Consider the following 114471-nt stretch of genomic DNA (forward strand, 5'->3'; position numbering starts at 1 on the left):
GCTGTCCTGCAGGTGCGGCTTGAGGTCGAACTTCCTCCAGATCCGCCCGACGGTCGACTTCGGTGGAGCGTGCCGGGCCGGTGGTGGTCCGGCGGCCTGCCGGTCAGCCGAGCAGGCGCTTCAGCCGCTCGCCGGCCGAGCCCAGCACCGAGCGGGCCTCGGCCAGCTTGTCGCTGCTCACGCCGCCGTCCCGGGCCGCGTCGCGGACCTGGTCGCGGAAGCGGTCGAGCAGCCGCTCCAGTTCGCGGGCCGGGTCGCCGGCCGGGTCGGTCCGCGCCCACGGCGGCAGGTCGGCCGGGGCGGTCGGCGTGGTCGGCTCGTCCTTGTCCCGGTCGATCCGGGTGACGGTGACCTCCTCGGCCGGCCCGTCGGCCGACTGGCCCCAGCGGGCCGCGTCGGCCAGCCCGGACAGGCCCTTGGTCAGCTCGGCCAGGCCCTCGGCCAGGCCGGTCGGCCAGTCGCCCTTCGCGGCGTGCTCCCGCACCTGCTGCTCGACCCGGCGCTTGATCCGCAGCGCCTCCTGCTGAGCGGCCGTCCGCGAGGCCTTGGCCTGCTCGCGCAGCCTGCGGGCCTCCTCCTCGGCGGCCTTCGCCTTGGCCTTGGCGGCCTTCTCCTGCTCCCGGGCGCGCTTGGCCTGGTCCTTGGCCTGCCGCTTGAACTGGGCGAACTCCTCCTTGGCGCGCTGCCAGGACTCGTTGTCGCCCCACGGTCCGGACCACGGGTCCCCGCCCTCGGCGCGGTCCGGCCGGGGGGCCTGCCGGGCGGCCTGCCACAGCTCCTCGCGCAGGTCCTTGGCGCTGTCCCGGACGTCCTCGCGGATCGCCCCGGCCAACTGCGCCACGGAGTCGTGGATCTCCACTTCCAGGTCGTCCAACTCGCCCTGTCGGGCTTCCAGTTCGGCGCGCCCGGCGTCGGTCAGCCGGTAGACCTTGCGGCCGCCCTCGGTGCTGTGGGTGACCAGGCCCTCCTGCTCCAGCTTGGCGAGCCGGGGGTAGACCGTCCCGGCGGAGGGCGCGTACAGGCCCTGGAAGCGCTCCTCCAGCAGGCGGATCACCTCGTAGCCGTGCCGCGGGGCCTCGTCGAGCAGCTTCAGCAGGTAGAGCCGGAGCCGGCCGTGGCCGAACACGGGCGTCATCTCACGCCTCCTTGGTGAGGTCGGGCTTGCCGAGTCCGGCCGGGAGCTCCTTGACGACCACCGGCGCCTCGTCCTCGGGGTCGGGGCGGCGCAGCACGGTGACGCCGCCGGAGACGGTGGTCACGGCGAGGCTGCCCCGGCCGTCGCCGAGCTGGCCGGACAGGCGCTTGGCGCCCCAGCTGCCGCTGAGCTTGAGGCCGTCGAAGGTGCTGGAGATGTCGCCGCTGGTGGAGCCGGCCTCGACCTTGGCGTCGGCCAGCGAGGGGATCCGGATGACGACCGGGCCGCTGACGGTGGTGACCTTGACGTCGGCCGGGTTGGCGACGTCGAGGTCCAGGGTGACGGCGCCGGTGACGGCGTTGGCCTGGACCCGGTCGGCGGTGCCGGCGACGACGGTGAGCTGGCCGGAGACGGTGTTGACCTTGAGCTGGCCGGCCACCGACTGGGCGTCGACGTCGCCGGTGACGGTGTTGGCCTCGGTGCGGCCGGTCAGGCCGACCAGGGTGGCGTCGCCGCTGGCGCTCTGCACCGAGACGTGGCCGGTGATCCCGGAGACGGTGGCGTCGGCCGAGACGGTGCCGACCTTGACCTCGGCGTCGGCCGGGACGGTCAGGGTGACGCCGGCGACGCGCTTGCGCTTGAAGGAGCTGAAGAAGCCCTTGACCGCGTCGACCGACTTGAGCCGGTCGCCGAACTCGCCCCAGCTGTTGATGTCCTTGTAGGTGACCGTCAGGACGCCGTCCACCAGGGTCACGTGCAGCGGCTCGCCCTGGAGCTCGGTGACCTCCAGGCGGGCCGGGCCCTCGGCCGCCACCACGTTCACCGTGCCCTCGATGATCCGCACGTGCAGCGCCCGGACCGCCTCGTCGATGGTGATCCTCTCGGGTCCCTCGACCGTCCACTGGCTCATCTCTGCCGCCTCCCGTTGCCGATCGCGATGTATCGCGTTCTCTTCCAAAGACGATATATCGCGTGACGCGCAAGTCAAGCGCGCCGTCCCGGATCCCGTCCCTGAGCCGTCCCGGAGCCGCCCCCGAGGCGCCCCCTACGGGCGGGCGCGGATACGTGAGGGGCCCGGCAGGCGATCGCCTCCCGGGCCCCTCATCAGCGGTTCAGTGCGACGGCACCGCACCGGTCACTCGTCGTCCTCGTCGTCGAGCCGGGCCAGCCAGGTGGCCAGCCGCTCGACGGGGATCTCGAAGTCCGGGTTGAGGTCGACGAACTCGCGCAGTCGCTCGGCCAGCCACTCGAAGGTGACCTCCTCGTCGCCGCGCCGGTTCTGCAGCTCCTCGATGCCGCGGTCGGTGAAGTACACGGGTTCACTCCGGTCCGATGGGGATTGACCTGGTCAGGATAGTCGGGGACGCCCGCGGCCCCCGTCTCCCAGGGGAGGACGGGGGCCGCGGGCGTCGGTGCTCCAGCGCCTCGGGGCGTCAGGGCCTCAGAGCGAGTAGACCTCTTCGATCAGCGCCTGCTGCTCGGCGGCGTGCCGCTTGGCCGAGCCGACCGCCGGGGACGAGGCCGTCGTGCGGGCGACGCGGCGCAGCCGCGAGCCGTTGGCGCTGCGGCCGACGACGACCTGGAGGTGGTCGACCAGGTTCATCGCGATGAACGGCCAGGCGCCCTGGTTGTCCGGCTCCTCCTGCGCCCAGACGAACTGGACGTCGTCGCCGTAGCGGGCGAGCTCCTCCTGGAGCTCGGCCACCGGCAGCGGGTAGAGCCGCTCGACCCGGACGATCGCGGTGTCGGTGACGCCGCGCTCGGTGCGGGCCGCCGCCAGGTCGTAGTAGAACTTGCCGGCGGTGATGACGACCTTGCGCACCTGCGCCGGGTCGACGGTGTTGTCACCGATGACCGGGCGGAAGGAGCCGGACAGGAACTCCTCGGTCGCACTCGCCGCGGCCTTGAGACGCAGCATCGACTTCGGGGTGAAGACGACCAGCGGCTTGTGGTGCGGGTTGTGCGCCTGCCAGCGCAGCAGGTGGAAGTAGTTCGACGGCAGGGTCGGCATGGCGACCGTCATGTTGTTCTGCGCGCACAGCTGCAGGAAGCGCTCCGGGCGGGCGGACGAGTGGTCCGGGCCCTGGCCCTCGTAGCCGTGCGGCAGCAGCAGGGTGACGCCCGAGTGCTGGCCCCACTTCTGCTCGGCGGAGGCGATGTACTCGTCCACCACGGTCTGCGCGCCGTTGACGAAGTCGCCGAACTGCGCCTCCCACATGACCAGCGAGTTCGGGCGGGTCAGCGAGTAGCCGTACTCGAAGCCCATCGCCGCGTACTCCGACAGCAGGCTGTCGTAGACGGTGTAGCGGGCCTGGTCCTCGGTGAGGTACTGCAGCGGGGTGTAGTCCTCGCCGGTGTTGCGGTCGATCAGGACGGCGTGCCGCTGGCCGAAGGTGCCGCGGCGGCTGTCCTGGCCGGCCAGGCGGACCGGGTGGCCCTCCATGAGCAGCGAGCCGATGGCGAGGGTCTCGCCCGTCGCCCAGTCGATGGTGTTGTCCTCGACGGAGGCGGCGCGGCGCTGGAGCTGCGGCAGCAGGCGCGGGTGGACGGTCAGCCAGTCCGGCAGGTTGACCTGCGAGGCGGCGATCCGCTTGACCATCTCCTGGGAGATGCCGGTCTGGATGTTGACCGGGAAGTCGGCGACCGGCTTGCCGGCGGTGGCCGGGGCCGGGGTCTGGGCGGCGTCGCGGACCTCGGCGAAGACCTTCTCCAGCTGGCCCTGGAAGTCCTGGAGCGCCTGCTCCGCCTCTTCCATGGTGATGTCGCCGCGACCGATCAGGCCCTCGGTGTACAACTTGCGCACCGAGCGCTTCTTGTCGATCAGGTCGTACATCAGCGGCTGGGTGAACGACGGGTTGTCGGCCTCGTTGTGACCGCGGCGGCGGTAGCAGATGAGGTCGATCACGACGTCCTTGTGGAACGTCTGGCGGAACTCGAAGGCGAGCCGCGCGACGCGGACCACGGCCTCCGGGTCGTCGCCGTTGACGTGGAAGATCGGGGCCTCGATCATCCGGGCCACGTCGGTGCAGTACATCGAGGAGCGCGAGGACGCCGGGGCGGCGGTGAAGCCGACCTGGTTGTTGACCACCAGGTGGATCGTGCCGCCGGTGCGGTAGCCGCGCAGCTGCGACATGTTCAGGGTCTCCGCGACGACGCCCTGGCCGGCGAAGGCCGCGTCGCCGTGGATCTGGATCGGCAGCACCGGGAAGGTGGTGCCGCCCTGGTCCAGGATGTCCTGCTTGGCGCGGGCGATGCCCTCGACGACCGGGTCGACCGTCTCCAGGTGGGAGGGGTTCGCGGCGAGCGAGACCTTGATGGTCTCGCCGTCCAGGCCGGTGAAGGTGCCCTCGGAACCGAGGTGGTACTTCACGTCGCCGGAGCCGTGCATCGACTTCGGGTCGAGGTTGCCCTCGAACTCGCCGAAGATCTTGCCGTACGGCTTGCCGACGATGTTGGCCAGCACGTTCAGGCGGCCGCGGTGGGCCATGCCGATGACGGCCTCGTCGAGGCGGTGCTCGGCGGCGGCGTCGATGGTGGCGTCCAGCAGCGGGATGAGCGACTCGCCGCCCTCCAGCGAGAAGCGCTTCTGCCCGACGTACTTGGTCTGCAGGAAGGTCTCGAAGGCCTCGGCCGAGTTCAGCCGGCGCAGGATGCGCAGCTGCTCCTCGCGCTCGGGCTTGGAGTAGGGCTTCTCCAGGCGCTCCTGCAGCCACTTGCGCTGCTTCGGGTCCTGGATGTGCATGTACTCGACGCCGACGGTGCGGCAGTACGTGTTGCGCAGCAGGCCGAGGATGTCGCGGAGCTTCATCATCTTCTGGCCGCCGAAACCGCCGACCGCGAACTCGCGCTCCAGGTCCCACAGGGTGAGGCCGTGGGTGGTGACGTCCAGGTCGGGGTGCTTGCGCTGCTTGTACTCCAGCGGGTCCGTGTCGGCCATCAGGTGGCCGCGCACGCGGTACGCGTGGATCAGCTCCATGACGCGGGCGGTCTTGTTGACCTCGTCGTCGTGGGTGGTGGCGACGTCGGTGGCCCAGCGGACCGGCTCGTACGGGATCCGCAGCGACTCGAAGATCTCGTCGTAGAAGCCCTTCTCGCCGAGGAGGAGGCGGTGGATCTCGCGCAGGAACTCGCCGGACGCCGCGCCCTGGATGACGCGGTGGTCGTAGGTCGAGGTCAGCGTCATGATCTTGGAGACGCCCAGGCGGGACAGGGTCTCCGGGGCGGAGCCCTGGAACTCGGCCGGGTACTCCATGGCGCCGACGCCGACGATGGTGCCCTGGTTCTGCATCAGGCGCGGCACGGAGTGCACGGTGCCGATGCCGCCGGGGTTGGTCAGCGAGACCGTGACGCCGGTGAAGTCGTCCATGGTCAGCTTGTTGGCGCGGGCCCGGCGGACGATGTCCTCGTAGGCCTGCCAGAAGCCGAAGAAGTCGAGGGTCTCGGCCTTCTTGATGGCCGCGACGACGAGCTGGCGGTCGCCGTTCGGCTTGACCAGGTCGATGGCCAGGCCGAGGTTGACGTGCTCGGGCTTGACCAGGAAGGCCTTGCCGTTCTCCACCTTGTAGCTGTAGTTCATGCCCGGGGCGGCCTTGATGGCCTGGACCAGGGCGTAGCCGATCAGGTGGGTGAAGGAGACCTTGCCGCCGCGGGCGCGCTGCAGGTGGTTGTTGATGACGATGCGGTTGTCGATCAACAGCTTCGCGGGTACCGCGCGGACCGAGGTCGCGGTCGGCACCTCCAGCGAGGCGTCCATGTTGGTGGCGACGGCCTTGGCCGGGCCGCGCAGCTGGATCAGCTCGGGGCCGGCGGGCGCGTCCGCCGCGGCGGCGGCCGGAGCGGCCGGAGCGGTCGGGGCGGCGGCCTTGGGGGCCGGGGCCGGGGGCGCGACGGGAGCTGCGGCGAGCGGCGCGGGGGCCGGCGCCGGAGCGGCCGGGGCGGCCGGTGCGGCGGGGGCGGTCGCGGCCGGAGCAGCAGCAGCGGGCGCGGGGGCAGCGGCAGGGGTCGGCGTGGGGCCGGCCTGGGTCGCGGCCTGGGTCACTGGGGTCACCTCGGTACCGGGCTTGTAGTCGGCGAAAAAGTCCCACCAGGCTCGGTCGACCGAGTTCGGGTCCTGGAGGTACTGCTGGTAGATCTCATCGACGAGCCACTCATTGGGACCGAAGCCAGTGGAGCTAGCCGAGCTATTGGGGGTTTCAGGGGACTGTGGCGACACGGCGGCAACCGCCCTCTTCCGCTTCCTTTTGGGATGTTTGGACAGCGGGGATTAAGGCTACGCCCCTGACCAGTGATCGCGCAGTCCCCGGGCCCCAGGCGTCGCCCAGATCACAGTCCTGACCTGCAGTTTGGCTGAAAATGTGCGTTAGAAAGCCGTATCTGAGGGGAAGCGATCGCCTCCACCCATAGGGCATATCCGGGCAAAACCGGACAAAGCCCCATGCGGATCATCCAATGATCTTCGTGTACGTCTGTGTCGCTTCTGTGACACATCCGACCCTCAGCGCTGCCCCGGCAGCCGGACCTCGATCCGGCAGCCGCGCGGCGACTCGGCGACCGCGATCCGACCGCCGTGCAGGTCCACCGCCCAGCGGGCGATGGCCAGGCCGAGGCCGGTGCCGCCGTCCGAGCCGGGCCCCTGGGCGGTCGCGGTGCCGCTGCGGCTGAACCGCTCGAACACCCGGCCGCGGTCGGCCGGCGGGATGCCCGGGCCCTCGTCCTCGACCTCCAGCAGCAGGCCGCCGGGCCCGCCGTCGGGCCGCGCGCGCACCGTCACGGTCCCGCCGGGCGGGGAGTGCTTGCAGGCGTTGTCGACCAGGTTGGCGACCACCTGGTGGAGCCGTTCCGGGTCCGCCACGCCGGTCAGGCCGGTCGGGCTGACCTCCAGCGCCAGCCGGACGTCGCCGCGCCGGGAGAACGCCCCGCCGGCCGTCGCGCCGTCCACGGTGACCCCGCGCAGCACGCCGTCCAGGAACTCGCGCACCTCGAAGGGGCGGGCGTCCAGGTCGACAACGCCGTCGTCGATCTTGGAGAGGTCCAGCAGGTGGGTGACCAGGCGGCCGAGCCGCTCGGTCTGCTCCAGGGCGGCCCCCAGGGTCGCCGGATTGGGCTGGACGACGCCGTCCACCACGTTCTCCAGCACGGCGCGCAGCGCGGCGATGGGCGTGCGCAGCTCGTGCGAGACGTTGGCGACCAGCTCGCGGCGGTGCCGGTCGGCGGCCCCCAGATCGGCGGCCATCTGGTTGAAGGTGGTCGCCAGTTCGCCGATCTCGTCGCGCGAGTTCACCTCGACCCGGCGGCTGTAGTCGCCGGAGGCCATCGCGCGGGCGGCGGCCGTCATCTCGCGCAGGGGGGCGGTCAGCCCGTGCGCGAGGAACTGCATGAAGAGCAGCGAGGCGATCATGGAGAAGACCATGATGATCCGGATCTGGGTCTCGGACCGGATCGCCACGACCACCATGCCGGTGGCCAGGAAGACGGAGACGATCACCAGCAGGGCGAGCTTGCCCTTGATCGAGCGGACCGGGTCGAGCGGCCGGATGTCGGCCCAGACCCGGCGGGCGGCGCGGGCGGCCAGCGTCTGCGACCGCGTGCCGCCGGTGTCCCCGTTGCGTTGCTGTGGAAAGGTCATTGGTCCCCTGTGATCCCCGCGTACGTCCCCCGCGTGGTGCGCGGCAGTTCGGGACACGGGCCCCCCGGAGGCCCGTCGCCCGAGGCTCGCCGCTAGGAGAGCGGGGCCTCCAGCGCGTACCCGACGCCGTGGACGGTACGGATCCAGCTCGCGCCGATCTTGCGGCGCAGCGCCTTGACGTGGCTGTCCACGGTGCGGGTGCCGGACGCGTCCGTCCAGTCCCAGACCTCGGCCAGCAGCTGCTCGCGGGTCAGCACGGCGCGCGGCTGCGCGGCCAGGCAGGCGAGCAGGTCGAACTCGGTGGGCGTCAGGTGGACGTCGCCCGAGGCGAGCCGGACCCGGCGCTGCACGTGGTCGATCTCCAGCTCGCCGAAGCGCAGCGAGCCGAGCGCGGGCGTGCGGGCCGCCTGCTGGGCGCGCTCGACGCGGCGCAGCAGCACGTTGACCCGGGCGGCCAGTTCGCGCATCGAGAACGGTTTGGTCATGTAGTCGTCGGCGCCCACGCCGAGGCCGACCAGCAGGTCCGTCTCGTCGTCGCGCGCGGTCAGCATCAGCACCGGCACCGGGCGCTGCGCCTGGATCCGGCGGCACACCTCAAGGCCGTCGAAGCCGGGCAGCATGATGTCGAGGACCACCAGGTCCGGCTGCCAGGTGTGGAAGCCGTCGACCGCGCCCGGCCCGTCGTGGGCCACGGCGACCTTGAAGCCCTCCGCGCCCAGCCGGGCCGCGATCGACTCCGCGATCGTCGGCTCGTCCTCCACCACCAGCACTCTGCGTTGGCTGCTCACCGTGCCGCCGCTGTGGTTGTTGTCCTGCTGAAGTTCTGTCACGGTCACGCCACCGCCCCCAGGGCTGCGGGCCGGCCACCTGTGGGGATGGCGGGACTCCGCTCGTAGTCTTGTTCCGTCGTGGACTGTGCCGGGTCCGCCGTCCCGTCGTGCGTGCGGGTCGGCGGGCGGATTGTCGCCCGCCCACTTCTCCCGCGCACTTCGCAGCGTACGGACAGCGGATGCCTCCCGGCAGGTGGACCGGACGTTTCCGGCCCGTGGGCCGGCTGTCGGGCCGCCCTCGGAGCCCACTGCACGAGTGGGCACGGGCCGATACCTTACCCGGCGATTTTTCTCTGCGTAACGGTACGTATGCAGTCGAGTTGACGCCAAGTCGCCGGTCAGAGCCCCTGTCGGCGCGCTCGCCGAAAGAAGGTCTGGACCAATATCAGGAATCCGGTCGACCGGTTTCCTGACGGTCTTCACCGGCTTTTCTCAGATGCCTCTCAGAACCTCGACGTAACGTGGCCACGACAACGCCCCCGCAGGGCGGGATCCGCGGCGCGCGCCGGTACGTTGGGCACCTGGGTGAGGGGCCGGTGGCTGCCGGCGTGGAGCGGAGGGCGGCATGGCTGGACTGCGGCGAGGTGCCGGACGGGTCGGGGCGCCGCCCGCCGGCCCGCCGTACGGGATGCTCCGGCACGGTCTGCGCACCGGCGTCGTCGAGTGGCTGCTGGCGCGGGTGCCGACACCCCGGCGAAACCCCTTCACCCTCGGCTATCTCGCCGTGGTGGGCGCCACCACGACCTTTGCCAAACTCGCCGATCCGGAACTCGTGCAGCGGCTGCAGGAGGCCTCCAGTTCCGACGGCCACAACCTCCTGCAGCACCCCCTGCGCGCGCTGGTGCTCAGCGGCTTCTGGGTGGCCGGCGAGGTGTGGATGCCGTACCTGTGGGGATTCGCCGTCACCCTCGCGCCGCTGGAGCGCCGGATCGGCCCCGCCCGGGCGGCGGCGGTCTTCGCGATCGGGCACGTCACGGCCACGCTGCTGTCCCAGGGCGTGGTGATCACCGCGGTGGAGACCGGGCGGATGGAGGCCGGGGCACTGGACTACCTGGACATCGGCGTCAGCTACGGCGTGCTCACCTGTCTGGGCGCGGTGGCCGGGCTGCTGCCGTGGCGCGGGCGGCTGGTCGCGCTCGGCGGCGCCGGGCTGCTGATCGCCGAGCAGATCCTCACCGAGCGGGACCTGGTCACCGCCGTGGGGCACCCGGCCGCGGTGCTCACCGGGGTGGCGCTGTGGCGCTGGCTGCGCCGGGCCCAGGCCCGCCGGCCGCGGCCGAAGCCGCGGACGCGCCGGGTCGAGGCGCCGGCCGCGGGCTCCTCGCCCGCGCCGGGCGGCGCTCCGGTCCTGGACGTGCGCTGACCCTTCCGGGTGTCGCCCCCGGGCGCTTTTGACGGCACTTCCCTCGCCCTCCCCCTGCTCGCTCCACACCCGCTCCTGTTCGCTCACGGCGAACGCCGCCCCGGGAACATCCGGCGCGCGCCAGGCCTTAGTCAGGTCGACTCAACTTCACTGACTGGGGAGAGATCATGGCATCGACGTCCACACCGCTCACCCTGCCCGTGCTGCCGCTCGACGACGAGGTCGTCCTGCCGGGCATGGTCGTCCCGCTGGACCTCAAGGACACCGAGGTGCGCGCCGCGGTCGAGGCCGCCCGCGCGGCGGCCACCGGCACCGGCAAGCCGCAGGTCCTGCTGGTCCCGCGGGTGGACGGCTCGTACGCGGCGGTCGGCACCCTGGCCACCGTCGAACAGGTCGGCCGACTGGCCGACGGGGAGCCGGCCGCGCTGGTGCGCGCCGTGCGCCGGGTCCGCATCGGGGCCGGCACCACCGGCCCCGGCGCCGCCCTCTGGGTGGAGACCACGCCCTTCCGGGAGTCCTCGGTGGACACCCCGGTGGCCGGCCGGGCCGCCGAGCTGGTCAAGGAGTACAAGGCGCTGTCCACCCAGTGGCTGCGCAGGCGCGGCGCCTGGCAGATCGTCGACCGGGTGGCCCAGATCGAGGGCGTCGGCGAGCTCGCCGACAACATCGGCTACGCGCCCTTCGCCACCGCCGAGCAGAAGCTCAAGGTGCTGCTGGAGGCCGACCAGGTCGCCCGCCTGGAGTACGCGCTGACCCTGCTGCGCGACCACCTCGCCGAGGAGGAGGTCAACGACACCATCCGCAAGGACGTCGAGGAGGGCGTGGCCAAGCAGCAGAAGGAGTTCCTGCTCCGCCGCCAGCTGGAGGCCGTCCGCAAGGAACTGGCCGAGCTCAACGGCGACCCGGCCGACGAGGAGGGCGACTACCGCGCCCGGGTCGAGGCCGCCGACCTGCCCGAGAAGGTCCGCGACGCGGCCCTCAAGGAGGTCGACAAGCTGGAGCGGGCCTCCGAGCAGTCTCCCGAGGGCCCCTGGATCCGCACCTGGCTGGACACCGTCCTGGAGCTGCCCTGGAACGAGCGCACCGAGGACGCGTACGACATCGCCGGCGCCCGCGCCGTGCTGGACGCCGACCACGCCGGCCTGGCCGACGTGAAGGACCGCATCGTCGAGTACCTCGCGGTGCGCAAGCGCCGGGCCGACCAGGGGCTCGGGCTGGTCGGCGGCCGGCGCGGAGGGGCGGTGCTGGCGCTGGTCGGCCCGCCCGGCGTCGGCAAGACCTCGCTCGGCGAGTCGGTGGCCCGCGCCATGGGCCGCACCTTCGTCCGGGTCGCGCTCGGCGGCGTCCGGGACGAGGCCGAGATCCGCGGCCACCGGCGCACCTACGTCGGCGCGCAGCCCGGCCGGCTCGTGCGGGCGATCAAGGAGGCCGGCTCGATGAACCCGGTCGTCCTGCTCGACGAGATCGACAAGGTCGGCTCCGACTACCGGGGCGACCCGGCCGCCGCCCTGCTGGAGGTGCTGGACCCGGCGCAGAACCACACCTTCCGGGACCACTACCTGGAGGTCGAGCTCGACCTCTCGGACGTCGTCTTCCTCGCCACCGCCAACGTGCTGGAGGCCATCCCCGAGCCGCTGCTCGACCGGATGGAGCTCGTCCGCCTCGACGGCTACACCGAGGACGAGAAGGTCGTCATCGCCCGCGACCACCTGCTCCCGCGCCAGCGCGAGAAGGCCGGACTGGGCGGCGACCAGGTCAGCGTCGACGAGGCGGCGCTGCGCCGACTGGCCGGGGAGTACACCCGGGAGGCCGGCGTGCGGAACCTGGAGCGCTCGATCGCCCGGGTGCTGCGCAGGATCGCCGCCCAGGCCGAACTCGGCGAGCGCGAACTGCCCGCCGCGATCGGCCCGGACGAGCTGCGCGCCCTGATCGGCCGGCCCCACCACGTGCCGGAGGCCGCCCAGGCGCCGGCCGAGCGGCGCACCGCCGTCCCCGGCGTGGCCACCGGCCTCGCCGTGACCGGCGCCGGCGGCGACGTCCTCTACATCGAGGCCTCGCTCGCCGACGCCGAGACCGGCGGCACCGGACTCACCCTCACCGGGCAACTGGGCGACGTGATGAAGGAGTCCGCGCACATCGCGCTCTCCTACCTGCGCTCGCGCGGCGCCGAACTGGAGCTGCCGGTCACCTCGCTGCGCGACCGCGGCGTGCACCTGCACGTCCCCGCCGGGGCCGTCCCCAAGGACGGGCCGAGCGCCGGCATCACCATGACCACGGCGCTCGCCTCGCTGCTGTCCGGCCGCAAGGTGCGCACCGACCTGGCGATGACCGGCGAGGTGTCGCTGACCGGGCGGGTGCTGCCGATCGGCGGGGTGAAGCAGAAGCTGCTCGCCGCCGACCGGGCCGGCGTCACCACGGTGATCATCCCCAAGCGCAACGAGGCCGACCTGGACGACGTCCCGGCCGAGGTGCTGGAGCGGCTCACCGTCCACCCGGTGGCGGACGTGCGGGAGGTGCTGGAGCTGGCCCTGGAACCGGCCAAGGTCCTGGCCGCGGCGGCCTGACCCGGCCGCGCCGGGTCGACGGGCGGACCGACGGGAGGATCGACGGGAGGATCGACGGGAGGACGGCGTCTGCGCGTGCCACACTGCGGAGATGCCGTCCCCCACGCAGCGCGCCCTGGCCCGGGTGCCGGCCCGGCTGCGTCCGTTCCTGGTGCGGCACCGCAGGCTGGTGAAGTTCCTGCTGGTCGGCGGCGCCTGCTTCACCCTCACCCTGGTGATCGACTTCGAGCTGAAGTTCACCGTGCTGGAGCGCAAGCCGGTGGTCGCGCTGACGATCGCGACCGTGATCTCGACCGTCGTCTCCTACGTGCTCAACCGTCGCTGGGCCTTCCGGACGGCCGGGCACCCGCGCGAGGCACTGCTGTTCTTCCTGGTCAGCGCCATGGCGATCGCCGTCAACGACCTGCCGCTGGCACTCTCCCGCTACGCCCTGGACCTGCGCGAGCCGTACGTCGGCCCGTTCGCCCAGGAGACCGCGGACTTCCTCAGCGGGATGGTCGTCGGCACCTTCGCCGCGATGCTGTTCCGCTTCTGGGCGATGCAGCGGTGGGTCTTCACCCGGCCCGCCGAACGGGCGCACCCTAGGTACGAACCCGGTTACGCTGCACCCGAGATGCCACGGGATGCGCCATAAGGCCGTGAGGTGAGGGTTATGCGCGGGGAACCGGACGCGGTTCGGAGCGGGCCCGCCAGCCAGCAGGGGATGCGCCGGGCCAACCTGGCCCTGGTGCTCGGGGTGATCGCGCGCGCCCCGCGATCCCGGGCCGAGGTGGCCGCCGAGACCGGCCTGACCAGGGCCGCCGTCTCCTCGCTCGCCGAGCAGCTGATCGCCGGCGGCCTGGTCGTCGAGGAGGGCCCGGCCGCGCCCAGCGGCAAGGTCGGCCGCCCCGGCACCGCGCTCGGGCTCAACCCGCTCGGGCCCGGCGGCCTCGGCGCCGAGATCGGCGTGGAGCACCTCGGCGCCTGCGTGGTCGACCTGAGCGGCGAGGTCCGGACCTGGCGCCGCCGCGAGGTCCGCAACCGGGGCCGCCGGCCCGCCGCGGTCATGGCCGACCTCGCCGAACTGCTGCACGCGGCCGTCGCCGAGTCGGGCCTGCGCCCGGCCGGGCTGACCCTGGCCGTCCCCGGGCTGGTCGGCACCTCCGGCGGGGTGCTCCAGCGGGCCGCCAACCTGGGCTGGCGGGACGTCCCGCTGGCGGCCGAACTGCGCCCCGCGCTGCGCGCGGCCGGCGCGGCCGAACTGGCCGAGCTGCCGGTCGAGGCGGACAACGAGGCCAACCTGGGCGGGCTGGCCGAACGGTGGCTGGGCGGCGGCCCGGAGGACTTCCTGTACGTCTCGGCCGAGGCCGGCGTCGGCGCGGCGATCGTGGTCGGCGGGCGGCTGCTGCGCGGGGCGCGCGGCTACGCGGGCGAGTTCGGCCACGTACCGGTCCACCCGGACGGCCACCGCTGCGCCTGCGGCGCGCACGGCTGCCTGGAGCAGTACGCGGGGGAGGCGGCCGTGCTGCGGGCGGCCGGGCCGGCGGGCGCGCGGGGCGACTGGGTGACGCTGCTCGCCGGGCGGGCCGGGGCCGGGGACGAGGCGGCCCTCGCGGTGCTGGCCGGGGCCGGTTCGGCGCTGGGCATCGCGGCCGCCGGGGCGGTCAACCTGCTGGACCCGGCCGAGGTGGTGCTGGGCGGCGGCTACGCCCGGCTGGCGTCCTGGCTGCTGCCGGCGATGCGGGCCGAGCTGGCCGCCCGGGTGACGGTGCGGCCCTGGTCGGACGAGCGGCTGACGGTGTCCCGGCTGGGCCGGCGCGGGCCGCTGCTGGGCGCCGCGGTGGGCGTGGTGCGGGCGGTCGTCGCGGACCCGGGCCGGTTCGCCGGCGGCTGACTCCCGGCCCGGGACGCACCGGAGCCCCCGGCCGGGCGGCAGGGGGCTCCGGGTGAGGAACGCGGGGGATCAGGCCTCGGAGGACGCCTCGGCGGCGACGATCTCGCGGCCGCCGGAGCGCGGGCCGCGCAGCACGGCCAGGTAGGCGACGCCGATGCCGATCAGCGCCCAGACCACCAGGACCACGATCGGCATGCCCAGGTTGGTGGAGCCGAAGTAGGCGATCGACTTGGTGGCACTGGTCCCGGCGCCGTTCGGGATCAGCGAGCCGATGGCCCGCCAGAACGGCGGCATCATCGGTGCCGGGTAGACGCCGCCGGCGCTCGGGTTGCCCAGCACCACGAAGATCAGCACCGCGACGCCGATGCCGATGACGTCGAACAGGCACTGCAGCGCCATGGTGAACGCGCCGACCGTGAACACCACCAGGGCGCCGATGCCGGTCAGGGCCAGGATCGAGCCGGGCAGCGCGTCCAGCACCGGTCCGGCGATGATCGTGCCGCCGAGGCCGGCGCCGACCGAGTACAGCGCCAGCACGCCGAGGCGGATCAGCAGGCGGTGGACGTTGGCGGGCTTGGAGCCGGCGCTGATGCCGAGGATCGAGGCGACCAGGTAGCCGCCGACGCACCAGCCGATGACCAGGTAGAACGCGGAGAGGCCGTTGGTGTCGCCCTTGGCGAGCGGCACGACGTCCTCGACCTTGACGGTGCGGCCCTGGGACTTGTCCAGCGCGGTGGTGATGGACTCGGCGGCCTTGGCGGCGGAGGTGCCGCGGGCGCCGCCGACCAGCAGGGTGTCCTCGGTGCCGGTCGGGTTCACGACCAGCGCGGCGTAGATCTTCTGGTCCTTGATCTGCTGGGTGGCCGTCTCGGCGTCCGGGGCGGTGACGGCCTTGACGGCGTCGTCCGGCACGGATTCCAGCCCCTGGACCAGCTTGGGGGTGACCTGCGGCGGGGCGACCACCGCGATCGACAGCTCGTGCGGGGCCGGGTGGTGCAGCGCCCCGACGTACGAGGTGATGAAGCCGAGCTGCAGCAGCAGCACGCCGATCACGAGCAGTGCCGCACGCGGTGTGACCGCGCCCTTCAGTTCAGCGACGAAACCCTGCCCCGGGGCGGCCATCCACATCTCCTTGTGTATTGGGGGAAAACGGATACTTCATACCATGAACTAGTTGGCTTGTCGCACCCCGCGCGCCGCGTTCCGGCCAACGCGGCTGCGGGATACTGGCGCGGTGAGTGACGAGGAATCCCTGCTGGCGGTGGAGCGCGAGGTCGCGCTGATGTTCCGGCGGGGCCGGGCCCGAGTGGCGGAGCTCTCACGCCGGGTGCACCCCGAGCTGGAGGGGATGGCCTACAGCATGCTCGGCTACATCGAGCAGGCCGGGCGGGTGCGGGTGACGGACGTCGGCGTGCACTTCGCGGTCGGCAAGGCCACGGTGAGCCGGCAGATCCGGGCGCTGGAGGAGCTGGGTCTGGTGGCCCGGGAGACGGATCCGCTGGACCGTCGGGCCGCGCTGGTCTCGCTGACCGAGGACGGGCGGCGGCGCTACCTGGCGGCCCGGGACGTCCGGATGCGGCGGGTGCGGGAGCTGCTGGGTAGCTGGTCGCCGGAGGACGTGGACCGCTTCGCGGTGCTGCTGCACCGCTTCAACGACGTGATCGGGGATCCGCCGGCGGAGTGACCGGTGGCCGGGCCCCGGGGCGGGGCCGGTCCGCGGCGGTTGGGGCCGGGCCCGGGGCGGCGGCTGGGGCGAGGCCTTTACTTGGGCTTGAAGAAAGTTGCCTTAGTCAACCATCGGGCCTATGGTTGCGTAAGGCAACGATTTTCCCTGCCCGCGCACCCCCGCCCCCCGCTCACTCCTCCCGCCGAAGGACCCAGATGACCGTCACAGCCGAGGCGACCGTCGGAGCCGCCGTCGACGATCAACCGATGACCCACCGGCAGGTGATGGAGGCGCTGTCCGGCCTGCTGCTCGGCCTCTTCGTGGCCGTGCTCTCGTCGACCGTCGTCTCCAACGCCCTGCCGCACATCCTCACCGACCTGCACGGCGGCCAGTCCGCCTACACCTGGGTGATCACCGCGGCCCTGCTGACCCTGACCGCCTCCACCCCGATCTGGGGCAAGCTCTCCGACCTTGTCAGCAAGAAGCTGCTGCTCCAGATAGCCCTGCTGATCTACATCGCCACCTCCGCCCTGGCCGGCCTCTCCCAGAACACCGCCGAGCTGATCGCCTGCCGCGCCCTCCAGGGCATCGGTGCCGGCGGTGTGGTCGCACTGGGCCAGATCTGTCTGGCCGCGATGGTCCCGCCGCGCGAACGCGGCCGTTACAGCGGCTACTTCGGCGCGGTCTTCGCGCTGGCCACCATCGGCGGACCGCTGATCGGCGGCGTCATCGTGGACACCTCGTGGCTGGGCTGGCGCTGGTGCTTCTACGTCGGCATCCCGTTCGCGCTGGCCGCGATCCTGGTGGTGCAGCGCACCCTCAAGCTGCCGGTGGTCAAGCGCAAGGCGAAGATCGACTACCTGGGCGCGCTGGTCATCACCGGCGCCGTCAGCCTGCTGATGATCTGGATCACGCTGGCCGGCACGAACTACGACTGGCTGTCCTGGCAGACCGCCGCGATGGTCGGCGGCGGCCTGCTGCTGGGCGCCCTGGCCGTGGTGATCGAGCGCCGCGCCGCCGAGCCGATCATCCCGCCGGACCTCTTCAAGTACCGCACCGTCACCCTGGCCGCGGTGGCCAGCGTGCTGGTCGGCGTCGGGATGTACGGCGCGACCACCTTCCTCAGCCAGTACTTCCAGCTGGCCCGCGCCAAGTCCCCGACCATGGCCGGCCTGATGACCCTGCCGATGATCCTCGGCCTGGCGCTCGCCTCCACCGTCGCCGGCCGGCTGATCACCAAGTACGGCAAGTGGAAGGCCTACCTGGTCGCCGGCACGGCGCTGCTCGCGATCGGTTTCGGCCTGCTCGCCACCGCCCGCGCCGACACCGACTACAAGCTGCTCTGCGTCTACATGGCGATCACCGGCATCGGCCTCGGCCTGACCAGCCAGAACCTGGTGCTCGCGGTGCAGAACACGGTGCCGCGCCACGAGCTCGGCGCGGCCAGCTCCGTGGTGACCTTCTTCCGCACCATGGGCGGCGCGATGGGCGTCTCCGCGCTCGGCGCGCTGATGAACAGCAAGGTGACCCACTACCTCGCGGAGAACCTGGCCGCCGCGCACATCCCGGCCGCGAGCGCGGCCGGCGGCGGGGGCATCCCGGACCTGCACAAGCTGCCCGCCCCGATCGTCCCGCTGGTGACGGACGCGTTCGGGCACGGCGTCGGCACCGTCTTCCTGTGGGCCGCGCCGTTCGCGGCGCTGGCCTTCGTCACGGTGCTGTTCATCCGGGAGACCGCGCTGAAGACCAGCCAGCAGGGCTGACTCCGGGCGGGGACGCGCGAACGGGCCGGGGAGTGTGGATCACACTCCCCGGCCCGTTCGGTTCGTCCCGCGCGCGGACGGCGGGAACCGTCGGACCGCGCCTACGGCGCGGCGATCAGGACCAGGCCGTAGACGACGGCCGCGGCGCAGAGGCCGAAGCAGGCGTAGGCGCCGGCCAGGGCCAGCCGGCCGCCGCCCGGCTCCTGGGCGGCCTCGCCCTCGCGGGCGCTCAGCGCGGCCTCGCGGCGGGACAGGGCCAGGATGCCGAGCGCGAAGACGGAGACCACGGCGACGGTGATGCCGAAGCTGGCACCGGCGGTCTGGGCCAGGGCGTTCCACTTGATGTGCATGGCGGGTGCTCCTCAGCCTGCGGCGCTCAGGCCGCGACCGTGGTCGAGGCGGGGGTGGGGGTGTTCGCGGGGGCGGCGGTGGCGGGGATCTCCACCGGGGTGACGTCGTTGACGTCGTTGACGTTGTCCGCGCTGATCGGCTGGCGGCGGGAGATCAGCCACATCGCGCCGGAGCCGGCCACCAGCACGGCGCCCACCAGGACGATGCCCCAGGTGCCCTGGCGGACCAGCAGCGCGGCACCGCCCGAGACCAGCGCGGCGGCCGGCAGGGTCAGCGCCCAGGTGTAGACCATGCGGCGCACCAGGCTCCAGCGCAGCTCGGCCTTCGGGCCGCCGAGGCCGGCGCCCATGATGCCGCCGGAGCAGACCTGGGTGGTGGAGAGGCCGAAGCCCATGTGCGAGGAGGTCAGGATGACGGTCGCGGCGGCCGACTCGGAGGCGAAGCCCTGCGGCGCCTTGATGTCGGCGAGACCCTTGCCCATCGAGCGGATGATCCGCCAGCCGCCCATGTAGGTGCCGAGCGCGATCGCGGCGCCCGCGGAGATGATCACCCAGGTGGGCGGCAGCGCGCCGTGCGGCAGGGCGCCGACCGACACCAGGGTCAGGGTGATGATGCCCATCGTCTTCTGGGCGTCGTTGGTGCCGTGCGCGAGCGAGATCAGCGAGGACGAGAAGATCTGGCCGGTCTTGAAGCCCTTGGTGGCGGTGGCCTCGTTGCCCTTGCGGGTGATCGCGTAGGCCAGCTTGGTGGCGCCCCAGGAGGCCAGGCCGGCGACCAGCGGGGAGGCGATCGCCGGGATCAGGATCTTGGAGAGGACGGTGTCGAAGTTGACGCCGTTCATGCCGACGCCGACCACGGTGGCGCCGATCAGGCCGCCGTACAGCGCGTGCGAGGAACTGGACGGCAGGCCGCGCAGCCAGGTCAGCAGGTTCCAGAGGATCGCGCCCGCCAGTGCGGCGAAGATGATCTCGGGGTGGATGCCGCTCTTCTCGTTGACGATGCCGCCGGAGATGGTGGTGGCGACCTTCACGGACAGGAACGCGCCCGCGAAGTTGAGGACGGCCGCGATGGTGACCGCGACCTTCGGCCTGAGGGCTCCCGTCGCGATGGAGGTGGCCATCGCGTTGGCGGTGTCGTGGAACCCGTTGGTGAAGTCGAAGGCGAGCGCCGTGATGATCACAACGGCTACCAGGAACGAGATGTGTTCCATACCCAAACAATCGTCGTAGTTGTCGCACGGACGTTGGTGTCGTCGCGACCGTAGGTCTGTTTGGTAAACGGAAGGTGAACTGAGCCGGGAATCGTGGTTCCGCTGGTGTCCCAGTGGTGTCCGGAAGCTTTCGGAGGGGTGTCGGCGGTCGCGCTGAGCTGGACATTAGCGAAGTTCGCCCCGGTTCGCTCCGGTTTGCTGAGAGCTGTCTCACAGATCAACCGAGAATTAACCTCCCAGTCCGGATGCGCCCTGTTTCCGGTGAGTAACCCGTGGGAGGATCTGCGGGATCCGGGGACGCCGGTGACAGGCTGGGGCGGGGAGGACCAACCCATGGGCGGGGCTGCACAGCGCACTGAATCGGCAGTCGTACGGCCCTGGCTGAGGGCGGCACTGCGTTGCGGAGCCGCCCTCGCGGCCGCCGCGCTCGCCCTCCCGCTCGCCGCGCAGGCCGCGTACGCCGCCCCCGATCCGGGCGCCTCGATCACCGCGGCCAGCCCGGGCGACGACCCGCTCGCCGCCGCCAAGGCCACCCTCGGCCCGCTGCTCGACCAGCTGCACACGCTCTACCAGAGCGCCGAGACCGCCACCGAGCAGTACAACGGCGCCGTCGCCAAGGTCGCCGAGCAGCAGGCCGCGCTCACCGACCTCCAGGGCCGGCTGGACCGCCAGCAGAAGCAGGTCGACGCCGGCACCGACATCGCCTCCCAGCTCGCCGCCGCCCAGTACCGCAACGGCGCCGCCTCCGCCTACGCCGAACTGCTGCTCTCCAAGGACCCGTACGAGGCCGTCACCATCGCGGAACTGCTCACCGCCGCCAGCCGCTCGCAGTCCGAGTTCCTGGACCGGCTGAAGACCGACCGCGAGGCCCTCGCCGGCCTGACGAAGCAGACCGAGGACGCGCTCAGGACCTCCCAGACGCTGGTCACCCAGCAGGACGCCGCCAAGGCCAAGGTCGCCACCGACCTCGCCTCCGTCGAGCAGCTGGTCTCCTCGCTCACCGGCGCCCAGCGCACCGAACTGGAGAAGCTGGAGAAGGCCAAGGCCGACGAGGCCCAGCTCGCCTTCCTCGCCTCCGGCGCCCTCGGCAAGGGCGAGCGCACCCCGTCGGCGGCCGGCCGCACCGCCGTCGCCTTCGCGCTCGCCCAGCTCAACAAGCCGTACCTGTGGGGCGGCGCGGGGCCGGACTCCTACGACTGCTCGGGCCTCACCTCGCAGGCCTGGCTGCACGCCGGGCTGCCGATCCCGCGCACCAGCCAGGAGCAGTGGGCCCAGCTCCCGCACATCGCGCTGAACCAGCTCCGCCCCGGCGACCTGGTCATCTACTTCGAGGGCGCCACGCACGTCGCGATGTACATCGGCGGCGGGCTGGTCGTCCAGGCACCTCGGCCGGGCGCCGTCATCAAGGTGTCGCCGATCGGCTCGATGCCGATCCTCGGGGCGGTGCGGCCCGACCCGTCCGGCGCGGCGGACGAGGCCGGCGGCAGCTGGAAGGTGCCCGACCTGCCCGCCGGCTGGGACACCGTCACCCCGATCGCGCCCAGCCCGGCCAACCAGGTCCCGACCGCCCCGGCCCCCGGCACGCCCGCCGACCCGCCGGCCACCCCGGGCACGCCGTCCACCGCCCCGGGCACGCCCGCGGACACCGGCACCGGCACGCCGTCCGGCACCGGAACGCCCACCGACCCGGGGACGCCGTCCGGCACCGGCACCACCGCCCCCGGCACGCCCACCCCGACGCCGACCGGGACCGGCACCGGGACCGGCACGCCCGCCCCGACCGGGACGGGCACCCCGGCGCCGACCGGCACGGGCCCGGCGACGCCCACCCCGACCGGCGCCGGCACCCCGGGTTCCACCGGCACCGCCGCCTCCACCACCACCGGCTCGGCGAGCGCCGGGGCCCCGGGCAGCGCCACCGCGACACTGCCGCTCGGCACCAACTGAGTCATGAGGAAGGCCGCCCGGCGTCCGCGGACGCCGGGCGGCCTTCGCGTGCGTCACGCCGGGGCGCCGGTGTCCGGCTCGAAGCGGACGACCACGGCCTTGGAGGTCGGCGTGTTGCTGATGTCGGCGGTGGAGTCCAGCGGGACGAGCACGTTGGTCTCCGGGTAGTAGGCCGCCGCGCCGCCGCGGGCCACCGGGTAGTGGACCACCCGGAAGTGCGGGGCGCGCCGCTCGACGCCGTCCCGCCACTCGCTCACCAGGTCGACGAAGTCGCCCTCGGCCAGGCCGAGTTCGGCGGCGTCGGCCGGGTTGACCAGGACCACCCGGCGGCCGCCCTTGATGCCCCGGTAGCGGTCGTCCAGGCCGTAGACGGTGGTGTTGTACTGGTCGTGCGAGCGCAGCGTCTGCAACAGCAGGCGGCCCGGCGGGACCTCGGGGGCGGTGAGCGGGTTGACGGTGAAGTTGGCCTTCCCGGTCGCGGTGGGGAAGGTCCGGGAGTCGCGCGGGCCGTGCGGCAGGGTGAAGCCGCCGGGGCGGCGGACCTTCTCGTTGTAGTCCTCGAAGCCGGGGACGACCCGGGCGATCCGGTCCCGCAGGGTGTCGTAGTCGGTGGCGAAGTCCTCCCACGGCACGGTGTCCCCGGGGCCGAGGACGGCGCGGGCCAGCCGGCAGACGATCGCGGTCTCGGAGAGCAGGCCCGGGGCGGGCGGGCGCAGGCCGCCGCGCGAGGAGTGCACCTGGCCCATCGAGTCCTCGACGCTGACGAACTGGGCGCCGGCGCCGGTGACGTCCCGGTCGGTGCGGCCCAGGGTGGGCAGGATCAGTGCGCGGGCGCCGGTGACCACGTGCGAGCGGTTGAGCTTGGTGGAGACGTGCACGGTCAGCCGGCAGCGGCGCATCGCCGCCTCGGTGACGTCGGTGTCCGGGGTGGCCGCGACGAAGTTGCCGCCCATCGCGAAGAACACCCCGACCCGGCCGTCGCGCATCGCCCGGATGGTGTCCACCGAGTCGAGGCCGTGCGCGCGCGGCGGCTCGAAGCCGAACTCCTCGCCGAGCGCGTCCAGGAAGGCCGTCGAGGGCCGCTCGAAGATGCCCATCGTCCGGTCGCCCTGGACGTTGCTGTGCCCGCGCACCGGGCAGACCCCGGCGCCCGGGCGGCCGACGTTGCCGCGCAGCAGCAGGAAGTTGACCACCTCGCGGATGGTCGGGACGGCGTGCTTGTGCTGGGTGAGGCCCATCGCCCAGCAGACGATGATCTTCCGGGAGCCCAGCACCAGCCGGCCGAGCTCCTCGATCTGCTCCCACGGCAGGCCGGTCGCGGCGAGCACCTCGGCGCGGTCGGTCGTTTCCGCCTGCGCCTCGAACTCCTCGAAGCCGTGGCAGTGTTCGGTGACGAAGGCGCGGTCGACGCCGTCCTGCTCCAGGATCATCCGGTTGAGCGCGCGGAACAGCGCCAGGTCCCCGCCGAGGCGGATCTGTAGGAACAGGTCGGTCAGCTTGGTGCCGTGGCCGACCAGGCCGCGCGCGTGCTGCGGGTTCTTGAAGCGCTCCAGGCCGGCCTCCGGCAGCGGGTTCACGCTCACGATGGTGGCGCCGGCCCGCTTGGCGCGCTCCAGCGCGGAGAGCATCCGGGGGTGGTTGGTGCCCGGGTTCTGGCCGGCCACGATGATCAGGTCGGCCTGGTAGAGGTCCTTGAGGCTGACGCTGCCCTTGCCGACGCCGAGCGTCTCGGTGAGCGCCGAACCGGACGACTCGTGGCACATGTTGGAGCAGTCCGGCAGGTTGTTGGTGCCCAGCCGGCGGGCGAACAGCTGGTACGCGAAGGCGGCCTCGTTGCTGGTCCGCCCGGAGGTGTAGAAGGCGGCGCCGTCCGGGGTGTCCAGGGCGCGCAGTTCCTCGGCGATCAGCGCGAAGGCGTCGTCCCAGGAGACCGGCGTGTAATGGGTGGCGCCCTCGTCGAGCAGCATCGGCTGGGTGAGGCGGCCCTGCTGGCCCAGCCAGTAGCCGGAGCGCCCGGCCAGCTCGGCGACCGGGTGGGCGGCGAAGAACTCGGCGCGGATCCGGCGCTCGGTGGCCTCCTCGGCGACGGCCTTGGCGCCGTTCTCGCAGAACTCCGCCGTGTGCGTCTTCCCCGGCTCCGGCCAGGCGCAGCCGGGGCAGTCGAAGCCGTCCGGCTGGTTGACCTTGCGCAGCGTGGCGAGGGTGCGGAGGGGGCCCATCTGCTCGGCGGCCATCCGCAGGCTGTGGCCGACCGCGGGCAGCCCGGCCGCCGCGTGCTGGGGCGCGGACACCTCGGGGGCGTCCTGCGCCGGGTCGCTCTGCGGGGCCTGCTTGGCCATGACCGCTTCTCCTCGGCTCTGCTCGTCCGGCGGCCGCGACACCGGGGCCGTCGGGCCCGCCGCTTCGTCGCGGGGGCTCAGGGCCCATCCTTCCATCCGGGTGAAGGCGGGGGGAGGGGGGCCGAACGGGCGTCGGTGGAGTCGGAGAGGCCGGGGTGGGCCCTGGAACCCGCTGCCGGGCCCACCCCGGGGCCCGCCCTCAGGCCCCCCTCGTCCGGCCGGAGGGCGGGCGCGGCGGTGGCGGGGTGCGCTGACCGCACGGCGGAGCAGGGGCGGCGACCGCCGACAGCGCGGCGAGGCGGGTGCCCTGGCGGCGGCGGGCGGGCGGGGGATCGTCGACGGGCCCCGGGGCGGCGGCCGGGAGCGCGGCCAGCGCCCGCAGCAGCGCGCGGGCGGCGGCGTCGTTCTGCCGGAATCCCGGGGAGTTGGTGCGGGGCCGGGCGAAGGCGGCGGCGGCGCGCAGGCTGGTGTGCGGGCCGAGTGCGGTGCGCCGGGGGTGCGGGGCGCCGCCCAGGGCCGGGTCGAGCAGCCGGCTGTCGCCGGGGGCGATGGTGACCAGGCCGGAGCGGTGGGTGTAGTCCTCGTCGGCGACCACCTCCTCCACGAGTCGCCCGGCGCGGTGCAGTTCGCGTAGCACCGGGTCGAGGGTGCGGGTCAGCTGGTGCTTGGGCAGGTACGCCTCGACCAGGGCGGTGGCGGCGACGGTGTGGCCCGGCACGGTGTCGCCGCCGGCCCGCCAGGTGCCGGTGGCCTCGTCCCGTTCGACCCGGACGCCCGCGCCCAGGAAGCGCACGATCCCGGCCTCGGAGAGGGCGAGCAGCTGGCGCAGCCGGAAGCCGGGCGGGCCGGAGGTGAGGTAGCTGAAGTAGCCGAAGAACCACCCGTCCACCTCCTCGGCGACCGAGCGGGCGGTGAGCCGGCCGGTCGCGAGGATGCGCGGGAGCTGGCCGAACAGCGAGAGCAGGGCGAGGAAGGCACCGAGGTCGGCGCTGTGCGCGGGGTCGGCGCGGCGGTCGGCGTCGGCGGTGACGTAGGCGCGCAGGTGCTGCTGGAGCTCCTCGGCGGAGCCGAGTTCGAGGCCGGCCAGCGGGTGGTCGAGCCGTTCGAAGTCGATCCGGTCGGCCGGGTCGGGTACGGCCTCGGCGACCAGGGCGGCCAGGGCGGGGGAGTACCAGTCGTGCCGGTCGAACCGGGCCAGGAACTCCGGCCAGGGCAGCGCGGTGCGCTCGGGGTGGGCGTGGAACAGCTCGTGGTAGTGCCCGAAGGCGGTCTCCTTGGCCATCAACGGCCAGAAGTCGCGCCGGAGTTCGAGCGAACCGCCGGTGGCGAGGACGGTGTCCACGGCGGTCGCGTCGAAGTACCGGGGGAGCGGGGCGGGCGGCCCCTGGAGGCGGTAGCCGGTCTTGGAGTGGTACGGGACTCCGCGCCGGGAGCCGAGGTGCAGCACCGGTTCGCGGCCGGACGGGCGGTAGCGCAGCCCGTCCCCGGTGGGCTCGAAGCGGCCGCCGCGCCCTTCGGTGAGCAGGGCGACCAGGTCGACGGAGGCCAGGCCGAGGCCGCGCAGCACGACGTGCTCGCCGGGGACGATGCCGTCCAGGTCGGCGTCGGCGGAGTAGGCGGGCGGGAGGTGGAAGCGGCCGTGCCGGGCGGCGAAGTCGGCGTCGGCGGCGTACCGGGGGTGCGGGGTGGAGTCGAGGTGGCCGAGGGTGAGGGCGACGTGGTCGGCGGTGAGCGTGCGGCCGGTGAGGTGGACGGTCTGCGGGCCGTCGGGCGGGCCGTCGATCCGCCGGACGGTGTCCCGGTGCACGGTGACCGTGACGTGCGGGGGCAGGTCGGCGACGGCGCGGCGGAACGCCCAGTCCAGGTAGGCGCTCTGGGCCCGGCGGGTGGGGAAGTCGGTGGGCGCGAGGGCGTCCAGTTCGGCCCGGACGGCCGGGTCGGCGACCTCCCGGTAGGGCGCGAACTCCCGCCGCCGGAGCGCCCATTCGGCCAGCGAGGGGCCCGGGCGGACCGGCCCGTCGATGGTCGAGCGCTCGTCGGTGAACATGGTGACGTCCTCGGCCATCGAGTTCATCCGCAGCAGCGGGGACTGTTCGTGGCGCCAGATCCGGCCCGCGCCGGGCGGGTGCGGGTCGACCAGGTGGACGTGCAACGGCCTTTCGGCGGGCAGGAGTTCGGCCGCGTTGGCGGCGATCCGCTCCAGCAGCCCGGTGCCCCGCGGGCCCGCGCCGACGATCACCAGAAGACTCATGCCGCCACCTCCCGCAGCCGCCGTAGGGCGGCCCGGGCCCGCTGGAGCGGGGTGGGCGGCAGGCCGTCCCGGGTGGCGCCCTTGGCGTAGTGGCGCTCGACGTAGTACTGGCCGACGGACAGCAGGGTGGTGACCACCAGGTACCAGATGGTGGCGACCACCAGCATCGGGATGACCCGGTACGACTGCAGGTAGACCAGCTGCACCGAGTAGAGCAGGTCGGAGACGGCCAGCACGCTGACGATGCTGGTGCCCTTGAGCGCGCTGATCAGCATGTTCCCGGCGGTCGGCACGATCGAGCGCATCGCCTGGGGGACGACGATCCGGCGCAGCACCCGCCACCGGCCGAGGCCGAGCGCCGAGGCGGCCTCCAGCTGGCCGCGGTCGACGGACAGGATGCCGCCGCGGATCACCTCGGCGGCGTACGCGGTCTCCAGCAGGGTGAGGCCGATGACGGCGGTGAGGGTGGGGCCGATCAGGTTGACGGTCTTGACGGTGACGAACTCGGGGCCGAACGGGATGCCCAGGCCGAGGGTCGGGTAGAGCGCGCCGATGTTGAAGAAGAACAGCAGCTGCACCAGCGGCGGGGTGGAGCGGAAGATCCAGATGTAGCCCCAACCCAGGGTGCGCAGCACCGGGTTGCCGGACATCCGCATGACGGCGAGGCCGGTGCCGAGGACGAAGCCGAGGGCGAGGGTGACGGCGGTGAGCCAGAGGGTCAGGGTGAGGCCGTTGAGCACCGACCCGGCGGTGAACCAGTCGGCGACCACGTCCCACTGGAAGGCCTTGTTGCGCACCACGGAGTTGACGGCCATCGCGGCCAGCAGCAGCGCGATCCCGGCGCAGACCCACTGCCCGGGCCGGCGGCGGGCGACGATCCGGGCGGCGGGGTCGGGCGGCGGGCCGGGGCGGTCGGGGCGGTCGGGGGCGGTGGCGCCCGCGGGGGTGGGGGTGGAGCGGGCGGGGAGGAGGTCCTGCGGGGTGGCCATGGCGGCGGCTCCTGGCGGAGGTGCGGGCGGGCGGGAGGTACGGGTGTGGTCACGTACGGCCGTCGCACCGGCCCGCGTCCCTCAACACGGCCGGCGCTGTGCACTGCACTCCGCCGTGATCGTACGCATGCGCGATCGACGGCTGTCAAGGGTGGTCCGGGCTCCGACCGGGGCCCGGCGCGGACCGGTCGCAGGACGACAGGAGATCGCAACAGAGCGGCAATGATGGGTGGTTGACGGACCACTTGGCAGGCTGTTCAACTTGAGGCCATGTACGCCGAGCAGCCCCTGGTCACCCGCGACCACATCGACTTCGGTCGGGTGTGGTCCGCGGCGTGTCGCGGCTGACCCGGCAGCGGGCCGCCCGTCCGGCCCCGATCTCCCGCGGGGAGCCCTCCCTCGGTCTGCCCCGCCGCGGGCCGGGACCAGCCGTCCCCAGCTGACGGCGTCCCAGGCGCACGCTGCCGTCCGACGACCTCGCACTGAACTCCGGCAGTACTCCCTCGTCCACGTCTGCCTCCCACCTCCTCCCGCCGCGCGCGCCGACCCCACCGTCGGCGCGGCCGCCGCGCACCCGTGTCCACGGCCGCCCCGCCCCGGCCGGCTCCGGCCTGCCCACCCGCAGTCCACCGGACCCCGCTCACCCCGAAAGGTTCCGCCATGCCCGTCGAATTCCTCGGTATCGCCGCCACCGGCGACGGCTCGGAGACCACCCCCCGCTCCACCGCCGCCTTCGACCGCGACTACACCCTGCGGCTGGCCCGGGCCCACGAGGACCACGGCTGGGACCGGGTGCTCTTCGCGTACGGCGCCGGCTCCCCGGAACCCGCGGCCGCGGCGGCCTTCCTCGCCTCGCACCTGGACCGGCTGCAGATCCTGCTGGCGCACCGGCCGAACGTCTCCTACCCGACCTTCGCCGCCAAGACCTTCGCGACCCTGGACCAGATCAGCGACGGGCGGCTGACCGTCCACTTCATCACCGGCGGCAGCGACCACGAGCAGCAGCGCGAGGGCGACTTCCTGTCCAAGGACGAGCGCTACGAGCGCACCCGCGAGTACATCGGCATCGTCAAGAAGGCGTGGACCAGCCGGGAGCCCTTCGACCACGAGGGCGCCCACTACCGCTTCAACGACTTCGTCTCCGACGTCTTCCCCGTCCAGCAGCCGCGCCCCGGGGTCTCCTTCGGCGGCTCCTCGGACGCCGCCTACGCGGCCGGCGGCGCCGAGGCGGACGTCTACTGCCTGTGGGGCGAGCCGCTGGCCCGCACCGCCGAGCAGATCGAGCGGGTGAAGGAGGCGGCCCGGGCCGCCGGGCGCACCGACGTGCCGCGGATCCAGGTGGCGTTCCGGCCGATCATCGCGCCGACCGAGGAACTGGCCTGGGAGAAGGCGCACCGGACGGTGGCCGCGATCAAGGCCCGCCGGGAGTCCGGGGAACTCGTCCGCCGGGGCCGCCCGTTCGGCGCCGCAGCGCCCGAGAACACCGGCTCCCAGCGGTTGATCGAGATCGCCGAGGCCGGCGAGCGCTACGACCGCGCGCTGTGGACCCCGACCGCCGCGGCCACCGGCGGGGCCGGCAACTCCAACGCCTTGGTCGGCACCCCGGAGACGGTCGCGGAGGCGCTGCTCGACTACTACGACCTCGGAGTGGACATCCTCTCCGCCCGCGGCTACCACCTGCTCGACGACGCGATCGACTTCGGCCGCCACGTCATCCCGATCGTCCGCGAGGAGGTCGCCAAGCGGGACGCCGCCAAGGCCGCGGCGGCGGCCGAGCGCGCCGAGCGGACCGAGCGGGACCGGCACCAGCTGATCGCGGTGCAGGCGTGAGCGCTCCGGACCGGTGGGCCGGCCCGGCGGCCGGGTTCCGCCGGGTCACCATCGACGACCCGCTGGTCGAACCGCTGCTGCGCGAGCTCACCCACGAGTACGTCAGCCGCTACGGCCCCGAGGCGCACCAGGAGATGACCCGCTACCCCCGGGACGCCTTCGCCGAGCCGCACGGCGTCCTGCTGCTCCTGCTGGAGGACGGCGAGCCGGTCGCCGGCGGCGCGTACAAGCGGTACGACGAGCGCACCGCCGAGCTGAAGCGGATGTGGACGCACTCCGCGCACCGCCGCCGCGGCCTGGCCCGTCGGGTGCTGGCCGAGCTGGAGCGGACGGCGGCCGCCGCCGGCTACGCCCGGATCTACCTCACCACCGGTCCGCGCCAGCCCGAGGCCAGGGGCCTCTACCTGGCGTCCGGCTACACCCCGCTGTTCGACGTCGCCGCCGATCCCCTGACGATCGGCCCGCTCCCCTTCGAGAAGCACCTGCCGGTGCTGGCTCCGACCCCCTGAAAGGCCCCCCGTGAGAAGCACCACCGTCCGCCGCCGCCTGCTCGCGGCCACCGCCCTGCTGCCGGTGCTGGCGCTGGCCGCGTGCGGCTCGGACCCGAAGATCGCGGGCCCGGCGGGGGCGAGCGGGCCCGCCGCCACCGCCGTCTCCCAGGACGTCGTCTCCGGCCTCGCGAAGTCGGACGCCGCCGCCGCGCTGCTGCCCGAGGAGGTCCGCAAGGCCGGCACGCTGACCTTCGGCGCGTCCTTCGGCTCGCCGCCCACCGCCTTCTACGCCGACCAGGCCACCAAGAAGCCGGCCGGGATCGACGTGGACTTCACCGATGCGGTGGCCAGGCTGCTCGGGCTGACCGTGCAGCGCCAGGAGGCCGCCTTCGAGACCATCCTGCCCGCCCTGGACAGCGGCAAGTTCGACGTCGGCACCGGCAACTTCGGGGTCACCACGGCCCGGTTGAAGACCATCGACTTCGTCACCTACATCGACGACGGCCAGGGCTTCGCCGTCCGCAAGGACAACCAGGCCGTCCAGCCGGTCACCGACCTGCTCCAGCTCTGCGGGCTGACCATCGGCACCGGCGCCGGCACCACCTTCGAGACCACGCTGAACGCGAAGCGCAACGCCTGCACCGACGCCGGGAAGAAGCCGTACGAGGTCAGGGCGTTCAGCGACCCCGGGGCCGTGCTCACCGGCCTCCAGCAGGGCCGGGTCGACGTCCTGATGTCCACCATCAACGGCCTGCGCTACCAGGCCGCGCAGGAGGCCTCCGGGACGCGCTTCCTCGGCGAGTTCCACCGGCTGGACGTCGGCTTCGCGTTCAAGAAGGGCTCGAAGCTCACCCCGGCCTTCCAGGCGGCGGTCAACCAGCTGATCAAGGACGGGACGTACGAGCGGATCCTCAAGAAGTGGGGGGTCGCCGAATCGGCGATCAAGGAGTCCCTGATCAGCCCGCCCGAACACCAGTGATCCCCGGGTCTGCCGAAGGAGCCCCCCGATGACCGCCAGCACCACCGCGACGTCCCAGGCCCAAGCCGAGGCTCAAGCCGAGGCCCAGGCCCAGGCCCGGGTCGAGCGGGCACCGGCGTCCGGACCCGATCCCGGTCCGGGCACCGGCGCCCGTCTGGACCTCGACGAACTGGCCGCTCTGCGGGCCGTCCCCGCCCGGCACCCCTGGCGCTGGGGGATCGGGGTCGCCGCCCTCGTCGTGCTCGCCCAGTTCGCCCACGGCCTGGCCACCAATCCCGGCTGGGACTGGGCCACCTTCCGGGTCTACTTCACCGCCGACACGATCGTCCAGGCGGTCGGCCGCACCCTCGAACTCACCGTCTACGGCACCGGGCTGGGCTTCCTGCTGGGCGCCGTGGTGGCCGCGATGCGGCTGTCCCGCAGCGCGATCCTCCAGTCCATCGCCTGGGCGTACGTGTGGGTGTTCCGCTCGATCCCGCTGATCGTCCAGCTGGTGTTCTGGTTCAACCTGTCGTACCTCTACAAGCGGTTCGGGATCGGCATCCCGTTCGGCCCGACCTTCGGGGACTTCGAGACGGTCGGCGTGCTGAGCGCGCTCGGCGCCGCCGTGCTCGGCCTCGGGCTGCACCAGGCCGCGTTCGCCGCCGAGATCATCCGCGGCGGCGTCATCGCGGTGGACGCAGGCCAACGGGAGGCCGCCACCGCGCTCGGCATCCCGCGCTGGCGCCAGGGCTGGCGGATCGTGCTGCCGCAGGCGATGCGCGGCATCCTGCCGGCCGCCGCCAACGAGGTGATCTCACTGCTCAAGGGCACCTCGGTGGTCTACGTGATGGCCATCGGCGAGCTCTTCTACCAGGCCCAGGTGGTCTACGGCCGGACCGGCCGGGTGGTGCCGCTGCTGATGGTCGCCACCGTCTGGTACGTGCTGCTGACCACGGTGCTGTCCATCGGCCAGTACTACGTCGAGCGCTACTTCGCCCGCGGCGCGCAGCGCACCCCGCCGCCCACCCCGCTCCAGCGCGCCCGGGCCTTCGTCCGGAGCCTGCCCGCCCGCACGCCGACCGCCCGCACGCCGACCACTCGCGCAGCGACCGCGCGCACCACCGGAGGACGTCGATGACCACGCTCACCAAGACCGAACCGGCGGCCGCACCGATGGTGCAGGTCCGCGGCCTGCACAAGAGCTTCGGGCCACTGGAGGTGCTGCGCGGCGTCGACCTGGACGTCCCGGTCGGCTCGGTCACCGTGGTGCTCGGCCCGTCCGGCTCCGGCAAGTCCACGCTGCTGCGCGCGATCAACCACCTGGAGAAGCTCGACGGCGGCTACGTCGCCATCGACGGCGAGCTGATCGGCTACCGGCGCTCCGGCGACCGGCTGTACGAGCTCAAGGAGCGCGAGGTGCTGCGCCAGCGCACCCACATCGGCTTCGTGTTCCAGAACTTCAACCTGTTCCCGCACCTCACCGTGCTGGAGAACCTGGTCGAGGCGCCGATCGCCGCGCTGCGCCGCCCCAGGGCCGAGGCCAGGGCGACGGCGCTGGCGTTGCTGGAGCGGGTCGGGCTGGCCGACAAGGCCGCCGCGTACCCCCGGCAGCTCTCCGGCGGCCAGCAGCAGCGGGTGGCGATCGCCCGGGCGCTGGCCCTGGAGCCGAAGGTGCTGCTGTTCGACGAGCCCACCTCGGCGCTCGACCCGGAGCTGGTCGGCGAGGTGCTGGACGTCATCAAGGACCTCGCCCGGACCGGCACCACCATGATCGTGGTCACCCACGAGATCGGCTTCGCCCGCGAGGTCGCCGACACCGTCGTCTTCATGGACGGCGGCGTGGTGGTCGAGCAGGGTCCGCCGGCCGAAGTCCTGGACCGCCCCCGGCACGAACGCACCCGGGCCTTCCTCGCCAAGGTGCTCTGAGCCGAGGTGCTCTGAACCGAGGTGCCCTGAGCCGAGGTGCTCCAGCCCTCCCCACTGCACCGAAACCCCCTTCACCGAGCAGGAGTTCCGCCATGCCCCTACCCCGTCGCGCCCTGGTGACCGCCGCCGCCGCCCTCGCCGCCGCCCTCGCCCTGACCGCCTGCGGCGGCGCGTCCTCGGGAGCCACGGCGGAACTCGCCCCGGCCAAGGGCAGCACCGCGCCGAACGGCGCCGTGGTGAACCTGACGGCCGAGCAGAACCGGGTGACCACGGCCAAGGTCGACGCGATCGCGGCGCTCGTCCCGGAGGAGATCAGGCGGAGGGGGACGCTGGCCGTCGTCGACTCCCTCGGCACCACCCCGCCGCTGGACTTCTACGCCAACGACGACAGGACCATCATCGGCGTCGAGCCGGACATCGCCGCCCTGGTCGGCAACGTGCTCGGCCTCAAGGTCGAGTTCAACCCGGTCTCCTGGGAGAACATCTTCGTCGGCCTGGACAGCGGCAAGTACGACGTCGGCCTCTCCAACATCACCGTCACCGAGGCGCGCAAGGAGAAGTACGACTTCGCCACCTACCGGCTGGACGTCCTCGGCTTCGAGGCCAGGAAGGGCAGCGGCCTCAAGGTCGCCGGCGCCAAGGACCTGGCGGGCAGGTCGGTCGGCGTCTCCTCCGGCACCAACCAGGAGAAGCTGCTGATCTCCTGGAGCGAGGAGAACACCAGGAACGGCCTCAAGCCGATCGACATCAAGTACTTCCAGGGCACCGAGTTCTACCTGGCGCTCTCCTCCGGCCGGATCGACGCCTACGTCGGCCCCAATCCCAGCCTGGCCTTCCACGTCGCGCAGACCGGCGAGACCGAGATCGTCGGCACCTACTCGGGCGGCGGCGCGGACGTCCTCGGCAAGATCGCCGCGACCACCCGCAAGGGCAACGGGCTGGTCCGGGCGCTCAACGAGGCGCTGAACGAGGTGATCAGGAACGGCAGCTACGGCCAGGTGCTCAAGCGCTGGGGCCTGGACAACGAGGCCGTGCCGACCTCCGAGGTCAACCCGCCCGGGTTGCCCAAGCAGTAGGGCCCGTCCGTTCACCCGTTCGCCGCCCCCCGCCGCTATGGTGACCCCTCCGGCGGCGAACACCGCCCGGACACGGCGGACTTGGGGGAGGACATGCAGCAGGGGGAGGTGCTCGACGGCCGGTACCGGCTGGACGAGTGGCTGGGCAGGGGCGGCTTCGGTGTGGTCTGGAAGGCGACCGACCGGCGGCTCGACCGCGAGGTCGCGGTCAAGCTGCTGCTGGCGGAGCACGCCGCCGACCGGGAGGCCGTCGGGCGGTTCGTCCGCGAGGCCCGCACGGCCGGCGGTCTCTCCAATCCGCACATCGTGACCGTGTACGACTACGGCCTGGTCACGACCGCCGCCGGGGGGACCCACTACCTGGTGCTGGAACTCGTCCGCGGCCGGGCCCTGTCCGACATCCTCAAGGACGGCGCCCCGGACCAGGAGGCCGCGCTGAAGTGGATGCGCCAGGTCTGCAAGGCACTGGACGCCGCGCACCGCTCGGGCGTCGTCCACCGCGACATCAAGCCCGAGAACGTGATGGTCGACGCGGGCGGCAAGGCCAAGGTGCTGGACTTCGGCATCGCCCGGCTGCTCACCCAGTCCGCGGTGCTCACCTCCACCGGCAGCGTGGTCGGCACCGTCCCGTACCTGGCGCCCGAGTGCTGGTCCGGCGCCGCCGTGGACGGCCGGGCCGACCTCTACGCGCTCGGCGTCATGCTGTACGAACTCTGCACCGGGCGGCGCCCGTTCCGCGCCTCCTCGGCCGCCGAGTACATGTACAAGCACCTGGAGGAGACCCCGCCCCGGGTGCGCAGCACCGATCCGGCGCTGGCCGACCTGGTCGCCGGGCTGCTCGCCAAACGGCCCGCGGACCGGCCGGCCACCGCCGCCGAGGTGCTGGAACGGCTGCGCCGGATCCGGCCGGGGGTGCTCCGCCCGGACGACCCCAGCCCGGAGCAGCTGCGCCGCCGGGCCGACCAGGCCTGGCGGCGCGGCGCGCAGGGCGCCCCCGGGGAGGCCGTCGAGATGCTCACCGCGCTCATCCCCGACCTCGCCCGGATCTGCGGCCCGGCCGACCCGCGCACCCTGCGCACCTGCCACGACCTGGCCCTCTGGCTGGCCCAGGACGGCAGCCCGGGCGCCGCCGTCGCGCTGCTGCGCGAGCTGGCCGCGGAGCCGGCCGCCGAACCGGACGTCCGGGCCGACGCGCTGCGCGACCTGGACCGCTGGCACCGGGAGGCCGCCCGGAGCGGGCCGGGCCGGCCGCGGGCGCTGAGCCTGGCCGGCCTGCTCGGCGGCGGCCCGCAGGGCGGCTGAGGGCCCTCGGCGCCGCACGGACGGGAGGCTGTCAACCGTGCGGGCCGCTGATTCGCCGCCTGCGGCGACTGTGGGAATTGATAGGAATCCGCCCATCGGGACTGTCTGGTCCACCGACCGGTGGCGTTGATATACCTCGTTGCCGGAGTCGGGCGCGGTGTCTTCGGCCGCCCCGGCGAGCTACGACGAAAAGGCTGGTGACGGATCGATGAAGCTCCTCCGCGTCGGACCCCCGGGCGCCGAGCGCCCGGTCGTGCTGGGCCAGGACGGCATCGGGTACGACCTCTCCGGGCGTGCCCGGGACATTGACGGGGCCTTCCTGGCCGGGCTGGACGCCGCCGCCCTGGCGCGGGACGTGGCCGCCGGGGCGCTGCCCCGGGTGGACCTCGCCGGGCAGCGGGTGGGCGCGCCGGTCGCCCGTCCGGGCAAGGTGGTCGGCATCGGGCTCAACTACCGCGACCACGCCGCCGAGGCCGGGGTCGCGGCCCCGGACGAGCCGGTGATCTTCCTCAAGCCGAGCTGTACCGTGGTCGGCCCGTACGACGAGGTGCTGGTGCCGCGCGGCGGCGAGAAGACCGACTACGAGGCCGAGCTGGCCCTCGTGATCGGCCGCACCGCCCGCTACCTGGCCGGGCACGAGGAGGCCGCGGCGGTGATCGCCGGCTACACGATCGCCAACGACGTCACCGAACGGGCCTTCCAGTTCGAGCGCGGCGGCCAGTGGGACAAGGGCAAGTCGGCGGAGACCTTCACCCCGTTGGGGCCCTGGCTGGTCACCGCGGACGAGGTGACCGACCCGCAGCAGCTGCCGCTGCGGCTGTGGGTCAACGGCGAGCTGCGGCAGGACGGCAACACCGGCGAGATGATCTTCCCGGTTCTCGAACTGGTCCGCTACGTCAGCCAGTTCATGGTCCTGGAGCCGGGCGACGTGATCGTCACCGGAACCCCGGCCGGCGTCACCCTGGGCCACCCCGGTACGCCGTTCCTGGCCCCGGGCGACATCGTCGAGATCGAGATCGAGGGCCTCGGCCGCCAGCGGCAGGTGCTCGGCACGGCGTAACGCCCCGCCGGCGCGGCACCGGCCGCCCCGACCCCGGGCACGGGGGTCGGGTCACCGGGCCGCCAGCACCTCGCGCAGCCGCTCGGCCCGCGACGCCTGCGGCCCCTCCAGCGCGAGCAGCAGGGCCAGCACCTGCGCGGTCTGCGGGTCGTGCAGCGCGGTCGCCGCCGCCATCGCCGTGAACTGGTCCACCAGCCAGTCGCGCAGCTCGCCCACCGGCAGCGTGCGCCCCTCGTCCAGCCAGGTCAGCGACGCGCCCTCGACCACCGCGATCCACGAGCGCACCAGCAGCGTCAGCCGGGGCCCGGCCTCCCGCACGCCGAGGTGCCGCAGGGTCCGCTTGAGCGCCGCCCGCCGGACGTCGTCGACGATCGCCGAGGTGCGGGCCGTCTCCACCACCGAACCGCCGCGCAGCAGCGCCGAGTAGCCGGCGTCGTGCTCGGCCACGAAGGCGAAGTAGCCGTCCAGGACGGCCGCCAGCTGCTCGGACGGGGTCCCGGCCAGCGGGACGGCGAAGCGGCTGGTCAGCTCGTCGGCCGCGCTGCGCAGCGCGGCCTCGTACAACTGCTGCTTGCCGCCCGCGAAGTAGCGGTAGACCAGCGGGCGGGAGGCTCCGGCGGCCTCGGCGACGTCGTCCAGGCCCACCTCCTCGGGCGGCCGGGCGGCGAACAGTTCCAGAGCGACCGCGATCAGCTGTTCACGACGCTGCTGCACCGGCAGTCGCCGGTAGCCGGTGCGGCGCGGGCGGGGGCCGGGTGCGGCCGGGGCGGGCACCTGGTCGGTTGCCGTGGTGGGGCGGGCTTCCATGGCGGTCAGCGTAATGGGCGTGGGCCCGATCGGATCCTGTCGCGCGCGGCGGTTTCCCGAACGTGTGTTTGTCCGGGCCCGCCCGGCGGCGGTCGGCCGGTGCATGTCACCGATCGCCCGGTAAAGGCTTGCAATCAGCCCTCGCCACGCCATGATGTCCGAATGGTTGAAGAACTGATCACCTCCGACGCCACCACCCCGCGTCGCATCGCCGACGGTTACGTCCGGGCCCTGGCCGAACTCGACCCGCTGACCGCGGTCTACCTGGGGTTCAGCCCCGAGGACGACCGGCTGCCCGACCTCTCGCCGGCCGGTGCCGAGGCGATCGCCGACCTCGGCCGCCGCACCCTGGCGGCCCTTGCCGAGGCCGAACGCTCCGACGCCGCGCAGGACGAGGCGGAGCGCCGCTGCGCCCGGCTGCTGCGCGAGCGGCTGACCGCCTCCCTCGCCGTCCACGAGGCCGGGGAGAACTTCCGCGCGGTGCGCAACCTGGGCTCCCCGGTGCACGAGGTCCGGGACGTCTTCACCCTGATGGGGACCGACACCGAGGCCGAGTGGCAGGTGGTCGGCCGCCGGCTGGCCCGCGTCCCGCTCGCGCTGGCGCAGTACCGGGAGACGCTGGCCGCCGGCATCGAGCGCGGCCTGCTGTCCGGCCCGCGCCAGGTGGCTACCGTGGTCGGGCAGCTCGGCGAGTGGCTGGAGGGGGACGTACCCGGCGGCTGGTTCGGCGAGTTCGTCCAGGGCGCGCCGGAGGGCCTGCGCGCCGAGCTGTCCGGGCCCGCGCTGGCCGCCGGGGAGGCGCTGGCCGCCCTGCGCGACTGGCTGCGCGACGTCTACGGCCCGGCCGCCGCGGACACCCCCGACACCACCGGCCGCGAGCGCTACCGCCGCTTCGTCCGCTTCTGGACCGGCTCCGACCTGGATCTGGACGAGGCCTACACGTGGGCCTGGGGCGAGTTCCACGACCTGCTCGCGCAGATGGAGGCCGAGGCCGAGAAGGTACGTCCGGGCGCCGGCCCGATGGCGGCGATGAAGTGGCTGGAGGCGGACGGCCCGGCCGTGGAGGGCGCCGAGGCCACCCGCGTGTACCTCCAGGAGCTGATGGACCAGGCGGTCCGGGACCTCCAGGGCACCCACTTCGACCTGGCCGAGCCGATCACCCGGGTCGAGTCGAGGATCGCCCCGCCCGGCAGCGCGGCCGCGCCGTACTACAGCGCGCCCTCGCTGGACTTCAGCCGCCCCGGGCGGACCTGGCTGCCGGCGCTCGGCCGGGAGCGCTTCCCGGTCTGGGACCTGGTCTCCACCTGGTACCACGAGGGCGTCCCGGGCCACCACCTGCAGCTCGCGCAGTGGAACTACGTCGCGGACCGGCTCTCCACCTACCAGGTCAGCCTGGGCGGGGTGAGCGCCAACCTGGAGGGCTGGGCGCTGTACGCCGAGCGCCTGATGGACGAGCTCGGCTACCTCACCGACCCGGGACACCGCCTCGGCTACCTCAACGCGCAGATGATGCGCGCGCTGCGGGTGATCGTCGACATCGGCATGCACGCGGGCCTGGACTTCCCGGCCGACTCCCCGTACCTGCCGGGCGAGCCGGTCAGCCCGGAGGCGGCCCGGGAGTTCTTCGGCCGGTACTGCGGCCTGACCCCCGACTACCTGGACAGCGAACTGGTCCGCTACCTGGGCATGCCCGGCCAGGCGATCGGCTACAAGCTGGGCGAGCGCGCCTGGCTGCGCGGCCGGGCGGCGGCGCGGGCGGCGCACGAGGCGCGCGGCGAGGAGTTCGACCTCAAGGCCTGGCACATGGCGGCGCTCTCGCAGGGCTCGCTGGGGCTGGACGACCTGGTCGAGGAGCTGTCCGCGCTGTAGGGCGGCCGTCGGCCCCGGGCCTCGTCCGCGAGCCCCGGGGCCGCTGGTCCTTTGGCCCGAAAAGGTCGATTTGGCGAGGTTTTTCCTTGCCATCCGCCCGTGCGGGAGCTTCGCTTGAAGGCGACTGCGTGACATCCCCGACTGCGTGACCCCTCCGTACCCCTCCGGAAGGCTGACCAGTGTCTGCGCAAACCGCCACCGGTCATGAGAACGCGGACAGCCGCCGCTGGTGGGTGCTGGTGGTCATCGCCATCGCCCAGCTCATGATCGTCCTCGACGTCACCATCGTGAACATCGCGCTGCCGTCGGCGCAGCGGGACCTGGGCATCTCCGACGCCGACCGGCAGTGGGTGATCACCGCCTACACGCTCGCCTTCGGCGGCCTGCTGCTGCTCGGCGGACGGCTGGGCGACCTCTTCGGCCGCAAACGCGTCTTCACCGTCGGCCTGCTGGGCTTCGCCGCCGCCTCCGCCCTCGGCGGCTCGGCGGACGGCTCCGCCATGCTCTTCGGTGCCCGCGCCCTCCAGGGAGGGTTCAGCGCCCTGCTCGCCCCCTCGGCCCTGGGGCTGCTCTCCACCACCTTCACGGACCCCAGGGAGCGCAGTACGGCCTTCGGCGTCTTCGGCGCGATCGCCGCCGGCGGCTCCGCACTCGGCCTGATCCTGGGCGGGCTGCTGACCGAGTACCTGGACTGGCGCTGGTGCCTGTTCGTCAACGTCCCGATCGCCGCCGCCGCGGCCCTCGCGGCCACCGGCCTCCTGGAGCGCGACAACGCCGCCGGGGGGCGCCGGGTCCGGCTCGACCTGCCCGGCGCGCTGCTCGGCTGCGGCGGCCTGCTGGCGATCGTCTTCGGCACGTCCGAGGCCGTCACCCGGACCTGGGGCGACGGGCTGGTGCTCGGTTCGCTGGCCGTCGGTCTGGCGCTGCTCGCGGTGTTCGTCCTGGTCGAGAGGCGCACCGCGCACCCGCTGCTGCCGCTGCACATCGTCGCCGACCGCAACCGCGGAGGCGCCGCCCTCTCGGTCGGCCTGGCCATGATCGGCATGTTCGGCCTGTTCCTCTTCCTCACCTACTACCTCCAGGTCATCAAGCACTTCTCGCCGGTGCTGTCGGGCGTCTCCTTCCTGCCCATGACGGCCGCCATCGTGCTCAGTTCGACCGGCTTCGCGGCCCGGCTGATGACCAGGGTGCCGACCCGGAACCTGGTCTGCCCCGGGCTGCTGCTCGCCGCGGCCGGCATGGCCTGGCTGACCCGGATGACGGTCGACAGCCCGTGGGCCGGCACGGTGCTGCCCGCCGAGCTGCTGCTCGGCTCCGGCATGGGCCTGGTCTTCATGCCGTCGATGAACCTGGCCACCCTCGGGGTCTCCCCGCACGAGGCGGGCGCGGCCTCGGCCACCATCAACTCGGCCCAGCAGGTGGGCGGTTCGTTCGGCACGGCGCTGCTGAACACGGTCGCGGCCAGTGCCACCGCGTCGTTCCTGGCCACCCGGATCGCCTCGTCGCCGGCGGTACGGGCCCAGGGCACGGTGCACGGCTACGTGGTCGCCACCTGGGTGTCGACGGGCGTCCTGCTGCTGGCCGCGCTGATCGCCTTCCGGGTGATCGACCACCGGCCGGCGCCCGCTGTGACGACCGTCGTCCCGGGCGGGGCGCAGGCCCACACGGCCGTCCCGGCGGAGCCCCGACGAGAACCCTGAAATTTTCAGCAAGACCTTGCAGTCAACCTCCGGCGCCTGCTTGACTCCTGGCCACCGTCCAGGAACCGAGGAGGCGCCGTCGTGCTGCCCGAGTTCGACCTGCTCGTCGTCGGCGGCTCCGGCGTCGACACCATCGTCCGGGTGGACCGGCTGGAGGTCCCGCCCGGCGACTCGCTGTTCGTCGGACCCGTCCGCGACTACGTCGGCCACACCGGCAACGGCGTCGCCCTCGGCGCCCACCACCTCGGCCTGCGCACCGCCTTCCTCGACTTCCTCGGCGACGACCCGCAGGGCGCCCTGGTCCGCGCCTCCTACGAGCGCCACGGCCTGCACTTCGCGCACCTGGTGAGCCCGCACGGCACCCCGCGCGGGGTCAACCTGGTGGACGCCGCCGGCCGCCGGTTCTCCTTCTTCGACGGCCGCCACCCCGCCGACCTGCGGCTGCCGCCCGAGTTCTACCTGCCGTACGCGCGGCGCAGCCGGCACGTCCACCTCTCCATCACCGGCGTCAACCGGGACATGTACGCCGACCTCCACCGGCTCGGCCGCACCACCTCCACCGACCTGCACGACTGGGACGGCACCAACCCGCACCACCGCGACTACGCGCTCGGCTCGGACCTGGTGTTCCTCTCGGTGGCCGGCTGCCGCGGCCGGCACGAGCAGGTGATGCGCGCGATCCTCGCCGAGGGCCGCGCCGGTGTCGTCACCGCCACCGCGGGCGCCGACGGCTGCTACCTGCTCACCCGGGACGACGACGAGGTGCACCACCTCCCGGCCGTCGACCCGGGCCGCCCGGTGGTGGACACCAACGGCGCCGGGGACGCCTTCGTCGCGGGCTTCCTCGCCGCCTGGTTCCGGGGCCGCCCGCCGCTGGAGTGCGCCCGGGCCGGCTCGGTCGCGGGTGCCTTCACCTGCACCGTCGCCGGGACGCACACCGCCTTCGTCGGGGCCGAGGAGCTGGGGAGCGCGCTGGACCGCTTACTCGCCGACGGGTGAGGTTTTTCTCATGGATATCCCAGCCACCGGTAACGACCTTTCCAGGCTGAAACGGCATAGTCGTTGATCGCACGCAGCCCCCGGGAAACCGTCGATCACTGGCAGGAGAGACAGACATGGGTCAGCACCGCCGCCCGACGTCGCGCCGCCGCCGCAGCCTTCTGGGGCCGACCCTGTTCACCGCGCTCTCGGCGGTGGTGGTGGCCGCCGTGGTCACCGGTACGCACGGGCTGAGCCTGTCCGACGCGACGGCCGCCGGGAAGGCGGCCCGCAGCTCCCGGGCCGCCGTCGCGCCGGCGGCGACCGGGCCCGCGTCCGAGGCGCCCGCCGCACCCGCACCGGTCGACGCCCCCGCTCCGACCGACAGCCCCTCCGCCGCCCCGGCCGACAGCCCGGCCGACAGCCCGACCGACAGTGCGAGCGCCGACCCCGGCAGCGCCCCGGCGGCCACCCCGACGCCCTCCGCGCCGGCCACCCCCGACACCCGCGGCGCCGTCCTCGGCACCACCGCCACCGCCGCCGCCACCCCCGAAGCGGCCACCGTGGGCGCGCTGTTCAGCGGCACCGTGGCGGCCGGAAACCACTTCTGCACCGCCAGCGTGCTGCACAGCCCCGGCGGCAACCTGCTGCTGACCGCCGCGCACTGCCTCAGCAGCGCCGGCGGCGTCACCTTCGTCCCCGGCTACCGCGACGGCTCCGCCCCGTACGGCAGCTGGCAGGTCACCGCGGTCCACACCACCACCGGCTGGTCCCAGAAGGGCGACCAGGACGAGGACTTCGCCGTCCTGGAGACGGCCCCGAGCAACGGCCGCAACGTCGAGGACGTGGTCGGCGGCAACCGGCTCGGCGCCGACGAGCCCTTCGGCGCGACCGTCCGCCTCTACGGCTACCCCGGCGACGCCGAGGAGCCCATCCTGTGCACCAACACCACCGGCCGGCAGAGCACCTACCAGCGCGTCATCGACTGCCCCGCCTACCCGTCCGGCACCAGCGGCGGCCCCTGGATCAACGTCGCCACCGGCGACGTGGTCGGCGCCATCGGCGGCTACCAGCAGGGCGGCGACACCGACGACGTGTCCTACAGCGCCTACTTCGACCACACCATCGCCGGGCTGGTCTCCCAGGTCGAGGGCACCTCGTCCTGAGCCCGGCCGGGCCGGCACCGCGCGCCGCCAACCGGGCCCGGACATGACGAAGGCCCAGATCCGTGGATCAACTCCACTGATCTGGGCCTCAGTTGCACTCCTTGCGAAGTGCCCCCGGTAGGATTCGAACCTACGCACCCGCCTCCGGAGGGCGGTGCTCTATCCCCTGAGCTACGGGGGCCTGCTCGGTGTCGTCGGCGTTTCGGCCTCCGACGTGAAGAACACTACCAGGCTCCGGGCGTGGTCCGTGCACGGGTTTGCGGCGGGGGTGCCGGAGCGGGTGCGGGGTGCGCCGGCGGCGGGCGGCGGGGGTCGGTGGAAGTGCCCAAAGGCCGGACGGGGCGGCGGGGGCGCCGATACCCTCGGTGAGGTGTCGGGAGTGTCCGGGCGGGTCCTCGTGGTGGACGACAGCGAGGTGATCCGCCAGCTGATCAGGGTCAACCTGGAGCTCGAGGGCTTCGAGGTGGTGACCGCCGCCGACGGCGCCGAGTGCCTGGAGGTGGTCCGCCGGGTGAAGCCGGACGTGGTGACGCTGGACGTGATGATGCCGCGCCTGGACGGCCTGCGGACGGCGGCCCGGCTGCGCGCGACCCCGGGGACCAGCCGGCTGCCGATCGCGATCGTGAGTGCCTGCACCCCGGCCGATCTGGACCTGGGGGAGGCCGTCGGGGTGGACGGCTACCTCGGCAAGCCCTTCGACCCGGCCGATCTGGTGGCGCTGGTGCGGCGGCTGATGGCCCTGGGAGGACAGCCGGGCGGGTTTCGCCCTGAGCGAACAGAGCGGACCGATCGAGGCTGACACCGCTGACGGGAGGGCTCGCGGGCGTCCCGACCGGCAAACCGGGTGGCGGGCGGGCACCCCGTCTCGCCTACGCTTGGCGTCGTGACACCCGCAGAGCTTTCCCAGGCAGTCCAGGCCGCAGTGAGCGCCGCCGTCGAGGCGGGCGAGCTGACCGTCGCCGTGCCCGAGCACGTGACGGTCGAGCGACCCAAGAACAGGGACCACGGCGACTACGCGATCAACGTGGCCCTCCAGCTCGCCAAGGCGGCCGGCCGCCCGCCGCGAGCCGTGGCGGAACTGCTGGCCGACCGCCTGCGAGGGATCACCGGCGTCGCCAAGGTCGACATCGCCGGGCCGGGCTTCCTGAACATCACCATGGACGCCGCGACCCAGGGCGCGCTGGCGCGCACCATCGTCGAGACGGGCGAGGCCTACGGGCGCAACGAGGCGCTCAAGGGCCTGAAGATCAACCTGGAGTTCGTCTCCGCCAACCCGACCGGCCCGATCCACATCGGCGGCGTCCGCTGGGCCGCCGTCGGCGACTCGCTGGCGCGCGTGCTGCGGGCCAGCGGCGCCGACGTCACCACCGAGTACTACCTGAACGACGCCGGCGTGCAGATCTCCAAGTTCGCCGGCTCGCTGAAGGCCGCCGCGAACGGTCAGCCCGTCCCCGCCGACGGCTACGTGGGCGAGTACATCGGCGACATCGCCAAGGCGATCACCGACGGCGTCCCGGGCGTGCTCGACCTGCCCGACGCCGAGCAGCTGGAGGCCTTCCGCACCGAGGGCCTCAAGCTCATGGTGGCCGAGATCCAGCGCTCGATGCAGGAGTTCGGCACCCACTTCGACGTCTGGTTCTCCGAGAAGACGCTGCACGAATCCGGCGCGGTCGAGAAGGCCATGGACCGGCTGCGCGAGCAGGGCCACGTCTTCGAGCAGGACGGCGCGGTCTTCCTGCGCACCACCGACTTCGGCGACGACAAGGACCGCGTCCTGGTCAAGGCCGACGGCGAGACCACCTACTTCGCCGCCGACGCCGCGTACTACCTGTCGAAGCGGGACCGCGGTGCCGAGGTCTCCGTCTACATGCTGGGCGCCGACCACCACGGCTACGTCAACCGGCTGAAGGCCATCGTGGCCTGCGCGGGCGACGACATGAACCGCAACATCGAGGTCAAGATCGGCCAGTTCGTGAAGATGCTTCGCGACGGCGAAGAGGTCCGCATGTCCAAGCGGGCCGGCAACATCATCACGATCGACGACGTGATCGAGTGGATCGGCGTGGACGCCGCCCGCTACACCCTGACGCGGTCCCCCACGGACTCCACCATCACGCTCGACATCAACGTGCTGACCAGCCAGTCCAACGAGAACCCGGTCTACTACGTCCAGTACGCGCACACCCGGATGTGCGGCGTGGCCCGCAAGGCCGCGCAGCTCGGCGTCGACAAGGGCGCGGCGGAGGACTTCAAGCCCGAGCTGCTCGCCACCGTGTGGGAGAACGACATCCTCGGTGCCCTCGGCGAGTTCCCGCGGATCCTGGCCACGGCCGGCGAGCTGCGCGAGCCGCACCGGGTCGCCCGCTACCTGGAGGACCTGGCGGGCAAGTACCACCGCCTGTACGAGAACTGCATGTTCCTGCCCAAGGGCGACGAGGAGCTCACGGACACGCACCGCGCCCGGCTCTGGCTGGTCGAGGCCACGCGAACGGTGATGGCCAACGGCCTGACGCTCCTGGGCGTCACGGCGCCCGAGCGGATGTAGGCACCACCCCCAAGTGCGCAGCGGGGGCGGCTGACGGTCAACGGAGACCGTCGCCGCCCCTCGCCATAGGTCAAGGAAGCAGGACATGTCTCGCTCCGCACACCCCGCAGGCCCCCGTCACGGTGACGTGCTGCCCGAGGGCCACTACGCCGCCCCGCCGGCCGACCTGAACGCGCTCGACCCCAAGGTCTGGTCGCGCACCGTCGCCCGCGACGCCGAGGGCGTGGCCACCGTCGGCGGGATCGACGTCAAGTCCCTGGCGGCCGAGTTCGGCACGCCGGCCTACGTGCTCGACGAGGACGACTTCCGGGCCCGGGCGCGGGCCTGGCGCGACGCCTTCGGCACCGAGGCGGACGTCTTCTACGCCGGCAAGGCGTTCCTCTCCAAGGCGATCGTGCGCTGGCTGCACGAGGAGGGCCTGAACCTCGACGTGTGCAGCTCCGGCGAGCTGACGGTGGCGCTGGCCGCCGGGATGCCGCCGCAGCGGATCGCGCTGCACGGCAACAACAAGACGGCGGACGAGCTCGAACACGCGGTGAAGACCGGCGTCGGGCGCATCGTGGTCGACTCCTACGAGGAGATCGAGCGGCTGGCCGCGATCACGGCCCGCCAGGGCGTCCGCCAGCAGGTGCTGATCCGGATCACCGTCGGCGTCGAGGCGCACACCCACGAGTTCATCGCCACGGCGCACGAGGACCAGAAGTTCGGGCTGTCCCTGAGTCTGGCCGCGCCGCGAAGCGGCTCGGTCGAGGGTGGTGGTGGGCGACGGGAGGGCGGCTCGGCCGCCGAGGCGGTGCGCCGGGTGCTCGGGCACGAGGGCCTGGAGCTGCGCGGCATCCACTCGCACATCGGCTCGCAGATCTTCGACACCGCCGGTTTCGAGGTGGCCGCCCGCCGGGTGGTCGGCCTGCTGGCCGAGATCCGCGACGAGCACGGCGTCGAGCTGCCCGAGATCGACCTGGGCGGCGGCCTGGGCATCGCGTACACCAGCGAGGACGACCCGCGCGAGCCGGCCGAGATCGCGGCCGCGCTGGCCGACATCGTGCGCCGCGAGTGCGCCGCCGCGAACCTGAACACCCCCCGGCTGAGCGTGGAGCCGGGCCGGGCGATCGTCGGCCCGACGGCGTTCACGCTGTACGAGGTCGGCACCGTCAAGCCGCTGGAGGGCCTGCGCACCTACGTCAGCGTGGACGGCGGGATGTCCGACAACATCCGGACCGCGCTGTACGACGCCGAGTACTCGGTGGCCCTGGTGTCGCGCCGCAGCGACGCCGAGCCGATGCTGGTGCGGGTGGTCGGCAAGCACTGCGAGTCAGGCGACATCGTGGTCCGGGACGCCTTCCTGCCGGCCGACCTGGCCCCGGGCGACCTGATCGCGGTGCCCGCAACCGGCGCGTACTGCCGCTCGATGGCGAGCAATTACAACCACGCCCTGAAGCCTCCCGTGCTGGCCGTCAAGGACGGCGCCGCGCGGGTGATCGTCCGGCGCGAGACGGAGGAGGATCTCCTGCGTCTCGATATCGGATGACGAAATCCTTGTCTCAGATCATGGAACGACCGTAGATCCGTGCGGGAAGTCCCCGAGACTGGTACGGACCGAAGTTCCCGGCGGCCCCCAGAATCCCGCCGGAATTACCGAAGCACGAAGAATGCAGAGCGGAGTCGGATGATGCGTACGCGCCCGCTGAAGGTGGCGTTGCTGGGTTGTGGTGTGGTGGGCTCCGAGGTGGCGCGCATCATGACGACGACGGCCGACGACCTCGCCGCGCGCATCGGTGCCCCGGTCGAGCTCGCGGGGATCGCGGTCCGCCGGGCCGGCCGGGTGCGCCCGGGCGTGCCCGAGCACCTGATCACCACCGACGCCGAGGCCCTGGTCAACCGGGGCGACATCGACGTGGTGGTCGAGGTCGTGGGCGGCATCGAGCCGTCCAAACACCTCATCCTGTCGGCGTTCCAGCGGGGCGCCTCGGTGGTCAGCGCCAACAAGGCGCTGCTCGCCAAGGACGGCACCGAACTGCACGCCGCGGCCGCCGCGGCCGGGGTGGACCTGTACTACGAGGCCGCGGTGGCGGGCGCGATCCCGCTGCTGCGCCCGCTGCGCGAGTCCCTCGCGGGGGACAAGGTCAACCGGGTGCTGGGCATCGTCAACGGCACCACCAACTTCATCCTCGACAAGATGGACACCACCGGCGCCGGCTACTCGGAGGCGCTGGAGGAGGCCACCGCGCTGGGCTACGCCGAGGCCGACCCGACGGCCGACGTCGAGGGCTTCGACGCCGCCGCCAAGGCCGCGATCCTGGCCGGCATCGCCTTCCACACCAAGGTCACCGCGGCGGACGTCTACCGCGAGGGCATCACCGAGGTGACGGCCGCCGACATCGCCTCCGCCAAGGAGATGGGCTGCGTGGTCAAGCTGCTCGCGATCTGCGAGCGGGCGGCGGACGGCGAGTCCGTCACCGCGCGGGTCCACCCGGCGATGATCCCGCTGTCGCACCCGCTGGCCTCCGTCCGCGAGGCGTACAACGCGGTGTTCGTCGAGGCCGAGGCGGCCGGCCGGCTGATGTTCTACGGCCCGGGCGCGGGCGGCTCGCCGACCGCCTCCGCGGTGCTCGGCGACCTGGTCGCGGTCTGTCGCAACAAGCTGGCCGGTGCCACCGGTCCCGGTGACTCGGTGTACACGCAGCTGCCCGCCAAGCCGATGGACGAGGTGGTCACCCGCTACCACGTCAGCCTGGACGTGGACGACCGTGCGGGTGTCCTCGCCCAGGTCGCGTCCGTCTTCGCGGAGCACGGCGTCTCCATCGACACCGTGCGCCAGCAGGGCCGCGACGGCGACGCCTCGCTCGTCGTGGTCACTCACCGTGCCACCGACGCCGCGCTGTCGGCGACGGTCGACAAGCTCCGCGCGCTGGACAGCGTGCGGGACGTGGCCAGCATCATGCGGGTCGAAGGGGAGTAAGGAACAGCCATGAACGCCGTTGCCGAGAACGTCGTCCGAGGCGCGCACACCCACCAGTGGCGCGGCCTGATCGAGGAGTACCGGGACCGCCTGCCGGTCACCGCGGCCACCCCGGTGGTCACCCTGCTGGAGGGCGGCACGCCGCTGGTCCCCGCCCAGGTGCTGTCCGAGCGCACCGGCTGCGAGGTCTACCTCAAGGTCGAGGGTGCCAACCCGACCGGCTCCTTCAAGGACCGCGGGATGACGATGGCCATCTCCAAGGCCAAGGAGGAGGGGGCGCAGGCCGTCATCTGCGCCTCCACCGGCAACACCTCGGCCTCCGCCGCCGCGTACGCGGTGCGGGCCGGGATGGTCTGCGCGGTGCTCGTCCCGCAGGGCAAGATCGCCCTCGGCAAGATGGGCCAGGCGCTGGTGCACGGCGCCAAGATCCTCCAGGTGGACGGGAACTTCGACGACTGCCTCACCCTCGCGCGTGAGCTGTCCGAGAAGTACCCGGTGGCGCTGGTCAACTCGGTGAACCCGGTGCGGATCGAGGGCCAGAAGACCGCGGCCTTCGAGATCGTCGACATGCTCGGCGACGCCCCGGACATCCACGTCCTGCCGGTCGGCAACGCGGGCAACATCACCGCGTACTGGAAGGGCTACCGCGAGTACTCCGCCGACGGCCTGGCCACGCGCACCCCGCGGATGTGGGGCTTCCAGGCCTCCGGCTCGGCCCCGATCGTGGACGGCGCGCCGGTGCTCAAGCCGCAGACCATCGCCACCGCGATCCGGATCGGCAACCCGGCCTCCTGGGACTTCGCGCTCGCCGCGCGGGACGAGTCGGGCGGCCTCATCGACAAGGTGACGGACCGTCAGATCCTTTCCGCCTACCGGCTGTTGGCCGCGCAGGAGGGCGTCTTCGTGGAGCCCGCCTCGGCCGCCTCGGTGGCCGGCCTGCTGGCCAAGGCGGAGGCCGGCCTGGTCGACCCGGGCCAGCGCATCGTCTGCACCGTGACCGGCAACGGCCTCAAGGACCCGGACTGGGCGGTGGCCGGCGCGCCGCAGCCGCAGATCGTCCCGATCGACCCGGAGGCGGCGGCGCAGCGCCTGGGCCTGCTCGACTGACCTGCCGTCGGGCTCCACGGGCGCCCGACGCCTCGACGGGCCGACCCTTTCGGGGGTCGGCCCGTCGATGTTCTCCGGTGACACTTTTGTGTCAATTACGCCGCGCATTCCGATCCGATTCCGGTACGCATTCCGGCCAGAAGCGGCAACACACCAGATCGGAGGACCACGGGGTGTACCACTGGGGAACCTCTCTTCGATACTCTGGGTTCGGCCGTGTGGCACATGCCCCGGGTCCGGCCTTCTCCAGGCCGCGCCAACGACCGTGACCGCCCGCCCCGCCGGGGCCTGTGGTCCATTCCCCGCCTTCGCACCGACGACGCGATCCGCGCCGCCCGATTTCCCCAGGAGAGTCCACCGCATGGCCGGTCCCGCGTTCCGTGCCGCCGCCGTCCGGGTCCGGGTTCCCGCGACCAGTGCCAACCTCGGCCCGGGCTTCGACGCCTTCGGCCTCGCGCTGGGCCTGTACGACGACGTGGTCGTCCGGGTCGCCGACTCCGGGCTCTCCATCGACATCGCCGGCGAGGGTGCCGACACGCTGCCCCGCGACGAGCGCCACCTGCTGGTCCGCTCGATGCGCGCCGCCTTCGACCGCCTCGGCGGCCAGCCGCGCGGCCTCGAAGTGGTCTGTGCCAACCGGATACCGCACGGCCGCGGCCTCGGCTCCTCCTCGGCCGCGATCTGCGCCGGCATCGTGGCCGCCCGCGCGGTCACCATCGGAGGCCCGTCCGCGCTGGACGACGACGCGCTGCTGGCCCTCGCCTCCGAGCTGGAGGGCCACCCCGACAACGTCGCGGCCTGCCTGCGCGGCAACTTCACCATCGCCTGGACCGACGAGGAGTCGGCCAAGGCGGTCAGCCTGGAGCCCTCCGACCAGGTCGTCCCGGTGGTGTTCGTCCCCGCTGACGAGGTGCTCACCGAGACCGCCCGCGGCCTGCTGCCGAAGACCGTGCCGCTGACCGACGCCGCCGTCAACGCCGGCCGCGCCGCGCTGCTGGTCGAGGCGCTGACCAGGCGGCCCGAGCTGCTGCTCGCCGCCACCGAGGACCGCCTGCACCAGGACTACCGCTCCTCCGCCATGCCCGACAGCGCCGCCCTGGTGGGCGCGCTGCGCGCGGAGGGCGTCCCCGCGGTGATCTCCGGGGCCGGCCCGACCGTCCTCGCGCTCACCGACGAGGCGGGCGCCGACAAGGTGCTCTCCTTCGCCGGGCACCACGGCCACGGCGGCGACCCGGCGTTCGCCGCGCACCGCCTGGAGCTCGACCGGATCGGGGTCACCGTGCTCCCGCTGGACGGCTGAACGGCCCGTCCGGGCTGCTCGTCCGGCCCGGCCCGGCCACCTGAGAGCCGGGCCGTCCGGACACGATTGGCAAGCGCAAGGCTGGGGAATGTCTGAGGGGGTCGGTAGTGTTAACCTCATTGCTGCACCAGGTGCCCTCCGGGGCTCGGTGCGCCGCGTCCCGATCCCAGCACTCCACTGCCGTGGAGTCGCGGCGATGCACGGGGCGACGATTCTCCGGGAGCCCACCGCAGCGCGTACGCAGCCTGCCTGCGCGACACGCGGCCGCATCCCGAAGCCGTGACGGCACCTGACTCCCACCCGCGGCCTCCCACCTTGAGGCCAGGACGGGCGGAGCGCGGTCCACCGTCACGCGACGGGGGCCCGGGATTCGCAGGCAAGCGTGGGGGTACGCCCGGTCGGCACACGACCGACCGGCCCGCCGCGCCACTCAGCACCACCGTGCTTCACGCACCGCACCTCGCAGCTCTCCCTCGACCGGCTTCCGCCTTTCGGGGGATCACCGCCTCGGACCGACGCAGTCGAGCGTCGGTCAGGACAGCACAACCGGTCGCCGAGCCAGACAGGCCGACGTCCGCTCCAGGGAAGGACCCTTAGTGAGCGACTCCACCGATCTGATGGGCGCGCGCCCGGACGCCGAGGCGTCGGACGCAGCCGCCGCCCCCGCGGCCCCGGCGCGGCGCCGCCGTACCGCCGCCGCCGGCCTGGACGGCATGGTCCTGGCCGAGCTGCAGAAGCTCGCCGGGGACCTGGGCATCACCGGTACCGGACGCATGCGCAAGAGCCAGCTGATCGAGACCATCAAGGAGAAGAGCGGCGGAGACCCGCTGCTCGCCGCCGGTGGTGCTCCGGCCGCCGCCAAGCGCACCGCCGCCAAGGCGGACGCCGCCGAGGCGCCGGCCGAGAAGCCGGCCCGCCGCACCAAGGCCGCCGCCGCTGCCGCTACCGCCGCCGCGGCCCCGGCCGCCGCCGAGTCGCAGGCCCAGATCGAGATCCCGGTCCAGGCCGCCGCCGAGACCGCCGCGCCCGCCCGTGCCGAGCGCACCCGCCGCCGCGCCACCTCGGCCGCCGGTGCCCCGACCGCCGACGCCACGGCCGACGCCGCCGTTGCGGTGGCCGAGCCCAAGCAGGCCGAGACCCGCCAGGCCGAGACCCGCGCCTTCGAGGGCCGCGAGGAGGGCCGCACCGAGACCCGTCGCGACCGCCGGGACCGCCGGGACCGCGGCGACCGCCCGGAGCGGGCCGACCGCCCCGAGCGCGCCGAGCGCCAGGACGGCGGCGAGGCCCAGGACGGCGACTCCCGCGAGTCGCGCCGCGACCGCCGCAACCGCCGCGAGCGCACCGACCGCCAGCCCCAGCAGGGCGGCGGCCAGCAGCAGGCCGGTCAGGGCGACGGCCAGCAGGCCCGCCAGGGCGGCCAGCAGACCCAGCAGCCGCAGGTCCAGCAGGGCGGCTACGACGACGACGAGTTCGGTGACGGCCGCCGTGGCCGCCGTGGCCGCTACCGCGACCGCCGGGGCCGTGGCGCCCGCCGCGAGGGCTTCGAGGCCGGCCCCGCCGAGCCGCAGGTCGGCGAGGACGACGTCCTGATCCCGGTCGCGGGCATCCTCGACATCCTCGACAACTACGCGTTCGTGCGCACCTCCGGCTACCTGCCGGGCCAGAACGACGTCTACGTCTCGCTCGCCCAGGTCCGCAAGAACGGCCTGCGCAAGGGCGACGCCATCACCGGCGCGGTGCGTCAGCCCAAGGACGGCGAGCGCCGCGAGAAGTTCAACGCCATGGTGCGGCTGGACTCCGTCAACGGCATGGACCCGGAGAGCGGCCGCGGCCGCCCCGAGTTCAACAAGCTCACCCCGCTCTACCCGCAGGACCGGCTGCGTCTGGAGACCGACGCGGGCATCCTGACCACCCGGATCATCGACCTGGTGTCGCCGATCGGCAAGGGCCAGCGCGGTCTGATCGTCGCGCCGCCGAAGACCGGCAAGACGATGGTGCTGCAGGCGGTCGCCAACGCGATCACCCACAACAACCCCGAGTGCCACCTGATGGTCGTCCTGGTCGACGAGCGTCCGGAAGAGGTCACCGACATGCAGCGGTCGGTGAAGGGCGAGGTCATCTCCTCGACCTTCGACCGCCCGGCCGAGGACCACACCACCGTCGCCGAGCTGGCCATCGAGCGCGCCAAGCGCCTGGTGGAGCTGGGCCACGACGTGGTCATCCTGCTGGACTCGATCACCCGCCTCGGCCGCGCCTACAACCTGGCGGCGCCGGCCTCCGGCCGCATCCTGTCCGGTGGTGTCGACTCGACCGCGCTGTACCCGCCGAAGAAGTTCTTCGGCGCCGCGCGCAACATCGAGAACGGCGGCTCGCTGACCATCCTGGCCACCGCGCTGGTCGAGACCGGCTCGCGCATGGACGAGGTGATCTTCGAGGAGTTCAAGGGCACCGGCAACATGGAGCTCAAGCTCGACCGGAAGCTCTCGGACAAGCGCATCTTCCCGGCCGTCGACGTGGACGCCTCCAGCACCCGCAAGGAGGAGATCCTGCTCGGCAGCGAGGAGTTGGCCATCGTCTGGAAGCTGCGCCGGGTGCTGCACGCGCTCGACTCGCAGCAGGCGATCGAGCTGCTCCTGGACAAGATGAAGCAGACCAAGAGCAACGCCGAGTTCCTGATGCAGATCGCCAAGACCACCCCCGGCTCCAACGACTGACCGTAGCCGGACGGTTGTCGCCCACCGAACCCCGGACCGCGCGAGCGGTCCGGGGTTCGGTGCGTCCACTCGGCTTTGTTCCAGAGTTGGGACATCATGAGGCTTTTTGATCATCTTGTCCGTTTTACTCTGGACCGTATGGCCGAGCACAAGAGGGTCCTGACCCGCCGCCGCAAGATCCTGCGGGCGGCCGCCTGCACGTTCGCCGCGCTCGTCGTCCTCGGCGCCGGAGCGGCCGGGTACGCGTACGTCGAACTCAACGGCAACATCAAGAGCGTCGACATCAACGCCCGCCTCGGCGACGCCCGCCCGCCGGCCGCCACCGACGGCTCGTTCAACGTCCTGGTGCTGGGCTCCGACTCGCGCAACGGCGAGAACGGCGACCTGGCCGGCGGCGACACCGGCGACACCGCCCGCTCGGACACCGCGATGGTGCTGCACGTCAACCAGGACCACTCGCACGCCGAGGTCGTCTCGATCCCGCGCGACACCCTGGTCACCCGGCCCGACTGCACCGACGCCGCCGGCAAGGCGGTGGCCGGCGCCAAGCGCGCGATGTACAACAGCGCCTTCGAGGCCGGCGGCGCGGCCTGCGCGGTCAAGACCACCGAGCAGCTCACCGGGCTGCGGATGGACCACTACGTGCAGATCGACTTCGCCGGCTTCGCCCGCGTCGTGGACGCGATAGGCGGGGCCACCGTGAGCACCGCGGTGGCCATCCACGACAAGGACAGCGGGCTCGACCTGCCGCCGGGAGAGCACCACCTCGACGGGCAGCAGTCGCTGGCCTTCGTCCGCACCCGGCACGGCGTCGGCGACGGCAGCGACCTCGGCCGGATCGAACTCCAGAAGCAGATGGTGAAGTCGCTGCTCCAGCAGGCCGGCGGGATCGGGCTGTTCTCCAACCCGGTCAAGCTCTGGTCGATCGGCGACACCATGACCCGCAGCATCACCACCGACTCCGCGCTGGGTTCGGTGAACGCCCTGGTGGGGCTCGTCCAGGAGCTCAAGGGGATCGGGCCGGACCAGCTCGGCATGGTGACCCTGCCGGTGATGACCGCCCCCGGTGACCCCAACCGGGTGGTCGAGCAGCAGCCGCAGGCGGACCAGCTCTGGGCGGCCCTCAAGGCCGACCAGCCGGTCCCGCAGGCGATCGTCTCGGCGCAGCCCGAGAACCCCGCCCAGGCCGCCCCCACGGCCGCCCCCACGGCCGCCCCCACGGCCCCGGCGAAGGCTCCCGCCAGGCGCTGAGCGGTGCCCGGAATATCCCGGAACACGACCCGGTTTGGGAAGATGCGGCCGGTCCTGGCAGACTGGTCCGTCGGTCCCGGTTCACGTGCGGCGCTCCAGCCGCCGACCCGGTGCCCTCCCGAAACCTAGGAGAACCCCTTGAAGCCCAACGTTCACCCCGAGTACGTGGTCACCCGTGTGACCTGCACCTGCGGCGCCGAGTTCACGACCCGCTCGACCGAGACCAGTGGCGAGATCCGCGCCGAGGTCTGCTCGCAGTGCCACCCGTTCTACACCGGCAAGCAGAAGATCCTCGACACCGGTGGCCGCGTGGCCCGCTTCGAGGCCCGCTTCGGCAAGCAGCACAGCGCGAAGGCCTAGCGCTCCCACGGCGCCGGTTCCCGGTGCCCCCGTACTCGTTCCGGGGGCGCTGGGGGCCGGCGCCGTTCGCATCCCCCAGCACCCCCTCCAGCGGTTCGCACGACCGGCCGGTCCTCACCGGCTTCCAACGGTTCTCACGGGAAGAAGGCCCACTCCATGTTCGAGGCAGTCGAAGAGCTCCTCGTCGAGCACGCCGACCTCGAGAAGAGGCTGGCCGACCCGTCCGTCCACGCCGACCAGGCCAACGCTCGCAAGCTGGCCAAGCGGTACGCCGAGCTGACCCCGATCACCCGGGTCTACCGGCAGTGGCGACAGGCCGGCGAGGACATCGAGGCCGCGCGCGAACTCGCCGCCGAGGAACCGGAGTTCCTCGCCGAGGTGAAGGAGGGCGAGCAGCGCCGCGAGGGGCTGACCGAGGAGCTGCGGCTGCTGCTCGTGCCGCGCGACCCGAGCGACGACAAGGACGTCATCCTGGAGATCAAGGCGGGTGAGGGCGGCGAGGAGTCCGCGCTGTTCGCCGGCGACCTGCTCCGGATGTACCTGCGCTTCGCCGAGCGGATCGGCTGGAAGACCGAGATCATCGACGCCAACGAGTCCGACCTCGGCGGCTACAAGGACGTCTCGGTGGCCGTGAAGACCAAGGGCAACGCCGAGCCCGGGCAGGGCGTCTGGGCCCGGCTGAAGTACGAGGGCGGCGTGCACCGCGTGCAGCGCGTCCCCGCCACCGAGTCCCAGGGCCGCATCCACACCTCCGCGGCGGGCGTGCTGGTCACCCCCGAGGCGGAGGAGGTCGAGGTCGAGATCGTCGCCAACGACCTGCGGATCGACGTCTACCGCTCGTCCGGCCCCGGCGGCCAGTCGGTCAACACCACCGACTCCGCGGTCCGGATCACCCACCTGCCGACCGGTATCGTGGCGTCCTGCCAGAACGAGAAGAGCCAGCTGCAGAACAAGGAGCAGGCGATGCGCATCCTGCGGTCGCGCCTGTTGGCCGCCGCGCAGGAGGAGGCCGAGCGCGAGGCCTCGGACGCGCGTCGCAGCCAGGTCCGTACGGTGGACCGCTCCGAGCGGATCCGGACGTACAACTACCCGGAGAACCGCATCTCGGACCACCGCACGGGGTTCAAGTCGTACAACCTGGACCAGGTCCTGGACGGCGAACTGAACGCGGTGATCCAGTCCTGCGTCGACGCGGACGCGGCGGCCAAGCTCGCCTCGGCCCAACAGAACTGAGACCGGCGCGCCCAGCCCGAGCGACGGCGCGAGCCGGAGCGCAGAAACAAGAGGTCGTACGGATGAACCTGCTGCTCGCCGAGGTGGCCCAGGCCACCCAGCGGTTGGCCGCGGCCGGCGTGCCGTCGCCGCGCTTCGACGCGGAGGAACTCGCCGCCTACGTCCACAACGTCAAGCGCAGCCAGCTGCACTCGGTGAAGGACGCCGACTTCGACGCCCGCTACTGGGAGGCCGTCTCCCGCCGCGAGGCGCGCGAACCGCTCCAGCACATCACCGGGCGGGCGTTCTTCCGCTACCTCGAACTGGAGGTCGGCCCCGGGGTGTTCGTACCCCGGCCGGAGACCGAGACGGTCGTCGAGTGGGCCATAGACGCCGTCCGCGACATGGACGTGGCCGAGCCGCTGGTCGTCGACCTGTGCTCCGGCTCCGGCGCCATCGCGCTCGCCCTGGCCCAGGAGCTGCCGCGCTCGACCGTGCACGCCTTCGAACTCGACGAGGGCGCGCTGCAGTACACCCGGCGCAACATCGAGGCCAGCCCCGACCGCGCCCGGGTCACCCTGCACGCCGGTGACGCCACCCGGGCCTTCGCCGACGACCGCTCCTGGGACGGCCGCTTCGACCTGGTGATCTCCAACCCGCCGTACATCCCGCTCACCGAGTGGGAGTACGTCGCCCCGGAGGCCCGCGACCACGACCCGCAGATGTCGTTGTTCTCCGGCGAGGACGGCCTGGACACCATCCGCGGCATCGAGCGGGTGGCCGCCCGGCTGCTGCGCCCCGGCGGCGCGGTGGTGATCGAGCACGCCGACCAGCAGGGCGGGCAGGTCCCGTGGATCTTCAACGAGGAACGCGGCTGGACGGACACCGCCGACCACCGCGACCTGAACAACCGACCGCGCTTCACAACAGCCCGCAGGGCGTCGTTGTGAAGGGTCGAGCACAGTACGACAGCCCGCAGGGCGTCGTTGTGAACGATCGAGCACAGTACGACAGCCCGCAGGGCGTCGTTGTGAGCGGTCGAGTGCCGTACGCCCACCCGAGGGGCGTCGTCGTGACCGGCCGGGCCGCGGTACCGCCGCTCGCCCGGCCGCGCCGTGAAGACCGTGCTGTGAACGCTGTGATGAGCCATTCCGGAAGGGGACCGCACCGATGAGCCGCCGTTACGACTGTGCCGACGCCGGGGACCGCGCCACCGGCCTGCGCGAGGCCGCCTCGGCCATTCGCCGGGGCGAACTCGTCGTGCTGCCCACCGACACCCTGTACGGGGTCGGCGCGGACGCCTTCTCGCCGGAGGCCGTCGGCGACCTGCTGGCCGCCAAGGGCCGCGGCCGCAACATGCCCTCGCCCGTGCTGGTCGGCTCGCCGACCACCCTGCACGGCCTGGTCACCGACTTCTCCGAGCAGGCCTGGGAGCTGGTCGACGCGTTCTGGCCGGGCGGGCTCACCCTGGTCGCCAAGCACCAGCCCTCGCTGCGCTGGGACCTCGGCGAGACCCGCGGCACCGTCGCCGTCCGGATGCCGCTGCACCCGGTCGCCATCGAGCTGCTGAACGCCACCGGCCCGCTCGCCGTCTCCAGCGCCAACAAGACCGGCGGCCCGTCCCCGGCCACCTGCGACGAGGCGCAGGCGCAGCTCGGCGACGCCATCTCGGTCTACCTGGACGGCGGACAGGCGGACCACGCGACCGCCTCGTCCATCGTCGACGTCACGGGCAAGGTCCCGGTCCTGCTGCGGGCGGGCGCGATCAGCGTCGAGCAGCTGAGGGAGGTCGTCCCCGACCTGGAGGCCGGCAGTTGACGCCCATCGCCTCGCTCCATGCCGGGCCCGGCATAGCGCCGTACCTGAGCGTGGGTCCCAGGCCGCTGGACCACTTCCGGATCCTGTTCGTCTGTACCGGCAACATCTGCCGCTCGCCGATCGCCGAGCGGCTCACCCGGCGTGAGCTGGACACCCGGCTCAGCCCCCGGGTGGCCGGCCGGATCCTGGTGGAGAGCGCCGGCACCTGGGGCCACGTGGGCGCGCCGATGGAGGACCACGCCGCGACCGTCCTGGACGAGTACGGCGCCGACAGCGGCGGCTTCACCGGCCGCGAGCTGCTGGACGAGCACGTGGTCGAGGCCGACCTGGTGCTCACCGCGACCCTGGACCACCGCGCCCAGGTCATCTCGATGGGCCACGAGGCGGGGCTGCGCACCTTCACCCTGAAGGAGTTCACCCGCCTGGTGCGGACGATAGACCCGGGCACCCTGCCCGACCCGCGCCGCGGCGCCGACGTCACCGAGCGCGCCCGCGCCCTGGTCCGGGCGGCCGCCGCGCTGCGCGGCTGGCTGCTCGCCGCCACCCCGGAGTCCGACGAACTGGACGACCCGTACGGGGCCCCGATCGGCATGTTCCGCAACTGCGGCGAGGAGATATTCCACGCGGTCGACCCGGTGGTCACCGCGCTCACCGGCGTGCCCGCGCTGCGCTGACCGCCCGCGCCGCGAGCGGCCCGAAGGCCCCCCGGCGGCCCGGGGACGGCCCGCGGCGGCCGAGCGCCGAATGGCCCCGCGCCGACGAGCCGCCCGGCCCGGCCGGTCCTACGCTGGAGGAACCCACCCTTCCCGGCCCCCATGCCGGGAGGCGCCCCCACGCCGCCCCGGAGCCCCGCCATGACCGTCACCGACGCCCCGACCGGCCCGACCGCGACCAGAGGGCGCCCGTGGGCCTCCGAGGCACTGCACCGGGCCGATCCGCAGGTGGCCGACCTGCTGGCGGCCGAGGCCGAGCGGCGGGCCGAGACGGTCCAGCTGCTGGCGGGGGAGAACCTGACCTCCCCGGCCGTCCTGGCGGCGCTGACCGGGCCGCTGATCGACAAGTACGCCGAGGGCTACCCGGGCCGCCGGCACCACACCGGCTGCGCCCTCGCGGACGCCGCCGAGCTGCTGGCGATCGACCGGGCCCGTGAGCTGTTCGCCGCCCCGCACGCCAACGTCCAGCCCCGGTCGGCGACTTCGGCGATGCTGGCGGCGTACGCGGCGCTGCTGCGGCCCGGCGACGGGGTGCTGGCGATGTCGCTGGAGCACGGCGGCCACCTCAGCTGCGGCTCGCGGGCGAACTTCTCCGGCCGCTGGTTCGCCTTCACGGGGTACGGGGTGCGCGAGGCCGACGGCCTGATCGACCTCGACCAGGTGCGCGACCTGGCCCGCGAGCACCGCCCGAAGGCGATCGTGGCGGGCTCGATCTCGCACCCCCGGCACCCGGACTGGGCCGCCTTCCGGGAGATCGCCGACGAGGTGGACGCCTACCTGATCGCCTCGGTCGCCCAGACCGCCGGCCTGGTCGCCGCCGGGGTGGCGCCCTCCCCGGTGCCGTACGCGGACGTCACCGTGGCGGCCACCCACAAGCTGCTGCGCGGCCCGCGCGGGGGCCTGCTGCTGTCCACCGCGGAGCTGGCCGAGCGGATCGACCGGGCGGTGTTCCCGTTCAGTCAGGGCGGGGCGGCGATGAACGAGGTGGCCGGCAAGGCGGTGGCGCTGGCCGAGGCGGCGACGCCCGGCTACCGGGCGTACGCGCAGCGGACGGTGGACGGGGCGCGGGTGCTGGCGACAGGGCTCGCGGCGGCCGGGATGCGCCCGCTGACCGGCGGCACCGACACCCACCTGGTGACGGCGGACGTGAGCCCGCTGGGCGTCACCGGCGCGGAGGCCGAGCGGCGCTGCGCCGTGGCCGGACTGCTGCTCGGCAAGTGCGCGCTGCCCTACGACCCGGCGCCGGCGGCCGAGGCCTCCGGGATCAGGCTGGGCACCGGCACGGTGACCAGCCAGGGGATGGGCGAGGCGGAACTCGCCGAGCTCGCCGGGTTGATCGCCCAGGTGCTCGCCGGGGGCACGGGCGCGCGGGTGGCGAACCGGGTCCGGGAGCTGGCCCTGTCCTTCGCCGACCGGCGGTGAACAAGAGCGTCGTCGACGGATATTCGGATCTCCTACCCGGGAGAGCGAACCGCGATGCGTGCCTTGAGCGTCCGACTCAATAAGGTGTGGGGCGTGGCGACGCACCTCGAACCCCGGGAACGCAGGGGAGTACCTTCGGTACCTCCCCGTTGGACAGTGACGCAGGAGGCCGGTGGTGCGTGAGTATCTGCTGGTGCTGTTCTGCACCGCCGCCGTCACCTACCTGTTGACCGGCCCGGTCCGGAAGTTCGCCATCGCGGCGGGCGCCATGCCGCCGGTCCGCGCCCGGGACGTGCACCGCGAGCCGACGCCGCGGCTCGGCGGGATCGCCATGTTCGGCGGGCTGTGCGCGGGCATCCTGGTCGCCTCCCAGCTGGACAACCTGAGCAAGGTGTTCTCCCAGGGCACCGACATCCGCGCGCTGCTGTCCGGCGCCGGGATCATGTGGCTGCTCGGGGTGCTCGACGACAAGTGGGGCGTGGACGCGCTGGTGAAGCTCGGCGGCCAGATGATCGCCGCCGGTGTGATGGTCTGGCAGGGCGTCACGGTGATCACCCTCCCGGTGCCCGGTGTCGGCGCGGTCGCGGTGAGCCCCACCCAGGGCATGGTCATCTCGGTCACCCTGGTCGTCGTCATGGTCAACGCGGTGAACTTCATCGACGGCCTGGACGGCCTGGCGGGCGGCATGGTCTGCATCGCCGCGATGGCGTTCTTCCTGTACAGCTACCGGCTCTGGTACGGCTACACGATCACCGACGCGGCGCCCGCGGTGCTGTTCAGCGTGCTGCTGATCGGCATGTGCCTGGGCTTCCTGGCGCACAACATGCACCCCGCGCGGATCTTCATGGGCGACTCCGGCTCGATGATGCTGGGCCTGATGCTGGCCGTGGCCGCGATCTCCATCACCGGCCGCGTCGACCCGGACCTGATCAGCAGCGAGACCGGTTCGCAGACCGCGACCGTGCACGCCCTGGTGCCGATCTACATCCCGCTGCTGCTGCCGCTGACGGTCATCGCGCTGCCGCTGGCGGACCTGCTGCTCGCGGTGGTGCGCCGCACCTGGGCCGGCCAGTCGCCGTTCGCCGCGGACAAGCGCCACCTGCACCACCGGCTGCTCCAGGTCGGGCACTCGCACAGCCGCGCGGTGCTGATCATGTACTTCTGGGCCGCGCTGATCGCCTTCGGCACGGTGGCCTTCTCGGTCACCAACACCGGCCGCACGGTGGTGCTGACGCTCGCCGGGCTCTGCCTGGTCGGCCTGGTGGTGCTGCTGACGCCGCAGTTCCGGCCGCGCGCGCCGAAGGCGGTGCAGGCCTTCGTCCCGCCGCGCTACCGGCGCCGTCCGTCCGCCCCCATGGCTGAACTGTCGGCAAAGGACAAGCAACTTCTTGGTGAAGCCGACCGGGGAGCCTCCGCGCTCGACGACCACGGCCGGGCCACCGGCCGCCGCTAGCAAGGCAGTTGATGTTCCGTCAAATGGCCTCACCCGTTCGGCTGCACCGTTGCGCCGTCGGTGTGACAGGTGCCACACATTCATGGTAAAGCTCTCATCAAATAGTTTGTGATACCGTTCACGAGTACCGAGAACACGCCGAAAGACCTGACAGGTGGAGGACTTCCGTCCCTGGTCGGTCTCCCTCGACGGGCCCGCCGCTCCAGCGGGCGGCCCGGGCGGCGGCCTCTCGGTCCGGTGTCACCCACCACCTTCTGTGCCCCGTCCCCCGTCACATCGACATGCCGCCGGAGCTGCCGACATGCCGTCCACCGACGCCCGGATCCTCCGAGGCGCCGCGATTCCCACTGCGGCCGCCGGGATCATCGCCATGGCGATCTCGTTCGCCGTCGCCGGTGGGAAGGGGCTGCTCGGCGCCCTCTTCGGCGCACTCCTGGTGATGGCCTTCTTCAGCTTCGGCCAGGTCGCGCTCGACCGGCTGACCAGGTCGAACCCGCACATCATGATGGCCGCGGCGCTGCTCGTGTACACCACGCAGATCCTGCTGGTCGGCATCGTGCTGGCGGTCTTCAAGAACACCGGGCTCTTCAACCGGCAGGCCTTCGCCTTCACCCTGCTCGGCTGCGCGCTGATCTGGACGGGGTTCCAGGTGCGCGGTGCGCTGAAGGCCAAGACCTTCTACGTCGACCCCGACGCCTCCGAAAACAAGGGCGACAAGCCCTCCGACTCGGGGCGTCAACAGTGACGAGCCCTGGCTGTCCCCCCAACGAGGGGGGCGGTGTTTATGCCGCACTGACGGACTGCTATCGTCCGTCGCAACAACGGAGTACGGGAAGCGGCCAGGTCTGTCCGAACAGCGGACGGATCGCCCCCCGGATCCGCGCAGTCTTCGATGATCCCGCTGTGGTGCGGCGCACCGGCGCGCGGGATCCGCGAGAAACCCATCAAGTTCCAGTGCCGCTCCGTGGCCGCAGGCCACGCCGACACACCGAGGTTGCCGTAACCATGCGTCACGACGAAGGAGTCCGTGGTGAGTGCTGATCAGCTCACGTTCCTCGCCTCAGGCAGTTGCCACTTCGGGGACGCTGGCTGCGGCTTCCCGGCCCCGGGTCTGAACGAGTTCCAGTTCAAGCCGATCTTCTCGATCGGCAGTATCGAGTTCAACAAGCCGATGCTGCTGTCGGTCATCGTTGCGCTGCTGGTCGTCGTCTTCTTCTGGGCCGCCTTCGCCAAGCCGCGCCTGGTCCCCGGCAAGCTGCAGCTCGTCGGCGAGATCGGCTACGACTTCGTCAAGCGCTCCATCGTGCTGGAGACGATCGGCAAGAAGGGCGAGAAGTACGTCCCGATGCTCGTCTCGATGTTCTTCTTCATCTGGCTGATGAACATCATGTCGATCATCCCCTTCGCGCAGTTCCCCGTCTCGGCGGCGATCGCGTTCCCGGCCGGCCTCGCTGCGGTCGTGTGGATCACCTACATGACGCTGACCTTCAAGAAGCACGGCTTCGTCGGCGGTCTGAAGAACCTCTGCTGGCCCTCGGGCATCCCCGGCTGGGTCATGTTCATCCTGGTGCCGATCGAGTTCTTCTCGAACATCTTCGTGCGCCCCTTCACGCTCGCGGTCCGAGCCTTCGCGAACATGTTCGCCGGCCACCTGCTGATCGTGATGTTCTCCATCGCCTCCTGGTACCTGCTCAGCCCGACCCTGGGTGCGCTCTACGGCTCGGCCTCGTTCATCGTCGCCGTCGCGCTGACCGCCTTCGAGCTGCTGGTCCAGTTCCTGCAGGCCTACATCTTCGTGATGCTGGCCAGCAGCTACATCGCCGGTGCCCTCGAAGAGGCGCACTGAGCCAGGGGGCCTTCGGCCCTCCCTGAACCAACCTCTCCGGATTGCCCGGTGGCCAATCACCACCGGTTCACCACCCCTGCAAAGGACAACGTCAATGAGCATCCTCGCTGAGGGCAACGTCTACGGTTCCGTCGCCTCCATCGGCTACGGCCTCGCCGCGATCGGCCCCGGCATCGGCGTCGGTCTGATCTTCGGCAACGGTGTCCAGGCCATGGCCCGTCAGCCCGAGGCTGCCGGCCTGATCCGCTCCAACATGTTCATCGGCTTCGCGCTGACCGAGGCGCTCGCCCTCATCGGCATCGTCATGCCGTTCGTCTTCGGCAACAAGTAATCCTGCCGCAGACCCATTCGAGGAAGGTCCAGATATGAGCATCGCGGTTACGCTCGCGGCCGAGGAGAAGATGAACCCTCTCCTCCCCGCGTGGCCCGAGATCATCATCGGCCTGCTCTGCTTCTTCATCGTCTTCGGTCTCCTCGGCAAGAAGCTCCTCCCCAGCATCGAGAAGGTGCTGTCGGAGCGTCGGGACGCCATCGAGGGCGGCATGGAGCGCGCCGAGGCCGCTCAGGCGGAGGCCCAGGCCCTGCTTGAGCAGTACCGCGCCGAGCTCGCCGAGGCGCGTCACGAGGCTGCCCGCATCGTCGAGCAGGCTCGCGAGCAGGGCGCTGCCCAGCTCACCGAGATGCGCGAGGAGGGCCAGCGTCAGCGCGAGGCCATCGTCGCCGCCGGCCACGCGCAGATCGAGGCCGACAAGAAGCAGGCGACTGCCGTCCTGCGCCAGGACGTGGGTTCGCTGGCCTCCCAGCTGGCTTCCCGCATCGTGGGCGAGTCCCTCGAGGACAGCGCTCGGCAGAGCGGCGTGATCGACCGTTTCCTGGACGAGCTGGAGGCCAAGGCCGCCGTTGCTCAGGGTGCGGCCAAGTGATCGGCGCCAGCCGCGAGGCCCTCGCCGCCGGCCGGCAGAACCTGGAGAGCCTGACCGACTCCACCTCGGTGGACGCGGCCAAGCTCGCCGAGGAGCTCACCGCCGTCACGGCCGTGCTGGACCGTGAGGTGTCGCTGCGCCGTGTCCTGACCGACCCGTCCCGGTCGGGTCAGGACAAGGCCCAGCTGGTCTCCTCGCTGCTGACCGGTCAGGTCTCCGGCGAGACCGTCGACCTCGTCTCCGGTCTGGTCCGCTCCCGCTGGTCGGGCTCGCGCGACCTGGTGGACGGGACCGAGGAGCTGGCCGCGTACGCCGAGGTCATCGCGGCGGACAGGGCAGGCGCCCTGGACGACGTCGAGGACGAGCTGTTCCGGTTCAGCCGGGTGGTGGGCGGCTCGCACGAGCTGCGCGCCGCGCTGACCGAGCCGAAGGCCGGCACCGCCGCGAAGGCCGCGCTGATCAAGAAGCTGCTCGGTGGCCGCGCCCACGCGGGCACCGTCCGGCTGGTCACGGCCATCGTCAACGCGCCGCGTGGCCGTAGCCTGGAGCAGGGCCTGGAGTCCTACTCGAAGCTCGCCGCCGCGCGCCGCGGCCGCGTGGTGGCCCTGGTCACCACCGCGGTGCCGCTGTCGGACACCCAGAAGGAGCGCCTGTCCGGTGCTCTGGGCCGGATGTACGGCCGCCAGGTCCACCTGAACATCGACGTCGACCCCGAGGTCGTCGGCGGTGTCCGGGTGCAGGTCGGCGACGAGATCATCGACGGCACCGTGTCGAGCCGCCTCGAAGGCGCTCGCCAGTCGCTCGAAGGCTGAGCACACCGAAGCAGCAGCACATCCGACCCTCGGTCGGGAAACCGGCTCCCCAAGGAGCCGGCACATCGGACGGCCGGTTCGGCAGACCCGGCCGAGAGTCGAATACTTGCGGCCCTCAATGGCGGGCCGAGGATCGCAAACTAGGAGAGCAGGGAAGCCTGATGGCGGAGCTTACGATCCGTCCGGAGGAGATCCGGGACGCGCTGGCCGACTTTGTCCAGTCGTACCAGCCGGACGCCGCTTCTGTGGAAGAGGTCGGCACGGTCACTGACGCGGCGGACGGCATCGCGCATGTCGAGGGCCTGCCCTCGGTCATGGCGAACGAGCTGCTGAGGTTCGAGGACGGCACGCTCGGCCTCGCGCTGAACCTCGACACCCGCGAGATCGGTGTCGTCATCCTCGGTGAGTTCGGTGGCATCGAAGAGGGCCAGACCGTGCGCCGCACCGGCGAGGTCCTCTCGGTTCCGGTCGGCGACGGCTACCTCGGCCGCGTCGTGGACCCGCTGGGCAACCCGATCGACGGTCTGGGCGACATCGCCTCCAGCGGCCGCCGCGCCCTGGAGCTGCAGGCCCCCGGCGTCATGGCCCGCAAGTCGGTCAAGCAGCCGCTGCAGACCGGCATCAAGGCCATCGACTCGATGACCCCGATCGGCCGTGGCCAGCGTCAGCTGATCATCGGTGACCGCCAGACCGGCAAGACCGCGGTGGCCGTCGACACGATCATCAACCAGCGCGACAACTGGCGCTCGGGCGACCCGGAGAAGCAGGTCCGCTGCATCTACGTCGCCGTGGGCCAGAAGGGCTCCACCATCGCGTCCGTCCGCGGCGCCCTGGAGGAGGCCGGCGCGCTGGAGTACACCACCATCGTGGCTGCTCCCGCCTCCGACCCGGCCGGCTTCAAGTACCTCGCCCCGTACACCGGTTCGGCCATCGGCCAGGAGTGGATGTACGACGGCAAGCACGTCCTGATCATCTTCGACGACCTGTCGAAGCAGGCCGAGGCCTACCGCTCCGTGTCGCTGCTGCTGCGCCGTCCGCCGGGCCGCGAGGCCTACCCGGGCGACGTCTTCTACCTGCACTCCCGCCTGCTGGAGCGTTGCGCCAAGCTGAACGACGCCCTGGGCGGCGGCTCGATGACCGGTCTGCCGATCATCGAGACCAAGGCCAACGACGTCTCGGCGTACATCCCGACCAACGTCATCTCCATCACCGACGGCCAGTGCTTCCTGGAGTCCGACCTGTTCAACGCCGGCATCCGCCCGGCCGTGAACGTCGGTATCTCGGTCTCCCGCGTCGGTGGCTCCGCCCAGATCAAGGCCATGCGCTCGGTCGCCGGCCGTCTGCGTCTGGACCTCGCCCAGTACCGCGAGCTGGAGGCCTTCGCCGCCTTCGGTTCCGACCTGGACGCGGCCTCCAAGGCCCAGCTGGAGCGCGGTGCGCGCATGGTCGAGCTGCTGAAGCAGGGCCAGTACCAGCCGTTCCCGGTCGAGGAGCAGGTCGTCTCCATCTGGGCCGGCACCACCGGCAAGCTGGACGACGTCCCGGTCGCCGAGATCCGCCGCTTCGAGCGCGAGTTCCTGGACCACGTGCGCCTCCAGCACAAGGACCTGCTCGCGGGCATCGTCGAGACCGGTCTGCTCGCCGAGGGCACCGTCGACGCGCTGACCAGCGCCATCGACGCGTTCAAGCAGGGCTACCAGACCGCTGACGGCAAGCTGCTCTCCGAGCAGGCCTGAGTCCGGTAGCGAGGGAAAGGACGTAACGACCCATGGGAGCACAGCTTCGGGTCTACAAGCGCCGGATCCGCTCTGTCACCGCGACGAAGAAGATCACCAAGGCGATGGAGATGATCTCCGCGTCGCGCATCGTCAAGGCGCAGCGCGCGGTGGCCGCCTCCACTCCGTACGCCGATGAGCTCACCCGTGCGGTGACGGCGGTGGCCACCCGGTCCAACGCCAAGCACCCGCTCACCACCGAGAACCCGAGCGCCTCGCGCGCCGCCGTCCTGCTGATCACGGCGGACCGCGGCCTGGCGGGCGGTTACTCGACCAACGCCATCAAGGCCGCGCAGTCGCTCAGCGAGCGTCTGCGGGCCGAGGGCAAGGACGTGGTGACGTACATCGTCGGTCGCAAGGGCGTCTCGTACTACACGTTCCGCGGCTTCGAGATCGCGGAGTCGTGGACGGGCTTCTCGGACAAGCCGACCTACGGGGACGCGAAGACCGTGGCGGCCGACCTGATCGAGGCCTTCACGGCCGAGACGGGCGGCGTGGACGAGCTCCACCTGATCTCGACCAAGTTCGTGTCGATGCTGACGCAGAACGCGGTCGGGGCCCGGCTGCTGCCGCTGAAGCTGGACGAGGTCCAGCTCAGCGACGACCAGCCGGCCAAGGCGGAGATCTTCCCGCTGTACGACTTCGAGCCGTCGGCGGAGGGCGTGCTGGACGCGCTGCTGCCGCGGTACGTCGAGAGCCGGATCTACAACGCGCTGCTGCAGTCGGCCGCCTCCGAGCACGCCGCCCGCCGACGCGCGATGAAGAGCGCGACGGACAACGCCGGCGAGCTCATCAAGTCGCTCACGCGGCTTGCCAACTCGGCCCGTCAGGCCGAGATCACCCAGGAAATCAGCGAGATCGTCGGCGGTGCCAACGCCCTCGCCGACGCTAGCCGCGGGAGCGAATGAGAATGACCACCACTGTTGAGCCGACCACGGCGACGGGCCGCGTCGCGCGGGTCATCGGCCCGGTCGTCGACGTGGAGTTCCCCGTCGACGCTATTCCGAACATGTTCAACGCCCTGCACGTCGAGGCGGAGAACCCCGACGGCTCGGGCAAGAAGACCCTGACCCTCGAGGTCGCCCAGCACCTGGGCGACGGCATGGTCCGCGGCATCTCGATGCAGCCGACCGACGGTCTGGTCCGTGGCACCCAGGTCACCGACACCGGTGCCGCCATCTCGGTGCCCGTCGGCCAGATCACCAAGGGCAAGGTCTTCAACGCCCTCGGCGACGTGCTGAACGTGGACCAGAAGGAGTTCGACCAGCAGGTCGAGGTCCGCTGGCCGATCCACCGCAAGGCGCCGGAGTTCAAGGACCTCGAGTCCAAGACCGAGATGTTCGAGACCGGCATCAAGGTCATCGACCTCCTCACCCCGTACGTCCAGGGTGGCAAGATCGGTCTGTTCGGTGGTGCCGGTGTCGGCAAGACCGTTCTGATCCAGGAGATGATCTACCGCGTCGCCGAGAACTTCGGTGGTGTGTCGGTGTTCGCCGGCGTCGGCGAGCGCACCCGTGAGGGCAACGACCTCATCGACGAGATGGTCGACTCGGGCGTTCTGGACAAGACCGCGCTGGTCTTCGGCCAGATGGACGAGCCGCCGGGCACCCGTCTGCGCGTCGCGCTCTCCGCGCTGACCATGGCGGAGTACTTCCGTGACGTCGAGAAGCAGGACGTGCTCCTCTTCATCGACAACATCTTCCGGTTCACCCAGGCCGGTTCCGAGGTGTCGACCCTGCTCGGCCGCATGCCCTCCGCGGTGGGCTACCAGCCGAACCTGGCCGACGAGATGGGCCTCCTCCAGGAGCGCATCACCTCGACCCGCGGTCACTCGATCACCTCGATGCAGGCGATCTACGTCCCCGCGGACGACCTGACCGACCCGGCCCCGGCCACCACCTTCGCCCACCTGGACGCGACGACCGTTCTGTCGCGCCCGATCTCGGAGAAGGGCATCTACCCGGCCGTCGACCCGCTGGACTCCACGTCCCGCATCCTCGACCCGCGGTACATCGCGCAGACCCACTACGACACGGCCCTCCGTATCAAGGGGATCCTGCAGAAGTACAAGGACCTCCAGGACATCATCGCGATCCTCGGTATCGACGAGCTGTCCGAGGAGGACAAGGTCACGGTCCACCGTGCCCGTCGCATCGAGCGCTTCCTCTCGCAGAACACCTACGTGGCGAAGCAGTTCACCGGTGTCGAGGGTTCGACCGTGCCGCTGTCGGAGACCATCGAGGCCTTCAACGCGATCGCGGACGGCAAGTACGACTCCATCCCGGAGCAGGCCTTCTTCATGTGCGGTGGCATCGAGGACCTCGAGAAGAACGCCGCCGAGCTGGCGAAGAAGTAGTCGCGGCCGGTAGCAGCTGAGTGACCGTGAGGGGTGGCCCCGAGCCCGGGACCACCCCTCGCGTCGCATCGGCTGTGATTCCGGTCAAATCCGTGCCGCCGGTTTCATGCCGGAGGCGCGCGGCCGTTATTCTTACCGAAACTCCCGAGTAATCGGGGGTTGCATGAGCCTAGGAGCCCACGTTGGCTGAGCTGCACGTCGAGCTGGTCGCAGCCGACCGCAAGGTGTGGTCCGGTGCGGCCACCATCGTCGTCGCCCGTACGGCCTCCGGCGACACCGGCATCATGCCGGGTCACACCCCGGTGCTGAGCGTGCTGGAGACCGGTCCGGTCACCATTCGCACGGCGGACGGCGGCACCGTGATCGCCGCGGTGCACGGCGGCTTCATCTCCTTCGCCGACAACAAGCTGTCTCTGCTCGCGGAGATCGCCGAGCTGGCGGACGAGATCGACGTCGCCCGTGCCGAGCGCGCGCTGGAGAAGGCCAAGTCGGGCCTGGACGAGCACGCCGAGCGGCGCGCCGAGGTCCGCCTGTTCGCGGCGCGCGGCCTCAAGGCCCACGTCTGAGTGCGCCAAGACCCTGGTTCAGCGGGGTCGACCGACGGTCCCGGGGACGCGTGAGCGTGACCCCGGGACTGTCGTCGTAGTTGGTAGGTCAACGCGGTCGCTTGATACGACCGATACGGGGAACGCGGGTAGCGAGGAGGTAGGTGAGCATGGTCCTCGCGCTTGTGGTGTGTGCGGCGGTCGTGGCGCTGGGTGTGATCGGCCTGGTGGCGTTCGCGGTACGACGCCGCCTGATCCAGCGGGTCGGCGGCACGTTCGACTGCAGTTACCGACTCAAAATGCCCGCCGACGCCTCGACGCAGCCCGACCTCGACGAGAACGGCAAACCCACCTCGGCCCCGGTCCCCCAGACCGACGGCAAGGGGTGGGTTTTTGGTATCGGCCGCTACAGCGGTGACTCGATCGAGTGGTTCCGGGTCTTCTCGTACGCCCCGCGCCCGCGCAGGGTGCTGCCGCGCCGGGAGATCGAGGTGCTCGGCCGGCGCTACCCGGAGGGCCAGGAGGAGCTCGCCCTGCTCTCCGGCTCGGTGGTGCTGCGCTGCCTGCACAACGGGGAGCCGCTGGAGCTGGCGATGAGCGAGGACGCGCTCACCGGCTTCCTCGCCTGGCTGGAGGCCGCCCCGCCCGGGCAGAGGGTCAACGTCGCGTAGCGGCGGGACCCTCGGGGTGGGGGTACCCCCGGCCGGAGGCTGGGGGAGGTCAACGTCGCGTAGCGGCGAGACCCTCGGGGTGGGGGTACCCCCGGCCGGAGGCTGGGGGAGGTCAACGTCGCGTAGCGGCGATCGCCGGGCTCGGGGTTAACGCCGCCTAACCTGTCCGGCTACGCTGGCCGCATGGTGAATCTGACGCGCATCTACACCCGCACCGGCGACGACGGCACCACCGCGCTAGGTGACATGAGCCGGACCACCAAGACCGATCCCCGCCTGGTCGCGTACGCCGACACCAACGAGGCGAACGCGGCGATCGGCGTGGCCGTCGCCGCCGGATCGCTGCCCGAGGACATCGTCACGGTGCTCGTCCGGATCCAGAACGACCTGTTCGACGTCGGCGCGGACCTGTCCACGCCGGTGGTCGAGGACCCGAAGTACCCGCCGCTGCGGGTGCTGCCGTCGTACGTCGACCGGCTGGAGGGGGACTGCGACCACTACCTGGAGCAGTTGGAGAAGCTGCGCAGCTTCATCCTGCCCGGCGGTACGCCCGGCGCGGCCTACCTGCACCTGGCCTGCACGGTGGTGCGGCGGGCCGAGCGGGCCACCTGGGCGGCGATCGCGGAGTACGGGGACAGCGTCAACCCGCTGACCGCGAAGTACCTCAACCGGCTCTCCGACCTGCTGTTCATCCTGGCCCGGGCGGCCAACAAGGAGCGCGGCGACGTGCTCTGGGTGCCGGGCGAGAACCGCTAGCGGTCCCTCAGAACCGCCGGCAAGCCCCTCAGAGCCGCTTCTCCGGGACGCCGGCGACGGGCTGCTCGGCGATCGGGTCGTCCGCGTCCTGCTCGCCGGCCGGCGGCTGCTTCGGCCAGAGCGTGTAGCTGACGGCGATGACCACGTTGACCACGGCGGCGATGCCCAGCTTGAGGTACCACTGGAGGAAGGTGCCGAAGTGTGCGGAGCCTCCCGACAGCGGCACCAGCAGGGTGATCAGGCTCAGTGTGATCGCGGCCGAGACCACCGTGCGGCGGCAGATCTGCCACTCGTACCGGGACCGCGCCAGGCCGTACTTCGGTGAGCGCGGCGGCTTGGGGCCGCCGGCGAAGCGGTACATGAAGTGCCGGTCGGCCCAGCGGACCAGGGAGGGCCCGTACCCGATCGAGAAGCCCGCGTAGCTCGCCGCGAGGGCGTGCGTCCAGCTCGCGGCGGCGCCGCCGCGCAGGTCGAGCACGGTGAGCACGTACAGGGTGAGGTCCACCGCCGGCAGGCCGACCAGCAGGGCGGTGCTGGTGCGGCGCCACCGCAGCAGGTAGCGGGCGGTGAGACCGAGGCCGAGCAGGATCCAGAAGGAGATCTCGGCCGCGACGATGAGGGTGACGATCACGTTGTGCTCCCGGGCGGTCGGCGGTGCCTCCAGCCTGGCGCGCGGGCGTGGCCGCGTCGTCGTCGCCGGGTGCCGTCCCGGCCTGCACCTTTCGATGTACGGCGGCTCCTCCGGGGACCGGAGCCGGGCGGCGCCCGGGGATGGTGAGATGGAGGTGTGCTGAGACCGACCCTCACCCCGCGCCAGGAGGACCGGGGGATCGCCCTGCTCGGTCTGCTCGGCGGAGCGCTGCTGATCGCGCTCCAGGTCTACGACAACTCCTCGCGGATCCCGCGCGGGGCGGTGGTGCCGGCGCTGCTGGTCATGGCGGTGCTGGAGCTGTTCCGCCGGACCAGGCCGGTGCTCACCACGACGCTGGGCGGGCTCGCCTTCGGGTACAGCATCTTCACCGGCGCCCTGCTGGCGACCAGCCTGATGTACACCGACCTGCTCTACGCGGCGGTGCTCTACGGGACCCCGAGGATGTCCCGGATCCTGCACCTGACCGGCACGGGTTCGGTGCTGGTGCTGTCCACCCTGGTGCTGATCTACAGCGACGCCTCGAACGCGGTGGCGGTGGTGGTGCTCACCGTCCTGATCTACCTGGCGCCGGTCTGGACCGGGGACGTGGTCCGCAAGCACCGCGACCGGGCGGTGAGCGAGCGGCTGCGGGCCGAACAGACCGCGCTGCTCTCGGAGATGGACCGGCGTGAGGCCGTCGTCGCCGAACGCGCGAGGATGGCACGGGAGTTGCACGACGTGGTGGCCAACCACCTGTCGGCGATCGCGATCCACGCGACCGGCGCGCAGTCCGTCGCCCGGCGCCGTCGGCTGGCCGGGGACGACCCGCTGGTGGAGGTGCTGGCGGTGATCCGGGAGAGCAGCGTCCAGGGTTTGGCCGAAATGCGCCGCATGATCGGACTGCTGCGCGACAGCGGCGGGGGAGAGGCGGACGAGTCGTACGCGGCGCCCGACCTGGCCGCCGTGGACGCCCTGCTGGCCAAGGCCCGGGCGGCCGGCCATGACGTCGGGCTGGACTTCGAACTCGCCGAGCGGGGCGAGCGCGGGGAGGTCCCGGTGCCGGTCCGGCTGGCCGCGTACCGGATCGTCCAGGAGTCGCTGACCAACGCGCTCAAGCACGCCGGGCCCGGACTGGTCAGCGTGCGGATGGAGTTCGGCCCCGAGGAACTGCGGATCGCCGTCGACAGCCCGTACCGGCACGGACCGGGCCGCGAACTGCCCGGCGCCCGGGCCGGGCTGGTCGGCATGGCGGAGCGGGCCGGGCTGCTCGGCGGCAGCTTCGAGGCGGGGCCGCGGAACGACTACTGGAGCGTGCGCGCGGTACTGCCGCGCGGGCGGGAGAGCGGGGCAGGGGCATGACGATCCGGGTGCTGGTGGCCGAGGACCAGGCGGCGGTACGGGCGGCGCTGGTGATGATCCTGCGGGCCGAGCCGGACATCGAGGTGGTCGGGCAGGCCGCCGACGGCGAGGAGGCCGTCCGGCTGGCGCTGGAGCTGCGGCCCGACGTGGTGCTGATGGACGTGCAGATGCCCCGGCTGGACGGCGTCTCGGCGACCCGGCAGGTGGTCGCCGCCGGGGCCGGCCAGGTGCTGGTGCTGACCACCTTCGACCTGGACGAGTACGTCTACGGCGCGCTGCGGGCCGGCGCGGCCGGGTTCCTGCTCAAGGATCTGGAGGCGGACACCCTGGTCGAGGGCGTCCGGACGGTGGCGCGCGGGGACGGCATGCTGGCGCCCTCGGTGACCAGGCGGCTGATCGGCGCCTTCGCCCGGCCGGACCGGGCGGTCGGGCCGGAAGCCAGGGAGGCGGTGGCCGGACTGACCCCGCGTGAGCGGGAGGTGCTGGCCTGCATCGGGGCCGGGCTGTCCAACGGGGAGATCGCGGCCCGGCTGGAGATGGCGGAGGCGACCACCAAGACGCACGTCAGCCGGATCCTGGCGAAGCTGCGGCTGCGCAACCGGGTGCAGGCGGCGATCCTGGCGCAGGACCTCGGGCTGACCGTCTGACCGTCTGATGGTCCGGTCGGCCGGTCCGGTCAGATGGTCCGATCGGCCGGTCTGATCGGCTGGTCACGGTGGGTCTGGGTCGCCCGACCAGGTCGGGCGCAGATCACACTCCCGATTGACACCACGGGGCCGGATTGGGCATTAGAGTCCCGGCAACGAGCGACGCGGCTCTCCGGCGGTGACCCCTGCCCTGAGCCGCCTTCAGGGCCCGCCCCAGGGCGGCGACGGCATCGGGAGACCCAGCCATGAGCAATGCGTCCAGCAAGCAGATCGCCGTGATCGGTGCCGGCCTGATGGGCGCCGGCATCGCCCAGGTGTCCGCGCAGGCCGGCCACCCGGTGGTGCTGCGGGACGTCACCGAGGAGGCCCTGCAGCGCGGTCTCGCGGGCATCCGCGCCTCCTACGCGAAGTTCGTCGCCAAGGGCCGGCTGAGCGCCGAGGACGCCGAGGCCGCGCTGGGCCGGATCACCACCACCACCGACCTGGGCGCCGTCGCCGAGGCCGACATCGTGGTCGAGGCCGTGTTCGAGCAGTTCGAGGTCAAGGAGGGCGTCTTCCGGGAGCTCGACAAGCTCGCCAAGGACGGCGCGGTGCTGGCCTCCAACACCTCCGCCATCCCGATCACCCGGATCGCCGCCGCCACCCGGCGCCCCGAGTCGGTCGTCGGCGTGCACTTCTTCTCGCCGGTGCCGCTGATGAAGCTCGTCGAGCTGGTCCGCGGCTACAAGACCAGCGACGAGACCCTGGCCGCCGCCCGCGCCTTCGCCGAGGGCGTCGGCAAGGACGTCGTGGTGGTCAACCGGGACGTGGCCGGCTTCGTCACCACCCGCCTGATCACCGCGCTGGTCGTCGAGGCCGCCAAGCTGTACGAGTCGGGCGTCGCCACCGCCGAGGACATCGACACCGCCTGCCGCCTCGGCTTCGGCCACCCGATGGGCCCGCTGGAGACCGCCGACCTGACCGGCGTGGACATCCTGCTGCACGCCGCCCGCAACATCTACGACGAGACCCAGGACGAGAAGTTCGCCGCCCCGGAGATCATGGCGCGCATGGTCACCGCCGGCGACCTCGGCCGCAAGAGCGGCCGCGGCTTCTACCCGTACGAGGGCAAGTGAGCCCCCGCCGGAACGGGTGAACGACGACGCCCGGCGACCGGGCGGGCCGTGCGGCGGAACACCGTACGGCCCGCCCGCTCGGGGGCGGGTGAGTTTCCTCACGCCAGGTGCCGCAGACGGGTGATTTGGGCGGTAATCGAGCGTAGGTGTGGAGACTGACTGCGTATATTCCCTCGGACGAGTGAAGTTGCTTCAGATCTGGCCGGAACCAGCAACCTGCGCTGCTGGTTCGCCGTCAGAAGAGGGAGACCCGGCCCAGCACGACGAGGCTGCGACCGGACCCGGGCGAGGGGCCACGGCCCGCCCGGATGGACACCCCCACCCCCCGCCCCGGCACGGCCGGGTCGGACCACCCCCGTACCGGACCGGTCAGGCGAAGGAGGAGAGCATGCGCATCACCGGCGACCACAGGGCGCTGGCCATCGAAGGCCGCCTCGACGTGCGCACCGCCGCCGATGCGCGCGCCCGGCTGCACCAGGCCGTGGACGGCGGCCTCGGCGACCTCGTGCTCGACCTCGCCCGGCTGGAGTTCTGGGACGCCACCGGCCTCGGCGTGATCATGGGCACCCACCGCAGGGCCGGCCGGATCGGCCGGCGGCTGGTGCTGCGCTCCGTCCCGGCCCAGCTCCAGCGGCTGCTGGTGGCCACCAAGCTGCACCGCATCCTGGCCGTGGACGGCGTCACCGAGGCCCACGGGATCGCCCTCTAGGGCCTGGCCGCTCCTGCCCCCGTCCGGCCCCGGTGCTCGTTCGTTCCCTGCCTTCGTTCGTTCCCCGCCCGCTCTTCGTCCGGCCCCCGACCTGGCTCTGATCAGCCGTCGTCCGGGCCCCGACCTGGCTCTGATCGGCCGTCGCCCGGCCCCCGACCGGGCCGCCCCTGCGCGGGCGGGCCCGGATGTGCAAGAGTCTGCCCGTCAGATGACGGCCGCCCCAGCCAGCTGCCCCCAGCCCGCGCGCGGCCGCGACCGAGACGTCAGCCGGCCGGCGCGGGACGCCGGCGGCCGAGCAGGATGCGGAGCAGAACGTGGCACAGCCAACCGGGGAGTTCCGGCAGGAGGCCGCCCGCACCCGAGGCGGCGAACTCGTCTCCGGCGCCCTGCTGGTCGGCGTCGGCGCCCCGGACGGCTCCGAGGTCAGGCCCTGTCCCGAGGAGTGGCGGCCCCGCCCGCGCCGGATCGAGCGCAGCGAGCCCGCCCGGGGCCCGGTCGGCGGCGTCGGCCGCGCGGTCGGCCCGCTCGCCCTCGGTGCCGGGCCCGCCGACCTGCCGCTGCTCGACCGCGAGGCCGACGTCGCCGAACTCCTCGGCCTGCTCGCCGAGGGCCGCTCGATACGCCTGGTCGGCCAGGCCGGCTCGGGCCGCAGCGCGCTGCTGTCGGCCGTCGCCGAGGCCGCCGCCGACCTCGCCCCCGGCGGCGTCGTCCAGCTCTGCGGGCACCGCCGCACCGCCGCCGACCTGCTCCAGGACCTCTTCGCGGCCACCCACCACGCCCCCGGCTACCGGCCCGACCCGGGCCAGCTGGCCGTGCACCTCGCCGAGGTCGGCGCGATCGTGGTCGTCGACGGCGCGGAGCAGTCCGGCGCCGAGCTGGAGGACCTGCTCGCCCTCGCCCCCGGCTGCGCCTTCCTGATCTCCGCCGCCCCCGGGAGCCCGGCGCTGTCACCCGGCTCCCGCTTGCAGGACCACCTGGTCGCCGGGCTCTCCCGCTCCGCCTGCCTCGCCCTCGCCGCCCGCCAGGCCGGGCGGCCGCTGGACGTCGAGGAGAAGGCCTGGGCGGTCGACCTCTGGTTCGAGTCCGAGGGGCTGCCGCTGCGCTTCGTCCAGGCCGCCGCGCTGCTGCGCCAGCGGGACGTGGCGGTGGACGCGCTGGTCGCCGCCGAGGAGGACCGGATGGGGGTCTTCGGCGCGGTCGAGGAGCCCGTCCACGACCCCGATCCGGCCGTCCGCGAGAACGCGCTGCGCCGCACCGTCCCGCTGCCGTCCGTCGCCGAGACCGCCTCACCCGCCGTCCGGCTCGCGGAGGGGCTGAGCGAGCCCGCCCAGGCCGTCCTGAGGCTCGCCGTCGCGCTCGGCGGCGAGTGTCCCACCGCGCCGCACCTGCCCGCGCTGATCGACGTCGGCCAGGGCGAGAGCGCCCTCGCCGAACTCGCCGACGCCGGGCTGGCGGTGTCCATCGGCGGGCACCACCGGCTGACCGCCGGGGTGCTGGACCTGCTCGCCCCGCACTGGCCGGCCCGCGGCTGCCTGGACGGCGCCGCCCAGCACTTCGCCTGGTGGGTCGGGCACAGCTCGGTGTCGCTGGAACAGGTCGCGGCCGAGGCGGAGGTGGTGGTCGGCGTGCTGGTCGCGGACCGGGCGGCCGGCCGGCACGACGCCGTCGTGCGCCTGGCCCGGGCGGCCGCGCCCGCGCTGGCGCTGGCGCTGCGCTGGGGCGCCTGGGAGAGGGTCCTGGAGCTGGGGCTGGAGGCGGCCCGCCGGACGGGCTCCGGCACCGACCAGGCCTGGTTCCACCACGAGGCGGGCGTGCACGCGTTCTGCGTCCGGGAGCCGTCCCGGGCGATGGCCGAGCTGGAGACGGCGCTCACCCTGCGGTCCGCCGCCGGCGAGCAGCGCGGCGTCGCGGCAGCCGGCCGGATGCTGGACCTGCTGCGCGCCGACGGGCGGCAGCTGCCGCCCGCGGCGTCCCCCGGGCCGGCGCCCGTGCGGCGGCCCGTCATCCGCGCGATAGCCAAGGTGCCGTCCAGCCTGCGCTCCGGGACCAGGCGTCGGGTGATCGCCGCGTCGGCGGCCGTCCTCGCGCTCGGGGCGCTCGGGACGGCGGTGGCGATGAGCGCCACCGGTCCGGAGCAGCACCCGGGCAACGACCCGCACACCCGGCTCGACGACCCCGACGGCGGGCAGGGCGGGCCGCTCCCGTCCCCGCACGTCGGTGGCCCGACCGCCGGGGCCGGTGCCACCGGTACGGGGGTGTCAGGGACGGGAGCGCCGGGGACGGACGCGGGGGGCGGTGCGGCGGCGGGCGGGACCAGCCCGGAGCCGTCGGCGAGCGGCACCTCGCACTCGCCGAGCGCGTCGAAGAAGCCGAGCCGTGGGCCGAGCGAGACCGCGGGGACCACCGAGCAGGCGCAGCAGCCGCAGCCGCCCGCACCGGGACAGTCGCAGCCGCCGGCCCAGCAGTCCGGCCCGCCGCAGGGTGGCAGCGGCGGCGGCACCGGCGGCGGCAGCGGTGGCAACTCCGGGGGCACTCAGCCCGGCGGAGGCGCCAGCACGCCGCCCCCGCCGAAGCCGTCGACCACGTCGCCCTCGGCGACCGCGACCACACCGCCGCCCGCCACGACGGGCCCCACGACCGGGACGTCCAGTCCTCCGCCGACGACGCCCTCGCCGTCCGCGAGCTGACCGGTCAGAACAGCTTGAGCTTGTCGTCGTCGATGCCGCGCAGCTCGTCGTAGTCCAGCACCACGCAGCCGATGCCCCGGTCGGTGGCCAGCACGCGGGCCTGGGGCTTGATCTCCTGGGCGGCGAAGATGCCCTTGACCGGGGCCAACAGTGGGTCCCGGTTGAGGAGTTCGAGGTAGCGGGTGAGCTGCTCGACGCCGTCGATCTCACCGCGGCGCTTGATCTCGACGGCCACCGTGGCACCGTCCGAGTCGCGGCAGAGGATGTCGACCGGGCCGATCGCGGTGGGGTACTCGCGGCGGATCAGGGACCAGCCGGCGCCGAGCACCTCCATCCGGTCCGCGAGCAGCTCTTGGAGGTGTGCCTCGACGCCGTCCTTGATCAGGCCCGGGTCCACCCCGAGTTCGTGGGAGGAGTCGTGCAGCACCTCCTCCAGCGTGATGATGAGCTTCTCGCCGGCCTTGTTCTCCACCGTCCAGACCCCGTCCGCCTCCTTGAGCGCGCACGGCGGGGACATCCAGTTGAGCGGCTTGTAGGCGCGGTCGTCGGCGTGGATGCTGACGCTGCCGTCGGCCTTGACCAGGATGAGCCTGGTGGCGGAGGGCAGATGGGCGGAGAGCCGACCGGCATAGTCGACTGAGCAGCGGGCAATTACGAGACGCACGGTCGACCACGCTAGCCCACCGGGGCCAGTTGATGCGATTCCACGACGACCGGGTGAAGAAACCGGGAACCCCGCGAACATGGAGGCTCGGCAATTCCGCTCACCTCCCGTCGCGGTCTGGCGCCCACGTCCTGGGGTCGCTACCGTACGTGACGGCACGCGTGCGGGATCGCTGTCAACGGGGACGGAGACTTCAGATGAACGATCCGACGGGATCCGGCCAATGTGGTGCACCGCCGCGTATTTCCGAAGCAATCCACAGGAATGACCGGCCCGTCCCGCCGTTGACTGCCACGCTGTTCCGAGCGCGGTCGGTGTCCGGGACGTCACGTCCCGTGGTGCCGCCGCCTTCGCGGGGTGTCAAAAACGCCCGTTCCACGGCGTTCCGGACACCACGCGCGATCCGCCCACCCTCACTGTGAGCTTGGACTACGCACGACCACCCGGGCGCCGCGCGGGTGGACCGCGAGAGGAGAATCCATGTCGCTCGACGTCTCACCGGCCCTGCTGGAAAAGGCCGAGCGGGGCGAGGTCGACGAGCGGGAATTCGTCGACTGCGTCCGCGTCTCGCTGCCGTACGCCTGGGACCTGATCAGCTCGCTGGTCGCCCAGGCAAAGGTCGACGGTACCGACTTCGCCGACAACCAGGTACCGCCGCCCAGCGAGCAGGCCCGCGGCCAGCTCCTGCGGGCCCTCGCCAGCGACGCCATCCGGGGGGCCCTGCAGCGGCACTTCGGGGTGCGGCTGGCCTTCCAGAACTGTCACCGGGTGGCGGTCTTCCTGCCGTCGGACGCCAACGAGGCACGGCACGCACGCTTCACCTCGGTCCGGGAGCAGCTGCTCAACCAGTCCGAGGAACTGCGGGACTGCTGACCCGGCAGCACCGCCGATGCCGGGCCCTAGGTCCTGTCCGGCCGACCTTGCCGGGCCCGATCGACCGGATAGGACCTAGCGGCCCGGAAGGTCGTCGGGCCGCCCCCGTCCCCCGGTGCGGGGGGAGGGGCGGCGGCCCGGACCGGGCCCGGCCGCTCCACCCCCGGGCTCACCCCAGCTGCGGCAGCACCTCGGAGCCGAGCCGGGCGATGTTGTGCAGGGTCGCTTCGCGGTCGCCGCTGCCCTCCGCGAGCAGCGCGAAGCGGCGGATGCCGGTCCGCTCGGCGGTGGCCAGCAGCCGGTCGGCGCACTGCCGCGGCGTGCCCACCGCGTGCAGGTCGCAGAGGAGTTCGGTGTACTCGCGCGGGTCGCGCATCTTGCGCTCCCGGCCGTCCACGGTGCGGTGGGCGCCGAGCCCGTACTCGAACCAGCCCGGCATGGCGTTCAGCAGGGTGGCGCGGGCCGCCGAGGTGCGGTCGTCGACCTGGGCCACCCCGGCCGCGACGTGCCGGCGGTTCACCCGGCGCAGCTGCTCCTCGCCGCGCCCGGCGGCCAGCCAGGCGCTGCGGTACAGCTCCAGCATGCGCAGCTTGTCGTCGTCGCCGGAGTGCATGCCGAGCAGCATCGGCAGGCCGCGTTCGGCGGCCAGCCGCACCCCGCTCGGAGAGGTGCACGCGACCACCATCGGCGGTCCGGCCACCGGCCGCCCGGACGGATCGAGTTCCTCACCGAAGCCCTCGCCGAGGCCCTCGACGTCCTGGCGCTGGCGCGGGAAGCGCACCGGGCCGGACCGCTCGCCGAGACCGAGCCAGCTGCCCAGTCCGGACCGGCGCACCGGTTCGGTGGCGCGCGGCACCACCGCCACCTCGGGGAAGGCGAACTGCGGGCCGTCCGCGCCGACCCGGGAGCCGCGCAGCCAGCGCAGCAGCAGGTCCAGCCGCTCCGGGAAGCCGTTCTCGAAGGCGTCCACGCCGCCGCCGAACACGTCCAGGTCGATCCAGGGGCCGCCGCGGCCCACCCCGAGCGTGAAGCGCCCGTCCGAGGTGAGGTGCAGCAGCGCGGCCTGCTCGCCGAGCGCCACCGGGTGGGCGGTGGAGAGCACGCTGACCGCCGTGCCGACGCCGATCCGGCGGGTGCGGCCGAGCAGCAGCGCGGCCAGCGTGGCGGCGTTGGGGCAGACCCCGTACGGGACGAAGTGGTGCTCGGCCAGCCAGACGCTGTCCAGGCCCGCGCGTTCGGCCTCGACGGCGGCCCGGACGGTGCGGTCCAGCGCCTCGCGGTGGCTCTGCCCGGGGAACTGCGCGGACAGCAGGAACGCGCCGACCCGCACCGGCGCGGTGTCCGGCGGGAGCGCGCCCGCCCGCTGCGGCACGGGCAGCGGCTCGCCCGCCGCGGCCGTGACCGGGATGGGCGAGGTCAGCACCGGCCCGGGGGCGGGCGGCCGGACTCCGACGGGCCGACGGGTCTCGGCGCGGGCGCTGGTCTTGGTCATGGTGGGGCCTCCTCGGGTGCGCGCAGGGTCTGCGGGCCCCGCCTGTTCCCCTTGTGGGTATCCGATGTCATGTGCCAATGGCACGCGGAAACCCGGATTTCGTCGAAGATCGGGTGGATCTCGGCAAAAACGCGGGAGCGTCGGACGATGCCGTGATAGTGGCCTGCCGGAGGGGCGGCCGGCCGTAGGCTGGAACGACCCGAAATCCCGGAAGAGAGGTAGTCCGACGTGTCGCCGCGCCGCAACCGGATCAAGAGCGCCGACCCGGGCGGGAGCGCCGAGCAGGCCTCCCCGCTCGGCGGATCGCTGCGCCGCACCGAGAGCCACCAGGGCGACGACTGGGTGGTCCAGACGGTCGCCGGGACGGCCGGGCGGCACTACCGGTGCCCGGGCTGCGACCAGGAGATCCCGCCCGGGATGGGCCACGTGGTGGCCTGGCCGATGTACGGCGCGGGCGTGGACGACCGGCGGCACTGGCACCGCGCCTGCTGGGGCGCGCGGGAGCGCCGGGCCTCCAACGTCCTGCGGGGCCGCGGCGCTCCGCGGTACTGAGCCGGTCAGGCGTCCCGGTTCTTGAGCACCAGCGCGCCGCCGAGCAGGGCGGCGAGCGTCCAGGCCAGGCAGATCACGAAGCCCTCCCACGGCCCGTACGGCTGGCCGTGCTGCTCGTACACCAGCAGCATCCGCGAGCCCGCGTAGTCCGGGAAGTAGTGGGCCAGGGTCTTGACCTTCGGCACCGCCGAGAGGATCGGCGAGAGCAGGAAGAAGAACGGGACCAGTACGCCCAGTGCCAGCGTCTGGCTGTGCAGCATCGTGGTGACGCCGGCCGAGAACAGGCAGAGCATCGTCAGGTACAGCGCGGCGCCGAACACCGCGCGCAGCACGTGCGGTTGGTCGAGGCTGGTGGAGTGCGAGCCGAGCAGCGCCTGGCCGGTGAAGAAGGTGACGAAGGCCGTCACCACCGAGACCGCCAGGGCCATCGCGCCGAGCACCACCGCCTTGCCGGTGAGCAGGGTGCCGCGCTGCGGGACGGCGGCCAGGGTGACCCGGATCATGCCGGTGCTGTACTCGTTGCCGATGGCCAGCACGCCGAACACGATGATGGCGAGCTCGCCGAGCATGATGCCGGAGAAGGCCGTGCCGGTGGCGTCGAAGACGGACTGGTCGCCCCGCCGGAACTCGCCGAAGTTGCTGTTGGTGAGCAGGGACAGCAGCGCGCCGATGCCGACGGTGACGACGAAGGTCAGCGCGAGCGTCCAGATCGTCGAGCGGACGCTGCGGATCTTCGTCCACTCGGAGCGCAGGATCGCCGGGAAGGACGTCATCTCAGTTCTCCTCCTGCCGGGCCGCCGCGGTCTGCGGGGCGCCGTCCGCCTTCCAGCCGGCGCCCCAGACGCCGGGTGCGCCGGCCGCGTCCCGGCCCGGGCCGTCGCCCGCGTGGTACTCCACCGAGTCGGCCGTCATCTGCATGAACGCCTCCTCCAACGAGGCCTGCTGCGGGCTGAGTTCGTGCAGGACGACGCCGTGGGCCGCGGCCAGGTCGCCGAGCCGGGCGAGATCGCCGTCGACCACTTCGTAGGAGCCGCCGGGCCCGGGTTCGGACCGGAGCCCGGCGCCGGACAGGGCGTCGAGCAGGCGCTCGGGGTGCGGGGTGCGCAGCCGGACGGCGGAGCGGGAGTTGCGCCGGATGAACTCCGGCATCGGCAGGTCGGCGAGCAGCCGGCCCTTGCCGATGACCACCAGGTGGTCGGCGGTGACGGCCATCTCGCTCATCAGGTGGGAGGAGACGAAGACGGTCCGGCCCTCGGTGGCGAGCCGCTTCATCAGGTTGCGGATCCAGAGGATGCCCTCCGGGTCCAGTCCGTTGACCGGCTCGTCGAACATGACGATCTCCGGGTCGCCGAGCAGTGCGGAGGCGATGCCCAGGCGCTGGCCCATGCCGAGCGAGAAGCCGCGGGCCCGCTTGCGGGCGACCGGGGTGAGGCCCACCAGGTTGAGCACCTCGTCCACCCGGCGGGTCGGGATGCGGTTGCTCTGGGCGAGCCAGAGCAGGTGGTCGCGGGCGGTGCGGCCGGGGTGGACGGCCTTGGCCTCCAGCAGCGCGCCGATGTACTTGAGCGGTTCGCTGAGCTGCCCGTAGCGCTTGCCGTCGATGGTGACCCGGCCGCTGGTGGGGCGGTCGAGGTCGAGGATCATGCGCATGGTGGTGGACTTGCCTGCGCCGTTGGGGCCGAGGAAGCCGGTGACCACGCCCTGGGGGACCTGGAAGCTGAGCCGGTCCACCGCGAGGGTCCTGCCGTAACGTTTTGTCAGGTCGTGCAACTCGATCATTCGCGCTCCCTTACTCCTGGTAAGGCTAGGACAAAGCGGATATCACGGCCCGCTGAGTGGGCCCGCCGGGCGTGCCGGAATACGGTGGGCCCATGACCCAGCCCCCCTCCGCAGTGTCGGTCCGCGAGAGCGGCACCGGAACACCCCTCGTGCTGCTGCACGCCTTTCCGTTGAACGCCTCGATGTGGTCCGCCCAACTGGACGCGCTGCCCGGTCTGACCGGCGACGAGGCCCGGGTGCTCGCCCCGGACCAGCGCGGCTTCGGCGGCACCGAGCTGGGGGCCGACGAACCCTCGCTGGACCTGGTCGCCGACGACCTCGCCCTGCTGCTGGACGCGGCCGGGATCGAGCGCGCGGTGGTCGGCGGGCTCTCCATGGGCGGCTACGTGGCGCTGGCCTTCGCCCGCCGCCACCCGGACCGGCTGGCCGGACTGCTGCTGGCCAGCACCCGCGCCACCGCCGACACCGACGCCGTCCGGGCCAACCGGGAGCGGATCGCGGCCGCCGTCACCGCCCGGGGCAGCGTCCAACTGCTGCTCGACGAGGAGGTCGCCGCCGGGCAGCTCGGGCCGGACTCGCTGCACCTGGTGGAGCGGGTGCGGTCGCTGGTCGCGGCCGCGTCGCCGGCCGCCGTCGCCTGGGCCCAGCGGGCCATGGCGGCCCGGCCGGACGCGCTGGACGTGCTGGCCGGGCTGCGGGTGCCCACCGCCGTCGTCGCGGGCGCGCAGGACGGCCTGGTGGCGCCGGAGGAGGCCGAACCGATGCTCCGGGCCCGGCCGGACGCCGAACTGACCGTCATTCCCGGGGCGGGCCATCTGAGCGCCCTGGAGGCACCGGAGGCGTTCAACACCGCCGTCCGCGACCTGCTGGCCCGGGTGACGGCGGGATGAGGGAGGAAGCGACCGGCTGGGACTTCTCGGCGCTGGAGGTGACCGGCCGGATGCCCGTGACCAACCGCGGCGAGGGCCTGGTCGAACTGACCCTGGAACCGCTCGGCGAGGACTACTGGCTGCGCCCCGGCGAGACCTTCATCGTCACCTCGTACGGCGACCACGGCTCCGGCCACCCGTTCGAGGTGCAGTACTGGCCGGACTCGGTGTCGGTCTGGTGCACCTCGTGGTTCGGCACCGTCTCCGACGACGAGGGCAACCAGCTCAGCAGCGGGCACCAGCGGCCCGACGGGGCCTACCCCAGGTGACGCCCGCTCACCCAGGTCACCCGAGATGATGACGGTGGAAAGACGGCAGGCCCTCACCCTGGTGGGTGAGGGCCTGTCCGCTGTTCCGCACGTGCCGTCCGTTCCGCACGTACCGCCGGGCGCCGGCGCCCGGCGGCGGCGTCAGCGCGACTGCTGGGCGGGCACGCCCATGGTGTCGTCGCCCGGCAGCGAGGCGGCGGCCACGGCCGCGCCGGTCAGCGTCGCCAGCATCTCGCGGACGTTGGTCAGCTGGGCGTTGATGCTGTCGCGGCGGTTGGTGAGCGCCGCCAGCTCGCGCTCGGACTCGCTGCGGATCCGGTCGGCCTTGGCGTTGGCGTCCGCCACGATGTCCTCGGACTGGCGCTGCGCCGTCTCGACGGTCTGGCGGGCGCGGCGCTCGGCGTCGGTGCGCAGCTTCTCGGCCTCCAGGCGCAGCTGCTCGGCCCGGTGCTCGATCTCGGCCAGGCGCTTCTCGGCCTTGGCCTGACGGGCGGCCAGGTCACGCTCGGACTGCTCGCGGCGCTTGGCCAGGTTGGTCTCGAACTCCAGCGCGGCCTGGGCGGCCTTGGTGCGGGTCTCCTCGAAGAGGGCGTCCGCCTCCTCGCGCTTGTTCTGGGCGTCCTTGTTGGCCTCGGCGCGCAGCTGGGCGCTGTCGCTCTTGGCCTTGTCGACGATCCGCAGACCCTCGTCCTCCGCCTTGGCCTTGCGGTCCTTGGCGTAGTTCTCGGCCTCGGTGCGGACCTGCTGGGCAGCGGCCTCGGCGAGCTCGCGGTGCTGCTCGGAGGCGCGGTGCGCCTCGTCGCGCAGGTCCTTGGCCTCCTCCTCGGCCAGTCGCAGGATCTTCTCGACCCGGGCGCCGAGACCGGCGTACGAGGGCTCCGCCTCGGTGACCGCCGCCTGCGCGGTCTGGGTCTCCAGGTGGAGTTCCTCGATGCGCTTCTCGAGCGCGCTGATCCGGGTCAGGGCACTGTCACGGTCGGCCACCAGCTTGGTGATCCGCTCGTCGACCTGGGCGCGCTCGTACCCACGGCGCACCAGGTCGAAGCCGTGAGGGGAGTGACTGTCGCTCATGGGGTTCTGGGCTTCCTGTCGTCAAACCGCTGAGGTGGTTGAGGGAATCCTGACACGGTACCGGAGTGTCGACGGCGAGATGCCGTCGTCCCGCGGACAATGTCCGCTCAATCGGGTGGTGCGTTCTTGGAACGATTGCCGCCCGACCGGGGGGAACCAATTCCGGCACCCGCCTTGGCACCCCCGTCCTTCTTGGTGCTGCTTCCCCCGTTGGTCTGGGCGACCGGTGCCGGTGCCTCGAACGCCTCCAGCGCGGACAGCACGTCCTGCACCCTGGAGATCTCGGTGTTGATGTCCTTGCGCCGCCGCACCAGTTCGTCCAGCTCGCGACGGCCCTCGTCGGTGACCCGCTTCGCCTCGGCCTGCGCTTCGGCGAGCAGCCGTTCGGCCTCCGCCTTCGCCAGTTCGACCTGCTCGTCCGCGCTGCGGTCGGCGTCCCGCAGCCGCTTCTCCGCCTCGGTGGCGGCGGTCTCCAGCCGCTCCTCGGCCTCGGCCTCGGCCGACTGGAGCTTGGCCTCGGCCTTGACGATCAGCGCCTCGGCGCGGCTGGTGGAGTCGGCGAGCTTGGTCTCCGCCTCCTTCAGCAGCCCCTCGGCCTTGCGGACGGCCGAGATCCGGACCTTGCTGGCCTCCGCGGACGCCTCCGAGGTGAGCTCGCCCGCGCGGTCCTCGGCGGCCGCGACCAGCGCCGCCGCCCGGTCCTCGGCCTCGGCGACGGTGGCCACCGCCTGCTCCTCGGCCTCGGTCAGCTGCTCCTGAGCGGCCGTCACCAGGGCGTCGACCCGCTCGCCGGCCGACTTCATGGCCGCCGCGTTCTCCTTGCGGGCGCGCTCGTGCAGCGCCTCCACCTCGGCGTCGGTGCGCTCGCGCAACTCCTCGGCGCGCTCGCGGATCGCGGTGGAGTCCCGGCGGGCCTCGGCGAGCAGCGTGTCGGCGTCGGACCGGCCCTTCTCCACCTCGGCCTGGCCGGCCGCCTCGCCGGCGGCGACCAGCCGGTCGGCCTCCTTGCGGGCGGCGGCGACCATCGCGTCCGCCTGCTCCTCGGCGGCGGCGGTGGTGGCCAGTGCGGTGGTCTGGGCGTCCTCGCCGAGCGACTCGGCGTCCGCGAAGGCCTTCTCCAGGACGGAGTTGGCCTGCTCGCGGGTGGCCTTGTCGAACTGCTCGGCGGCCTCCCGGGTCTCCGCGTCGTACGCGTCGGCGCGGCCGTGGGCGGCGGCGTCGTACTCGTCGGCGAGGGTCCGGGTGGCGAACGCGTACTCCTCGGCCTCGGCGCGCAGGGCGGCGGCCAGCTCCTCGGCGTCGGCGGCCAGGCCGGCCGAGCGCTCGTCGGCGGCGGCCAGCGTCCGGGCGGCCTGGGCCTCGGCGTCCGCGCGCAACTGCCCGGCGGCCTCCCGGGCCGCGTGCAGTACGGCGTCGGCCTCCGCCCGCAGGTGCTCGTCGTAGGCCTGGGCCTCGGCGCGCTGACGGCCCAACTCGGCCTCGTGGGCCTCGCGTTCGGCGGCCAGCTCGCGGTCGGTCAGGTCGCGCAGGGCGGTGGTCTCGGCGTCGGTACGGGCGCGCAGTTCGGCGGTCTCGTGGTCGGCGAGGGCCCGCTGCTCGGCGGTCTCGGCGTCGGCGAGTTCGCGCAGGGCGGTGGTCTCGGCGACGGCGAGGGCCCGCTGCTCGGCGGTCTCGCGCTCGGCCAGCTCGCGCAGTTCGGCGGCGGCCTGTTCGGCCCGGTCGCGGACCTCGGCGGCCTCCCGCTCGGCGGCGGCCTTCCGCTCGGCGATCTGCTCGGCGGCGGCCTCGTGCATGCCGGCCACCGACTGGCGGACCTCGGCGGCCTCCTCCTCGGCGGCCTCGACCAGGGCGGCGCCCTCGACACCGGCGGCGGCGACCAGCTCCTCGCCGTCGACCCGGGCCTGCTCCAGGACGGCGGTGGCCTCGGCCCGGATGCTGTCGGCGGTGGCGCGGGCCTCGGACAGCTCGCGGCCGGCCTCGGCGCGGACCGTCTCGGCCTGCTCGGCGGCGAACGCCAGCTCGGCGGCGGCCTTCTCCCGGACGGCCTTGGCGTCCCGGGCGGCCTCGGCCTGGCGCTGCTCGGCGGCGCTCCGGGCGCCCTCCAGCAGTTCCTCGGCTTCGGCACGCTGGGCGGCGACGTGCTGTTCGGTCGCCTCGCGCTGTTCGGTCGTCTCGGCGGTGGTGCGTTCGGTGAGTTCGGTGGCGGCCTGTTCGGCCTTGGCCCGGACGTCGGCGGCGTACGCCTCGGCGGCGGTGCGCTGCTCGGTGGTCTCCCGCTCGGCGAGCTCGCGCAGTTCGGCGCTCTCCCGCTCGGCGAGCTCGCGCAGTTCGGTGGTCTCGCGTTCGGCGAGGGCGCGCAGCTCGGCGACGTGCTGTTCGGTCGCCTCGCGCTGTTCGGTCGTCTCGGCGGTGGTGCGTTCGGTGAGTTCGGTGGCGGCCTGTTCGGCCTTGGCCCGGACGTCGGCGGCGTACGCCTCGGCGGCGGTGCGCTGCTCGGTGGTCTCCCGCTCGGCGAGCTCGCGCAGTTCGGCGCTCTCCCGCTCGGCGAGGGCCCGCAGCTCGGTCGCCGTCTGTTCGGCCTGCTCGTGGGCGGCCTGGGCGGCGGCCAGCTGCTCGGCGGTCTCCTCGCGTTCGCGGTGCAGCCCGGCGGCGGCCTCCTCGTACTCGCGCCGGCTCTCCTCGCGCAGCGCGTTCGCGGCGGCCTCGGCCTCGCTGCGGGCACGGGCGGCCTCGGCGTCGGCCTCGGTGCGGACGCGCTCGGCGTCGGCCACCGCGGCGTCCCGGACGGCGTTCGCCTCGGACTGCGCCTCGGCGCTGAGGGCGGTCGCGGCGGCGTTCGCCTCGGCCCGGACCCGCTGGTCGAACTCGGTCGCGTCCCGGCGGAGTTCGGCGGTCTCGCGCTCGGCGGCGGCGCGGTTCTCGGCGGCTGCGGCCTTGGCGGCGGCGAGGGCGTCCTGGCCCTGCTGCTCGGCGGCGGTGGTGGTCTTCTCGGCCTCGGTGCGGGCCCGGGCGAGGGTCTGCTCGGCCCGGCCCTGGGTCTCGGCGGCCTGTTCCTGGGCCTGCGCGCGCAGCCGCTCGATCTCCCCGGCGGCGCCCGCGCGCAGCTCGTCGGCGTCGGCCTTGGCCCTGGTGAGCAGTTCCTCGGCGTTCTTCGCCGACTCCTCGATCTGCACGACGGCCTGGCGGCGGGCCTCGCCGCGCACCCGGTCGGCCTCGGCGGCGGCCTGGGCGCGCAGCTCCTCGGCCTCGGCCCGCAGGCGGGCCGCCTCGTCCTGCATCTGCTCGATCCGCTCGCGGATCGCGGCGGCGTCGTCGAGCGCGGCGTTCTGGGCCTGCTCGACGGCGGCCTGGGCCTGCTCGCGCAGGCGCTGCGCCTCGGCGGCGGCCTCGGTGCGGATCCGCTCGGCCTCGGTGGCGGCCTCGGTGCGGGCGGTCTCGGCGTCCTGGTCGGCCTGGCCGAGCACCTCCTCGGCGGTCTTGGCGGCCTTGGCGAGGTGGACGGTGGCTTCCTTGGCGCCGGCCGCCCGGCCCTCCTCCTCGGCCGCGTGGCGCAGCCGCTGGGCCTCGGCCTCGGCGTGGGCGCGGAGTTCGGCGACCTCCCGGTCGGCCTGGGCGCGCAGTTCGGCGATCGCGGCCTCGGCCTCGGCGCGCAGCTCGCCGGCCACCGATTCGGCGGTGGCCCGCAGCCGTTCGCTCTCCTCGGCGGCGGCGGCCTTGGCGGCCTCCGCCTCGGCCTGCTTGGTGGTGGCCTCGGCGCGGATCGCCTCGGCCTCCTTGGTGGCGTGGGCGACCATCCGGGCGACCTCGGCACGGGCGGTCTGCGAGCGCTGCTCGTTGGCGGCCTCGCCGTCGGCGGCCTTGCGTTCGGCGGCGGCCTCGGCGTCGGCCTGGAGCTGTTCGGCGGCCTGTTCGGCCTGGGCCCGCAGCTCGGCGGACTCGCGGCGGGTGCGTTCGGCCTCGGCGATCGCCTCGGCACGCAGCCGCTCTATCTCGGCCTGGGCGTGGGCGAGCTGCTGCTCGGCCCGGATCTGCTCGGCGGAGGCCTGCTCCTTGAGCCGGCCGATCTCGGCCTTCGCGACGGCGAGCTGCTGCTCGGCGGCGGCGTGCGCGGCGGCCAGCTGCTGCTGGGCCTCGCCGCGGGCGGCGTCCACGTCGGCGGCGGCCTGGGCGCCGGCCTGCTGGGCGTGCTCGGAGGCGGCGCGCAGCAGGCGCTCGGCGTCGCTCTGGGCCCGCTGGAGGGCGGCCTCGGCGGCGGCCTGGGCCTCGCCGCGGGCGGCGTCGACGTCGGCGGCGGTCTGGGCGCGGGCCTGGTCGGAGAGCGCGACGGCCTCCGCGCGGGCGGCGGCGACCATGCGCTCGGCCTCGGCGCGGGCGTCCTGGAGCAGGCGCTGGGCCTCCTGCTCGGAGCCGGTCCTGGTCTGCTCGGCCCAGCCGTTGACGTGCTGCTCGGCGGTGCGGCGCAGCTCGGTGAGCTCGTCCTCCAGCTGGCGGCGGCGGGCGGTGAGCTCGGCCTCCAGTCGGGCGGTGCGCTCGGCGGCCTCGGCCATGATCCGCTGGGTGGCGGCCTGGGAGTCGCGCAGCTGGCGCTCGGCGTCGGCGCGCAGCTGCTGGGCCTGCATCTCGGCAGTGCGGAGCATCTGCTCGGCCTGGCCGGAGACGGCGTCGAAGGCGCGCGGCTGGGCGAGCATGCGGCGGGACTCGTGCAGCTTGGCCCGGAGCACCTCCACCTGGTAGGCGAGGTCCTCGGCATGCTCGACTGCCTTGTCCCGCTCCTTTCGAGTCCGACCCATCTCGGCCTCGAACTGGGAGAGGTGATCGTCAACCTCGTAGCGGTCGTTGCCCCGCACTCCGCGGTCCCATCCATCTCCTGGTCGCGTCCTCGACCCGGCCGGTCCAGGGCACCCGTTGTCCGGGTACTGGTCCGACTGGCTCCTTGCATCCGCAGCCGGTGGACGGCCCGCCGGTCAATCCGGGGCCGCCCGCCGCGGTCGTCGGAGCCCTGGGCGTGGAAGCGCGGTGATGCCGCGTTCCCCCGTCCGGGTGGACTCCTGGGCGAACTCTTGCCTTGTGGAGAATGGTGACAGATCAGTGTTGCGACTGTTCAGCCGTGCCCGCGTTGTGGACTCCCCTGCGACGGGCCGGCCACCGCTGGGCGGACGGGCCTGTCATCGGCCGTGCCCGTCGCCTCCGTCCCCCGGAGCCTTCGCGCACCTGGGCATTGTAGTGGGAGCGCACCGCGGGGGAATGGCCGCGTGGTGGTTTTCCGGCTGTCGGACGAGGTTACTGACGGGTCATGACCGGCGATTCGGGGGTGCCGCCCGGTCGTGGGCGGCACCTGGCGGGGGTCAGTGGGCGTCGTGGACGCCCGGTTCGGCGGAGGTGACCAGCTCGGTCAGGACGCCGCCGCAGTCCTTGGGGTGCAGGAAGGTGATCCGCGAACCCATCGAGCCGATCCGGGGCTCGTCGTAGAGGACCCGCACGCCCTTGGCCCGGACGGCCTCGGCGTCGCCGTCCACGTCGGCGGTGCCGAAGGCGATGTGGTGCACGCCCTCGCCGTTCTTCTCCAGCCACTTGGCGACGGTCGAGTCGGGCCGGGTGGGCTCCAGCAGCTGGAGGTAGGAGGCGCCGCCGTCGCCGGTGTCGTTGATCTTGAGCATGGCCTCGCGGACGCCCTGCTCCTCGTTGACCTCGGTGTGGAACACCTCGAAGCCGTAGGTGGCGCGGTAGAACTCGACCGTCTTGTCGAGGTCGCGGCAGGCGATGCCGATGTGGTCGATACGGGTCAGCACGGCGACCTCCGGGGGCGGGTTGGGTACCTCGGGAACCAGGTGGCACCAGTGCAGCGCATCGCCGCTGACCGGCGCCAGCGCCGGACGTGCGAGTCTGCTCACACGCCGGGGGTCCACCCGGGCCGCACACCGGGGGCTCACCCGGGGCGGACGCCGGGGTTCACCCGGGCCGCGTTGACACGGTGTTGACTGGAAGGTGCCAGTGCGCTCGATCACACCGTCGCTCCGGTGACGGGCGGGTAACGGGTCAGTACATTGAGCGCATCCTCACCTGGCCACGACGTGCGAAGGGGCTCGTCCCATGACCAACACCACCTCTGTGATCGTTGCCGGTGCGCGGACCCCGATGGGTCGCCTGCTCGGTTCCCTCAAGGGCTTCTCCGGTGCCGACCTCGGCGGCTTCGCGATCAAGGCCGCGCTGGAGCGGGCCGGCATCACGGGTGAGCAGGTCCAGTACGTGATCATGGGCCAGGTGCTGCAGGCCGGCGCCGGCCAGATCCCGGCCCGCCAGGCCGCCGTCCGGGCCGGCATCCCGATGAGCGTCCCGGCGCTCACCATCAACAAGGTCTGCCTCTCCGGCCTGGACGCCATCGCGCTGGCCGACCAGCTGATCCGGGCCGGCGAGTTCGACGTCGTGGTGGCCGGCGGCCAGGAGTCGATGACCAACGCCCCGCACCTGCTGCCGAAGTCCCGCGAGGGCTACAAGTACGGCGCGATCGGGATGCTCGACTCGATGGCCCACGACGGCCTCACCGACGCCTACGAGAACATCCCGATGGGCGAGTCGACCGAGAAGCACAACACCCGGCTGGGCATCGCCCGCGAGGTGCAGGACGAGATCGCCGCGGCCTCCCACCAGCGGGCCGCCAAGGCGCAGGCCGACGGCGTCTTCGACGCCGAGATCACCCCGGTCGCGATCCCGCAGCGCAAGGGCGAGCCGGTGCTGTTCGGCCAGGACGAGGGCATCCGCGCGGACACCACCGTCGAGGGCCTGGCCAAGCTGCGTCCGGCGTTCGCCAAGGACGGCACGATCACGGCCGGCACCTCCTCGCAGATCTCCGACGGCGCCGCCGCGGTGGTCGTGATGAGCAAGGCCAAGGCCGAGGAGCTGGGTCTGAGCTGGATCGCCGAGATCGGCGCGCACGGCAACGTGGCGGGCCCGGACAACTCGCTGCAGTCGCAGCCGTCCAACGCGATCAAGCACGCGCTGGCCAAGGAGGGCCTGGAGGTCTCCGACCTCGACCTGATCGAGATCAACGAGGCGTTCGCGGCCGTCGCCCACCAGTCGACCAAGGACCTGGGCGTCTCCTCGGACATCGTCAACGTCAACGGCGGCGCGATCGCGCTCGGCCACCCGATCGGGATGTCCGGCGCCCGCGTGGTGCTGCACCTGGCGCTGGAGCTCCAGCGGCGCGGCGGCGGGGTCGGCGCGGCCGCGCTGTGCGGCGGCGGCGGCCAGGGCGACGCCCTGATCGTGCGCGTCCCCAAGGACGCCAGCCCGAAGGCCTGATCAGCTGACATGCCTTCGGGGCTGCGGACCGCCACGAGCGGCGCCGCAGCCCCGAAGGCATCCGCGCGAGGAGCTCCCGATGATCGATGTCGCCACGCTGGTCGAACAGGCCCGGGCGGGCCGGCCGCGGGCGGTCGCCCGGCTGATCACGCTGGTCGAGAACGCCGCCCCGCAACTGCGCGAGGCGATGGCCGCGCTCGCGCCGTACACCGGTCAGGCCTACACGGTGGGCCTGACCGGCTCGCCCGGGGTCGGCAAGTCCACCTCCACCTCGGCGCTGGTCTCCGCCTACCGGCGGCTCGGCAAGCGGGTCGGGGTGCTGGCCGTCGATCCGTCCTCGCCGTTCTCCGGCGGGGCGCTGCTCGGCGACCGGGTCCGGATGCAGGACCACGCCACCGACCCCGAGGTGTTCATCCGCTCGATGGCCACCCGCGGCCACCTCGGCGGGCTGTCCTGGACGGCGCCGCAGGCCCTGCGGGTGCTGGACGCGGCCGGCTGCGACGTGATCCTGGTCGAGACCGTCGGGGTGGGCCAGTCCGAGGTGGAGATCGCCGCCCAGGCCGACACCACCGTGGTGCTGCTCGCCCCCGGCATGGGCGACGGCATCCAGGCCGCCAAGGCCGGGATCCTGGAGATCGGCGACGTCTTCGTGGTCAACAAGGCCGACCGGGACGGCGCCGACGCCACCGCGCGCGAGCTCAACCACATGCTCGGCCTCGGCGAGGCCCGCGGGGCGGGGGACTGGCGCCCGCCGATCGTCAAGACCGTCGCCGCCCGCGGCGAGGGCGTCGACGAGCTGGTCGAGGCGCTGGAGAAGCACCGCGCCTGGCTGGAGGAGCACGGCGAACTGGCGGCGCGCCGCCGCCGTCGGGCCTCCGACGAGATCGAGGCGATCGCGTTGGCCGAACTGCGCACCCGGATCGGCGACCTGCGCGGGGACCGCCACCTGGCCGGCCTGGCCGAGCGGGTGGTGGCGGGCGAACTGGACCCGTACGGCGCGGCCGACGAACTCGTGGCCGGCCTCACCCGGGGCTGAGGACGGCGCGGGGCCGGCCCCCGGTGGGGCCGGCCCCGGTGTGCCGGGGGGGCGGCGCGTCAGGCGCGGCCGCGGAGGCCGCGGAGGTGTTCGGCGACCGGGGCGAGGGCCTCGTACATGGCGTCGAGCTGCTCCTGGGTGAAGCGGTCGATGAAGTGGGCCCGGACGCTGCGCACGTGGTCGGGGGCGACCCGCTGCATGGTCTCCCAGCCGTGCTCGGTGAGGTGGGCGTAGAGGCCGCGGCGGTCGCCGGGACACTCCTGGCGCAGCACCAGGCCGGCGTTCTCCATCCGGGTGATCTGGTGCGAGAGCCGGCTCTTGGACTGGAGGGTGGCGGTGGCGAGGTCGGTCATCCGCATCCGGCGGTCGGGGGCCTCGGAGAGCACCACCAGGATCTCGTAGTCGTTGATCGCCAGGTTGTGCGGCTGGAGTTCACGGCTGAGCTGGTACTCCAGCAGTTTGGCGACCTCCAGATGGGCGCGCCACATCCGCTGCTCCCTGGCGGTCAGCCAGGGAGTCTCCTCCTCGGGCTGCGACGGAGGGGTGTCCGCAGTGTTGATCGTGTGCGTATCCATGGGCTCAGCATACCCTATTTAGTTCAATCTTGTACAAGTTTACAGGCCGAAACGTCGCCCCAGATCGCCCAGATTGCCGAGGCCCGGCACGTTGAGGTTGCCCCCGCCGTGGCCCGACGCCGCCGGCTGCGACGGCACCCCGCCCACCGGCACTCCCGCCTCGGCGTCCACCTGGCCCACCGACCGCTCGGCCATCAGTTTCTCGCTGGACTGCAGCAGCACCTGGCCGGCGCCGATGAACTCGAACTGGTGCTCCTCGCCGGAGGCCCCGCCCAGCCCGGTCAGCCGTCGGATGCCGCCGATCAGCCCGTGCATGTAGTCGTGGTCGTAGTGGTGGCACGGCGCCGGGCAGTCCGCCCAGCCCACCAGCGCCTGCGGGTCCACCCGGATCGGCGGCTCGACGAAGTGCACCGGCCCGTTGGAGGCGGCGACGAACTTCCCGGTGCCGATCAGGGTCAGGAAGCCCGGGATGATCGACTGCTTGAGCCGCAGCGACGGGTCGAAGGCCAGCAGGTTGCCCGAGCGGACGGTCAGGTTGCCGTCGTCCAGGTCGTAGGAGTTGAGGTCGAAGGCCCGGTCGGCCAGCAGCAGCTTGCCGCGGCCCTGGGCGACCACCCAGTCCGCCGCGTGCATCGGCGAGTTGAAGTGCTGGCCGATCGCCCGGTCCAGCATGCCGGCGCCGACGCCCTTGAAGGTGATGTCGCCGTAGTAGGCGACCATCTTGCCCTTCTGGAGGAAGTACGAGCCGTTCAGGTCGACCGAGAAGGCGTACGGGTTGACGTTGTCGTTCACCGGCAGGCTGTACGCGTCGTGCACCACCGGGCCGGAGCCGCCGTGCGCGCTCGGCAGCGGGGCCTGCGGGCCGCCGAACTGCTCCTGGGCGTAGGCCTGTTGGGGCTGCTGCGGGGGAGGCGGTGGCGGGTACCCGCCCTGCTGGGGGTAACCCTGCGCGGGCGGCGGCGCGTAGCCCGGCGGGGGAGGGGCGGCGAAGCCGGGCTGGGTCGGCTGGTCGTACGGCGACTGCCCGTGCGGCGGCTGCGGCGGGTAGGACATCAGAGCTTCTCCTCGCTCGCCTGGACGTACACCGCGCCCTGTCCGGACAGCTCCAGCTGGAAGGCCTCGCCGGAGCCGCGGCCGATCATGTCGCGCCAGCCCAGCGCCGTGGACAGCTTGTTCTGCACCTGGCCGCGGTGCGCCACGTACGCCTGCGGGTCGACGTGCACCGGCCGGCCCGGGACGATCGGCAGCTCGAAGACGCCGCCGTGCGCCATCACCGCGACCGAGCCCTTGCCGTCCAGCTGGGTGGTGAACAGGCCCTGGCCGGTGACCTGGCCGCGGACCATGCCCATCACCCCGCCCTGCGAGCCCATGAACATGGTGGACTGGCGCAGCGTGCCCTCGAAGGCCAGCAGCCGGTCCGCCTCGACGTACAGGGTGTCGCCGGCCAGGTCGATCACGTGCACGTGGTGGCCGCCGTGGCCGAACATCACCCGGCCCTGGCCCTCGACGGTCATCAGCGGGGTGTCCTCGTTGGCCACCCGGCGGCCGATCATCGACATCACGCCGCCCTGCCCGCCGGTGATGTTCGGCGTGAAGCGGACGTCCCCGGTGTACGCGAGCATCGCGCCGCGCTGGCTGAACAGCCGCTGCCCGGGCAGCACCACGGCCTCGACCATCTTGCCGTTGATCTTCGTGAAGCCCATCAGACGTCGCCCCCGATGGTGACCTTCTCCGACGGCTGCACGTACACCAGGCCCTCTCCGGTGAACTCCACCTGGACGGCCTCGCCGCCGCCCTCGCCGATCACCGTGGTCCAGCCCGCGCCCGACTTCAGGCTGCGGTGCAGGCTGCCGGTGTGCGCCACGTAGGCGCCCGGGTCCACCCGCAGCGGCTGGCCCTGGCCGACCCGCAGGATGATCGCGGGCCCGTTCGAGGTGACGGCGGCCCAGCCGTGGCCCTCCACCTTGGTGGTGAAGAGGCCGTTGCCGGAGGACATGCCGTTGAGTCCGGTGAAGGTGGTGCCGGTGCGCAGCGAGCCCTCCGTGCAGAGCAGGTTGTCCGCCTCGACGAACAGCGTCTCGCCGTTCAGCCGGACCAGGTTGATCTCGGTGGCCTTGTCGGCGAAGTAGCAGGTGCCCTGGCCCTTCACCTCCATGACGGTCATCTGCTCGCCGGTGAGCCGGCGGGCGACCATGCCGCGCAGGCCGTCCCCGCCGCCGGTCAGCTTCTTGAAGCTCATCTGGCCGGTGTAGGCGACCATCGAGCCGTGTCTGGCCTTGACGGCCTCGCCGGCCAACTCGACCGCGAGTACTCGGGATCCCTGAAGTCTGAACTGTGCCACGGCCGCAATCTAGCGGGCGCGGCCGGTGCGGGGGGAGGGGCGGGGGCGGAACTGGTACCGGTCTGCGACAAACGCGCCGGTCACGCCCGCGCGTGCGCCCCCCGAGCGGCGTGCGGGACGGCGCCGGCCGCCTCCTCGACCTCCAGCAGCGAGGCCGAGTGGCGCTCTGCCTCGAAGGCCACCACGCCGCCGCGCAGCCCGAACAGCCGCTTGGACAGCATGATCCAGAGCACCGCGGCGATGTTCAGCACCAGCGTGCCGATCTTCACGGCGCTGACGTGCTCGCTCAGCTCGTAGCCCTCCAACGGCAGGAAGGCGGCGGTGGCCACGACGGTGAGGTACTCGGCCCAGCGCCTGCCCAGCCAGAGGCCGACCGCCTCGACGATCTCGATCAGCGCGTAGGCCAGCAGCGCGCCCGCGACGATCAGCAGGGTGCTCTTCCTGTAGTCGAAGGTCTTGCGGATGGTGTCGACGATCGGGGAGTGTTCGAGGTCCCAGTGGAAGTGGTCGGTGACCGGCCGGAAGACCGACAGGTTCTCGTCGAAGACCCGGTGCACGGCGTCCTGGCTGTTGGAGAACTTCCAGACGGCCCAGGCCACGATGATGATCAGCAGGCCGCGCAGCACCCGCTCGACGGCGAGGAAGCGCAGGATGAAGAGGTCCCGCAGCGCCTTGCCGCGCGGCACCAGCGGGGCGTCCTGCGCCGGGCCGGAGCCGTGCGGGGCGCCGAGCGCGAAGTCGCCGCAGCGCAGGCAGCGCCAGGCGTCGCCGAGGGCGGTGGCGGCGTGCAGCCGGGCGGCCAGCTCGGGCTCGGTCGGCGCGTAGGTGGTGTGGCCGCGCTTGGCGCAGGTCCTTCGGTCCCAGTCCCGCTTGAACATGTGGTCGCTACCCCCGGTCGTCCGATGTCTACGGCGCCCGGTGCGTCGGGCGCGGGCAGCAGGATAGGGGCAGCGGGTGACGGGCCGGCGCGACGAGCCGGGTTCTGGCGCACAGCTGTGACACGGACACGACGGCCGTGGCGCTGGGGCGGGACACGGTGGTTGTGACGTCGGGCACGGTGACCACCCCGGCCGGGGCTTCGGACAGGTGCTCGGTGATAATGGCCGGAAGACTTGTGAGTCGCTTCACAAGCAGGTACGCCTCCGACCCCCGTATTGAGGTACCCATCGTGAACAGCAGCGCCGTCCACCGCCTGCGCCTGGTCTCCGGCCCCGAAGGGGTCTCGTTCATCCTGCTGCTGATCTGCTCCGTGCTGAAGCGGACCACGTCCTTCGACGGCGTCCCGGTGATGGGCATGGTCCACGGGATCCTGTTCATCCTGTACGTCGTCTTCTGGATCCAGGCCTGGCAGGCGCAGAAGTGGGACGCCAAGCGCGGCGTGCTGCTGTTCGTCCTCTCGGTGCTGCCCACCGGCGGCTTCTTCGCCGAGCGGATGCTCGCCAAGGAGGAGCGCGGCGAGCTGAAGCCGGCCACCGCGTAGGGACGCGCGCCCGCCACGCGACGGTCGACAGGCTGCCGCGGCCTCCTCTCCCAAAGGGCCGCGGCAGCCTGTCGCCGTTTCTTACCGGGGGTGGCTGGGGGGTGCTGGGGCGCGCACTAGTTGACGTTGACGCCGCTCCACGCGGCCGCCACGGTCTTGTACTCGGTGCTGGTGGCGCCGTACAGGTCGGTCGCGGCCTTCAGGGTCGCCGTGCGGGCGGCCTTGTAGTTGGTGGTGGAGGTCATGTAGACGGTCAGCGCGCGGTACCAGATCGCGGCCGCCTTGGTCCGGCCGATGCCGGTGACCGTCGAGCCGTTGGAGGTCGGGCTGTTGTAGCTGACCCCGTTGACCACCTTGGCGCCGCTGCCCTCGGACAGCAGGTAGAAGAAGTGGTTGGCGATGCCCGAGGAGTAGTGGACGTCGAGGTTGCCGACGCCCGAGTACCAGGAGTCCGCGGAGCTGCCGTCCTTGGAGGGCTTGTCCATGTAGCGCAGCGGCTTGCCGTTGCCGAAGATGTTGAGCTTCTCGCCGATCAGGTAGTCCGGCGGGTCCGCGGGCAGGTTGGCCGACCACTCGACCATGGTGCCGAAGATGTCGGAGGTGGCCTCGTTGAGGCCGCCGGACTCGCCGGAGTAGTTGAGGTTCGCCGTGGCGGAGGTGACGCCGTGGGTCATCTCGTGGCCGGAGACGTCGATCGCGGTCAGCGGGTTGGTGTTGCCGGAGCCGTCCCCGTACGTCATGCAGAAGCAGGAGTCGTCCCAGAACGCGTTGACGTAGTTGGAGCCGTAGTGGACGCGGCTGGCGGCGCCGACGCCGTTGTTCTTGATGCCGTTGCGGCCGAAGGTGTTCTTGTAGTAGTCCCAGGTGGCCGCGGCGCCGTACTGGGCGTCCACGGCGGCGGACTCGCGGTTGGAGGCCAGGCCGTTGCCCCAGGAGTTGCTGGTCTTGGCGAACAGCGTGCCGTTGCCCGAGGTGGCGCCCTTGAGGTCGGTGGTGGACTGGCCGCCGCGCGTGGCGTCCTTCAGCTGGTACGAGGTGCCGCTCTGGGTGGTGGTCAGCGTGACGGTGCCGACGTTGACGCCCTTGCCGGTGCCGGAGGCGGTCTGCACCTGCTCGCGGGTGGACAGCACCTCGCCGGTGGCGGCGTCGGTGACGACCTGCTGGCTGCTCGGGGTGCCGTCGGCCCGCTCGCCGCGGACCACCGTGCGGTGGGCCAGCCGCGGCGCGCCGTCGGCCGCCCACACCACCAGCTCGGCCGCGCCCGCGCCGTCGACCCGGCTGAGCGCCGCCTCGTCCTCGTCGGCGGCCGTCCCGACGGTCGCCCGCACCGCGGCGGTGGCCCGCTCGGCCGCCTGCCCGGCGGCGAGGCCCGGGGCCAGGCTCGGCAGCGACAGGCTGCCGTCGAAGGCCCGGTCGACCGAGTCCACCGAGCCGTCGGCGCGCTGGTGGACGACCAGGTCGCCGCCGAGCACCGGCAGGCCGGCGTAGGTCCGCTCGTAGCGCAGGTGGCGTTCGCCGTTGGCGTCCGCGACGACGTCCTTGACCACCAGCCGCTCCTGGCCGCCGAGGGCCAGGGCCTGGGCGACCGGGCTGCTCTGCCCGGCGGCCACCGCGAGCAGCGCGGCGCGCTGCTGCTCCGGCGACGGGGCGGCGGCCTGGGCGGCGGGGACGATGGCGATCTGGATCACGCCGGCGAGCAGGGCGGTGGCGGAGAGTATGGCGCCGGCTGTCAGCTTTCGCTTCACGTGCGGGGGTTCCTTCCACGAAACCGCGTGTGCGCGCGGTTGCGCCGCGTACCGGGGCGCCGGGGTTGGCGCCGTGGGGCGGTAGGGCGCGGACGTGCTGCTCCCGTGCGGTACCTGACGATCCGTCGACGGGTGGGGGTGACGGGCGTCGGACGGGGCTTGGGCAGAAGCATGACAATCGATGGCAGGAAATGACAGACCACGGACAGGGATTGGCCGGGATCCGCCAGTGTCGGTGCGGATGGTTCGGCTGCCGCCCAGTGCCCGCTACGGGCGGTTCGTCCGGCTGGCGGGACTTCGCCACCCCGGGAGCGGAGCGGAGCGGTCGGGCACGCGCGGGGGAGGGCGGGCGTGCAGGGGCGGGCGTGCGAGGGGGTGCGCGGACGCCCGGGGCCGCCCTCCACGGGGGCCCCGGACGTCCTGTCACCGTGCGCCGTGCGTCAGTTGACGTTGACGCCGCTCCACGCGGCCGCGACCGCCTTGTACTCGGCGCTGGTGGCGCCGTACAGGTCGGAGGCGGCCTTCAGGGTGCCGGTGCGGGCACTCGCGTAGTTGGTGGTGGAGGTGAAGTAGACGGTCAGCGCGCGGTACCAGATCTGCGCGGCCTTGTCCCGGCCGATGCCGGTGACGGCCGAGCCGTTGGAGGTCGGGCTGTTGTAGCTGAAGCCGTTGATGCTCTTCGCGCCGCTGCCCTCGGACAGCAGGTAGAAGAAGTGGTTGGCGATGCCCGAGGAGTAGTGGACGTCGAGGTTGCCGACGCCCGAGTACCAGGAGTCCGCCGAGGCGCCGTCCTTGCTGGGCTTGTCCATGTAGCGCAGCGGGGTGCCGTCGCCGTTCAGGTTGATCAACTCGCCGATCCAGTAGTTCGGCGGGTTGGAGGGCAGGTTGGCGTAGAACTCGACCATCGTGCCGAAGATGTCGGAGGTGGCCTCGTTGAGGCCGCCGGACTCGCCGGAGTAGTTGAGGTTCGCCGTGGCGGAGGTGACGCCGTGGCTCATCTCGTGGCCGGCCACGTCGATCTCGGTGAGCGGGTGGGTGTTGCCGCTGCCGTCGCCGTAGGACATGCAGAAGCAGGCGTCGCTCCAGAACGCGTTCACGTAGTTGGAGCCGTAGTGCACCCGGCTGGTCGCGCCGACACCGTTGTTCTTGATGCCGTTGCGGCCGAAGGTGTTCTTGTAGAAGTCCCAGGTGGCCGCGGCGCCGTACTGGGCGTCCACGGCGGCGGACTCGCTGTTGGAGGCCAGGCCGTTGCCGAAGGCGTTGGTCGAGTTGGCGACCAGCGTGCCGGTGCCGGAGGTCTTGTTCTTCAGGTTGACGGTCGACTGGCCGCCGCGCGTGGCGTCCTTCAGCTGGTACGAGGTGCCGCTCTGGGTGGTGGTCAGCGGGACGTTGCCGACGAAGACGCCCTTGCCGGTGCCGGAGGCGGTCTGCACCTGCTCGTGGGTGGACAGCACCTGGCCGGTGGCGGCGTCGGTGACCAGCAGCTGGCTGCTGGGGGTGCCGTCGGCGCGCACGCCCTCGACGGTGGTCCGGTACGCCAGGCGCGGGTTGCCGTCGCTCGCCCAGACCACCAGCTCGGCCTTGCCGGTCTGGTGCACGGCCGCCAGCGGGGACTCGTCCTTGTCCGCGGCGACGCCGACGGTGGCCTGGACGGCGCCGGTGGCCTGCGCGGCGGCCTTGTCGGCCGGGATCTGCGGGGCCAGGCTCGGCAGGCTCAGCTGCGCGGAGACCGCCTTGTCGACCGACTCCACCGCGCCGCGGGCGCTCTGGTGGACGACCAGGTCGCCGCCGAGCACCGGCAGGCCGGCGTAGGTGCGCTCGAAGCGCAGGTGCCGGGTGCCGTCCTGGTCCACCACGGCGTCCTTCGCCACCAGTTGCTCCTGGCCGCCGAGGGCGAGGGCCTTCGCCAGCGGGCCGGACTGGCCGCCCGCCAGGGCGAGCGCCGCCGCGTGCTGCTCGGCGGCCTGCGCCTGCGCCGCGGGGATCGGGCTGGCCTGGGCGGCGGTGCTCACCTGGACGACGCCGGTGAGCAGGGCGGTGGCGGAGAGTACGGCGACTGCTGCGAGCTTTCGCTTCACGGACGAGTCCTTCCGGGTAACCGCGTGTGGGCGGTCGCGCCGCGTCCCGGGGGCCGGGGTCGGCACCTGAGGGGCGGGACGGGCGCTGACGTGCGGACCCCGTGCGGTCGAGCGGCGGGCCACCGGTGGGTGGGGGTGGTGGCTACCGGACGGGGTTGGCGGAAAGCATGACAATCGAGCAAATCAAATGACAGGTCTTGCTCATGAATTGGCCAAGTCCCGCCAGCCGGAGGGATTGTGAACGGGCGGACAAAAGGTGTGAATCACCCGGCCTTTCAGCGGGTTACCATCCGAACCGAGGCCTGATAGTGCGGCTGCGGACCGATCGGCCGTCAACTCCGCCGCGCCCCGGTCCCGTTGCCCCGCATTCACACCGGCGCAATGTCCTGGTATGGACCTGGCCGCCCTTTTGGCGGGTTCCCGCCACGCGTCGCGCTTGTCCACCATCAGGACGGCTGGTAGCGCCCGCCCCCTCCGCCGGTACGGTAAGGAGGTGCCCAAGCCCCTAGCCCTCGACTTCGACCCGATCGCCCGCGCCGACGAGCTCTGGACCCGCCGCTGGGGCGGGGTCCCCTCGATGGCGGCGATCACCTCGATCATGCGAGCCCACCAGATCCTGCTCTCCCGGGTCGACGCGGTGCTCAAGCCGTACGGGCTGACCTTCGCCCGGTACGAGGCGCTGGTGCTGCTGACCTTCAGCCGGACCGGCGAGCTCTCGCTGTCCAAGATCGGCGAGCGGCTCATGGTCCACCCGACCAGCGTCACCAACACCGTCGACCGGCTGGAGCGGGCCGGCCTGGTCGCCCGCCGCCCCAACCCGCTGGACGGCCGCGGCGTGCTCGCCACGATCACCGGCCGCGGCCGCGAGACGGTCGAGGAGGCCACCCGGGAACTCATGGCGATGGAGTTCGGGCTGGAGGAGTACGACACCGAGCAGTGTCGGCAGGTGTTCGAACTGCTCAGGCCGCTGCGGATCGCCGCCGGCGACTTCACCGACGACCGCGGCGAGGGGGCTGCGCGGGAGCGGCCGTGAGGACGGTTACCCTCGTGGGAGCGGTGCGCGGATCCGGGCGTACCGGTCGATCCCTGCCGAACGAGGCGATGAAGAGTATGAAGGCGACCCCCCTGCTGGGCTGGTACCGGGCCCTGGCCATTGCGACCGGTGTGGCCCTGCTGGTGTTCTGCGGCTTCATGGTCGCGAAGTACGGCTTCGACGCGGCCGAGGACCTGACCACGTACGTCGCGATGCTGCACGGCTACCTGTACATCGGGTACTTCGTGGTGACCTTCCTGCTCGGGCAGAAGCTGAAGTGGCCGCTCGGCCGGATGATCCTGACCCTGGCCGCCGGCTGCATCCCGTTCGCGTCCTTCGTCTTCGAGCGCAAGGTGGTCCGCGAGGCCGCCGAGCGGCTCTCGACCGGCACGGACGCCCGCCAGCCCGCCGGCGTCTGATCCGACGCCCCGGCGAGTGCCCCTTCCCCCGCGGGGGAAGGGGCACTCGCGTGTTTCCGGGCCCCGGGAGGGCGGCCCGCGGCGTTTCGACCCGGGCATCCATCGACAGCTGCTAGGACGTCCGAGTAAATTAGTAGGACGTCCTAATAGCTGTGCCGCCCCGGTGCCGTGGCGGCCGTACGGAGCGGAGTTCGGGGTCATGGACGCCGAGGAGATCGAGCGCGGACGGCAGCGCTGGCAGCAGCGGTACGACAGCGCCCGCAAGCGGGACGCGGACTTCACCACCCTGTCCGGCGACGAGGTCGAGCCGGCGTACGGTCCCGCCCCCGGGCAGGCCGTCGAGGGCTTCGAGCGGATCGGCTGGCCGGGCGAGTACCCCTTCACCCGCGGGCTGCACCCCACCGGCTACCGGGGCCGCACCTGGACCATCCGCCAGTTCGCCGGCTTCGGCAACGCGCAGCAGACCAACGAGCGCTACCGGATGATCCTGGAGGCGGGCGGCGGGGGCCTCTCGGTCGCCTTCGACATGCCCACCCTGATGGGCTACGACTCCGACGACGCCAAGTCGCTCGGTGAGGTGGGCCACTGCGGCGTCGCCATCGACTCGGCCGCCGACATGGAGGTGCTGTTCAACGGCATCCCGCTCGGCGAGGTCACCACCTCGATGACGATCAGCGGCCCGGCCGTCCCGATCTTCTGCATGTACCTGGTCGCCGCCGAGCGCCAGGGCGTCGACCCGGCGGTGCTCAACGGCACCCTGCAGACGGACATCTTCAAGGAGTACATCGCCCAGAAGGAGTGGCTCTTCGCCCCCGAGCCGCACCTGCGGCTGATCGGCGACCTGATGGCGTACTGCGCCCAGGGCATTCCCGCGTACAAGCCGCTGTCCGTCTCCGGCTACCACATCCGCGAGGCCGGGGCGACGGCCGCGCAGGAGCTCGCGTACACCCTCGCCGACGGCTTCGCCTACGTCGAGCTGGGCCTGTCCCGGGGCCTGGACGTGGACGTCTTCGCGCCCGGCCTGTCCTTCTTCTTCGACGCGCACCTGGACTTCTTCGAGGAGATCGCCAAGTTCCGCGCCGCGCGCCGGATCTGGGCCCGCTGGATGCGCGACCGCTTCGGCGCCAAGACCGACAAGGCGCAGTGGCTGCGCTTCCACACCCAGACCGCTGGCGTCTCGCTGACCGCGCAGCAGCCGTACAACAACGTGGTCCGCACCGCCGTGGAGGCGCTGTCCGCGGTGCTCGGCGGCACCAACTCGCTGCACACCAACGCCCTGGACGAGACCCTGGCGCTGCCGTCCGAGCAGGCCGCCGAGATCGCCCTGCGCACCCAGCAGGTGCTGATGGAGGAGACCGGCGTCGCCAACGTGGCCGACCCGCTGGGCGGTTCCTGGTACGTCGAGGCGCTCACCGACCGGATCGAGCAGCAGGCCGAGGCGATCTTCCAGCAGATCTTGAACAAGAGCCGTCTCGACAAGGGCCGCGAGGACCACGGGATCGGCCCGATCACCTCCGGCATCCTGCGCGGGATCGAGGAGGGCTGGTTCACCGGCGAGATCGCCGAGGCGGCCTTCCAGTACCAGCAGTCGGTGGAGAAGGGGGACAAGCGCGTGGTCGGCGTCAACTGCCACCCGCGCAGCGTCACCCCCGAACTGGAGATCCTGCGGGTCAGCCACGAGGTCGAACGCGAGCAGGTGCGGGTGCTGCGCGAGCGCAAGGAGGCCCGGGACGAGGCGGCGGTGCGGGCCGGGCTGGACGCCATGCTGGCGGCCGCGCGCTCGGGCGAGTCGATGATCCCGCCGATGCTGGACGCGGTGCGCGCCGAGGCGACCCTGGGCGAGATCTGCAACGCGCTGCGCGAGGAGTGGGGGACGTACCGGGAGAACGCGTCCTTCTAGGACGTGCCGGTGGGCCGCCCCCTACGGAGCTTCTCCGTGCGGGGCGGCTTCGCCGTGCGTTCGGCCGGACAGGGCCTAGTCGGCCAGCAGGCTGGGGAAGGGGCCGAGCAGCAGGTTGGTGAAGCGGCGGGTCCAGTCGGCGGTGATCGGCTCGCCGCTGACCAGGACGCGGTGCTCTACCGTCCCGGCGATGGTGTCGAAGATGATGTCGATCTCCTCGTCGGCCGTCCGCGGGTCGGCGTCCGGGGCGAGTTCGCCGCGCGCCTGGGCGGCCGCCCGGCCCTGCCGGACCAGGCGCTTCTGCGGGTCGACGATGGCCTCCCGGATGCGGCGGTGCAGGTGCGGGTCACGGGTGCCCTCGGCGAACAGCGCGAGCAGCGCGGCCTGGGTCTCGGGGCGGGCCAGCAGGTCGGCGAACTGGGCGACCACCGCCTCGATGTCGGCCCGCAGGCTGCCGAGGTCGGGCATCACCAGGTCGTCGAAGAGGCTGGCGACGGCGTCCACCACGAGTTCGTTCTTGGACGGCCAGCGGCGATAGAGGGTGGTCTTGGCGACCTTGGCGCGGGTCGCGACGTGGCCCATGGTCAGCCCGCCCCAGCCGAGTTCGGCGAGGGCCTCGCGGGTGGCGTCGAGGATGGCGCGGTCGGCGGCGGCACTGCGCGGGCGCCCCTTGGCCCTGGTCGTGGCACCCGCCGAGGGGGCGGGGCCGTCCGCGGTCTCCGGGCCCGTGACGTCCGGGTTCGCGGGGGGCTGGGGGGCCGGCAACCGGGCCTCCTTGCGCTCTACTGGTGAGTAACATGGGTGGGGCTGGTAACGGTAGCGGCTGTTCGCCCGTTCGGGCAGCCGGGCCGCCCCGGAAAGTGGGGCAGGTCACGTCGCGGAACCGCCGATGGGGCTTGCGGCCGGGACCCCGGCTCCAGTTACGCTACGACTCGTAGCGAAAGCAGTGACAACCAGGCACCGCACCCGTGGGACGGGGCGGCGCGGGCGCGGGTGGGGATCCGCGCCGAATGGTTCAGGCTACCGGGGGAGGGCCACCGCGCCCGGGAATCCGCGCCGCGCGGCCCGTGCGGGGCGACTTTCCTGAGGTTGGTTGCCCGCAGGCGGCGCGGACGGGGGAGGATGGTGCCATGCAGCCACGGAATTCGCGTCTCAACAGCTCCGCCCTGCGCGGTGCGGTCGACCTCGCCGCAGTGAAGGCAGCCGGCGAGGCTGCCCAGAAGGCCGAGCAGGCCCGGGTCGAGCGGGCCCGCCAGGCGGCCGCCGACGAAGCGGCCGGGGTCGCCCCCGCGCAGTCCGCCTACGCGCTCGTCATCGACGTCACCGAGGACACCTTCGAGGCCGAGGTCGTCCAGCGCTCCACCGAAGTGCCGGTCGTCATCGACTTCTGGGCCGAGTGGTGCGGCCCCTGCAAGCAGCTCAGCCCGATCCTGGAGGGCCTGGCCGAGGAGTACGCCGGCCGGTTCGTGCTCGCCAAGATCGACGTGGACGCCAACCCGCTGATCTCCCAGCAGTTCGGCATCCAGGGCATCCCGGCCGTGATGGCCGTGGTGGCCGGCCAGTTGGTACCGCTGTTCCAGGGCGCCGAGAGCGCGGCCAACGTCCGCAAGGTGCTGGACCAGCTGATCCTGGTCGCCGAGCAGCGCTTCGGCGTGGTCGGCGGCGCCGGGGCCCCGGGCGAGGCGTCGGACGCCGCCCCGCAGCGGCCGGAGGACCCGGCCCTGGCCGCCGCGCACGACGCGCTGGACAGCGGCGACCTGGGCGGCGCCGTCCAGGCCTACCGGAACGTGCTGGCCGACCAGCCGGGCAACACCGAGGCCAGGCTGGGCCTCGCCCAGGCCGAACTGCTGCAGCGGATCGAGAGCGTGGACCCGCAGGCCGTCCGCGCCGCGGCCGCGGCCGACCCGAAGGACGTCGAGGCCCAGCTGCGGGCGGCCGACCTGGACCTGGTGGGCGGTCACGTCGAGGACGCCTTCGGCCGGCTGGTGGACACCGTCGGCCGGACCGCCGGTGAGGACCGGGACGCCGCCCGGCTGCGCCTGCTGGAGCTGTTCGAGGTGATCGGCCCGGACGACCCGCGGGTCACCGCGGCCCGCACCGCGCTGGCGCGCGTGCTGTTCTGACGCCGCCTCCGGTTCGGGCCCGGTCGGTCCCGGGCGGGTCCTGGCACGGCGGATGACCTGCGGTGTCGCCGGGTGATTTGGCGACAATCCGGTCAACCGGACAGAGGTTTACCAAATCTTGACAACACCCGTGGACAGTCACACCTGGTGACTGTCCACGGGTGTTTCGTTCGTGTTTCCGGCGGATTTCTTCGTCACGTTTCCTTCAAGACGTCACACACGGTGCATGTCGCGTCGATTTCATGATCAACGCTGTCGGGTGTTGCATTACCCGTCAGTAAGGAACCTCTTGTGCTTCGCCCGGGATTCGAGCACGATCGGCGACGCCCGGTCCCTGACTCCACACCCTCCGATCCGGTCGGCCACGTGGAGCACGGGATCCCCACCGGGTGATCCGTCGGCCCCGGTCGGCGGTAGGGAGGGCAGGGGGGTATCCGCGGTCCCACGGCGGTTCCTGTCCTTCGACCGGCCGCGCGGCCCTGCGCGGTCGCTGGTTGTCGCTCGGGGGTGATCGCCGATGTCGTCGGTCCTGCCCGCCGCCCCGCAAGGGCGGCCGGTGGAGGGACGGGAGTGCCGCTGTGTGCCGGCCGCTCCCGCGTCCGACGACGCCCAAGGCGCTCTCCGCTACCGAGGACGTAGCTCTCTCCCATCCCAGTCCCCCACCGGCGCGGGCGCGCCGCCGGGGAGCCGGAGATGTACGTCCTAGAAGGAGGACTCGCATGTCCCAGACCTACGGCAAGACCCGCTGGAAGCGCTTCGCCCTGGTGATGGTGCCGAGCATCGCGGCCACCGCGATGGTCGGCGCCGCCATGGCCAACAACGCGCTGGCGGCTTCGTTCAGCGTCTCCGGCCAGAGCTTCAAGGTCACCACGCCGGAGCTGCACGGCAAGAACTTCGCCCAGTTCGGCTCGATCGACGCCGAGGTGAACGGCACTCCGCACCCGGTCGCGGTCTCGGCCTTCGACGAGGCGACCATCAAGGGCCTCTGCCAGTCGGTGGTGACCGACCCCAACGTCATCCCCGGCCTGCCGTGGAAGCTGCCCAAGATCGTCCTTCGCCTGGAGGCGGGCAACAGCGACGACGTCAAGAAGCAGGTCTACGCCAAGAACCTGCTGATCGACCTCGACCAGCTGAACGCGGACGCCGAGTTCACCAACATCAACATCGGCCAGGACGCCTCGACCCTCAAGGGCGAGGCCACCCAGGGCTGGAAGTCCAAGCTCGGCGGCCTGCCGTCCGGCGCGACCGGCTTCGCCCAGGCCGCCGACAAGGCCGACCTGTACAACGTGCAGCAGACCGCCTGGGCCACCTCGGCCGGCACCTTCAAGCTCCCCGGCCTGAAGCTCGCGCTGCACACCGACGGCACCGGCGAGTGCTACTAGGCCGTTGACGGGCGGCGGACCGGGCCCGGTCCGCCGCCCCGACGGCACCTGTGGGACCGGTGGTGGCGCGTGCGCCGTCGCCGGATCCCGTGTCTCGTCCATCCCTCGTTCACACCATCGAGGAGCTGCACCGTGTCCAGCGCCCTTGCCTCATTCCGGCCCGCCGAGCACGAGAACCCCGTCCAGTGGCTGCGCCGGGTGTTCCGTACCTTCCGTCGGACGCGGCCGTACTACGGCGGCCTGCTGGCCATGATCGCCGGCGTCCCGATCATGTACTTCCCGTACGCCAAGCTCTCGTTGGGCGGCATGACGGTGGCCATGGCCACCACGGCGGGCGCCGGATCGCTGATCATCGGCGTGCTGCTGATCGTGCTCGGGCTGACCGCGTGGTTCCAGCCGACCGTGCGGGTCTTCGCGGGAGTCGCCACCACGCTGCTGACGCTGGTCTCGATCCCGGTCTCCAACCTGGCCGGGTTCGGCCTGGCGCTGCTGCCGGGGCTGATCGGCGGCGGCCTGATGGCGTCCTGGGCGCCACTGCCGGAGCCGAAGGCGGCCAAGACCGCCGTCGCCGCGAGCGTCGCCGCCGAGGCCCCTGCTCCTGAGGCCGCCGCACTTGGGACACCGGCCTCCGAGGCCGCCGTCGGCGAGAGCGCGGCCGTCGTCGAGAGCGTCGCCACCGAGCCCGCGGCGGCCGGAGCGCCCACCGCGAAGCTGCCCGCACAGGCCGCGTCGAACGAGCAGGCCGCCGCCGTGGACCCGAAGGAGGCGCGGTGAGCGCGTCGGAGGACCAACCGCAGCGCGCCGGTCGACACGCGGCGCCGCGCACGCCCGTCCGGGTCCGGCTGAGAGGCCGCGCGTTGGCGATGGCCGCGGTGCCGACGGCGCTGCTGATGGCCGCCGCGTACACCCCCAACCCGGCCGTCGCCGAGTCGACGGCGGGCAAGCCCTGTGGGACCGCGCCCGCCACCGTGCCGGACGTCGCACCGCTGGAGACGCCCGTCCCCAAGAGCGAGCTGCCCGAGCCGCCGCCCGGTCCGTCCACGGCGCCCCCCACCGTGCCCTCGACGGCGCCCTCGACGGGGCCGAGCGCGATCCCCACCCAGACGCCGACCACCGCGCCCACCCAGCAGCCCTCCGCGCCGACCGGTACGCCGAGCGCCGGCGCGACGCCGACCGGCGCCCCGACCGGCGCGGCCACCACCCCGGCGACCACGCCGCCGGCCGCCCGCTCCGCCGCTCCCGGCGGTTCGGACACGGTCCACCGGGCCGGGCTGATCGACGACGTCCTGGGCGGCGTCAACCACCTGCTGGACCCGGGTGGTTCACCGAGCCCGACGCCGAGCGCCAAGTCGACCGGCACCCCCGCGCCGGCCACCACCCAGGCCCCCGCGCCGGCCGTCCCGGCCCCGCGCGCCGGGACGCCGACCCAGCCGCAGGCCCCGACGGCCGGGGCCCCGGCCGACGCGCGGCCCGGCACCCCGCCGCCCGCCGCCGACAGCGGCGAGCAGACCCCGGCGGGCGACCAGGCCTCGCCCGCCGCGACGGCCTCCGCCGCCGGTGGCCCGGCCGGCGGCACGACGGGGAAGCCGAGCGGCAAGGCGAGCCCGAGTACGGCCCCCGCCACCCCGTCCGGGGCCGCCAGCGACACCCCGGCGTCCTCGCCGAGCGCGAACCCCAACTGCGCGGTGGACACCAGCGGCCTGACCGCCGGCGCGCCCGCCACCGGGGACGTCGTCCCGCAGCAGAACTGGACGCTGGCGACCAGCCGGCTGGCGCTGCACGGCGCGGCCTTCCACGGCGTCTACGACGTGCGGACCCCGACCGGCACCAAGCGGGTGCTGAAGTTCGTGGTGGACAGCGTCGACATCGACAACCTCGACATGTCGACGTTGCAGGGCAACGGCAAGACCTTCCACGTGAAGGGCGCCCCCGGCTCGACCTCGACCATGCGCAAGGGCCCGGTCACGATGTACGTGGAGCGACTGTCCGGCCACCTCTCCAAGGTGCTCGGCCTGCCGATCCCGATCGACCTGGGCGAGATCACCCTCACCCCGGACACCCTGCCGCGCTGGCTGTACGACCTGATCGGCTCGATCCCGATCCCGCTGGACCTGGAGCTGACCGGGGTCACCGCCAAGCAGGCCGGCCAGTTCGGCGGCACGCTGACCATTCCCGGCATGCGCCTGTTCAACGACGACGCGCCCTACAGCGACAAGTAGGCGACCGGTAGCCGCGCCACGGCGGCGGCGACGTCGCGAGAACGCCCGTGGGGCGGCCCTCCACCGGAGGACCGCCCCACGGGCGTCGGAACCACGGGGTGTTACTCGCCCCGGGTGCCCAGGTGGTGCACCTGGACCATGTTGGTGTTGCCGGGGATGCCGGGGGGCGAGCCGGCGGTGACGATGACGGTCGCGCCCTCGGCGAGCTGGCCCATGCTGAGCAGCTCGCGGTCGACCTGGGCGACCATCGCGTCGGTGGACCCGACCTGCTCGGTGACGTGCGCCTCGACGCCCCAGCTCAGCGAGAGCTGGTTGCGGGTGGCGACGTCCGGGGTGAACGCGATCACCGGGATCGGCGAACGGTAGCGGGACAGGCGGCGGGCGGTGTCACCGGACTTGGTGAACGCGACCAGCGCCTGGCCGTTCAGGAAGTCGCCCAGCTCGCACGCGGCGCGGGCGATCGAGCCGCCCTGGGTGCGCGGCTTGCGACCCGGGTTGAGCGGCTGGAGGCCCTGGGAAAGCAGCTCCTCCTCGGCCCTCTCGGCGATCCGGCTCATGGTGCGGACGGTCTCGATCGGGTACTTGCCGACGCTCGACTCGGCGGACAGCATGACCGCGTCGGTGCCGTCCAGGATGGCGTTGGCGACGTCGGAGACCTCGGCGCGGGTGGGGCGCGAGGCGTGGATCATCGACTCCATCATCTGGGTGGCGACGATGACGGGCTTGGCGTTGCGGCGGGCCAGCGTGATCAGCTGCTTCTGGACCAGCGGCACCCGCTCCAGCGGGTACTCGACGGCCAGGTCGCCGCGGGCGACCATGATGGCGTCGAAGGCGAGGACGATCTCCTCCATGGCCTCGACGGCCTGCGGCTTCTCGATCTTGGCGATGACCGGCACGCGGATGCCGACCTCGTCCATGACCTCGTGGACGTCCTTGACGTCGTCCGCGTTGCGGACGAAGGACAGGGCGACCATGTCGACGCCCAGGCGCAGCGAGAAGCGCAGGTCGTCCTTGTCCTTCTCGGACAGGGCGGGCACGTTCACGGCCGCGCCGGGCAGGTTGATGCCCTTGTTGTTCGAGAGCACGCCGCCCTCGATCACCACGGTCTTCACCCGCGGGCCGTCGACGCTGACGACCTCCAGGGCGATGACGCCGTCGTTGATCAGGATCGGGTCGCCGGGCTTGACGTCGCCGGGCAGGCCCTTGTAGGTGGTGCCGCAGATGTGCTGGTCACCGGGGACGTCCTCGGTGGTGATGGTGAACTCGTCGCCGTTGTCGACGGTCACCGGGCCGTTGGCGAAGGTCGCCAGACGGATCTTGGGACCCTGGAGGTCGGCCAGGACGCCGATGGCCTTGCCGGTGTCCTCCGAGACCTGGCGGACCTTGCGGTACCGCTCCTCGTGGTCCGCGTGGTTGCCGTGGCTCATGTTCAGTCGGGCGACGTTCATGCCCGCCTCGACGATGGCCTTCAGCTGTTCGTAGGAGTCCGTCGCCGGACCCAGGGTGCAGACAATTTTCGCTCGGCGCATATGGATCAGTCTATCCGTTCGTGTTATAGGTGCATTCGGCACGAATCGTGAGGAATCGCCAACGAAGGATCCCGAGGGGCGAGACGGCGTCCGGTCAGTCCCCGGACCGCCGGTGGACCAGGGCGAAGGCCTGTCGGGCGATCTCCAGTTCCTCGTCGGTGGGCACCACGGCGACCGCCACCCGGGCGTACGCGGGCGAGATGATCCGGGCCTCGCCGGAGCGCACCGAGTTCAGCTCGGGGTCGACCGCGATGCCCAGTTCGTCCAGCCCGGCGGTGGCCGCCGCGCGCACCGGCGCCGCGTTCTCCCCGACGCCCGCGGTGAACGCGATCGCGTCCACCCGGCCGAGCACGGCGTAGTAGCCGCCGATGTACTTGCGCAGCCGGTGGATGTACGCGTCGAAGGCGAGCTTCGCGTCGGCGTCCCCGGCCCCGGCCCGGCGCATGATCTCGCGCATGTCGTTGTCGCCGCACAGGCCGCGCAGACCGCTGCGGCGGTTGAGCAGGTCGTCGATCTCGTCGATCGACAGCCCGCCCACCCGGTGCAGGTGGAACACCACACCGGCGTCGATGTCGCCCGAGCGGGTGCCCATGACCAGGCCCTCCAGCGGGGTCAGGCCCATCGAGGTGTCCAGGCAGCGACCACCGGCGACCGCCGAGGCGGAGGCGCCGTTGCCCAGGTGCAGCACGATCACGTTCACCTCGGCCGGGTCCTTGCCGAGCAGCCGGGCGGTGGCCCGCGAGACGTACTGGTGCGAGGTGCCGTGGAAGCCGTAGCGGCGCACCCGGTGCTCGTCGGCCACGGCCTTGTCGATCGCGTACCGGGCCGAGAACTCGGGCATCGAGGCGTGGAAGGCGGTGTCGAAGACGGCCACCTGGGGGAGGTCCGGGCGCAGCGCGCGGGCCACCTCGATGCCGGTGATGTTGGCCGGGTTGTGCAGCGGCGCGACCGGGATCAGCCGGCGGATCTCCTTGAGCACGTCGTCGGTGACCACGGTCGGCTCGGTGAACCGCTTGCCGCCGTGCACCACCCGGTGGCCGATCGCGGCCAGCTCGGGGGAGTCCAGCCCGAGGCCGTCGGCGGCCAGCTCCTCGGCGACGGCCTTCAGGGCGGCGGAGTGGTCCGGGAAGAGCTGCGGCAGCTCGCGCGGCCCGCCCGAGTGCGGGGTGTGCACCAGCCGCCCGCCGGGCTCGCCGATCCGCTCCACCAGGCCGGAGGCCAGCCGGGCACCGTCCAGCATGTCGATCAGCTGGTACTTCACCGACGAGGAGCCGGCGTTCAGGACGAGAACGCGCGTTCCTTCGCTCATGCCTTCGGCTCCTTCTCGTCCTGGGCCTGGATGGCGGTGATCGCGACGGTGTTGACGATGTCCTGGACCAGCGCGCCGCGCGAGAGGTCGTTGACGGGCTTGCGCAGGCCCTGGAGGACGGGGCCGACCGCCACCGCGCCCGCCGAGCGCTGGACCGCCTTGTAGGTGTTGTTGCCGGTGTTGAGGTCCGGGAAGATCAGCACGGTCGCCCGGCCCGCCACCGCGGAGCCCGGCAGCTTGGTGGCCGCGACGTGGGCGTCCACCGCCGCGTCGTACTGGATCGGGCCCTCGACCAGGATGTCCGGCCGCAGCTCGCGGACCAGCTCGGTGGCCTTGCGGACCTTGTCGACGTCCGCGCCGGACCCGGAGGTGCCGGTCGAGTACGAGAGCATCGCGACCCGCGGCTCCACCCCGAACTGGGCGGCGGTGGCGGCGGACTGGATCGCGATGTCGGCCAGCTGCTGGGCGTCCGGGTCGGGGTTGACCGCGCAGTCGCCGTACACCAGCACCTTGTCGGCCAGGCACATGAAGAAGACGCTCGACACGATGGCCGCGCCCGGCGAGGTCTTGATCACCTCGAAGGCGGGCCGGATGGTCGCGGCGGTGGAGTGCACCG

General features: G+C 72.7%; 96 protein-coding genes and 1 tRNA gene (1 of these 97 only partly in view). 64 read left to right on the forward strand and 33 right to left on the reverse strand.

The genetic code is table 11. From position 1 onward, the window contains the following. Nucleotides 1-103 precede the first annotated feature (103 nt). The 6 genes from AB0O82_RS09735 to AB0O82_RS09760 all read right to left on the reverse strand — a co-directional run bounded on the left by AB0O82_RS09735 (nucleotide 104) and on the right by AB0O82_RS09760 (nucleotide 8590). Nucleotides 104-1135: a PadR family transcriptional regulator gene (locus AB0O82_RS09735; RefSeq protein ID WP_363581922.1), complete on the reverse strand. Its 1032-nt coding sequence runs from the start codon at nucleotides 1133-1135 to the stop codon at nucleotides 104-106. A 1-nt stretch (nucleotide 1136) separates the two neighbouring features. Then, on the reverse strand, nucleotides 1137-2045 hold the full coding sequence (locus AB0O82_RS09740) for a DUF4097 family beta strand repeat-containing protein (protein ID WP_363581924.1): 909 nt from the start codon (nucleotides 2043-2045) through the stop codon (nucleotides 1137-1139). A gap of 225 nt (nucleotides 2046-2270) precedes the next feature. Next, complete coding sequence (locus AB0O82_RS09745; protein WP_063347844.1) at nucleotides 2271-2450, reverse strand: DUF6104 family protein; 180 nt, start codon at nucleotides 2448-2450, stop codon at nucleotides 2271-2273. 126 nt (nucleotides 2451-2576) lie between these two features. Next, complete coding sequence (locus tag AB0O82_RS09750; protein WP_363581926.1) at nucleotides 2577-6347, reverse strand: multifunctional oxoglutarate decarboxylase/oxoglutarate dehydrogenase thiamine pyrophosphate-binding subunit/dihydrolipoyllysine-residue succinyltransferase subunit; 3771 nt, start codon at nucleotides 6345-6347, stop codon at nucleotides 2577-2579. 282 nt (nucleotides 6348-6629) lie between these two features. Continuing rightward, nucleotides 6630-7760, reverse strand: a complete 1131-nt coding sequence (locus tag AB0O82_RS09755; RefSeq protein WP_063347842.1) for a HAMP domain-containing sensor histidine kinase — start codon at nucleotides 7758-7760, stop codon at nucleotides 6630-6632. Nucleotides 7761-7852: 92 nt separating this feature from the next. Beyond that, complete coding sequence (locus tag AB0O82_RS09760) at nucleotides 7853-8590, reverse strand: response regulator transcription factor (protein ID WP_063351140.1); 738 nt, start codon at nucleotides 8588-8590, stop codon at nucleotides 7853-7855. A gap of 565 nt (nucleotides 8591-9155) precedes the next feature. Here AB0O82_RS09760 and AB0O82_RS09765 point away from each other — a divergent pair. The 4 genes from AB0O82_RS09765 (at nucleotide 9156) to AB0O82_RS09780 (ending at nucleotide 14390) form a co-directional block, all read left to right on the forward strand. Continuing rightward, the gene (locus AB0O82_RS09765) at nucleotides 9156-9953 is read left to right on the forward strand and encodes a rhomboid-like protein (RefSeq protein ID WP_363581928.1); all 798 of its coding nucleotides are present in this window, start codon (nucleotides 9156-9158) and stop codon (nucleotides 9951-9953) included. 167 nt (nucleotides 9954-10120) lie between these two features. After that, on the forward strand, nucleotides 10121-12517 hold the full coding sequence (gene lon, locus AB0O82_RS09770; protein WP_363581929.1) for an endopeptidase La: 2397 nt from the start codon (nucleotides 10121-10123) through the stop codon (nucleotides 12515-12517). A 91-nt stretch (nucleotides 12518-12608) separates the two neighbouring features. Further along, nucleotides 12609-13151, forward strand: a complete 543-nt coding sequence (locus AB0O82_RS09775) for a GtrA family protein (protein WP_363581931.1) — start codon at nucleotides 12609-12611, stop codon at nucleotides 13149-13151. Between the two features lie 18 nt (nucleotides 13152-13169). After that, nucleotides 13170-14390, forward strand: coding sequence for an ROK family transcriptional regulator (locus tag AB0O82_RS09780; RefSeq protein WP_363581933.1), 1221 nt, complete (start codon nucleotides 13170-13172; stop codon nucleotides 14388-14390). A 69-nt stretch (nucleotides 14391-14459) separates the two neighbouring features. Here the strand turns inward: AB0O82_RS09780 and AB0O82_RS09785 are convergent, their stop codons facing one another. After that, on the reverse strand, nucleotides 14460-15512 hold the full coding sequence (locus tag AB0O82_RS09785; protein WP_363581935.1) for an ABC transporter permease: 1053 nt from the start codon (nucleotides 15510-15512) through the stop codon (nucleotides 14460-14462). 112 nt (nucleotides 15513-15624) lie between these two features. Here AB0O82_RS09785 and AB0O82_RS09790 point away from each other — a divergent pair, with 112 nt between their 5' ends. Both AB0O82_RS09790 and AB0O82_RS09795 read left to right on the forward strand, forming a co-directional pair. After that, nucleotides 15625-16074: a MarR family transcriptional regulator gene (locus AB0O82_RS09790; protein ID WP_363581937.1), complete on the forward strand. Its 450-nt coding sequence runs from the start codon at nucleotides 15625-15627 to the stop codon at nucleotides 16072-16074. Between the two features lie 197 nt (nucleotides 16075-16271). Then, complete coding sequence (locus AB0O82_RS09795; protein ID WP_063347836.1) at nucleotides 16272-17819, forward strand: MDR family MFS transporter; 1548 nt, start codon at nucleotides 16272-16274, stop codon at nucleotides 17817-17819. A gap of 101 nt (nucleotides 17820-17920) precedes the next feature. Here the strand turns inward: AB0O82_RS09795 and AB0O82_RS09800 are convergent, their stop codons facing one another. After that, nucleotides 17921-18169 carry a hypothetical protein gene (locus AB0O82_RS09800; RefSeq protein WP_063347835.1) on the reverse strand — a complete coding sequence of 83 codons (249 nt, stop codon included), beginning with the start codon at nucleotides 18167-18169 and terminating at the stop codon, nucleotides 17921-17923. Between the two features lie 26 nt (nucleotides 18170-18195). Further along, nucleotides 18196-19380: an inorganic phosphate transporter gene (locus AB0O82_RS09805; protein WP_363581939.1), complete on the reverse strand. Its 1185-nt coding sequence runs from the start codon at nucleotides 19378-19380 to the stop codon at nucleotides 18196-18198. Nucleotides 19381-19713: 333 nt separating this feature from the next. Here AB0O82_RS09805 and AB0O82_RS09810 point away from each other — a divergent pair, with 333 nt between their 5' ends. Then, a complete protein-coding gene (locus AB0O82_RS09810) occupies nucleotides 19714-21327 on the forward strand; it encodes an NlpC/P60 family protein (RefSeq protein WP_363581941.1) in 1614 nt (537 codons plus the stop codon). A gap of 53 nt (nucleotides 21328-21380) precedes the next feature. Here the strand turns inward: AB0O82_RS09810 and AB0O82_RS09815 are convergent, their stop codons facing one another. The 3 genes from AB0O82_RS09815 to AB0O82_RS09825 form a co-directional block, all read right to left on the reverse strand. Next, a complete protein-coding gene (locus tag AB0O82_RS09815; RefSeq protein ID WP_363581943.1) occupies nucleotides 21381-23666 on the reverse strand; it encodes an FdhF/YdeP family oxidoreductase in 2286 nt (761 codons plus the stop codon). Between the two features lie 199 nt (nucleotides 23667-23865). Further along, the gene (locus AB0O82_RS09820) at nucleotides 23866-25917 is read right to left on the reverse strand and encodes an FAD/NAD(P)-binding protein (RefSeq protein WP_363581945.1); all 2052 of its coding nucleotides are present in this window, start codon (nucleotides 25915-25917) and stop codon (nucleotides 23866-23868) included. After that, the gene (locus tag AB0O82_RS09825; RefSeq protein WP_363581947.1) at nucleotides 25914-26906 is read right to left on the reverse strand and encodes an amino acid ABC transporter permease; all 993 of its coding nucleotides are present in this window, start codon (nucleotides 26904-26906) and stop codon (nucleotides 25914-25916) included. Before AB0O82_RS09825 ends, AB0O82_RS09820 begins: the two co-directional genes overlap by 4 nt. Nucleotides 26907-27566: 660 nt before the next feature. Between AB0O82_RS09825 and AB0O82_RS09830 the strand changes: the two genes are divergently transcribed. The 8 genes from AB0O82_RS09830 (at nucleotide 27567) to AB0O82_RS09865 (ending at nucleotide 35552) form a co-directional block, all read left to right on the forward strand. Next, the gene (locus AB0O82_RS09830) at nucleotides 27567-28736 is read left to right on the forward strand and encodes an LLM class flavin-dependent oxidoreductase (RefSeq protein WP_363581949.1); all 1170 of its coding nucleotides are present in this window, start codon (nucleotides 27567-27569) and stop codon (nucleotides 28734-28736) included. Then, entirely contained in the window at nucleotides 28733-29245 is a 513-nt protein-coding gene (locus tag AB0O82_RS09835; protein ID WP_363581950.1) for a GNAT family N-acetyltransferase, read from the forward strand. The genes AB0O82_RS09830 and AB0O82_RS09835 overlap by 4 nt, the downstream gene beginning before the upstream one ends. A gap of 10 nt (nucleotides 29246-29255) precedes the next feature. After that, nucleotides 29256-30206, forward strand: a complete 951-nt coding sequence (locus AB0O82_RS09840) for an ABC transporter substrate-binding protein (RefSeq protein WP_363581952.1) — start codon at nucleotides 29256-29258, stop codon at nucleotides 30204-30206. A gap of 28 nt (nucleotides 30207-30234) precedes the next feature. Then, nucleotides 30235-31326 carry an amino acid ABC transporter permease gene (locus AB0O82_RS09845; protein ID WP_363581954.1) on the forward strand — a complete coding sequence of 364 codons (1092 nt, stop codon included), beginning with the start codon at nucleotides 30235-30237 and terminating at the stop codon, nucleotides 31324-31326. Further along, complete coding sequence (locus AB0O82_RS09850; RefSeq protein ID WP_363581956.1) at nucleotides 31323-32114, forward strand: amino acid ABC transporter ATP-binding protein; 792 nt, start codon at nucleotides 31323-31325, stop codon at nucleotides 32112-32114. Before AB0O82_RS09845 ends, AB0O82_RS09850 begins: the two co-directional genes overlap by 4 nt. A gap of 92 nt (nucleotides 32115-32206) precedes the next feature. Next, nucleotides 32207-33190, forward strand: coding sequence for an ABC transporter substrate-binding protein (locus tag AB0O82_RS09855; protein ID WP_363581958.1), 984 nt, complete (start codon nucleotides 32207-32209; stop codon nucleotides 33188-33190). A gap of 93 nt (nucleotides 33191-33283) precedes the next feature. After that, nucleotides 33284-34492, forward strand: coding sequence for a serine/threonine-protein kinase (locus tag AB0O82_RS09860; protein ID WP_363581960.1), 1209 nt, complete (start codon nucleotides 33284-33286; stop codon nucleotides 34490-34492). Between the two features lie 208 nt (nucleotides 34493-34700). Beyond that, the gene (locus AB0O82_RS09865; RefSeq protein ID WP_363581962.1) at nucleotides 34701-35552 is read left to right on the forward strand and encodes a fumarylacetoacetate hydrolase family protein; all 852 of its coding nucleotides are present in this window, start codon (nucleotides 34701-34703) and stop codon (nucleotides 35550-35552) included. A gap of 51 nt (nucleotides 35553-35603) precedes the next feature. On the opposite strand, the gene AB0O82_RS09870 is transcribed toward AB0O82_RS09865, so the two are convergent. Beyond that, nucleotides 35604-36359 carry a TetR/AcrR family transcriptional regulator gene (locus AB0O82_RS09870; protein ID WP_363581964.1) on the reverse strand — a complete coding sequence of 252 codons (756 nt, stop codon included), beginning with the start codon at nucleotides 36357-36359 and terminating at the stop codon, nucleotides 35604-35606. Between the two features lie 162 nt (nucleotides 36360-36521). Between AB0O82_RS09870 and AB0O82_RS09875 the strand changes: the two genes are divergently transcribed. The 4 genes from AB0O82_RS09875 (at nucleotide 36522) to AB0O82_RS09890 (ending at nucleotide 42072) form a co-directional block, all read left to right on the forward strand. Then, on the forward strand, nucleotides 36522-38228 hold the full coding sequence (locus tag AB0O82_RS09875; RefSeq protein WP_363581966.1) for a DUF885 domain-containing protein: 1707 nt from the start codon (nucleotides 36522-36524) through the stop codon (nucleotides 38226-38228). A gap of 263 nt (nucleotides 38229-38491) precedes the next feature. Beyond that, nucleotides 38492-39928 (forward strand): MFS transporter, encoded by a 1437-nt coding sequence (locus AB0O82_RS09880; protein ID WP_363582146.1) that lies wholly within the window; start codon nucleotides 38492-38494, stop codon nucleotides 39926-39928. Nucleotides 39929-40012: 84 nt separating this feature from the next. Then, nucleotides 40013-40927 carry a carbohydrate kinase family protein gene (locus AB0O82_RS09885; protein ID WP_363582148.1) on the forward strand — a complete coding sequence of 305 codons (915 nt, stop codon included), beginning with the start codon at nucleotides 40013-40015 and terminating at the stop codon, nucleotides 40925-40927. Nucleotides 40928-41043: 116 nt separating this feature from the next. Continuing rightward, the gene (locus AB0O82_RS09890) at nucleotides 41044-42072 is read left to right on the forward strand and encodes a serine protease (protein ID WP_363581968.1); all 1029 of its coding nucleotides are present in this window, start codon (nucleotides 41044-41046) and stop codon (nucleotides 42070-42072) included. A gap of 109 nt (nucleotides 42073-42181) precedes the next feature. Here AB0O82_RS09890 and AB0O82_RS09895 read toward each other — a convergent pair. Then, nucleotides 42182-42253 (reverse strand) — tRNA-Arg (locus AB0O82_RS09895). Between the two features lie 198 nt (nucleotides 42254-42451). On the opposite strand from AB0O82_RS09895, the gene AB0O82_RS09900 reads away from it, so the two are divergent. The 26 genes from AB0O82_RS09900 to AB0O82_RS10025 all read left to right on the forward strand — a co-directional run bounded on the left by AB0O82_RS09900 (nucleotide 42452) and on the right by AB0O82_RS10025 (nucleotide 70610). Then, nucleotides 42452-42871 (forward strand): response regulator, encoded by a 420-nt coding sequence (locus tag AB0O82_RS09900; RefSeq protein WP_363582150.1) that lies wholly within the window; start codon nucleotides 42452-42454, stop codon nucleotides 42869-42871. Nucleotides 42872-42955: 84 nt separating this feature from the next. Next, complete coding sequence (argS, locus tag AB0O82_RS09905; protein ID WP_363581970.1) at nucleotides 42956-44617, forward strand: arginine--tRNA ligase; 1662 nt, start codon at nucleotides 42956-42958, stop codon at nucleotides 44615-44617. 85 nt (nucleotides 44618-44702) lie between these two features. Then, nucleotides 44703-46145: a diaminopimelate decarboxylase gene (lysA, locus tag AB0O82_RS09910; RefSeq protein WP_363581972.1), complete on the forward strand. Its 1443-nt coding sequence runs from the start codon at nucleotides 44703-44705 to the stop codon at nucleotides 46143-46145. A 138-nt stretch (nucleotides 46146-46283) separates the two neighbouring features. Then, a complete protein-coding gene (locus AB0O82_RS09915; RefSeq protein ID WP_363581974.1) occupies nucleotides 46284-47576 on the forward strand; it encodes a homoserine dehydrogenase in 1293 nt (430 codons plus the stop codon). A 9-nt stretch (nucleotides 47577-47585) separates the two neighbouring features. Further along, nucleotides 47586-48683 (forward strand): threonine synthase, encoded by a 1098-nt coding sequence (gene thrC, locus AB0O82_RS09920; protein WP_063347816.1) that lies wholly within the window; start codon nucleotides 47586-47588, stop codon nucleotides 48681-48683. Nucleotides 48684-49044: 361 nt separating this feature from the next. Further along, nucleotides 49045-49983, forward strand: coding sequence for a homoserine kinase (gene thrB, locus AB0O82_RS09925; protein ID WP_363581976.1), 939 nt, complete (start codon nucleotides 49045-49047; stop codon nucleotides 49981-49983). Between the two features lie 596 nt (nucleotides 49984-50579). Beyond that, nucleotides 50580-52697 (forward strand): transcription termination factor Rho, encoded by a 2118-nt coding sequence (rho, locus tag AB0O82_RS09930; RefSeq protein WP_363581978.1) that lies wholly within the window; start codon nucleotides 50580-50582, stop codon nucleotides 52695-52697. A 138-nt stretch (nucleotides 52698-52835) separates the two neighbouring features. After that, on the forward strand, nucleotides 52836-53948 hold the full coding sequence (locus tag AB0O82_RS09935) for an LCP family protein (RefSeq protein WP_363581980.1): 1113 nt from the start codon (nucleotides 52836-52838) through the stop codon (nucleotides 53946-53948). 138 nt (nucleotides 53949-54086) lie between these two features. Next, a complete protein-coding gene (gene rpmE / locus AB0O82_RS09940) occupies nucleotides 54087-54308 on the forward strand; it encodes a 50S ribosomal protein L31 (protein WP_030057539.1) in 222 nt (73 codons plus the stop codon). Nucleotides 54309-54464: 156 nt separating this feature from the next. After that, nucleotides 54465-55541 (forward strand): peptide chain release factor 1, encoded by a 1077-nt coding sequence (gene prfA / locus AB0O82_RS09945; RefSeq protein WP_363581982.1) that lies wholly within the window; start codon nucleotides 54465-54467, stop codon nucleotides 55539-55541. A gap of 62 nt (nucleotides 55542-55603) precedes the next feature. Then, on the forward strand, nucleotides 55604-56470 hold the full coding sequence (gene prmC / locus AB0O82_RS09950) for a peptide chain release factor N(5)-glutamine methyltransferase (protein WP_063347810.1): 867 nt from the start codon (nucleotides 55604-55606) through the stop codon (nucleotides 56468-56470). Nucleotides 56471-56690: 220 nt separating this feature from the next. After that, entirely contained in the window at nucleotides 56691-57338 is a 648-nt protein-coding gene (locus tag AB0O82_RS09955; protein ID WP_063347809.1) for an L-threonylcarbamoyladenylate synthase, read from the forward strand. 32 nt (nucleotides 57339-57370) lie between these two features. Further along, nucleotides 57371-58012 (forward strand): protein-tyrosine-phosphatase, encoded by a 642-nt coding sequence (locus AB0O82_RS09960; protein WP_363372045.1) that lies wholly within the window; start codon nucleotides 57371-57373, stop codon nucleotides 58010-58012. Between the two features lie 180 nt (nucleotides 58013-58192). Beyond that, on the forward strand, nucleotides 58193-59473 hold the full coding sequence (locus AB0O82_RS09965) for a serine hydroxymethyltransferase (protein ID WP_363581984.1): 1281 nt from the start codon (nucleotides 58193-58195) through the stop codon (nucleotides 59471-59473). Between the two features lie 175 nt (nucleotides 59474-59648). Continuing rightward, on the forward strand, nucleotides 59649-60926 hold the full coding sequence (locus AB0O82_RS09970) for an MraY family glycosyltransferase (RefSeq protein WP_363581986.1): 1278 nt from the start codon (nucleotides 59649-59651) through the stop codon (nucleotides 60924-60926). 301 nt (nucleotides 60927-61227) lie between these two features. After that, nucleotides 61228-61671 carry a hypothetical protein gene (locus tag AB0O82_RS09975; protein ID WP_363581988.1) on the forward strand — a complete coding sequence of 148 codons (444 nt, stop codon included), beginning with the start codon at nucleotides 61228-61230 and terminating at the stop codon, nucleotides 61669-61671. A gap of 285 nt (nucleotides 61672-61956) precedes the next feature. Next, complete coding sequence (gene atpB / locus AB0O82_RS09980) at nucleotides 61957-62772, forward strand: F0F1 ATP synthase subunit A (protein ID WP_350879603.1); 816 nt, start codon at nucleotides 61957-61959, stop codon at nucleotides 62770-62772. A gap of 94 nt (nucleotides 62773-62866) precedes the next feature. Further along, nucleotides 62867-63103, forward strand: a complete 237-nt coding sequence (gene atpE, locus AB0O82_RS09985) for an ATP synthase F0 subunit C (RefSeq protein ID WP_350879602.1) — start codon at nucleotides 62867-62869, stop codon at nucleotides 63101-63103. Nucleotides 63104-63137: 34 nt separating this feature from the next. Then, nucleotides 63138-63695, forward strand: a complete 558-nt coding sequence (locus AB0O82_RS09990) for a F0F1 ATP synthase subunit B (RefSeq protein WP_363581990.1) — start codon at nucleotides 63138-63140, stop codon at nucleotides 63693-63695. After that, on the forward strand, nucleotides 63692-64507 hold the full coding sequence (locus AB0O82_RS09995) for a F0F1 ATP synthase subunit delta (RefSeq protein WP_363581992.1): 816 nt from the start codon (nucleotides 63692-63694) through the stop codon (nucleotides 64505-64507). Before AB0O82_RS09990 ends, AB0O82_RS09995 begins: the two co-directional genes overlap by 4 nt. 161 nt (nucleotides 64508-64668) lie before the next feature. Then, the gene (gene atpA / locus AB0O82_RS10000) at nucleotides 64669-66243 is read left to right on the forward strand and encodes a F0F1 ATP synthase subunit alpha (protein WP_363581994.1); all 1575 of its coding nucleotides are present in this window, start codon (nucleotides 64669-64671) and stop codon (nucleotides 66241-66243) included. A gap of 32 nt (nucleotides 66244-66275) precedes the next feature. Continuing rightward, the gene (locus AB0O82_RS10005; RefSeq protein WP_363581996.1) at nucleotides 66276-67190 is read left to right on the forward strand and encodes a F0F1 ATP synthase subunit gamma; all 915 of its coding nucleotides are present in this window, start codon (nucleotides 66276-66278) and stop codon (nucleotides 67188-67190) included. 2 nt (nucleotides 67191-67192) lie between these two features. Next, nucleotides 67193-68638 (forward strand): F0F1 ATP synthase subunit beta, encoded by a 1446-nt coding sequence (gene atpD, locus AB0O82_RS10010; RefSeq protein WP_363581998.1) that lies wholly within the window; start codon nucleotides 67193-67195, stop codon nucleotides 68636-68638. A 182-nt stretch (nucleotides 68639-68820) separates the two neighbouring features. Beyond that, nucleotides 68821-69204 carry a F0F1 ATP synthase subunit epsilon gene (locus AB0O82_RS10015; protein WP_363582000.1) on the forward strand — a complete coding sequence of 128 codons (384 nt, stop codon included), beginning with the start codon at nucleotides 68821-68823 and terminating at the stop codon, nucleotides 69202-69204. 149 nt (nucleotides 69205-69353) lie between these two features. Continuing rightward, nucleotides 69354-69854 carry a DUF2550 domain-containing protein gene (locus AB0O82_RS10020; protein ID WP_063347798.1) on the forward strand — a complete coding sequence of 167 codons (501 nt, stop codon included), beginning with the start codon at nucleotides 69354-69356 and terminating at the stop codon, nucleotides 69852-69854. Between the two features lie 183 nt (nucleotides 69855-70037). Then, nucleotides 70038-70610 (forward strand): cob(I)yrinic acid a,c-diamide adenosyltransferase, encoded by a 573-nt coding sequence (locus tag AB0O82_RS10025; RefSeq protein WP_363582002.1) that lies wholly within the window; start codon nucleotides 70038-70040, stop codon nucleotides 70608-70610. 28 nt (nucleotides 70611-70638) lie between these two features. Here the strand turns inward: AB0O82_RS10025 and AB0O82_RS10030 are convergent, their stop codons facing one another. Further along, nucleotides 70639-71241 carry a hypothetical protein gene (locus AB0O82_RS10030; protein WP_363582004.1) on the reverse strand — a complete coding sequence of 201 codons (603 nt, stop codon included), beginning with the start codon at nucleotides 71239-71241 and terminating at the stop codon, nucleotides 70639-70641. A 156-nt stretch (nucleotides 71242-71397) separates the two neighbouring features. Here AB0O82_RS10030 and AB0O82_RS10035 point away from each other — a divergent pair, with 156 nt between their 5' ends. The 5 genes from AB0O82_RS10035 (at nucleotide 71398) to AB0O82_RS10055 (ending at nucleotide 77758) form a co-directional block, all read left to right on the forward strand. After that, nucleotides 71398-72600: a histidine kinase gene (locus tag AB0O82_RS10035; RefSeq protein WP_363582006.1), complete on the forward strand. Its 1203-nt coding sequence runs from the start codon at nucleotides 71398-71400 to the stop codon at nucleotides 72598-72600. Next, complete coding sequence (locus AB0O82_RS10040; RefSeq protein WP_350879592.1) at nucleotides 72597-73247, forward strand: response regulator transcription factor; 651 nt, start codon at nucleotides 72597-72599, stop codon at nucleotides 73245-73247. Before AB0O82_RS10035 ends, AB0O82_RS10040 begins: the two co-directional genes overlap by 4 nt. 245 nt (nucleotides 73248-73492) lie before the next feature. After that, a complete protein-coding gene (locus AB0O82_RS10045) occupies nucleotides 73493-74362 on the forward strand; it encodes a 3-hydroxyacyl-CoA dehydrogenase family protein (RefSeq protein WP_350879591.1) in 870 nt (289 codons plus the stop codon). 388 nt (nucleotides 74363-74750) lie between these two features. Beyond that, a complete protein-coding gene (locus tag AB0O82_RS10050; RefSeq protein WP_363582008.1) occupies nucleotides 74751-75071 on the forward strand; it encodes an STAS domain-containing protein in 321 nt (106 codons plus the stop codon). A gap of 314 nt (nucleotides 75072-75385) precedes the next feature. After that, entirely contained in the window at nucleotides 75386-77758 is a 2373-nt protein-coding gene (locus AB0O82_RS10055) for an ATP-binding protein (RefSeq protein ID WP_363582010.1), read from the forward strand. A gap of 4 nt (nucleotides 77759-77762) precedes the next feature. Here the strand turns inward: AB0O82_RS10055 and nucS are convergent, their stop codons facing one another. Further along, a complete protein-coding gene (nucS, locus tag AB0O82_RS10060) occupies nucleotides 77763-78422 on the reverse strand; it encodes an endonuclease NucS (protein WP_280676005.1) in 660 nt (219 codons plus the stop codon). 480 nt (nucleotides 78423-78902) lie between these two features. Here nucS and AB0O82_RS10065 point away from each other — a divergent pair, with 480 nt between their 5' ends. After that, the gene (locus AB0O82_RS10065; RefSeq protein WP_063347790.1) at nucleotides 78903-79295 is read left to right on the forward strand and encodes an SCO5389 family protein; all 393 of its coding nucleotides are present in this window, start codon (nucleotides 78903-78905) and stop codon (nucleotides 79293-79295) included. Between the two features lie 169 nt (nucleotides 79296-79464). Here AB0O82_RS10065 and AB0O82_RS10070 read toward each other — a convergent pair whose 3' ends face one another. After that, on the reverse strand, nucleotides 79465-80625 hold the full coding sequence (locus tag AB0O82_RS10070; protein WP_363582152.1) for an LLM class flavin-dependent oxidoreductase: 1161 nt from the start codon (nucleotides 80623-80625) through the stop codon (nucleotides 79465-79467). Nucleotides 80626-81015: 390 nt separating this feature from the next. Between AB0O82_RS10070 and AB0O82_RS10075 the strand changes: the two genes are divergently transcribed. Further along, a complete protein-coding gene (locus AB0O82_RS10075) occupies nucleotides 81016-81339 on the forward strand; it encodes an ATP/GTP-binding protein (RefSeq protein ID WP_363582013.1) in 324 nt (107 codons plus the stop codon). Nucleotides 81340-81344: 5 nt separating this feature from the next. On the opposite strand, the gene AB0O82_RS10080 is transcribed toward AB0O82_RS10075, so the two are convergent. Both AB0O82_RS10080 and AB0O82_RS10085 read right to left on the reverse strand, forming a co-directional pair. Then, nucleotides 81345-82112: an ABC transporter permease subunit gene (locus AB0O82_RS10080; protein ID WP_363582015.1), complete on the reverse strand. Its 768-nt coding sequence runs from the start codon at nucleotides 82110-82112 to the stop codon at nucleotides 81345-81347. Between the two features lies 1 nt (nucleotide 82113). Next, nucleotides 82114-83118, reverse strand: a complete 1005-nt coding sequence (locus AB0O82_RS10085; protein WP_363582018.1) for an ABC transporter ATP-binding protein — start codon at nucleotides 83116-83118, stop codon at nucleotides 82114-82116. Nucleotides 83119-83210: 92 nt separating this feature from the next. On the opposite strand from AB0O82_RS10085, the gene AB0O82_RS10090 reads away from it, so the two are divergent. Both AB0O82_RS10090 and AB0O82_RS10095 read left to right on the forward strand, forming a co-directional pair. After that, nucleotides 83211-84008 carry an alpha/beta hydrolase gene (locus AB0O82_RS10090; protein WP_363582020.1) on the forward strand — a complete coding sequence of 266 codons (798 nt, stop codon included), beginning with the start codon at nucleotides 83211-83213 and terminating at the stop codon, nucleotides 84006-84008. Further along, nucleotides 84005-84316 (forward strand): hypothetical protein, encoded by a 312-nt coding sequence (locus tag AB0O82_RS10095; protein WP_363582022.1) that lies wholly within the window; start codon nucleotides 84005-84007, stop codon nucleotides 84314-84316. Before AB0O82_RS10090 ends, AB0O82_RS10095 begins: the two co-directional genes overlap by 4 nt. A 141-nt stretch (nucleotides 84317-84457) precedes the next feature. Here the strand turns inward: AB0O82_RS10095 and AB0O82_RS10100 are convergent, their stop codons facing one another. From AB0O82_RS10100 to mce, 3 genes are all read right to left on the reverse strand, one after another. Then, on the reverse strand, nucleotides 84458-85387 hold the full coding sequence (locus tag AB0O82_RS10100; protein ID WP_063347784.1) for a hypothetical protein: 930 nt from the start codon (nucleotides 85385-85387) through the stop codon (nucleotides 84458-84460). Between the two features lie 107 nt (nucleotides 85388-85494). Further along, nucleotides 85495-90234 (reverse strand): hypothetical protein, encoded by a 4740-nt coding sequence (locus AB0O82_RS10105; RefSeq protein WP_363582024.1) that lies wholly within the window; start codon nucleotides 90232-90234, stop codon nucleotides 85495-85497. A 498-nt stretch (nucleotides 90235-90732) separates the two neighbouring features. Beyond that, the gene (mce, locus tag AB0O82_RS10110; RefSeq protein ID WP_363582154.1) at nucleotides 90733-91176 is read right to left on the reverse strand and encodes a methylmalonyl-CoA epimerase; all 444 of its coding nucleotides are present in this window, start codon (nucleotides 91174-91176) and stop codon (nucleotides 90733-90735) included. Nucleotides 91177-91477: 301 nt separating this feature from the next. Between mce and AB0O82_RS10115 the strand changes: the two genes are divergently transcribed. Next, nucleotides 91478-92686: an acetyl-CoA C-acetyltransferase gene (locus AB0O82_RS10115; protein ID WP_363582026.1), complete on the forward strand. Its 1209-nt coding sequence runs from the start codon at nucleotides 91478-91480 to the stop codon at nucleotides 92684-92686. 79 nt (nucleotides 92687-92765) lie between these two features. Further along, complete coding sequence (gene meaB, locus AB0O82_RS10120; protein ID WP_363371930.1) at nucleotides 92766-93722, forward strand: methylmalonyl Co-A mutase-associated GTPase MeaB; 957 nt, start codon at nucleotides 92766-92768, stop codon at nucleotides 93720-93722. Between the two features lie 59 nt (nucleotides 93723-93781). On the opposite strand, the gene AB0O82_RS10125 is transcribed toward meaB, so the two are convergent. From AB0O82_RS10125 to AB0O82_RS10145, 5 genes are all read right to left on the reverse strand, one after another. Beyond that, nucleotides 93782-94297 (reverse strand): MarR family transcriptional regulator, encoded by a 516-nt coding sequence (locus AB0O82_RS10125; protein WP_350879579.1) that lies wholly within the window; start codon nucleotides 94295-94297, stop codon nucleotides 93782-93784. 39 nt (nucleotides 94298-94336) lie between these two features. After that, nucleotides 94337-95146, reverse strand: coding sequence for an AIM24 family protein (locus AB0O82_RS10130; protein WP_363582156.1), 810 nt, complete (start codon nucleotides 95144-95146; stop codon nucleotides 94337-94339). A gap of 203 nt (nucleotides 95147-95349) precedes the next feature. After that, on the reverse strand, nucleotides 95350-96000 hold the full coding sequence (locus AB0O82_RS10135; protein WP_363582028.1) for an AIM24 family protein: 651 nt from the start codon (nucleotides 95998-96000) through the stop codon (nucleotides 95350-95352). Continuing rightward, nucleotides 96000-96638 carry an AIM24 family protein gene (locus AB0O82_RS10140; RefSeq protein WP_079135621.1) on the reverse strand — a complete coding sequence of 213 codons (639 nt, stop codon included), beginning with the start codon at nucleotides 96636-96638 and terminating at the stop codon, nucleotides 96000-96002. Before AB0O82_RS10140 ends, AB0O82_RS10135 begins: the two co-directional genes overlap by 1 nt. A gap of 80 nt (nucleotides 96639-96718) precedes the next feature. After that, nucleotides 96719-97516, reverse strand: a complete 798-nt coding sequence (locus AB0O82_RS10145) for a DUF2127 domain-containing protein (RefSeq protein ID WP_363582030.1) — start codon at nucleotides 97514-97516, stop codon at nucleotides 96719-96721. A 221-nt stretch (nucleotides 97517-97737) separates the two neighbouring features. Between AB0O82_RS10145 and AB0O82_RS10150 the strand changes: the two genes are divergently transcribed. Further along, complete coding sequence (locus tag AB0O82_RS10150) at nucleotides 97738-98118, forward strand: DUF3817 domain-containing protein (protein WP_350879576.1); 381 nt, start codon at nucleotides 97738-97740, stop codon at nucleotides 98116-98118. A 116-nt stretch (nucleotides 98119-98234) separates the two neighbouring features. Here the strand turns inward: AB0O82_RS10150 and AB0O82_RS10155 are convergent, their stop codons facing one another. Together AB0O82_RS10155 and AB0O82_RS10160 are read right to left on the reverse strand one after the other, a co-directional pair. Then, nucleotides 98235-99863, reverse strand: coding sequence for a M4 family metallopeptidase (locus AB0O82_RS10155; RefSeq protein WP_363582032.1), 1629 nt, complete (start codon nucleotides 99861-99863; stop codon nucleotides 98235-98237). 440 nt (nucleotides 99864-100303) lie between these two features. Further along, on the reverse strand, nucleotides 100304-101941 hold the full coding sequence (locus AB0O82_RS10160; RefSeq protein ID WP_363582034.1) for a M4 family metallopeptidase: 1638 nt from the start codon (nucleotides 101939-101941) through the stop codon (nucleotides 100304-100306). Nucleotides 101942-102434: 493 nt separating this feature from the next. Between AB0O82_RS10160 and AB0O82_RS10165 the strand changes: the two genes are divergently transcribed. The 3 genes from AB0O82_RS10165 to AB0O82_RS10175 all read left to right on the forward strand — a co-directional run bounded on the left by AB0O82_RS10165 (nucleotide 102435) and on the right by AB0O82_RS10175 (nucleotide 105293). After that, nucleotides 102435-102974: a MarR family transcriptional regulator gene (locus AB0O82_RS10165; protein ID WP_363582036.1), complete on the forward strand. Its 540-nt coding sequence runs from the start codon at nucleotides 102435-102437 to the stop codon at nucleotides 102972-102974. Between the two features lie 77 nt (nucleotides 102975-103051). Further along, nucleotides 103052-103393 (forward strand): DUF3817 domain-containing protein, encoded by a 342-nt coding sequence (locus AB0O82_RS10170; RefSeq protein ID WP_363582038.1) that lies wholly within the window; start codon nucleotides 103052-103054, stop codon nucleotides 103391-103393. A 199-nt stretch (nucleotides 103394-103592) separates the two neighbouring features. Then, complete coding sequence (locus AB0O82_RS10175; protein WP_363582040.1) at nucleotides 103593-105293, forward strand: methylmalonyl-CoA mutase family protein; 1701 nt, start codon at nucleotides 103593-103595, stop codon at nucleotides 105291-105293. Between the two features lie 75 nt (nucleotides 105294-105368). Here the strand turns inward: AB0O82_RS10175 and AB0O82_RS10180 are convergent, their stop codons facing one another. Then, a complete protein-coding gene (locus AB0O82_RS10180) occupies nucleotides 105369-106058 on the reverse strand; it encodes a TetR/AcrR family transcriptional regulator (RefSeq protein ID WP_363582042.1) in 690 nt (229 codons plus the stop codon). Between the two features lie 365 nt (nucleotides 106059-106423). Here AB0O82_RS10180 and AB0O82_RS10185 point away from each other — a divergent pair, with 365 nt between their 5' ends. The 4 genes from AB0O82_RS10185 to AB0O82_RS10200 all read left to right on the forward strand — a co-directional run bounded on the left by AB0O82_RS10185 (nucleotide 106424) and on the right by AB0O82_RS10200 (nucleotide 111017). Beyond that, entirely contained in the window at nucleotides 106424-107416 is a 993-nt protein-coding gene (locus AB0O82_RS10185; protein WP_363582044.1) for a tetratricopeptide repeat protein, read from the forward strand. A gap of 719 nt (nucleotides 107417-108135) precedes the next feature. Then, the gene (locus tag AB0O82_RS10190) at nucleotides 108136-108798 is read left to right on the forward strand and encodes a DUF6230 family protein (protein ID WP_063347768.1); all 663 of its coding nucleotides are present in this window, start codon (nucleotides 108136-108138) and stop codon (nucleotides 108796-108798) included. 132 nt (nucleotides 108799-108930) lie between these two features. Next, on the forward strand, nucleotides 108931-109572 hold the full coding sequence (locus AB0O82_RS10195) for a DUF6114 domain-containing protein (protein ID WP_363582046.1): 642 nt from the start codon (nucleotides 108931-108933) through the stop codon (nucleotides 109570-109572). After that, nucleotides 109569-111017 (forward strand): hypothetical protein, encoded by a 1449-nt coding sequence (locus tag AB0O82_RS10200; RefSeq protein WP_363582048.1) that lies wholly within the window; start codon nucleotides 109569-109571, stop codon nucleotides 111015-111017. The genes AB0O82_RS10195 and AB0O82_RS10200 overlap by 4 nt, the downstream gene beginning before the upstream one ends. Nucleotides 111018-111118: 101 nt before the next feature. Here the strand turns inward: AB0O82_RS10200 and pyk are convergent, their stop codons facing one another. From pyk to pta, 3 genes are all read right to left on the reverse strand, one after another. After that, a complete protein-coding gene (pyk, locus tag AB0O82_RS10205; protein WP_063347766.1) occupies nucleotides 111119-112546 on the reverse strand; it encodes a pyruvate kinase in 1428 nt (475 codons plus the stop codon). Nucleotides 112547-112640: 94 nt separating this feature from the next. Then, nucleotides 112641-113855 (reverse strand): acetate kinase, encoded by a 1215-nt coding sequence (locus tag AB0O82_RS10210; RefSeq protein WP_363582050.1) that lies wholly within the window; start codon nucleotides 113853-113855, stop codon nucleotides 112641-112643. After that, a protein-coding gene (gene pta, locus AB0O82_RS10215; RefSeq protein WP_363582052.1) for a phosphate acetyltransferase crosses the window boundary here: on the reverse strand, nucleotides 113852-114471 show its end. It continues 1534 nt past the right edge of the window; 620 of the gene's 2154 nt are visible here — the last part of the coding sequence; its start codon lies beyond the right edge, outside the window — the gene reads right to left on this strand; its stop codon occupies nucleotides 113852-113854. The genes AB0O82_RS10210 and pta overlap by 4 nt, the downstream gene beginning before the upstream one ends.

Source organism: Kitasatospora sp. NPDC088264, assembly GCF_040685715.1.
Lineage (GTDB): Bacteria > Actinomycetota > Actinomycetes > Streptomycetales > Streptomycetaceae > Kitasatospora.

What these genes read in the sequence shown, in the direction of transcription:
- AB0O82_RS10185 (WP_363582044.1), top strand. Translation starts at nt 106,424, where the DNA reads ATGCAGCCACGGAATTCGCGTCTCAACAGCTCCGCCCTGCGCGGTGCG.
- AB0O82_RS09850 (WP_363581956.1), top strand. Translation starts at nt 31,323, where the DNA reads ATGACCACGCTCACCAAGACCGAACCGGCGGCCGCACCGATGGTGCAG.
- AB0O82_RS09800 (WP_063347835.1), bottom strand. Translation starts at nt 18,169, where the DNA reads ATGCACATCAAGTGGAACGCCCTGGCCCAGACCGCCGGTGCCAGCTTC.
- AB0O82_RS10005 (WP_363581996.1), top strand. Translation starts at nt 66,276, where the DNA reads ATGGGAGCACAGCTTCGGGTCTACAAGCGCCGGATCCGCTCTGTCACC.
- AB0O82_RS10045 (WP_350879591.1), top strand. Translation starts at nt 73,493, where the DNA reads ATGAGCAATGCGTCCAGCAAGCAGATCGCCGTGATCGGTGCCGGCCTG.
- AB0O82_RS09795 (WP_063347836.1), top strand. Translation starts at nt 16,272, where the DNA reads ATGACCGTCACAGCCGAGGCGACCGTCGGAGCCGCCGTCGACGATCAA.
- atpE (WP_350879602.1), top strand. Translation starts at nt 62,867, where the DNA reads ATGAGCATCCTCGCTGAGGGCAACGTCTACGGTTCCGTCGCCTCCATC.
- AB0O82_RS09780 (WP_363581933.1), top strand. Translation starts at nt 13,170, where the DNA reads ATGCGCGGGGAACCGGACGCGGTTCGGAGCGGGCCCGCCAGCCAGCAG.
- AB0O82_RS09990 (WP_363581990.1), top strand. Translation starts at nt 63,138, where the DNA reads ATGAGCATCGCGGTTACGCTCGCGGCCGAGGAGAAGATGAACCCTCTC.
- AB0O82_RS10040 (WP_350879592.1), top strand. Translation starts at nt 72,597, where the DNA reads ATGACGATCCGGGTGCTGGTGGCCGAGGACCAGGCGGCGGTACGGGCG.
- AB0O82_RS09880 (WP_363582146.1), top strand. Translation starts at nt 38,492, where the DNA reads ATGATCGTCCTCGACGTCACCATCGTGAACATCGCGCTGCCGTCGGCG.
- AB0O82_RS10095 (WP_363582022.1), top strand. Translation starts at nt 84,005, where the DNA reads ATGAGGGAGGAAGCGACCGGCTGGGACTTCTCGGCGCTGGAGGTGACC.
- AB0O82_RS10020 (WP_063347798.1), top strand. Translation starts at nt 69,354, where the DNA reads ATGGTCCTCGCGCTTGTGGTGTGTGCGGCGGTCGTGGCGCTGGGTGTG.
- prfA (WP_363581982.1), top strand. Translation starts at nt 54,465, where the DNA reads ATGTTCGAGGCAGTCGAAGAGCTCCTCGTCGAGCACGCCGACCTCGAG.
- AB0O82_RS10175 (WP_363582040.1), top strand. Translation starts at nt 103,593, where the DNA reads ATGGACGCCGAGGAGATCGAGCGCGGACGGCAGCGCTGGCAGCAGCGG.
- AB0O82_RS09965 (WP_363581984.1), top strand. Translation starts at nt 58,193, where the DNA reads ATGACCGTCACCGACGCCCCGACCGGCCCGACCGCGACCAGAGGGCGC.
- AB0O82_RS10135 (WP_363582028.1), bottom strand. Translation starts at nt 96,000, where the DNA reads ATGGGCTTCACGAAGATCAACGGCAAGATGGTCGAGGCCGTGGTGCTG.
- AB0O82_RS10050 (WP_363582008.1), top strand. Translation starts at nt 74,751, where the DNA reads ATGCGCATCACCGGCGACCACAGGGCGCTGGCCATCGAAGGCCGCCTC.
- AB0O82_RS09765 (WP_363581928.1), top strand. Translation starts at nt 9,156, where the DNA reads ATGGCTGGACTGCGGCGAGGTGCCGGACGGGTCGGGGCGCCGCCCGCC.
- AB0O82_RS09955 (WP_063347809.1), top strand. Translation starts at nt 56,691, where the DNA reads ATGAGCCGCCGTTACGACTGTGCCGACGCCGGGGACCGCGCCACCGGC.
- AB0O82_RS10210 (WP_363582050.1), bottom strand. Translation starts at nt 113,855, where the DNA reads ATGAGCGAAGGAACGCGCGTTCTCGTCCTGAACGCCGGCTCCTCGTCG.
- meaB (WP_363371930.1), top strand. Translation starts at nt 92,766, where the DNA reads ATGATCGATGTCGCCACGCTGGTCGAACAGGCCCGGGCGGGCCGGCCG.
- AB0O82_RS10085 (WP_363582018.1), bottom strand. Translation starts at nt 83,118, where the DNA reads ATGATCGAGTTGCACGACCTGACAAAACGTTACGGCAGGACCCTCGCG.
- AB0O82_RS10145 (WP_363582030.1), bottom strand. Translation starts at nt 97,516, where the DNA reads ATGTTCAAGCGGGACTGGGACCGAAGGACCTGCGCCAAGCGCGGCCAC.
- lon (WP_363581929.1), top strand. Translation starts at nt 10,121, where the DNA reads ATGGCATCGACGTCCACACCGCTCACCCTGCCCGTGCTGCCGCTCGAC.
- AB0O82_RS10170 (WP_363582038.1), top strand. Translation starts at nt 103,052, where the DNA reads ATGAAGGCGACCCCCCTGCTGGGCTGGTACCGGGCCCTGGCCATTGCG.
- AB0O82_RS09935 (WP_363581980.1), top strand. Translation starts at nt 52,836, where the DNA reads ATGGCCGAGCACAAGAGGGTCCTGACCCGCCGCCGCAAGATCCTGCGG.
- AB0O82_RS09740 (WP_363581924.1), bottom strand. Translation starts at nt 2,045, where the DNA reads ATGAGCCAGTGGACGGTCGAGGGACCCGAGAGGATCACCATCGACGAG.
- AB0O82_RS09865 (WP_363581962.1), top strand. Translation starts at nt 34,701, where the DNA reads ATGAAGCTCCTCCGCGTCGGACCCCCGGGCGCCGAGCGCCCGGTCGTG.
- AB0O82_RS09775 (WP_363581931.1), top strand. Translation starts at nt 12,609, where the DNA reads ATGCCGTCCCCCACGCAGCGCGCCCTGGCCCGGGTGCCGGCCCGGCTG.
- prmC (WP_063347810.1), top strand. Translation starts at nt 55,604, where the DNA reads ATGAACCTGCTGCTCGCCGAGGTGGCCCAGGCCACCCAGCGGTTGGCC.
- thrC (WP_063347816.1), top strand. Translation starts at nt 47,586, where the DNA reads ATGAACGCCGTTGCCGAGAACGTCGTCCGAGGCGCGCACACCCACCAG.
- AB0O82_RS09830 (WP_363581949.1), top strand. Translation starts at nt 27,567, where the DNA reads ATGCCCGTCGAATTCCTCGGTATCGCCGCCACCGGCGACGGCTCGGAG.
- thrB (WP_363581976.1), top strand. Translation starts at nt 49,045, where the DNA reads ATGGCCGGTCCCGCGTTCCGTGCCGCCGCCGTCCGGGTCCGGGTTCCC.
- AB0O82_RS09785 (WP_363581935.1), bottom strand. Translation starts at nt 15,512, where the DNA reads ATGGCCGCCCCGGGGCAGGGTTTCGTCGCTGAACTGAAGGGCGCGGTC.
- AB0O82_RS10100 (WP_063347784.1), bottom strand. Translation starts at nt 85,387, where the DNA reads ATGAGCGACAGTCACTCCCCTCACGGCTTCGACCTGGTGCGCCGTGGG.
- lysA (WP_363581972.1), top strand. Translation starts at nt 44,703, where the DNA reads ATGTCTCGCTCCGCACACCCCGCAGGCCCCCGTCACGGTGACGTGCTG.
- AB0O82_RS10115 (WP_363582026.1), top strand. Translation starts at nt 91,478, where the DNA reads ATGACCAACACCACCTCTGTGATCGTTGCCGGTGCGCGGACCCCGATG.
- AB0O82_RS09805 (WP_363581939.1), bottom strand. Translation starts at nt 19,380, where the DNA reads ATGGAACACATCTCGTTCCTGGTAGCCGTTGTGATCATCACGGCGCTC.
- atpA (WP_363581994.1), top strand. Translation starts at nt 64,669, where the DNA reads ATGGCGGAGCTTACGATCCGTCCGGAGGAGATCCGGGACGCGCTGGCC.
- pyk (WP_063347766.1), bottom strand. Translation starts at nt 112,546, where the DNA reads ATGCGCCGAGCGAAAATTGTCTGCACCCTGGGTCCGGCGACGGACTCC.
- AB0O82_RS10150 (WP_350879576.1), top strand. Translation starts at nt 97,738, where the DNA reads ATGGCCGGAAGACTTGTGAGTCGCTTCACAAGCAGGTACGCCTCCGAC.
- AB0O82_RS10125 (WP_350879579.1), bottom strand. Translation starts at nt 94,297, where the DNA reads ATGGATACGCACACGATCAACACTGCGGACACCCCTCCGTCGCAGCCC.
- AB0O82_RS10090 (WP_363582020.1), top strand. Translation starts at nt 83,211, where the DNA reads ATGACCCAGCCCCCCTCCGCAGTGTCGGTCCGCGAGAGCGGCACCGGA.
- AB0O82_RS09855 (WP_363581958.1), top strand. Translation starts at nt 32,207, where the DNA reads ATGCCCCTACCCCGTCGCGCCCTGGTGACCGCCGCCGCCGCCCTCGCC.
- AB0O82_RS09975 (WP_363581988.1), top strand. Translation starts at nt 61,228, where the DNA reads ATGCCGTCCACCGACGCCCGGATCCTCCGAGGCGCCGCGATTCCCACT.
- AB0O82_RS09890 (WP_363581968.1), top strand. Translation starts at nt 41,044, where the DNA reads ATGGGTCAGCACCGCCGCCCGACGTCGCGCCGCCGCCGCAGCCTTCTG.
- atpD (WP_363581998.1), top strand. Translation starts at nt 67,193, where the DNA reads ATGACCACCACTGTTGAGCCGACCACGGCGACGGGCCGCGTCGCGCGG.
- AB0O82_RS09845 (WP_363581954.1), top strand. Translation starts at nt 30,235, where the DNA reads ATGACCGCCAGCACCACCGCGACGTCCCAGGCCCAAGCCGAGGCTCAA.
- AB0O82_RS09735 (WP_363581922.1), bottom strand. Translation starts at nt 1,135, where the DNA reads ATGACGCCCGTGTTCGGCCACGGCCGGCTCCGGCTCTACCTGCTGAAG.
- AB0O82_RS09810 (WP_363581941.1), top strand. Translation starts at nt 19,714, where the DNA reads ATGGGCGGGGCTGCACAGCGCACTGAATCGGCAGTCGTACGGCCCTGG.
- AB0O82_RS10080 (WP_363582015.1), bottom strand. Translation starts at nt 82,112, where the DNA reads ATGACGTCCTTCCCGGCGATCCTGCGCTCCGAGTGGACGAAGATCCGC.
- AB0O82_RS10025 (WP_363582002.1), top strand. Translation starts at nt 70,038, where the DNA reads ATGGTGAATCTGACGCGCATCTACACCCGCACCGGCGACGACGGCACC.
- AB0O82_RS09915 (WP_363581974.1), top strand. Translation starts at nt 46,284, where the DNA reads ATGATGCGTACGCGCCCGCTGAAGGTGGCGTTGCTGGGTTGTGGTGTG.
- AB0O82_RS10190 (WP_063347768.1), top strand. Translation starts at nt 108,136, where the DNA reads ATGTCCCAGACCTACGGCAAGACCCGCTGGAAGCGCTTCGCCCTGGTG.
- AB0O82_RS09820 (WP_363581945.1), bottom strand. Translation starts at nt 25,917, where the DNA reads ATGAGTCTTCTGGTGATCGTCGGCGCGGGCCCGCGGGGCACCGGGCTG.
- AB0O82_RS09870 (WP_363581964.1), bottom strand. Translation starts at nt 36,359, where the DNA reads ATGGAAGCCCGCCCCACCACGGCAACCGACCAGGTGCCCGCCCCGGCC.
- AB0O82_RS09860 (WP_363581960.1), top strand. Translation starts at nt 33,284, where the DNA reads ATGCAGCAGGGGGAGGTGCTCGACGGCCGGTACCGGCTGGACGAGTGG.
- AB0O82_RS09875 (WP_363581966.1), top strand. Translation starts at nt 36,522, where the DNA reads ATGGTTGAAGAACTGATCACCTCCGACGCCACCACCCCGCGTCGCATC.
- AB0O82_RS09755 (WP_063347842.1), bottom strand. Translation starts at nt 7,760, where the DNA reads ATGACCTTTCCACAGCAACGCAACGGGGACACCGGCGGCACGCGGTCG.
- AB0O82_RS09815 (WP_363581943.1), bottom strand. Translation starts at nt 23,666, where the DNA reads ATGGCCAAGCAGGCCCCGCAGAGCGACCCGGCGCAGGACGCCCCCGAG.
- AB0O82_RS10065 (WP_063347790.1), top strand. Translation starts at nt 78,903, where the DNA reads ATGTCGCTCGACGTCTCACCGGCCCTGCTGGAAAAGGCCGAGCGGGGC.
- AB0O82_RS09825 (WP_363581947.1), bottom strand. Translation starts at nt 26,906, where the DNA reads ATGGCCACCCCGCAGGACCTCCTCCCCGCCCGCTCCACCCCCACCCCC.